This window comes from Sphingomonas kyungheensis (genome assembly GCF_037120395.1).
Taxonomy (GTDB): Bacteria; Pseudomonadota; Alphaproteobacteria; order Sphingomonadales; family Sphingomonadaceae; genus Sphingomonas; species Sphingomonas kyungheensis.
Window position 1 is genome coordinate 1 of sequence record NZ_JBBBDM010000007.1, and the last position, 111845, is coordinate 111845.

General features: G+C 69.8%; 112 protein-coding genes and 1 tRNA gene (1 of these 113 running past the window's edge). 47 read left to right on the forward strand and 66 right to left on the reverse strand.

Translation table 11 applies throughout. The features are described from left to right. Nucleotides 1-571: 571 nt before the first annotated feature. Nucleotides 572-646 (reverse strand) — tRNA-Thr (locus tag V8201_RS13445). Nucleotides 647-729: 83 nt separating this feature from the next. Between V8201_RS13445 and V8201_RS13450 the strand changes: the two genes are divergently transcribed. Further along, entirely contained in the window at nucleotides 730-870 is a 141-nt protein-coding gene (locus tag V8201_RS13450; protein WP_200870457.1) for a hypothetical protein, read from the forward strand. On the opposite strand, the gene V8201_RS13455 is transcribed toward V8201_RS13450, so the two are convergent. From V8201_RS13455 to lgt, 7 genes are all read right to left on the reverse strand, one after another. Next, entirely contained in the window at nucleotides 867-2675 is a 1809-nt protein-coding gene (locus V8201_RS13455) for an aminopeptidase P family protein (protein WP_336545610.1), read from the reverse strand. The genes V8201_RS13450 and V8201_RS13455 overlap by 4 nt on opposite strands. Nucleotides 2676-2707: 32 nt before the next feature. Continuing rightward, complete coding sequence (locus tag V8201_RS13460; RefSeq protein ID WP_037535881.1) at nucleotides 2708-3223, reverse strand: phosphoribosyltransferase; 516 nt, start codon at nucleotides 3221-3223, stop codon at nucleotides 2708-2710. Between the two features lie 102 nt (nucleotides 3224-3325). Then, a complete protein-coding gene (locus V8201_RS13465) occupies nucleotides 3326-4651 on the reverse strand; it encodes a cystathionine gamma-synthase family protein (RefSeq protein ID WP_336545611.1) in 1326 nt (441 codons plus the stop codon). 109 nt (nucleotides 4652-4760) lie between these two features. Further along, nucleotides 4761-5543 carry a peptidoglycan editing factor PgeF gene (gene pgeF / locus V8201_RS13470; protein WP_336545612.1) on the reverse strand — a complete coding sequence of 261 codons (783 nt, stop codon included), beginning with the start codon at nucleotides 5541-5543 and terminating at the stop codon, nucleotides 4761-4763. 5 nt (nucleotides 5544-5548) lie between these two features. After that, nucleotides 5549-6058, reverse strand: a complete 510-nt coding sequence (locus tag V8201_RS13475) for a GNAT family N-acetyltransferase (RefSeq protein ID WP_081793170.1) — start codon at nucleotides 6056-6058, stop codon at nucleotides 5549-5551. Beyond that, complete coding sequence (locus V8201_RS13480) at nucleotides 6055-7134, reverse strand: class I SAM-dependent methyltransferase (protein WP_373276485.1); 1080 nt, start codon at nucleotides 7132-7134, stop codon at nucleotides 6055-6057. The genes V8201_RS13475 and V8201_RS13480 overlap by 4 nt, the downstream gene beginning before the upstream one ends. A gap of 110 nt (nucleotides 7135-7244) precedes the next feature. Then, nucleotides 7245-8153 carry a prolipoprotein diacylglyceryl transferase gene (lgt, locus tag V8201_RS13485; protein ID WP_336545613.1) on the reverse strand — a complete coding sequence of 303 codons (909 nt, stop codon included), beginning with the start codon at nucleotides 8151-8153 and terminating at the stop codon, nucleotides 7245-7247. A gap of 65 nt (nucleotides 8154-8218) precedes the next feature. Between lgt and V8201_RS13490 the strand changes: the two genes are divergently transcribed. Further along, nucleotides 8219-9910 (forward strand): class I adenylate-forming enzyme family protein, encoded by a 1692-nt coding sequence (locus tag V8201_RS13490; protein ID WP_336545614.1) that lies wholly within the window; start codon nucleotides 8219-8221, stop codon nucleotides 9908-9910. Between the two features lie 13 nt (nucleotides 9911-9923). Here V8201_RS13490 and V8201_RS13495 read toward each other — a convergent pair whose 3' ends face one another. Continuing rightward, nucleotides 9924-10994: a DUF3667 domain-containing protein gene (locus V8201_RS13495; protein ID WP_336545615.1), complete on the reverse strand. Its 1071-nt coding sequence runs from the start codon at nucleotides 10992-10994 to the stop codon at nucleotides 9924-9926. A gap of 61 nt (nucleotides 10995-11055) precedes the next feature. Between V8201_RS13495 and V8201_RS13500 the strand changes: the two genes are divergently transcribed. From V8201_RS13500 to V8201_RS13555, 12 genes are all read left to right on the forward strand, one after another. Further along, nucleotides 11056-12318 carry a glutamate-5-semialdehyde dehydrogenase gene (locus V8201_RS13500; protein WP_336545616.1) on the forward strand — a complete coding sequence of 421 codons (1263 nt, stop codon included), beginning with the start codon at nucleotides 11056-11058 and terminating at the stop codon, nucleotides 12316-12318. Between the two features lie 51 nt (nucleotides 12319-12369). After that, the gene (locus tag V8201_RS13505; RefSeq protein ID WP_037535870.1) at nucleotides 12370-12624 is read left to right on the forward strand and encodes a hypothetical protein; all 255 of its coding nucleotides are present in this window, start codon (nucleotides 12370-12372) and stop codon (nucleotides 12622-12624) included. Continuing rightward, complete coding sequence (locus tag V8201_RS13510; protein WP_336545617.1) at nucleotides 12621-12902, forward strand: type II toxin-antitoxin system RelE/ParE family toxin; 282 nt, start codon at nucleotides 12621-12623, stop codon at nucleotides 12900-12902. The genes V8201_RS13505 and V8201_RS13510 overlap by 4 nt, the downstream gene beginning before the upstream one ends. Then, a complete protein-coding gene (locus V8201_RS13515) occupies nucleotides 12899-13519 on the forward strand; it encodes a nicotinate-nucleotide adenylyltransferase (RefSeq protein ID WP_336545618.1) in 621 nt (206 codons plus the stop codon). The genes V8201_RS13510 and V8201_RS13515 overlap by 4 nt, the downstream gene beginning before the upstream one ends. Then, nucleotides 13509-13922, forward strand: coding sequence for a ribosome silencing factor (rsfS, locus tag V8201_RS13520; RefSeq protein WP_505572740.1), 414 nt, complete (start codon nucleotides 13509-13511; stop codon nucleotides 13920-13922). The genes V8201_RS13515 and rsfS overlap by 11 nt, the downstream gene beginning before the upstream one ends. A gap of 1 nt (nucleotide 13923) precedes the next feature. Continuing rightward, entirely contained in the window at nucleotides 13924-14346 is a 423-nt protein-coding gene (locus V8201_RS13525) for a 23S rRNA (pseudouridine(1915)-N(3))-methyltransferase RlmH (RefSeq protein WP_037535866.1), read from the forward strand. A gap of 6 nt (nucleotides 14347-14352) precedes the next feature. Next, nucleotides 14353-15525, forward strand: coding sequence for a murein hydrolase activator EnvC family protein (locus tag V8201_RS13530; RefSeq protein WP_336545619.1), 1173 nt, complete (start codon nucleotides 14353-14355; stop codon nucleotides 15523-15525). Nucleotides 15526-15623: 98 nt separating this feature from the next. Next, complete coding sequence (locus V8201_RS13535) at nucleotides 15624-16997, forward strand: S41 family peptidase (RefSeq protein WP_336545620.1); 1374 nt, start codon at nucleotides 15624-15626, stop codon at nucleotides 16995-16997. Between the two features lie 7 nt (nucleotides 16998-17004). Further along, nucleotides 17005-17487, forward strand: a complete 483-nt coding sequence (locus tag V8201_RS13540) for a disulfide bond formation protein B (protein WP_336545621.1) — start codon at nucleotides 17005-17007, stop codon at nucleotides 17485-17487. Continuing rightward, a complete protein-coding gene (locus tag V8201_RS13545; protein WP_336545622.1) occupies nucleotides 17484-18047 on the forward strand; it encodes a demethoxyubiquinone hydroxylase family protein in 564 nt (187 codons plus the stop codon). The genes V8201_RS13540 and V8201_RS13545 overlap by 4 nt, the downstream gene beginning before the upstream one ends. Nucleotides 18048-18058: 11 nt before the next feature. Then, nucleotides 18059-18541 (forward strand): hypothetical protein, encoded by a 483-nt coding sequence (locus tag V8201_RS13550; protein WP_037535862.1) that lies wholly within the window; start codon nucleotides 18059-18061, stop codon nucleotides 18539-18541. 140 nt (nucleotides 18542-18681) lie between these two features. Beyond that, nucleotides 18682-20115 carry a hypothetical protein gene (locus V8201_RS13555; protein ID WP_336545623.1) on the forward strand — a complete coding sequence of 478 codons (1434 nt, stop codon included), beginning with the start codon at nucleotides 18682-18684 and terminating at the stop codon, nucleotides 20113-20115. Here the strand turns inward: V8201_RS13555 and V8201_RS13560 are convergent. Continuing rightward, entirely contained in the window at nucleotides 20099-20731 is a 633-nt protein-coding gene (locus tag V8201_RS13560; protein WP_037535859.1) for a DedA family protein, read from the reverse strand. The two genes, V8201_RS13555 and V8201_RS13560, sit on opposite strands and share 17 nt — an antisense overlap. Nucleotides 20732-20806: 75 nt before the next feature. On the opposite strand from V8201_RS13560, the gene V8201_RS13565 reads away from it, so the two are divergent. Further along, nucleotides 20807-21601, forward strand: a complete 795-nt coding sequence (locus V8201_RS13565; protein ID WP_037535857.1) for an aldo/keto reductase — start codon at nucleotides 20807-20809, stop codon at nucleotides 21599-21601. A gap of 79 nt (nucleotides 21602-21680) precedes the next feature. Here the strand turns inward: V8201_RS13565 and V8201_RS13570 are convergent, their stop codons facing one another. The 3 genes from V8201_RS13570 to V8201_RS13580 form a co-directional block, all read right to left on the reverse strand. Next, the gene (locus tag V8201_RS13570) at nucleotides 21681-23081 is read right to left on the reverse strand and encodes a UdgX family uracil-DNA binding protein (RefSeq protein WP_336545624.1); all 1401 of its coding nucleotides are present in this window, start codon (nucleotides 23079-23081) and stop codon (nucleotides 21681-21683) included. Nucleotides 23082-23089: 8 nt separating this feature from the next. Continuing rightward, nucleotides 23090-23575 (reverse strand): hemerythrin domain-containing protein, encoded by a 486-nt coding sequence (locus tag V8201_RS13575; protein ID WP_336545625.1) that lies wholly within the window; start codon nucleotides 23573-23575, stop codon nucleotides 23090-23092. 63 nt (nucleotides 23576-23638) lie between these two features. Continuing rightward, nucleotides 23639-24886 carry a putative DNA modification/repair radical SAM protein gene (locus tag V8201_RS13580; RefSeq protein ID WP_271299881.1) on the reverse strand — a complete coding sequence of 416 codons (1248 nt, stop codon included), beginning with the start codon at nucleotides 24884-24886 and terminating at the stop codon, nucleotides 23639-23641. Between the two features lie 131 nt (nucleotides 24887-25017). Here V8201_RS13580 and V8201_RS13585 point away from each other — a divergent pair, with 131 nt between their 5' ends. Continuing rightward, a complete protein-coding gene (locus tag V8201_RS13585; protein WP_153810809.1) occupies nucleotides 25018-25191 on the forward strand; it encodes a hypothetical protein in 174 nt (57 codons plus the stop codon). Nucleotides 25192-25211: 20 nt separating this feature from the next. Here V8201_RS13585 and V8201_RS13590 read toward each other — a convergent pair whose 3' ends face one another. The 4 genes from V8201_RS13590 to V8201_RS13605 all read right to left on the reverse strand — a co-directional run bounded on the left by V8201_RS13590 (nucleotide 25212) and on the right by V8201_RS13605 (nucleotide 31012). Further along, entirely contained in the window at nucleotides 25212-28610 is a 3399-nt protein-coding gene (locus tag V8201_RS13590) for a chromosome segregation SMC family protein (RefSeq protein WP_336545626.1), read from the reverse strand. Nucleotides 28611-29059: 449 nt separating this feature from the next. Further along, complete coding sequence (locus V8201_RS13595) at nucleotides 29060-29788, reverse strand: thioredoxin domain-containing protein (RefSeq protein WP_336545627.1); 729 nt, start codon at nucleotides 29786-29788, stop codon at nucleotides 29060-29062. A gap of 40 nt (nucleotides 29789-29828) precedes the next feature. Continuing rightward, entirely contained in the window at nucleotides 29829-30494 is a 666-nt protein-coding gene (locus tag V8201_RS13600) for a DsbA family protein (protein WP_037531683.1), read from the reverse strand. A gap of 5 nt (nucleotides 30495-30499) precedes the next feature. Further along, complete coding sequence (locus V8201_RS13605; protein ID WP_235199495.1) at nucleotides 30500-31012, reverse strand: DUF721 domain-containing protein; 513 nt, start codon at nucleotides 31010-31012, stop codon at nucleotides 30500-30502. A gap of 26 nt (nucleotides 31013-31038) precedes the next feature. Between V8201_RS13605 and mutY the strand changes: the two genes are divergently transcribed. The 3 genes from mutY to nudC are packed head-to-tail and all read left to right on the forward strand — an operon-like array spanning nucleotide 31039 to nucleotide 34321. Further along, on the forward strand, nucleotides 31039-32097 hold the full coding sequence (gene mutY, locus V8201_RS13610) for an A/G-specific adenine glycosylase (RefSeq protein WP_336545628.1): 1059 nt from the start codon (nucleotides 31039-31041) through the stop codon (nucleotides 32095-32097). After that, nucleotides 32094-33443, forward strand: a complete 1350-nt coding sequence (locus tag V8201_RS13615; protein WP_336545629.1) for a serine hydrolase domain-containing protein — start codon at nucleotides 32094-32096, stop codon at nucleotides 33441-33443. The genes mutY and V8201_RS13615 overlap by 4 nt, the downstream gene beginning before the upstream one ends. Next, complete coding sequence (gene nudC / locus V8201_RS13620; protein ID WP_037531559.1) at nucleotides 33440-34321, forward strand: NAD(+) diphosphatase; 882 nt, start codon at nucleotides 33440-33442, stop codon at nucleotides 34319-34321. Before V8201_RS13615 ends, nudC begins: the two co-directional genes overlap by 4 nt. A 15-nt stretch (nucleotides 34322-34336) precedes the next feature. On the opposite strand, the gene V8201_RS13625 is transcribed toward nudC, so the two are convergent. Together V8201_RS13625 and V8201_RS13630 are read right to left on the reverse strand one after the other, a co-directional pair. After that, nucleotides 34337-35647, reverse strand: a complete 1311-nt coding sequence (locus tag V8201_RS13625) for a glycoside hydrolase family 130 protein (protein ID WP_336545630.1) — start codon at nucleotides 35645-35647, stop codon at nucleotides 34337-34339. Nucleotides 35648-35744: 97 nt separating this feature from the next. Then, nucleotides 35745-37187: a mannitol dehydrogenase family protein gene (locus tag V8201_RS13630; protein ID WP_336545631.1), complete on the reverse strand. Its 1443-nt coding sequence runs from the start codon at nucleotides 37185-37187 to the stop codon at nucleotides 35745-35747. A gap of 130 nt (nucleotides 37188-37317) precedes the next feature. Between V8201_RS13630 and V8201_RS13635 the strand changes: the two genes are divergently transcribed. The 3 genes from V8201_RS13635 (at nucleotide 37318) to V8201_RS13645 (ending at nucleotide 40864) form a co-directional block, all read left to right on the forward strand. Beyond that, a complete protein-coding gene (locus V8201_RS13635) occupies nucleotides 37318-38328 on the forward strand; it encodes a LacI family DNA-binding transcriptional regulator (protein ID WP_336545632.1) in 1011 nt (336 codons plus the stop codon). Between the two features lie 96 nt (nucleotides 38329-38424). After that, on the forward strand, nucleotides 38425-39843 hold the full coding sequence (gene uxaC, locus V8201_RS13640) for a glucuronate isomerase (protein ID WP_271299890.1): 1419 nt from the start codon (nucleotides 38425-38427) through the stop codon (nucleotides 39841-39843). A 10-nt stretch (nucleotides 39844-39853) separates the two neighbouring features. Further along, a complete protein-coding gene (locus V8201_RS13645) occupies nucleotides 39854-40864 on the forward strand; it encodes a PfkB family carbohydrate kinase (RefSeq protein WP_336545633.1) in 1011 nt (336 codons plus the stop codon). On the opposite strand, the gene rarD is transcribed toward V8201_RS13645, so the two are convergent. Next, a complete protein-coding gene (gene rarD, locus V8201_RS13650) occupies nucleotides 40861-41742 on the reverse strand; it encodes an EamA family transporter RarD (RefSeq protein ID WP_336545634.1) in 882 nt (293 codons plus the stop codon). The two genes, V8201_RS13645 and rarD, sit on opposite strands and share 4 nt — an antisense overlap. A 117-nt stretch (nucleotides 41743-41859) precedes the next feature. Here rarD and V8201_RS13655 point away from each other — a divergent pair, with 117 nt between their 5' ends. Together V8201_RS13655 and V8201_RS13660 are read left to right on the forward strand one after the other, a co-directional pair. Then, nucleotides 41860-42090 carry a hypothetical protein gene (locus tag V8201_RS13655; protein ID WP_037531569.1) on the forward strand — a complete coding sequence of 77 codons (231 nt, stop codon included), beginning with the start codon at nucleotides 41860-41862 and terminating at the stop codon, nucleotides 42088-42090. A gap of 77 nt (nucleotides 42091-42167) precedes the next feature. After that, nucleotides 42168-42497: a DUF2645 family protein gene (locus tag V8201_RS13660; protein ID WP_336545635.1), complete on the forward strand. Its 330-nt coding sequence runs from the start codon at nucleotides 42168-42170 to the stop codon at nucleotides 42495-42497. 70 nt (nucleotides 42498-42567) lie between these two features. Here the strand turns inward: V8201_RS13660 and V8201_RS13665 are convergent, their stop codons facing one another. Then, on the reverse strand, nucleotides 42568-42951 hold the full coding sequence (locus tag V8201_RS13665) for a helix-turn-helix domain-containing protein (RefSeq protein ID WP_271299894.1): 384 nt from the start codon (nucleotides 42949-42951) through the stop codon (nucleotides 42568-42570). Nucleotides 42952-43268: 317 nt separating this feature from the next. Between V8201_RS13665 and V8201_RS13670 the strand changes: the two genes are divergently transcribed. Then, the gene (locus V8201_RS13670; RefSeq protein ID WP_336545636.1) at nucleotides 43269-43790 is read left to right on the forward strand and encodes a gamma carbonic anhydrase family protein; all 522 of its coding nucleotides are present in this window, start codon (nucleotides 43269-43271) and stop codon (nucleotides 43788-43790) included. On the opposite strand, the gene V8201_RS13675 is transcribed toward V8201_RS13670, so the two are convergent. The 5 genes from V8201_RS13675 to hppD form a co-directional block, all read right to left on the reverse strand. Then, entirely contained in the window at nucleotides 43763-44731 is a 969-nt protein-coding gene (locus V8201_RS13675; protein ID WP_336545637.1) for an alpha/beta fold hydrolase, read from the reverse strand. The genes V8201_RS13670 and V8201_RS13675 overlap by 28 nt on opposite strands. 72 nt (nucleotides 44732-44803) lie before the next feature. Then, entirely contained in the window at nucleotides 44804-45160 is a 357-nt protein-coding gene (locus tag V8201_RS13680) for a Rieske (2Fe-2S) protein (RefSeq protein ID WP_037531577.1), read from the reverse strand. Beyond that, nucleotides 45157-45816 (reverse strand): maleylacetoacetate isomerase, encoded by a 660-nt coding sequence (gene maiA, locus V8201_RS13685; protein WP_336545638.1) that lies wholly within the window; start codon nucleotides 45814-45816, stop codon nucleotides 45157-45159. Before maiA ends, V8201_RS13680 begins: the two co-directional genes overlap by 4 nt. Then, nucleotides 45783-47084: a homogentisate 1,2-dioxygenase gene (hmgA, locus tag V8201_RS13690; protein ID WP_037531580.1), complete on the reverse strand. Its 1302-nt coding sequence runs from the start codon at nucleotides 47082-47084 to the stop codon at nucleotides 45783-45785. Before hmgA ends, maiA begins: the two co-directional genes overlap by 34 nt. A 42-nt stretch (nucleotides 47085-47126) precedes the next feature. After that, a complete protein-coding gene (hppD, locus tag V8201_RS13695) occupies nucleotides 47127-48206 on the reverse strand; it encodes a 4-hydroxyphenylpyruvate dioxygenase (protein ID WP_037531581.1) in 1080 nt (359 codons plus the stop codon). A gap of 80 nt (nucleotides 48207-48286) precedes the next feature. On the opposite strand from hppD, the gene V8201_RS13700 reads away from it, so the two are divergent. Together V8201_RS13700 and V8201_RS13705 are read left to right on the forward strand one after the other, a co-directional pair. After that, a complete protein-coding gene (locus V8201_RS13700; RefSeq protein WP_037531583.1) occupies nucleotides 48287-48742 on the forward strand; it encodes a MarR family winged helix-turn-helix transcriptional regulator in 456 nt (151 codons plus the stop codon). 76 nt (nucleotides 48743-48818) lie between these two features. Then, nucleotides 48819-51578, forward strand: a complete 2760-nt coding sequence (locus V8201_RS13705) for a TonB-dependent receptor (RefSeq protein WP_336545639.1) — start codon at nucleotides 48819-48821, stop codon at nucleotides 51576-51578. Here V8201_RS13705 and V8201_RS13710 read toward each other — a convergent pair. Both V8201_RS13710 and V8201_RS13715 read right to left on the reverse strand, forming a co-directional pair. After that, the gene (locus V8201_RS13710; RefSeq protein ID WP_336545640.1) at nucleotides 51575-53122 is read right to left on the reverse strand and encodes an ABC transporter permease/substrate-binding protein; all 1548 of its coding nucleotides are present in this window, start codon (nucleotides 53120-53122) and stop codon (nucleotides 51575-51577) included. The genes V8201_RS13705 and V8201_RS13710 overlap by 4 nt on opposite strands. Further along, a complete protein-coding gene (locus V8201_RS13715) occupies nucleotides 53119-53880 on the reverse strand; it encodes an ATP-binding cassette domain-containing protein (protein WP_336545641.1) in 762 nt (253 codons plus the stop codon). The genes V8201_RS13710 and V8201_RS13715 overlap by 4 nt, the downstream gene beginning before the upstream one ends. 51 nt (nucleotides 53881-53931) lie before the next feature. Here V8201_RS13715 and V8201_RS13720 point away from each other — a divergent pair, with 51 nt between their 5' ends. Beyond that, nucleotides 53932-54720 carry an SDR family oxidoreductase gene (locus tag V8201_RS13720; protein WP_336545642.1) on the forward strand — a complete coding sequence of 263 codons (789 nt, stop codon included), beginning with the start codon at nucleotides 53932-53934 and terminating at the stop codon, nucleotides 54718-54720. Nucleotides 54721-54927: 207 nt separating this feature from the next. Here the strand turns inward: V8201_RS13720 and V8201_RS13725 are convergent, their stop codons facing one another. Continuing rightward, nucleotides 54928-55221 (reverse strand): 4a-hydroxytetrahydrobiopterin dehydratase, encoded by a 294-nt coding sequence (locus V8201_RS13725; RefSeq protein ID WP_037531590.1) that lies wholly within the window; start codon nucleotides 55219-55221, stop codon nucleotides 54928-54930. A 49-nt stretch (nucleotides 55222-55270) separates the two neighbouring features. Between V8201_RS13725 and V8201_RS13730 the strand changes: the two genes are divergently transcribed. The 3 genes from V8201_RS13730 to V8201_RS13740 are packed head-to-tail and all read left to right on the forward strand — an operon-like array spanning nucleotide 55271 to nucleotide 56873. After that, on the forward strand, nucleotides 55271-55681 hold the full coding sequence (locus tag V8201_RS13730) for a metallopeptidase family protein (protein ID WP_037531687.1): 411 nt from the start codon (nucleotides 55271-55273) through the stop codon (nucleotides 55679-55681). After that, nucleotides 55678-56232 (forward strand): heme ABC exporter ATP-binding protein CcmA, encoded by a 555-nt coding sequence (gene ccmA, locus V8201_RS13735; protein WP_037531592.1) that lies wholly within the window; start codon nucleotides 55678-55680, stop codon nucleotides 56230-56232. Before V8201_RS13730 ends, ccmA begins: the two co-directional genes overlap by 4 nt. Beyond that, on the forward strand, nucleotides 56232-56873 hold the full coding sequence (locus V8201_RS13740) for a heme exporter protein CcmB (RefSeq protein WP_271299906.1): 642 nt from the start codon (nucleotides 56232-56234) through the stop codon (nucleotides 56871-56873). Before ccmA ends, V8201_RS13740 begins: the two co-directional genes overlap by 1 nt. A 7-nt stretch (nucleotides 56874-56880) precedes the next feature. On the opposite strand, the gene V8201_RS13745 is transcribed toward V8201_RS13740, so the two are convergent. The 3 genes from V8201_RS13745 to thrC form a co-directional block, all read right to left on the reverse strand. Continuing rightward, complete coding sequence (locus V8201_RS13745) at nucleotides 56881-57087, reverse strand: hypothetical protein (protein WP_037531597.1); 207 nt, start codon at nucleotides 57085-57087, stop codon at nucleotides 56881-56883. 99 nt (nucleotides 57088-57186) lie between these two features. Continuing rightward, nucleotides 57187-58056 (reverse strand): class I SAM-dependent methyltransferase, encoded by an 870-nt coding sequence (locus tag V8201_RS13750; protein ID WP_336545643.1) that lies wholly within the window; start codon nucleotides 58054-58056, stop codon nucleotides 57187-57189. Continuing rightward, nucleotides 58053-59444: a threonine synthase gene (gene thrC / locus V8201_RS13755; protein WP_336545644.1), complete on the reverse strand. Its 1392-nt coding sequence runs from the start codon at nucleotides 59442-59444 to the stop codon at nucleotides 58053-58055. Before thrC ends, V8201_RS13750 begins: the two co-directional genes overlap by 4 nt. A gap of 194 nt (nucleotides 59445-59638) precedes the next feature. Here thrC and V8201_RS13760 point away from each other — a divergent pair, with 194 nt between their 5' ends. Continuing rightward, nucleotides 59639-59881: a hypothetical protein gene (locus V8201_RS13760; RefSeq protein ID WP_037531601.1), complete on the forward strand. Its 243-nt coding sequence runs from the start codon at nucleotides 59639-59641 to the stop codon at nucleotides 59879-59881. Nucleotides 59882-60190: 309 nt separating this feature from the next. After that, nucleotides 60191-61111, forward strand: coding sequence for a CE1 family esterase (locus V8201_RS13765; protein ID WP_336545645.1), 921 nt, complete (start codon nucleotides 60191-60193; stop codon nucleotides 61109-61111). Nucleotides 61112-61121: 10 nt separating this feature from the next. On the opposite strand, the gene V8201_RS13770 is transcribed toward V8201_RS13765, so the two are convergent. Both V8201_RS13770 and V8201_RS13775 read right to left on the reverse strand, forming a co-directional pair. Then, a complete protein-coding gene (locus V8201_RS13770) occupies nucleotides 61122-62081 on the reverse strand; it encodes a glucokinase (RefSeq protein ID WP_037531603.1) in 960 nt (319 codons plus the stop codon). Between the two features lie 279 nt (nucleotides 62082-62360). Next, the gene (locus V8201_RS13775; protein WP_037531605.1) at nucleotides 62361-62726 is read right to left on the reverse strand and encodes an ArsR/SmtB family transcription factor; all 366 of its coding nucleotides are present in this window, start codon (nucleotides 62724-62726) and stop codon (nucleotides 62361-62363) included. 107 nt (nucleotides 62727-62833) lie between these two features. Here V8201_RS13775 and V8201_RS13780 point away from each other — a divergent pair, with 107 nt between their 5' ends. Next, nucleotides 62834-63580, forward strand: a complete 747-nt coding sequence (locus tag V8201_RS13780) for a glucose 1-dehydrogenase (RefSeq protein ID WP_336545646.1) — start codon at nucleotides 62834-62836, stop codon at nucleotides 63578-63580. A gap of 39 nt (nucleotides 63581-63619) precedes the next feature. Here the strand turns inward: V8201_RS13780 and V8201_RS13785 are convergent, their stop codons facing one another. Further along, nucleotides 63620-64990 (reverse strand): carbohydrate porin, encoded by a 1371-nt coding sequence (locus V8201_RS13785; RefSeq protein ID WP_336545647.1) that lies wholly within the window; start codon nucleotides 64988-64990, stop codon nucleotides 63620-63622. Nucleotides 64991-65223: 233 nt separating this feature from the next. Here V8201_RS13785 and V8201_RS13790 point away from each other — a divergent pair, with 233 nt between their 5' ends. Beyond that, a complete protein-coding gene (locus tag V8201_RS13790) occupies nucleotides 65224-66351 on the forward strand; it encodes an SGNH/GDSL hydrolase family protein (RefSeq protein ID WP_336545648.1) in 1128 nt (375 codons plus the stop codon). Here the strand turns inward: V8201_RS13790 and V8201_RS13795 are convergent. The 12 genes from V8201_RS13795 to recQ all read right to left on the reverse strand — a co-directional run bounded on the left by V8201_RS13795 (nucleotide 66326) and on the right by recQ (nucleotide 78379). After that, nucleotides 66326-68503 (reverse strand): xanthine dehydrogenase family protein molybdopterin-binding subunit, encoded by a 2178-nt coding sequence (locus V8201_RS13795; protein WP_336545649.1) that lies wholly within the window; start codon nucleotides 68501-68503, stop codon nucleotides 66326-66328. The genes V8201_RS13790 and V8201_RS13795 overlap by 26 nt on opposite strands. A 134-nt stretch (nucleotides 68504-68637) precedes the next feature. Next, nucleotides 68638-69222: an SURF1 family cytochrome oxidase biogenesis protein gene (locus tag V8201_RS13800; protein ID WP_037531611.1), complete on the reverse strand. Its 585-nt coding sequence runs from the start codon at nucleotides 69220-69222 to the stop codon at nucleotides 68638-68640. Then, nucleotides 69219-69638 (reverse strand): DUF983 domain-containing protein, encoded by a 420-nt coding sequence (locus V8201_RS13805; RefSeq protein WP_081792882.1) that lies wholly within the window; start codon nucleotides 69636-69638, stop codon nucleotides 69219-69221. The genes V8201_RS13800 and V8201_RS13805 overlap by 4 nt, the downstream gene beginning before the upstream one ends. A 31-nt stretch (nucleotides 69639-69669) precedes the next feature. Continuing rightward, a complete protein-coding gene (locus V8201_RS13810; RefSeq protein WP_336545650.1) occupies nucleotides 69670-70602 on the reverse strand; it encodes a cytochrome c oxidase subunit 3 in 933 nt (310 codons plus the stop codon). 37 nt (nucleotides 70603-70639) lie between these two features. Further along, on the reverse strand, nucleotides 70640-71206 hold the full coding sequence (locus V8201_RS13815; protein WP_037531616.1) for a cytochrome c oxidase assembly protein: 567 nt from the start codon (nucleotides 71204-71206) through the stop codon (nucleotides 70640-70642). Continuing rightward, nucleotides 71203-71337, reverse strand: coding sequence for a cytochrome c oxidase system small membrane protein (locus V8201_RS13820; protein ID WP_268747101.1), 135 nt, complete (start codon nucleotides 71335-71337; stop codon nucleotides 71203-71205). The genes V8201_RS13815 and V8201_RS13820 overlap by 4 nt, the downstream gene beginning before the upstream one ends. After that, on the reverse strand, nucleotides 71334-72248 hold the full coding sequence (locus V8201_RS13825; protein ID WP_336545687.1) for a heme o synthase: 915 nt from the start codon (nucleotides 72246-72248) through the stop codon (nucleotides 71334-71336). The genes V8201_RS13820 and V8201_RS13825 overlap by 4 nt, the downstream gene beginning before the upstream one ends. A gap of 208 nt (nucleotides 72249-72456) precedes the next feature. Beyond that, complete coding sequence (locus V8201_RS13830; protein ID WP_336545651.1) at nucleotides 72457-73842, reverse strand: DUF1501 domain-containing protein; 1386 nt, start codon at nucleotides 73840-73842, stop codon at nucleotides 72457-72459. Between the two features lie 5 nt (nucleotides 73843-73847). Beyond that, nucleotides 73848-75518 carry a DUF1800 domain-containing protein gene (locus V8201_RS13835; RefSeq protein WP_336545652.1) on the reverse strand — a complete coding sequence of 557 codons (1671 nt, stop codon included), beginning with the start codon at nucleotides 75516-75518 and terminating at the stop codon, nucleotides 73848-73850. A 143-nt stretch (nucleotides 75519-75661) separates the two neighbouring features. Continuing rightward, a complete protein-coding gene (locus V8201_RS13840) occupies nucleotides 75662-76096 on the reverse strand; it encodes a hypothetical protein (RefSeq protein ID WP_336545653.1) in 435 nt (144 codons plus the stop codon). After that, nucleotides 76093-76527 carry a protein tyrosine phosphatase family protein gene (locus V8201_RS13845; protein WP_037531621.1) on the reverse strand — a complete coding sequence of 145 codons (435 nt, stop codon included), beginning with the start codon at nucleotides 76525-76527 and terminating at the stop codon, nucleotides 76093-76095. Before V8201_RS13845 ends, V8201_RS13840 begins: the two co-directional genes overlap by 4 nt. Before the next feature lie 82 nt (nucleotides 76528-76609). After that, the gene (recQ, locus tag V8201_RS13850; RefSeq protein ID WP_336545654.1) at nucleotides 76610-78379 is read right to left on the reverse strand and encodes a DNA helicase RecQ; all 1770 of its coding nucleotides are present in this window, start codon (nucleotides 78377-78379) and stop codon (nucleotides 76610-76612) included. Nucleotides 78380-78469: 90 nt separating this feature from the next. On the opposite strand from recQ, the gene V8201_RS13855 reads away from it, so the two are divergent. Then, nucleotides 78470-78763: a metalloregulator ArsR/SmtB family transcription factor gene (locus V8201_RS13855; protein WP_037531624.1), complete on the forward strand. Its 294-nt coding sequence runs from the start codon at nucleotides 78470-78472 to the stop codon at nucleotides 78761-78763. 50 nt (nucleotides 78764-78813) lie between these two features. After that, the gene (locus V8201_RS13860; RefSeq protein WP_336545655.1) at nucleotides 78814-79419 is read left to right on the forward strand and encodes an SdpI family protein; all 606 of its coding nucleotides are present in this window, start codon (nucleotides 78814-78816) and stop codon (nucleotides 79417-79419) included. A 3-nt stretch (nucleotides 79420-79422) separates the two neighbouring features. Here the strand turns inward: V8201_RS13860 and V8201_RS13865 are convergent, their stop codons facing one another. Continuing rightward, nucleotides 79423-81261 carry an ABCB family ABC transporter ATP-binding protein/permease gene (locus V8201_RS13865; protein WP_336545656.1) on the reverse strand — a complete coding sequence of 613 codons (1839 nt, stop codon included), beginning with the start codon at nucleotides 81259-81261 and terminating at the stop codon, nucleotides 79423-79425. A 97-nt stretch (nucleotides 81262-81358) separates the two neighbouring features. Here V8201_RS13865 and V8201_RS13870 point away from each other — a divergent pair, with 97 nt between their 5' ends. After that, nucleotides 81359-81589, forward strand: a complete 231-nt coding sequence (locus tag V8201_RS13870) for a hypothetical protein (RefSeq protein ID WP_271299918.1) — start codon at nucleotides 81359-81361, stop codon at nucleotides 81587-81589. 161 nt (nucleotides 81590-81750) lie between these two features. Here V8201_RS13870 and V8201_RS13875 read toward each other — a convergent pair whose 3' ends face one another. The 3 genes from V8201_RS13875 to V8201_RS13885 form a co-directional block, all read right to left on the reverse strand. Continuing rightward, on the reverse strand, nucleotides 81751-82698 hold the full coding sequence (locus tag V8201_RS13875) for a phytoene/squalene synthase family protein (RefSeq protein ID WP_336545688.1): 948 nt from the start codon (nucleotides 82696-82698) through the stop codon (nucleotides 81751-81753). Continuing rightward, a complete protein-coding gene (locus V8201_RS13880) occupies nucleotides 82688-83269 on the reverse strand; it encodes an LOG family protein (protein WP_336545657.1) in 582 nt (193 codons plus the stop codon). The genes V8201_RS13875 and V8201_RS13880 overlap by 11 nt, the downstream gene beginning before the upstream one ends. Nucleotides 83270-83348: 79 nt before the next feature. Further along, nucleotides 83349-83822 carry a winged helix-turn-helix transcriptional regulator gene (locus V8201_RS13885; RefSeq protein WP_336545658.1) on the reverse strand — a complete coding sequence of 158 codons (474 nt, stop codon included), beginning with the start codon at nucleotides 83820-83822 and terminating at the stop codon, nucleotides 83349-83351. A 126-nt stretch (nucleotides 83823-83948) separates the two neighbouring features. Between V8201_RS13885 and V8201_RS13890 the strand changes: the two genes are divergently transcribed. Then, entirely contained in the window at nucleotides 83949-86051 is a 2103-nt protein-coding gene (locus V8201_RS13890) for a RelA/SpoT family protein (RefSeq protein ID WP_037531698.1), read from the forward strand. Between the two features lie 41 nt (nucleotides 86052-86092). On the opposite strand, the gene V8201_RS13895 is transcribed toward V8201_RS13890, so the two are convergent. From V8201_RS13895 to V8201_RS13905, 3 genes are all read right to left on the reverse strand, one after another. Continuing rightward, complete coding sequence (locus tag V8201_RS13895; protein WP_152542102.1) at nucleotides 86093-86599, reverse strand: hypothetical protein; 507 nt, start codon at nucleotides 86597-86599, stop codon at nucleotides 86093-86095. A 13-nt stretch (nucleotides 86600-86612) separates the two neighbouring features. Further along, nucleotides 86613-87875 carry a pentapeptide repeat-containing protein gene (locus V8201_RS13900; protein ID WP_271299920.1) on the reverse strand — a complete coding sequence of 421 codons (1263 nt, stop codon included), beginning with the start codon at nucleotides 87873-87875 and terminating at the stop codon, nucleotides 86613-86615. Nucleotides 87876-88218: 343 nt separating this feature from the next. Further along, complete coding sequence (locus tag V8201_RS13905; protein WP_336545659.1) at nucleotides 88219-89469, reverse strand: pentapeptide repeat-containing protein; 1251 nt, start codon at nucleotides 89467-89469, stop codon at nucleotides 88219-88221. 366 nt (nucleotides 89470-89835) lie between these two features. On the opposite strand from V8201_RS13905, the gene V8201_RS13910 reads away from it, so the two are divergent. From V8201_RS13910 to V8201_RS13920, 3 genes are read left to right on the forward strand one after another with little or no spacing between them, the layout of a single operon-like run. Continuing rightward, complete coding sequence (locus tag V8201_RS13910) at nucleotides 89836-90729, forward strand: tetratricopeptide repeat protein (RefSeq protein WP_037531638.1); 894 nt, start codon at nucleotides 89836-89838, stop codon at nucleotides 90727-90729. Next, nucleotides 90726-91349, forward strand: coding sequence for an LON peptidase substrate-binding domain-containing protein (locus V8201_RS13915; protein ID WP_037531640.1), 624 nt, complete (start codon nucleotides 90726-90728; stop codon nucleotides 91347-91349). Before V8201_RS13910 ends, V8201_RS13915 begins: the two co-directional genes overlap by 4 nt. Continuing rightward, entirely contained in the window at nucleotides 91346-91534 is a 189-nt protein-coding gene (locus V8201_RS13920; protein WP_336545660.1) for a Trm112 family protein, read from the forward strand. The genes V8201_RS13915 and V8201_RS13920 overlap by 4 nt, the downstream gene beginning before the upstream one ends. Nucleotides 91535-91680: 146 nt before the next feature. Here the strand turns inward: V8201_RS13920 and V8201_RS13925 are convergent, their stop codons facing one another. The 7 genes from V8201_RS13925 to V8201_RS13955 form a co-directional block, all read right to left on the reverse strand. Next, complete coding sequence (locus V8201_RS13925) at nucleotides 91681-93786, reverse strand: ATP-binding protein (RefSeq protein WP_336545661.1); 2106 nt, start codon at nucleotides 93784-93786, stop codon at nucleotides 91681-91683. A gap of 81 nt (nucleotides 93787-93867) precedes the next feature. Beyond that, nucleotides 93868-94875 carry a biotin synthase BioB gene (gene bioB / locus V8201_RS13930; protein WP_336545662.1) on the reverse strand — a complete coding sequence of 336 codons (1008 nt, stop codon included), beginning with the start codon at nucleotides 94873-94875 and terminating at the stop codon, nucleotides 93868-93870. Between the two features lie 228 nt (nucleotides 94876-95103). Then, a complete protein-coding gene (scpA, locus tag V8201_RS13935; protein WP_336545663.1) occupies nucleotides 95104-97440 on the reverse strand; it encodes a methylmalonyl-CoA mutase in 2337 nt (778 codons plus the stop codon). Then, nucleotides 97427-97846: a methylmalonyl-CoA epimerase gene (gene mce / locus V8201_RS13940; protein ID WP_037531700.1), complete on the reverse strand. Its 420-nt coding sequence runs from the start codon at nucleotides 97844-97846 to the stop codon at nucleotides 97427-97429. The genes scpA and mce overlap by 14 nt, the downstream gene beginning before the upstream one ends. 8 nt (nucleotides 97847-97854) lie before the next feature. Further along, on the reverse strand, nucleotides 97855-98067 hold the full coding sequence (locus V8201_RS13945; RefSeq protein ID WP_037531646.1) for a hypothetical protein: 213 nt from the start codon (nucleotides 98065-98067) through the stop codon (nucleotides 97855-97857). Further along, entirely contained in the window at nucleotides 98064-98351 is a 288-nt protein-coding gene (locus tag V8201_RS13950; protein WP_037531649.1) for a hypothetical protein, read from the reverse strand. Before V8201_RS13950 ends, V8201_RS13945 begins: the two co-directional genes overlap by 4 nt. Before the next feature lie 44 nt (nucleotides 98352-98395). Next, complete coding sequence (locus V8201_RS13955) at nucleotides 98396-99922, reverse strand: acyl-CoA carboxylase subunit beta (protein WP_271299926.1); 1527 nt, start codon at nucleotides 99920-99922, stop codon at nucleotides 98396-98398. A 96-nt stretch (nucleotides 99923-100018) separates the two neighbouring features. Between V8201_RS13955 and V8201_RS13960 the strand changes: the two genes are divergently transcribed. After that, nucleotides 100019-101422 carry a helix-turn-helix domain-containing protein gene (locus tag V8201_RS13960; protein ID WP_336545664.1) on the forward strand — a complete coding sequence of 468 codons (1404 nt, stop codon included), beginning with the start codon at nucleotides 100019-100021 and terminating at the stop codon, nucleotides 101420-101422. Here V8201_RS13960 and V8201_RS13965 read toward each other — a convergent pair. Then, entirely contained in the window at nucleotides 101407-102681 is a 1275-nt protein-coding gene (locus V8201_RS13965) for a glycosyltransferase (protein WP_336545689.1), read from the reverse strand. The genes V8201_RS13960 and V8201_RS13965 overlap by 16 nt on opposite strands. Nucleotides 102682-102715: 34 nt before the next feature. Here V8201_RS13965 and V8201_RS13970 point away from each other — a divergent pair, with 34 nt between their 5' ends. Continuing rightward, complete coding sequence (locus tag V8201_RS13970) at nucleotides 102716-103507, forward strand: DUF72 domain-containing protein (protein ID WP_271299929.1); 792 nt, start codon at nucleotides 102716-102718, stop codon at nucleotides 103505-103507. Nucleotides 103508-103510: 3 nt separating this feature from the next. On the opposite strand, the gene V8201_RS13975 is transcribed toward V8201_RS13970, so the two are convergent. The 3 genes from V8201_RS13975 to hemC are packed head-to-tail and all read right to left on the reverse strand — an operon-like array spanning nucleotide 103511 to nucleotide 106046. Then, the gene (locus V8201_RS13975; protein ID WP_336545665.1) at nucleotides 103511-104440 is read right to left on the reverse strand and encodes a hypothetical protein; all 930 of its coding nucleotides are present in this window, start codon (nucleotides 104438-104440) and stop codon (nucleotides 103511-103513) included. Beyond that, nucleotides 104437-105135, reverse strand: coding sequence for a uroporphyrinogen-III synthase (locus tag V8201_RS13980; protein WP_336545666.1), 699 nt, complete (start codon nucleotides 105133-105135; stop codon nucleotides 104437-104439). The genes V8201_RS13975 and V8201_RS13980 overlap by 4 nt, the downstream gene beginning before the upstream one ends. Further along, a complete protein-coding gene (hemC, locus tag V8201_RS13985) occupies nucleotides 105132-106046 on the reverse strand; it encodes a hydroxymethylbilane synthase (RefSeq protein ID WP_037531659.1) in 915 nt (304 codons plus the stop codon). The genes V8201_RS13980 and hemC overlap by 4 nt, the downstream gene beginning before the upstream one ends. Nucleotides 106047-106131: 85 nt before the next feature. Between hemC and tsaD the strand changes: the two genes are divergently transcribed. The 3 genes from tsaD (at nucleotide 106132) to V8201_RS14000 (ending at nucleotide 111341) form a co-directional block, all read left to right on the forward strand. Further along, nucleotides 106132-107160, forward strand: coding sequence for a tRNA (adenosine(37)-N6)-threonylcarbamoyltransferase complex transferase subunit TsaD (gene tsaD, locus V8201_RS13990; protein WP_336545667.1), 1029 nt, complete (start codon nucleotides 106132-106134; stop codon nucleotides 107158-107160). Continuing rightward, the gene (locus V8201_RS13995; protein WP_336545668.1) at nucleotides 107157-108134 is read left to right on the forward strand and encodes an NAD(P)H-dependent glycerol-3-phosphate dehydrogenase; all 978 of its coding nucleotides are present in this window, start codon (nucleotides 107157-107159) and stop codon (nucleotides 108132-108134) included. The genes tsaD and V8201_RS13995 overlap by 4 nt, the downstream gene beginning before the upstream one ends. Before the next feature lie 153 nt (nucleotides 108135-108287). Then, nucleotides 108288-111341, forward strand: a complete 3054-nt coding sequence (locus tag V8201_RS14000) for a TonB-dependent receptor plug domain-containing protein (RefSeq protein ID WP_271299933.1) — start codon at nucleotides 108288-108290, stop codon at nucleotides 111339-111341. A 59-nt stretch (nucleotides 111342-111400) separates the two neighbouring features. On the opposite strand, the gene purD is transcribed toward V8201_RS14000, so the two are convergent. Continuing rightward, nucleotides 111401-111845, reverse strand: the 3' end of a protein-coding gene (gene purD / locus V8201_RS14005; protein ID WP_336545669.1) for a phosphoribosylamine--glycine ligase. It continues 815 nt past the right edge of the window; only the last 445 of its 1260 coding nucleotides appear in the window; the start codon falls outside the window, past its right edge; the stop codon is at nucleotides 111401-111403.

The window sequence follows — 111845 nt, forward strand, 5'->3', positions numbered from 1 at the left end:
TGCTTCACCTGCGCTCATGCGCGACAACACCCGTCGGTCTCTGGTCGCAGCTGGATGAAAGACAGGGGTCACGTCACTTCAGGGCTCGTCGCCCGGGAGGCAGCTGACGCCGTCGCCGATGCTTGGAGAAGCCTCTTGGTGGATCAGGTATCGCTCGTCATCGGCTTCGGCATGACCCAGTGGAATCTGGATTTGGATAGTCTCGCTTGGGGCCTCTCGCGAGAACGCGGCAGAACCGCACGACGTCATTCCACCCCGCCGCCCTTGAGATTGGAGTCGCCGCTCGGGCGGACAGTCGTTGAAGCTTTCATCGCCCATGGGGCGTTCGATGTGCCGACAAGGACCGATTCGCCGGCCATAGGCGACGCGACCTTGAACGGCCCTTTGGCTCATAGGAGGAACGGCAAATCCGCTCGAGCCTGACGAGGAATGTAGAGATATCGGCGGTGAGCCGCCTGACGCAGGGAACGCCCTGCCGATTTTCTACCGGGTGACCAACGAACCGCGGTTGTGACCCCGTTCTGACCCGTCAGTTTTCCAACCCAGCCACGAGGGCTAAGTCATTGAGAAATGGTGCTGCCGGTGAGGATTGAACTCACGACCTCAGCCTTACCAAGGATGCGCTCTACCACTGAGCTACGGCAGCACTCGACCCGTTCGGGCGAGGTGCGCCTAGAGACGTTCCGGAACACATTGTCAAGCGCTTGTCGTCGCGGCTAGGCAGAAGCGATGGCGGATCACGACGAACGGGCGCAGCGGCTCGCCGCGCAATTGCGTGCCAACCTCCACCGGCGCAAGGCGCAGGCGCGCGCCGCCGCCGCGGACGATCCGCCGCGCGAGCCGCCCGCGGCGCCTGCCAGACCCGATTAACCCGCGGCGATCGGCGCGCATTTCGCGGCGAGCCAGTCGCGCGTCGCGGGGTCGAGCGCGGGGCGGATCCGTGCCAGCACGTCGCGATGATAGGCGTCGAGCCAGTCGCGCTCGGCCGGGGTGAGCAGCGTCGCGTCGATCAGCCCGCGCTCGATCGGCGCGAAGGTCAGCGTCTCGAAGCCGAGCATCGCGCGATCGGGATCGCCGCCCGCCACCGCCACCGGCACGGTGAGCAGCAGATTCTCGATGCGGATGCCGTAGGCGCCCGGCTTGTAATAACCCGGCTCGTTCGACAGCATCATGCCGGCGCGCAGCGGCTCGAGCGATGCGCCGCCGGGATAATTGGGCGCGGCGATCCGCTGCGGCCCCTCGTGCACCGACAGGAAGCTGCCGACGCCGTGGCCGGTGCCATGGCCGAAATCGAGCCCCGCCTCCCACAGCGGCCGCCGTGCGAAGCCGTCGATCTGCGCGCCGCAGGTGCCGTCCGGGAAGATCGCGGTGGCGATGGCGATATGGCCCTTGAGCACGCGGGTGAAGCGGTCGCGCATCTCGTCGGTCGGCGCGCCGACCGGGATGACGCGGGTCACGTCGGTGGTGCCGTCGCGATACTGGCCGCCCGAATCGATCAGGAACAGCTCGCCCGCGCGGATCGGCGCGTTCGATTCGGGCGTGACGTGGTAATGCGGGCTCGCGCCATGCGCGCCGGTCGCCGAGATGGTGTCGAACGAGGAGTCGAGCAGGCAGCCGGTCTCCTCGCGGAAGGCGAGCAATTTGGCGGCGGCGGAGAGTTCGGTCTCGCCACCCGCGGCACAGGCGTCCTCAGCCCAGCGCAGGAAGCGGGTCAGCGCCGCCCCGTCGCGGATCGAGGCGGCGCGATGGCCGGCGATCTCGACCGGGTTCTTGCGCGCCTTGGCGAGGACGACCGGGTCGCGCAGCGCCAGCACGGTCGCGCCGCCCTGGTCGAGCGCGGCGAAGATCGCCGCCACCGCCCGGTCCGGGTCGGCGGCGACGCGGCGACCCTGGAAGCCGCCGAGCGCTGCGGCGAAGGCGGCGCGGTCGTGGACGCGCACCGCATTGCCGAGGTGCTGGCGCACCGCATCGTCGAGCTTGTCCGGGGCGACGAACAGGTCGGTGGTGCCGTCGCGCGCGACGATCGCATAGGCGAGCGCGACCGGCGTATGCGCGACGTCGCCGCCGCGGACGTTGAGCGCCCAGGCGATCGAATCGAGCGCGGTCAGCACCACCGCATCGGCGCGCTGGCTCGCCAGCCAGTCGGCGATGCCGGCGCGCTTGGCGGCGGAGGATTCACCCGCATAGGCATCGGCATGGACGGTGACCGGCGCGGGCGAGGGGGCGGGGCGGTCGTGCCAGACGCGATCGATCGGATTGGCGTCGACCGCGACCAGCGTCGCACCGCGATCGGCGAGCGCCGCCGCCGTCTCGGCGACGAAGCCGCGCGTGTGCAGCCAGGGATCGTAGCCGATACGCTGGCCCTCGCGCACCGCCCCGGCGAGCCAGCCGGCGATGCTCGTCTCGGGCACGCCGACATACTCCCAATGCGCGCCGTCGACCTGCTCGCGGACCTGCAGCGTGTAGCGGCCGTCGGTGAAGATCGCCGCGCGATCGGCGAGCACCACCGCGCTGCCCGCCGAGCCGCCGAAACCGGTCAGCCAGCCGAGCCGCTGCGCATAGCCGCCGACATATTCGCTCATATGCTCGTCGGTCAGCGGCACGATGAAGCCGTCGAGGCGCTGGCGGGCGAGTTCGTCGCGCAGCGCGGCGAGGCGGGCGGAGGTGTCGGTCATCGGATATTCCGTCGCTGGGGGATCGTCGCGGGTCAGGCGGTGCGTTCGGGCACCGCGGCGGCATCGGCGGCGATCGCCTGCGCCGGGGCCACCGCCTCCCATGGGAAGACGAACCAGTCCTTGGTCTGCTCCCGGTCGATCGTGCGCGCGGCATAATCGACCCGCTCGGCGGAGCGGACATTGTCGATCAGCGTCGCGAAGCGCACCCGTTCCGGCACCGCGCCAGCCGCGGCGAGTGTGGCGCGGATCTGCGCGATCGTGCCGCCGGTATCGTTGATATCGTCGACGAACAGCAGCCGCGCGCCGTCGCGCGTCCGTTCGGCAAGGCGGGCGAGCGGGGCGGCGGCGAACGCCTCGACCTGGCTCGAATAATCGACCGACAGCGTCGGCAGCCCGAGCGCGTGGCTGAGATAGACCGCGGGGACGAGTCCGCCGCGGCCGATGCCGATCAGATGATCGGGCGCCCAGCCGCCGTCGCGGATCGCCGTGGCGAGAATGTGCACCGCGGCGACGAACGCGTCGTTCGGGATCGACGTATAGACCGGCATCAGCGCCCCGCCTCGGGCGAGGGCCGGCCGCACGGATGATAAGCGAACGGGATCATCCGCCTATCATCGTGCGATCGGCCCCGCGGGGCAAGGCGCGCCGACTCAGATCGCGGCGAGCGCCTGATCGAAATCGGCGATCAGATCGTCGGCATCCTCGACGCCGATCGAGATGCGGACCAGATTGTCGGTGATCCCCAGCGCCGCCTTGCGCGCCTCGGGCACCGACAGATGCGTCATCGCCGCCGGATGGCTGGCCAGCGTCTCCGTCCCGCCGAGCGACACGGCGAGCTTGGCGATGCGCAGCGCGTCGAGGAAGCGGAACGCCTCCGCCTCGCCGCCCTTGACGAGCAGCGAGAAGGTCGAGCCCGCGCCGGTGCAATGGCGGCGATAGATGTCCGCCTGCCGCTCCATCCCCGGCGTGTCGGGCAGGAAGCCGAGATAGCCGACGCGCTCGACCTTGGGGTGATCCCGCAGGAAGGCGCAGACCTTGACCGCATTCTCGCCGGCGCGGCTCATCCGCAATTCCAGCGTCTCGAGGCTGCGCAGCAGCATCCACGCGGTATGCGGGTCGCAGATCGTACCGATCGTGTTGCGCATCGCACGGATCGTGTTGATGTGCGCCTTGCTGCCGAGCACCCCGCCGGCGACGAGGTCGCTGTGGCCGCCGGCATATTTGGTCAGGCTGTAGACGACGATGTCGGCGCCGTGGCGCAGCGGCTGCTGCCAGAGCGGGCCGAGGAAGGTGTTGTCGATCGCGATCGGCGGCTTCTCGTCGGCATCGGCGAAGATCGCGTCGCGGCTTGCCGCCACCGCCTCGATATCGACCAGCGCGTTGGTCGGATTGGCGGGGCTTTCGAGATAGATCAGCGCGACGTTGCCGGTCCGCGCCTCGGTCAGCACCGCGTCGATCTCCTCACGGCTCGCGCCGGCGGGGAAGTCGAGCCATTTCACCCCGAATTTGCCGAGGATGCGGCCGATCAGCGTCTCGGTCGCGGCGTAGAGCGGGCCCGAATGAACGATCGTGTCGCCCGGCTTGGTCATCGCCAGGAACAGGGTGGCGATCGCCGACATGCCGCTCGAGAAGGCGAGCGCATCCTCCGCTTCTTCCCAGATGCCGAGCCGGTCCTCGAGGATCTCCTGATTGGGGCCGTTAAAGCGCGAGTAGACGAGCCCGTCGGCGCCGCCCGGCCGCTTGCCGGTGACGCCCTCGAAATGGCGCTTGCCTGCCGCCGCATTGGGGAAGACGAAGGTCGAGGTGAGGAAGATCGGCGGTTTGAGCGCGCCTTCGGACAGCGCCGGGTCGAAGCCGTGGCCCATCATCATCGTCGCGGGCTTGAGCTTGCGATCGCCGATCTTCTCGACGCCGATATCGCTCGCGGCCGGGCTCTGGGTGCTGCCGGCGCCGGTCAGTTCTGCTTCGTCGGGCATGGTCTTCTCCTTGATGGAGAGGAGCATAGCCGCGGATCGTAACGGATGACACCAGTTTGCGATTGGCGGCGGCGAGGGGCTGGCGGTGCCATCCCTGCTCCGGGCAACCTTACCCCACCCCGATGACGCTGAGCTGACGCCCGTAATCCGCCTCGCCGCGATGCGTCGCGCGGCGGAAGCTGTAGAAGCGGTCGGCGTCGGCATAGGTGTCGAGCCCCATTGCCTCGATCCGCGACACCCCCGCCGTGGCGAGCCGGTGCGCGACATAGGCTTCGAGGTCGAACTGGTAACGGCCAGCGCGCCCGTCGGTGAAGAAGCGCTCGTTGGCAGCATCGGCCGCGGTGAAGGTGGCGAGGAAGCCGGCGTCGACCTCGTAGGAGGCGCGGGCGATGCACGGGCCGATCGCGGCGACGATCTGCTCGCGCCGCGCGCCGAGCCGCTCCATCGCGGCGAGCGTCGCATCGGTGACGCCGCCGATCGCGCCCTTCCAGCCGGCATGCGCGGCGGCGACGACGCCGGCGGTGCGATCGGCGAACAGCACCGGCGCGCAATCGGCGGTGAGGATGCCGAGCAGCAGCCCCGGTCGATCGGTGACCAGCGCATCGGCGCGCGGCCGCGCCTCGTCGGCATAGGGCGCGTCGACGATCACCGCCTCGGCGGAATGGATCTGGTAAAGCCCGACCAGCGCCGCACCTGGCAGCACCGCGGCGCCGGCGCGGCGGCGGTTCTCGGCGATCGCGGCGGGATCATCGGCCGAGCCGAGGCCGCAGTTGAGCCCGGCGACGAGGCCGGCCGACACGCCGCCGCGCCGGCCGAGGAATCCGTGCGGCACGTCGCCGAGACGCGCGGCACGGATCACCTGGATATCCGGCCCGTCGGTCCCGTCGGTCATCTCGCTCACAACGCCAGCCGCATCAGATCGTCCTCGTCGCGATGATGGCCGACCATGAAGTCGTACCGCCCGATCCGTTCGAAGCCATAGCGTTCGTAGAAGCGACGCGCGCGCGCATTGTCGACATAGACCGACAGGAACAGCTCGCCCGCGCCGCGTGCCCGCGCGGTGACGATCACCCAGTCCATCATCCGCGCGGCAAGGCCGCTGCCCTGCGCCGCCGCGCGGAGGTACAATTGGCGCAGCTCGATCATCGCGCCGGCCGGCTCGACCGGCAGCGACTGCGGCCCCAGCTTGGCGAAGCCGAGCGCCGCGCCGTCGCGTTCGGCGAGCAGGAAGGCGAAGGCGGGATCGGCCAGCTCGCTGCGCCAGCGTTCGATCGTCAGCCCGTCGAGGAAGCTGGCGAGATCGGCGGGGGCGTAGAGCGGACCGAAGGTCGCGGTGAAGCAATCCGCCATCAGCGTCGCGATCGTCTCCGCATCGGCGACATCGGGGGTGCGCAGCATCACCGTCATGCGCCGAACGCCGCCGGGGTCGGCCAGTCGCGGTGCGTCACCGCCAGCGCCTTGAACAGGGTTCCCATCTCGCCCATCAGCCGCGCCCGGTCGGCGACGATCGCCTGTCCCCGTTCCGGCGCATGGCGGGCAAGCGCGGTGGCGCGGCCGTCGATGCCGAGCTGACCAAGCAGGTCGCGCTGCGTCACCGGCCCCCAGGCGACCGCACCCGCCGCCTGCGCCGCCGCGGCGAGCGTGGTGAAATCGACGTGCGCCGACAGATCGACCTCGCCGGGCGTCTCGAACGGATTGGCGAAGCCGTGGCCGCGCACCGCCTGCAACGTCTCGCCGAGCAGCGGGCCTTCGTGGCCATAGTCGATCGCGAGCAGCGCGCCGCCCTGCGCGGTGAGGCGGGTCGCAAGCGCCTGCATCACCGTGACGCTCGCCGGCGAGATCTCCAGCATCGATCCGGCCGGCGCGTCGCGCAGCGGCTCGGGCAGCACGGCGATCGGCACCGGCTTGCCCGCGATCGGCAGGAACAGCGTGTCCTGGCAGGCGACGAGCCGTTCGTGCCAGCCCTCGCCGCGGCGGACGAGCTGGCGGATCGGCAGCGCGTCGAAGAATTCGTTGGCGACGACGATCAGCGCGCGGTCGTCGGGCACGGTGTCGACGCCGTCATGCCAGTGCGCGGCGGGGACGCGCTCGGCCTGCGCGGCGCGGAGCAGCGGGCTCGTCTCGACGAAATGCACGTCGGGGGTCAGCCCCGCCTTGGCCATCGCGCGCAATGCGTCGGCAGCGAGCGTGCCGCGGCCCGGCCCGAGCTCGACCCAGGCGACCTCGGGGCGTCCGGCGCGATCCCACAGATCGGCGCACCACAGGCCGATCAGCTCGCCGAACATCTGGCTGATCTCGGGCGCGGTGATGAAGTCGCCGCTCGTGCCGAACGGATCGCGGGTGGCGTAATAATGCGCATTCGCCGCCGCCATGAACTGCGACACCGGGATCGGCCCGCCCAGCGTGATGGCGCGCGCGAGACGATCGGGAAGGGAGGCTTCGGTCACGCGCCGGGGGATGCCGCCATGGGTCGCAGCGCGCAAGGGGCGTATGCTGCGCCCCGAGCCCTTGGCCGATCATTCGACCTCATTTCATCATCCCGGCGCAGGCCGCGATGATGAAAGGGACGGCGGGATGACGAGCGAAACCCTTCCTAGGCCACGCTCTCCGTCCCCGCGATCGGCTCCACCCGCGTGCGTCGGCCGGGCGCGGTCAGCACCAGGTAGAGGCCGCCGGCGATCATCGGCAGGCACAGCCACTGGCCCATGTGGATGCCGGTTGCCTCGACCCACGATCCGCGGAACTGCGCATCGGGTTCGCGGAAGAATTCGACGATGAAGCGCGCGATGCCGTAGCCGAGCACGAACAGGCCGACGAGCTTGCCCGGCTGATAGCGCGCCTTGGTCCGCCAGAAGGCGAACCACAGGATCGCGAACAGCACGATTCCCTCCAGCCCCGCCTCGTAGAGCTGGCTGGGGTGGCGCGCCGGCTCGGGCACGTCGAACGGCACGGTGCGCTCGAACACGATCGCCCAGGGCACGTCGGCGGGCTTGCCCCACAATTCGCCGTTCACGAAATTGGCGAGCCGGCCGAAGAACAGCCCGAACGGCACGACGCAGGCGATGTAATCGTGCACCCGCAGCCAGTCGAGCTTGTGCTTGCGCGCGAACAGGATGATCCCGATCGACGTGCCGATCACGCCGCCGTGGAAGCTCATGCCGCCGTCCCACAGCCGCAGGATGCGGATCGGGTGGAGGATCATCTCGGGCGCGTAGAACAGCACATAGCCGATCCGCCCGCCGAGGATGATGCCGAGCGTCGTATAGAAGACGAGATCGTCGGCATGCCGCCGCGCCATCGGCGCACCCGGCTGGGCGAGCAGCTTCAGCAGATACCACCAGCCGACCAGGATGCCGGCGATATAGGCGAGGCTGTACCAGCGCAGCGTGAAGAAGCCGATCGAGAAGACGTCCGGGTGCAGCCCCAGATCGGCGAAACGGATATGGCCGCCCGCGGCCGGCAGGGCAGCGGGAACGGCGGCGGCGAGCGACGGCAGGATCAAGGCTTTCCCCCAGGGTTTGCCGCCTGCATAGTGGCGCAAAGGCACAAGACCAAGCGGAGAGAGATATGAGGACGCTGCTCGACGAGCGTATGGACGCGACCATCGCCGCGCTGACCGGGCCGGGGGCGATGCTGCCGCTGACCACCGTCGAGCGGGGCGGCCGCAGCTATCCGATGATCGCCGCCGCGCCGCCCGCTCTGCCGGCCTATTATGCGCATTATTGTCAGGAACATGCCGACAAGACCTTCCTCGTGTCCGGGCCCGAGCGGCTGACCTTCGCCGAGGTGTATGCGCTCGCCGCGGCGGCGGCGCGGGCGCTGGTCGCGGGCCATCGCATCGCACGCGGCGACCGTGTCGGCATCGCGATGCGCAACTCGCCGAGCTGGATCGCGCTCTACATGGCGATCACCATGGCGGGCGGCGTCGCGACCTTGCTCAACGGCTGGTGGCAGGCGGAGGAGCTGGTCGCGGCGATCGACGAGGTCGGCTGCGCGCTCGTCTTCGCCGATGCGCCGCGCGCCCGCCGGCTCGATGGCGCGGAGGTGCCGGTGGTGGTGCTCGACGACACGCTGCCGCTCGCCGAGGCGCTGGCGCCGCTGCTCGATCGCGCCGCCGATGCCGCCTTGCCGGCGCTGGCGGGCGAGGATCATGCGACCATCCTGTTCACCTCGGGCTCGACCGGCCGGTCGAAGGGCGCGCTGTGCGATCATCGCGCGGTGGTGCAGGGCGTGTTCAACTATCTTGCCCAGGCGCTGACGATGCTGTCGATCGCCGCGCAGGACGGCAATGCGCCGACCGAACAGCCCTCGACGCTGCTGACGCTGCCGCTGTTCCACGTCACCGCCGAGGTGCCGGTGCTGCTGCAGAGCTTCGCGATGGGCCGCAAGCTGGTGCTGATGCCGAAGTGGGACGCGGGCGAGGCGATGCGGCTGATCGCGGCGGAGCGGATCAGCTATTTCGTCGGCGTGCCGCTGATGAGCTTCGAGATGCTCACCCATCCCGATCGCCACCGCTACGATCTGTCGACCGTCACCGACTTCGCCGCGGGCGGCGCGCCGCGCCCGGTCGAACATGTCCGCCGCATCGCCGAGGAGATGGGGGCGGGGGGCGGCGGCGCGCCGCTGATCGGCTATGGCCTGACCGAGACCAATGCGGTCGGCACGGGCAATTGGCGCGGCAATTATCTCGCCAAGCCGAACAGCGCTGGCCGCGCCTCGCCGCCGCTGGTCGATCTCGCCATCCTCGACGATGCGGGCGCGCCGGTGCCGCAGGGCGCACGCGGCGAGGTGGCGATCCGCTCGATCTGCAACTTCCTCGGCTATTGGAACCAGCCCGAGGCGACCGCCGCCTGCATGACCGCGGACGGCTATTTCCGCACCGGCGACATCGGCTATCTCGATGCCGAGGGCTATCTGTTCATCGTCGACCGCAAGAAGGACATCATCATCCGCGGCGGCGAGAATATCTCCTGCCAGGAGGTCGAGGCGGCGCTCTACGCGCATCCCGGCGTCGCCGAGGCGGCGGTGTTCGGCCTGCCCGATGCGCGCTTCGACGAGGTGCCGGGTGCGGTCGTCCACCCGCGCGACGGCGAGACGCTCGACGCGGGCGCGCTGCAGGCCTTTCTGGGCGAGCATATCGCCGCGTTCAAGGTGCCGGTGCGCATCTGGATCGCCGATGCGCCCCTGCCGCGGCTGGGCACGGAGAAGATCGACAAGGTCGCCCTGCGCGCCACTTATCGGGCGCTGGCGGCGGCCTAGCCGCGCGCGCGGCTCAGTCGGTCAGGCCGTGGATCAGCAGCAGCGCGACGAACGACAGCAGCGCCGCCCAGGCGAAGACCAGCAGCGCCGCGGTCCGCCAGGCGGCGGAGATGCGGCGCAGCGAATAGGCGCCGCGCAGCTGGCGGAACATGTGCAGCGGCGGCAGCGCGAACACCGCGAGCACGATCCACCCGCTCGCCACCCCGGCGACGCCGAGCAGCATCAGCGCGATCACCATCAGCATCATGAAGGCGAGGCTGTAGGTGACGAAGATGGCATGGTCGTACAGCCCGAACCGCCGCCGCCACAGGAACAGCAACGCGACGAACGGCGTCGAGATCGGGATCAGCAGCCAGCTATATTTGTAGGCGCTCGATTGCAGCTTGTAGAGCGCGAGGCCGGGGTTCTTGTCCGCCTTGGCGAGGCCGTGGTCGAGCTTGGCCCAGCCGGTGCGGACCTCGTCGAGGCCGAACCGCCCCTCGCCGTCCGCCGGCGCCTGCGCACGGCGCAGCGCCGTGACCGTCGTGCGCAGCGCGGTGATCTGCGAATCGATCTCCGCCGTCGGCCGGCCCGCGGCGACCAGGCGATCGCGTTCGGCCTGCGCCTTGGTCAGACCGCGCTCCGCCTTGTCGGCACTGCGGGCGATGCCGATCGTCGTCCCGTCCGCGCGATCCGCGGTGACCAGCCCGGCGATGTCGCCGCCGAGCGCGCTGATCGTCGCGAACATCAGGAAGACGGTGAACAGGAACAGCGCGAGCGGCGAGACGAAGCGCGCGCGCTCGCCCGCGACGTAGCGGCGGGTCAGCTCGCCCGGCCGCCACACCAGCATCGGCAGCGTCCGCCAGATCTTGCCTTCGAAATGGAAGACGCCGTGCGCGATCTCATGCCCGATCGCGCCGACGGTGCGATGGACGTGGCCGCTCTGCCCGCAGGCATGGCAATGCGCGCCGATCAGCCGCGTGCCGCAATTGAGGCAGAGGCCGCCGCCGTGCGACGCCTGCGCCTCGCCGGCATGCGGCTCGACCGCGCGCGCGGTGAGCGCACCGGTGATCAGATCCGTGGCTGCTGCGATATCCCCCGACATGGCTTCGACCTAGCAAGAGTGCGATCGTGGCGCGAGAGGGCAGTTGATGGTAACGAACGCCATGGCTGACGCAGACAATCCGACCGAATTGATCGCCGACATGGGCCGCCGCGCGCGAATCGCCGCCGCGGCGCTCGCCCGCCTGCCGACCCTGCGCAAGGCCGCCGGGCTCCAAGCCGCTGCCGCCGCGCTGCGCGAGGCGGCGCCGGCGATCCTCGCCGCCAATGCCCGCGACATGGCGGCGGGCGCGGCGCGTGGCCTGTCGGGCGCGTTGCTCGACCGGTTGCGGCTCGATGCGGCGCGCGTCGCGGCGACGGCGGATGGCGTGGCGGCGGTGGCGGCGCTCGCCGATCCGGTCGGCATGACGATCGATCGCAGCGCGCGCCCCAACGGATTGCAGCTCAGTCGCGTCCGCGTGCCGATCGGCGTGATCGGCATCATCTACGAATCGCGCCCCAACGTTACCGCCGATGCCGCGGCTTTGTGCGTGATGGCGGGCAATGCCGCGATCCTGCGCGGCGGGTCCGAAGCGGCGCACAGCAATCGCGCGATCGCGGCGGCGCTCGCCGCCGGCTTCGCCGCCGCCGGCCTGCCGGGCGATGCGGTGCAACTGGTGCCGACCACCGATCGCGCCGCGGTCGGCGCGATGCTCGCCGCCGAGGGGGCGATCGACCTCGTCGTGCCGCGCGGCGGCAAGAGCCTCGTCGCGCGCGTCCAGGCCGAGGCGCGCGTGCCGGTGCTCGCGCATCTCGACGGCATCAACCACGTCTATGTCGACGCCTCCGCCGATCCGGCGATGGCGCGGGCGATCGTCGTCAACGCCAAGATGCGCCGCACCGGCATCTGCGGCGCGATGGAGACGCTGCTGATCGACCGCGCCTTCGCCGCGCCGGTCGATCTGGTCGAGGCGTTGCAGGAGGCGGGGTGCGAGGTGCGCGGCGATCCGCTCGAGGCCTCGATCGGCGAGATCGTCATACCGGCGGACGCGGCGGACTGGGACACCGAATATCTCGACGCGATAGCCTCGGTTGCCTTGGTCGACGGCGTCGAGGGCGCGATGGCGCATATCGCCCGCCACGGCTCGCACCACACCGACGCGATCGTCGCCGAGGATGCCGCGGTCGCCGAACGCTTCCTTGCCGAGGTCGACAGCGCGATCGTGCTGTGGAACGCCTCGACCCAATTCGCCGACGGCGGCGAGTTCGGCCTGGGCGCTGAGATCGGCATCGCCACCGGCCGCCTCCACGCCCGCGGGCCGGTCGCGCTCGAAGGGCTGACGACCTACAAATGGGTCGGGCGGGGGAGCGGGCAGGTGCGGTCCTGACGACATGTGGTGTCGGTTGAAGCCGAGTATCGGCGGGCGTAGGATAAGGATATGACTGCCGCCGGCTCCATTACCGCTCCGCTCGACACAGCAACGCTGGCGCTGGTGGAGGATCTCGCTCGCGCCCGCGGCATCAGCGGTCCGCAATTCGCCGCCGATGCGATCCGCCGGGCTACCCAGGATGCCGTCGATTGGCGCGCCTTCGTGCAGGAAGGGATCGATTGCGTCGAACGCGGCGAGGTCCATACGCAGGAAGAAGTGGAAGCCTGGTTCGAGGCTCGCGTGGCGGCTCGCCAGCGACAGTGAGGCGCGCGATCTGGGCGCGCCGGGCGCTGGATGATCTCGCCGGCATCGACGACTTTTACGCGCAGGACGATCCCGCCCATGCCGATCATGTCGGCCGCGCTGCGGTGCGGGCCGCCCGTTTCCTTGCCGAGCATCCATACGCCGGGCCCCGGATGGAAGACGACAAGCGCAAGTGGCGTGTCCCCGGAACCTATTATCTCTTGCTCTACCGCGTCGTGCCGGCAGGTGTGGAGATTCTCCGCGTCCATCACGGGCGCGAAAACGGGATGATCTCTTGACCCCCACCGGCATCCTCGGCGGCTCGTTCAATCCGGCGCATCGCGGGCATCGGGCGATCACGCTGGCGGCGATTCGCGCGCTCGACCTCGACGAATGCTGGTGGCTGGTGTCCCCGGGCAACCCGTTGAAGGACGGGGTGAGCGACATGGCGCCGCTGGCGATCCGCCTCGCCTCGGCGAAGGCGCAGGCGCGCCGCGCGCCGATCCGCGCGACCGATATCGAGGCGCGGCTGCACACCCGCTACACCCGCGATACGCTGCGCAAGCTGCAGCGGCGCTATCCCAGGCGCGAGTTCATCTGGCTGATGGGCGCGGATAACCTGGCGCAATTCCATCGCTGGCGCGGCTGGCGCGAGATCGCGCGTACGATGCCGATTGCGGTGATCGCGCGTCCGGGGTATGAACATCAGGCCCGGGCGAGCGTCGCCATGGGTTGGCTGCGGCGCTTCCAACGGCCCGCAAGCCACGCGAAGCTTTGGACGACGTGGAGATTGCCGGCACTCGTGCTGTTGCGCTTCCGCCCCGACCCGACTTCCGCCACCGCGGCCCGAGCGGCCGATCCCGACTGGCACCGGCGCCATCCGGCCCAGCAACCCAGGAGTCCCCTTGGCGACTAACCCCCATGCCGTGCGTCCCGCCGATCCCGCCGAAGTCGAGGCGCTGCATCGGCTGATCATGGCGTCGCTCGAAGACGACCAGGCCGAGGAAGTGATCACCATCCCGCTCGCCGGCAAGTCGACGATCGCCGATCATATGATCATCGCCAGCGGCCGGTCGACGCGTCAGGTCGCCTCGATGGCGAACAAGCTCGCCGAGAAGATCAAGGCCGAGTGCAAGCGCACCGTGCGGATCGAAGGCCTGCAGACCGCCGACTGGGTGCTGATCGACGCCAATGACGTGATCGTCCACCTGTTCCGGCCGGAGGTGCGCACCTTCTACAATCTGGAGCGGATGTGGCAGTTCGGCGATACCGTCTCGTCGTCGCTCAAGCCGCTGCCCGCCGCCGCGCCAGAGGCCTGACATTCTGCTGCATATCGTCGCGCGCGGCCGGATCGGCCGCTCGCCCGAGGCCGATCTGGTGGCGCGATATGTCAAGCGGATCGGCTGGCCGATGCGGATCACCGAGCTGCCCGATACCGGCGGCAAGCTGCCCGCGCTGGAGGCGCAGACGATCCGCGTCCTGCTCGACGAGAAGGGCGAGGTGCTCGGCTCGCTCGATTTCGCGCGCCGGCTGGAACGCTGGCGCGACACCGGCACGCGCGAGGTGCGCTTCCTGATCGGCGCGGCGGACGGTTTCGGCGACGCCGAGCGCGCCGAGGCCGATCTGCTGCTGTCGTTCGGGCGGGCGACCTGGCCGCATCTGCTCGCCCGCGCGATGCTCGCCGAGCAACTGTTCCGGGCGACGTCGATCCTCGCCGGGCATCCCTATCACCGGGAGGGGTGAGTGGGGGTGACCGGCCCCTCACGTCGCCGCCGCGCGCTGTTCGTGGCGGCGCTCGCCGCGTTGAGCCTGCCCGCCGCGGGGCAGAGCCTCGCCGATCAGCGGCAGCGACTCGCCGCCGCCAAGCGCGATGCGGCGCAGGCCGTCCGGCGCGCGGCCGATCTCGCGCGGGACGCCGCCGCCGAACGCGATGCGGCCGACAAGGCGCGCGCCGAGGAAGCGGCGCTCGCCGCGCGGGTCACGGCGGCCGAGGCCGAACTGGTCGCCGCGCGCGCGCGGCAGGCGATCGTCGCGCGACTGCTCACCGATCAGCAGGCGCGGCTCGCGGCGCAGCAGGCGCCGGTCGCGCGGCTGCTCGCCGCCCTGTCGTCGCTCGCGCGCCGGCCGACCCTGGTCGCCGTCGCGCAGCCGGGTTCGATCGCCGATCTCGTCCACGTCCGCGCCGTGCTCGGCGGGGCGCTGCCGGTGGTGCGGGCGCGGACGCAGGGCGTGCAGCAGGCGATCGGCGCGACCCGGGCATTGCAGGGCGATGCGGCGCTGGCCGCGGCGGCGCTGCGCCAGGGGCGCGCGCGGCTGGAGGCGGATCGCACCGCGCTCGACCGGCTCGCCGCGGCGCACCGCCAGCGCAGCGAGACGCTCGGCCGCAGCGCCTTGAGCGAGTCGGATCGCGCGCTGGCGCTCGGCGAACGGGCGCGCGACCTCGTCGACTCGCTCGGCGCGGGCGATGCGGCGCGTGTCACCGCCGCCGATCTCGCCGCGCTGCCCGGGCCGGTGCCGCGTCCGCTCGCGCCGGGCAGCGTCGCGCCGGTACGGATGCACGGCGTCTATCGGCTGCCGGTCCGCGGCCGGCTGGTCACCGGGCTCGACGAAGTGTCCGACGCCGGCGTCCGCGCGCGCGGCCTGACCTTCGCGGTCGCCGACGATGCCGCGGTGATCGCACCGGCCGCCGGCGTCGTCCGCTATGCGCGCCGCTTCCGCGGCTATGGCGATATCGTCATCATCGATCACGGCGACGGCTGGACCAGCCTCGTCACCGGACTCGGCCTGCTCGCGGTGCGGGCGGGTCAGCGGCTCGCCGCCGGCGCCCCGCTCGGCCGCGCCGCCCCCGGCGAACCCGCGCGCATCACCGTCGAGCTGCGCCGCCGCGGCCGGCCGATGGACATCGCCGCGCTGCTCGGCTGAGCCGGCGAAGGTCAGCGTTCGTTCAGCCGCGCTCTGCTTTGCTCCCGCCGGAGATTGCGGCTAAACGGACGCGGTCTCTTCCGCCTTCAGGATGTTCGATGGCTCGTCCGCTACCGCTACTTACCGCGACCGCCCTGCTTGGCTCGCTGTGCCTCATTCCGCTCGCGACACAGGCGATGGCCGCGGTCGATACCGATACCTATCGCGAATTCGACCAATTCCTCGACGTCTTCAACCGCATCAAGTCGGACTATGTCGACAAGGTCGACGACCAGAAGCTGATCAAGGGCGCGATCCAGGGCATGCTCGCCAGCCTCGATCCGCATTCGAGCTATGTCGACGCGCTCGATTACGACAATCTGCGCATCCAGACCGAGGGCAATTACGGCGGCCTCGGCCTCACCGTCCAGATGGAGGACGGCGCGGTCAAGGTGGTGGCGCCGCAGGAGGACACGCCCGCCTATCGCGCCGGCGTCAAGTCGGGCGACTATATCACCCATATCGACGGCAAGCTGATCTACGGCGAGACGCTGGACGAGGCGGTCGCGCTGATGCGTGGCAAGCCGGGCAGCAAGGTCAGCCTTACTCTGGTGCGTCCCGGTCAGGACAAGCCGGTCGAGGTGACGATGAACCGCGAGGTCATCACCCAGAAGCCGGTGAAATGGGAGGTGCGCGGCGACGTCGGCTACGTCAACATCAACACCTTCTCGGAAAGCACCGGGGCCGATACGCGCGCGGCGATCATGGCGATCGACAAGAGCCTCGGCCATCGTCCGCTCGGCTATGTCGTCGATCTGCGCGACAATGGCGGCGGGCTGCTGACCCAGGCGATCGCGGTGAGCGACGCCTTCCTCGACCATGGCGAGATCGTCTCGCAGCGCGGCCGCGAGAAGACCGACATCGAGCGGTACTTCGCCAAGCCCGGTGACGACGCGCATGGCCTGCCGGTGGTGGTGCTGACCAACCCCGGCACCGCCTCCGCCTCGGAGATCGTCGCCGGCGCGTTGCAGGATCATCACCGCGCGCTGGTGATGGGCGAGCGCAGCTTCGGCAAGGGGTCGGTGCAGACGCTGCTCCAGCTCGGCCCGCAGACCGCGCTGCGCCTCACCACCGCGCGCTACTACACCCCGTCCGGACGGAGCGTGCAGGAGGGCGGGATCGAGCCGGACATCAAGGTGCCGCAGCTCAGCGATCCCGACTTCAAGTCGCGTCCGGTGTTCCGCGAGGCGGACCTGCGCCGCCACCTGATCAACGAGGTCAAGGCCGACAACAAGATCCTCGAGGAGGATACCAAGGAGGATCCGCGCTTCGCGGTGACCGCCGATCAGCTCAAGAAGCAGGGGATCGACGATTTCCAGCTCTATTATGCGCTGAAGACGGTGGCGCGGCTCGGCGGCCCGGCGCAGGTCGCCGCGGCGACCCGGCCCAAGCTGCCGGTGCCCGCGGCGACGCCCGCCGCCAAGGCGAAGTGATCGGGCGATGACCGGCACCGCGCGTCTCGCCCGCTGGATCGCCCTGCTGCTGCCCGCGGCGCTGCTCGCCGGCGCCTGGGGATCGCAGCTCATCGGCCATCTCTACCCGTGCGAGATGTGCCATTGGCAGCGCTGGCCGCATTATGCGGCGCTGGTCGTCGCGCTGCTCGCCTTCCTGCTGCCGGCACCGCGGCTGGCGCGGACGCTGGTGGTGATCGCGGCGCTGCTGATCGCGGTGTCGGGCGCGATCGGCGTCGCGCATGCCGGTGTCGAATATCATTGGTGGAACGGCTTCACCGCCTGCACCCAGACGGTCGACCTGCGCGGGCTCGGACCCGATGCGCGGCTGGCGGCGTTGATGAAGGCGCCGGTGGTCCGCTGCGACGTCGCGCAATGGACGTTCGCGGGCATTTCGCTCGCCGGGTTCAATGCGATCCTGTCGCTCGGCGGCGCGGCGGTGATCCTGTGGCTGATGAGGAAAGCGCGATGACTGCCGACACTGCGACCCTGCCGCCGCCCCGCTGGCGCCCCGGCGACCGGCGCGAGCCGACCGAGGCGATGATCCGCGTCGATCAGGCGGGCGAGTTCGGCGCGATCCGCATCTATGCGGGGCAACTCGCCGTGCTCGGCGACCGCCATCCCGCCAGCCGCGCGATCCATCATATGGCGAGCCAGGAGGAGAGGCACCGTGCCTTCTTCGACGACCTGATCGTCAAGCGCGGCGTGCGGCCGACGCTGTTCCAGCCGTTCTGGGACAAGGCGGGCTTCGCGCTTGGCGCGATCACCGCGGCGATCGGTCCCAATGCCGCCATGGCCTGCACCGCTGCGGTCGAGACCGAGATCGACAAACATTACCAGCAGCAGATCGACGACCTCGGGTCGAGCGAACCCGAATTGTCCGCCGCGATCCTCGAATTCCAGGCCGAGGAGCTCGAACATCGCGATCATGCGCTCGCCAACGGTGCCGAAAACGCCGTCGCCTATCCGGTGCTGAGCGGATTGATCCGGCTCGGCTGCAAGGTGGCGATCGCCGCGGCGAAGCGGATTTGAGAGGAGCATCCATGCGTATCATCGTCGCCATCGCGGTGCTGACGAGCGCCATGCCGGCGCTGGCGCAACAGGCCAGGCCCGGCGCAGCGCAGGTGACCCAGACCCCCGCCGGCCCCGGCACCGCCAAGCCGGTGGTGATCGCGACGCCGGGCGAGGTCGCCAAGCGCGCCCCGGTCAACGGCGTGCTGGTGCTCTACGGCAACGAACGCTGCCCGACCAACAATGACGGCGCGGAAATCGTGGTCTGCGAACGGCGCAGCGCGCGTGAGCAATATCGCGTGCCCAAGGAACTGCGCGAATTCCAGGTGACGCCGCAGAACGAAAGCTGGGCGGCGCGCGCGCAGGGGACGCTCGACGCGGGCGTCGGCGCCAACAGCACCGGCAGCTGCTCGACCGTCGGCGCCGGCGGCCAGACCGGCTGCTTCCTGCAAAGCGCCCGCGCCGCGCGCAAGGAGAATCAGGCGCGCAAGGCGGAAGAGGCACGGCTGCCCTGACGCGGCACGTCGTCGCGTGATCGACCACCCGCCCTCGACCATTACCGCCGGGGCCGTTTATGGTTACGGGCATGCCACGGCACCCGACGCCGCCATCTGAACGGCGAGCGACGGGTCGGCGGGCGTGTTGAGGGGCGACGATGACGATCACGACTGAACCGGCGCGACGCGCGATGCGCCCCGTCCGCATCCTGCTGTTCGCGCTGGTCTGGTTCAGCTGCGCCTGGTTCGGCTCGTGGGAGCTCAACCCGAATAACGCGACGCGGTTGTTCGCGGCGATCAGCCTGGTCGAGGACGGCGACGCGACGATCGATGAATTCGCCGCGCTCACCATCGACAAGGCGAGCTTCGCCGGTCACGCCTATCTCGACAAGGCGCCGGGGATGACGCTGGCCGCGCTGCCCGCGGTGTGGATCGCCGATGCCGTCACCGGCACGCGCGCCGCCGATTTCGGTGCCGTCCCCGGCGGACCGGGGTTCGAAACCTATCTGCGCTTGCGCACCCGCATCGCGGTCGCGATCGGGCCGGCGGTGCTGACCGCGCTCGCCGCGGTGCTGCTGTTCGACCTCGGCATGGGGCTGACCGGCAGCGCCGCCGCCGGACTGTTCGCGGCGCTCGGCTATGCGCTCGGCACACCGATATGGGGCTGGTCGACCACGCTGCTCGGCCATGCCGTCGTCGCCGATTGCTATGGGGTGGCCTTCTGGGCGATCTGGCGCGGCAGCGGCGGGCGAAGCGGCACGCGGCGATATGCCGCGATCGCCGGGGCGGCGCTCGGCTGGGCGGTGGTGGTCGAGCATCAGGCGGTGCTCGCCGCGGTGCCGATCGGGCTGTGGGCGCTGTGGCAGCTGCGCGACCGTGCCGACCGGCTGCGGCTCGCCGGCATCGCCGTGGCGGCGGGGATCGTCGCGCTGTTGCCGCTCGCCGCGTATAATATCATCGCCTTCGGCACGCCGTTCCGCGTCGGCTATTCGGGCGTGGTCGGCTGGGAAGGGATGCATCAGGGATTGTTCGGGCTGGGCTGGCCGCGGCTGACGGTGATGCGCGCGGTGCTGTTCAGCTTCCAGCTCGGGCTCGTCTGGGTCGCGCCGGTGCTGCTGCTCGCGCCGCTCGGCCTCGTCGCCTGGCTGCGGCGGCCGGAGCGGCGCGCTCTGGCGATCACCGCGATCGCGACGGCGCTGATCGTGCTGCTGGTCAATGCCGCCTATGTGTACTGGGACGGCGGCAACACCACCGGCCCGCGCTTCCTGATCCCGGCGGTGGCGCCGCTCGCGCTCGGGCTGGCGGCGGAATGGTGGCGGGCGGGGGGACGCGGCGAGCGGCTGGCGATGACGCTGCTGCTGACGCTGTCGATCGCGGTCAATGCAATGATCGCCGCGGCCGAAATCTATACGCCGCCGCTCGTCACCTTCCCGGTCGGGCAGTGGGTCGCCGTCGCCTTTGCGCGCGGGCTGCTGCGGACGGTGCCGAGCGAATGGTTCGGCTGGAGTCCATGGGCCGGGTTCGCGCTGTGGGCGGTGCTGGCGGTGCCGGCGCTGGCGTGGCTGGCGCGCCGCGTCAGCCGTGCCGCTTGAGCCCGCGCACCCGGTGCCAGATGTAGAAGGCGACCAGCGCGATCACGACGATACCGATCAGCAGGTCGGCGCGATGGAACGCCGCCTTGACGCGCGGATCGCTGTTCCACTTGTCGCCCAGCGTCATCCCGACCCAGGCGAGGCCGAAGCACCACGGCCATGAGCCGAGGAAGGTGTAGACGTGGAACGGCAGCAGCCGCATCCGGGCGACGCCGGCGGGGAAGGCGATGAAGCTGCGGATCACCGGCAGCAGCCGGCCGACCAGCACCGCCATGCTGCCCCAGCGCGCGAAGAAGCGGTCGGCGGCGTCGAGCTCGCCCGGCCCGATCAGCACATAGCGGCCCCATCGCTCCGCCATCGGTCGCCCGCCGCGCTTGCCGACCTCATAGCCGACGATCGAGCCGATGTTGCAGCCGATCGCGCCCGCGGTGGCGGCGAGGATCAGGTCGAACCGTCCGGTCGAAACCAGATAGCCCGCGAACGGCATGATTATCTCCGACGGCAGCGGGATGCACGCGCTTTCGATCGCCATCAGCACGGCGATGCCGACATAGCCGCCGCTCGAGATCACCCAGATGGTGAAGGTGGCGAGAACGCCCAGGATCTTTTCGAACATGGGTCCGGGGCTTGGCGGATCAGGGCGGCCAAGGGAAGGGGGAACCGGCGGGGCGACTCGCGCGCTCGTCCCGCCATGACCGATTTGACCCTGAACGACGGCCGCAGCATCCCGCAACTCGGGCTCGGCACCTGGAAGCTTCCCGATCCGCAGGCGCCGCTCGCGGTCCGCAAGGCGCTCGACCTCGGCTACCGGCTGATCGACACGGCGGCGATTTATGGCAACGAACGCGGCGTCGGCGAGGGCGTGCAGGGCAGCGACGCCTTCGTCACCACCAAATTGTGGAACGACCGGCAGGGCGATCCCGGAGCGGCGCTCGACGAAAGCCTCGCGCTGCTCGGGCTCGACGCGGTCGACCTCTATCTGATCCACTGGCCCTCGCCGGCGCAGGACCTTTATATCGATGCGTGGAAGGCGCTGATCGCGTTGCGCGATGCGGGCAAGACGCGCTCGATCGGCGTGTCCAACTTCCTGCCCGAGCATCTCGACGCGATCATCGCCGCGACCGGCGTCACCCCCGTGCTCAACCAGATCGAGCTGCACCCGCGCCACCAGCGCCGCGATCTCGTCGCCTATCATCAGGCGCATGATATCGTGACGCAGGCGTGGAGCCCGCTCGGCCAGGGCGGCGCGCTGCTGCGCGAGGCGGAGATCGTCCGCATCGCCGAAGCGCATGCGCGATCGGCGGCGCAGGTGGTGCTCGCCTGGCACCTCGCGCACGGCTTTTCGGTCATCCCCAAGGCGGCGGATAACGACCATATGAGCGACAATTACGCCGCGCTCGACCTGACGCTGAGCGCCGACGAGATGGCGGCGATCGACGCGCTCGAAGCCGGCGAGCGATTGGGACCCGACCCGCTCGACATGTGATCCGATCCGCCCCGGTACGGGGAGGTGGCAGCGCGCGGCGCCGACGCGTGGCGGCCTGCCTCCCGTACCGCAGGGGGGCTTATCCGCCCACCGCCGCCTTCGCCAGTTTGAGATCCTCGACGAACCGCGCGAACTCCGCCTCCTTCTGCGCCGGATCGGGCAGGCGGAGCAGATAGCTCGGGTGGACCGTGATCCACGCCTCGCCGCCGTCGGGCAGACGCAGCGCACGGCCGCGCTCCTTTCCGATCGTCACCGTGCGGCCGAGCAGCGAGCGCGCCGCCGTCGCGCCGAGCGCCACCGTCACCTGCGGGCGGACGAGCATCTGCTCCTGTTCGATCCACCAGCGGCAGGCCTCGATCTCGCCGGTGTCGGGCTTGGCGTGGATGCGCCGCTTGCCGCGCGCCTCGAACTTGAAATGCTTGACCGCGTTGGTGACATAGACCTGCCCGCGGTCGATCGCCGCGGCGGCGATGGCGCGGTTGAACACCTGTCCCGCCGGGCCGACGAACGGGGTGCCGGCAAGGTCCTCCTGATCGCCCGGCTGTTCGCCGACGAACATCATCGCCGCATCGACCGGCCCTTCGCCGAACACCGTTTGCGTCGCGTGTTTGTAGAGGTGGCAGCGCGTGCACGCCGCCGCCTCGTCGCGCAGCGCCGCCCAGGCCGCCGCGACATTGTCGCCGATCGTCGGCGCCTCGCGCGATTGGCTGATCATCCCGCTCTCCCGTGCCTGCGCCCCGGCGATCAGCTGGCCGACCAGCGCCGTTTCGGGCATGTTCTTCCAATATTTGCGCGGCATCTCCTTGAGCATCGCGCCGACCTTGACGCGCGCCGGGTTGAAGATGCTGGCGTAATAGGTCTTCCACACCTCTTCGGTCGGATCGCCGTCGGGCGCGTCGCCTTTCGCCGCACCGGGACCTTCGGAGAGCATCGCGCCGTCCCAGTGCAGCGAGAGCTCGGGCGTCAGGATCGACCAGCGCATGCTGGCGAAGCGGTTGACGAAGAAGGCGGCGTTGGCACGGACGATATGATGCTCGGGCTCGAACCAGGCGACGTAGCGGCTGGCGCCGTCATCGTCGGCGACTTCGCGGAAGCGCAGGAAGGCGCGCATCTTGTGGATATCGCGACGGACGTTCTTGGCCAGCACCTCCAGCCGGCGGACCAGCGGGTCGGCATGATCCTCGATCAGCTTGGGCTCGCGGCGCAGACGGTGCAGCGCGGTATAGAGCAGGGCGAACCGCTCGGGCTCCGCCGCCATGACGACGCTGCGCGCGAGGTCGAGGAAGGCGCGCGGTACCGACAGCGTGCCCGGCACCGGCGGCGGCACCGTCGTGTCCGCGGTGGTGGCGAACAGGTCGGCGGGCGCGGCACCGACCTGCCAGACGACGTCGTCGGGCGGGACGTCCGCCGCGGCGAAGCCCCGCGCCGCGTCGCGCCACGCATCGAAATCGTCGGGCGCGGACAGCGTCGCGAGGCGCATGCGGCGCGTCAGTCCCGCTCGTCGCCGCCCGGCGGGTTGGACTTGGCGATCTCCAGTTCCTCGGGCTTGCGCTCTTCGTAGATCGTCGCGAGCTCCTCCTCGGTCGAATCGTCGAGTTCCTCGGCGGCGGCGGGGAACATCTCTTCCTCTTCCTCGGTGATGTGATGCTCATAGCGGCGGCGCATGTGGAAGAACTTCTCGCTCCACGCATCCGAGCCGAAGTCCTCGTCGGCCATCTCGCCGAGCAGGTCGTCGACCTCCTTGTGCTCGCTCACCGAATGGCGCGCATCGTCGCGCAATTCGGGATCGCGCAGCATCGTCGCGTAGAGCGATTCCTCCTCGGCGGCGGCGTGGCTCTGCACCTCGAGGCGGAACGCCTCGAACAGCCGCTGACGCTCCTCGCCCGCGCCCTGCATCTCGGCGAGCTGCTTCAGCATGTCGCGTTGCTTGTCGTGATCGCGTTTGAGGTCCGCGTAAATCTGCGCCAGCGCCATCGTCCGTCTCCTTCGCGGCGACCAACCGGCGAGGCGACGGAGCGTTTCACCTGTGAATCATTCTCAGGCGGCGAACAGTTCGAGCTGCTGCCGCTTCGGCGCGACGAGCGGCTTGAGATCGGCACGATCGGTGAGCAGCACCGGCCGCCAATCCTCGGCGACGATGAACGGGCGGACCTTGGCGACGCTCACCGTCAGCCGTGCGACATCGTCGAGCCGCAGCCGGCGCCAGCGGCGGCTGGCGACGATCCGGTTGACCGCCTTGACGCCCAGACCGGGGACGCGGAGCAGCAGCTCGCGGGGCGCGCGATTGACGTCGACCGGGAAGCTGTCGCGGAACTTGAGCGCCCAGGCGAGCTTCGGATCGATATCGAGCGGCAGCATGCCGGTCGCATCGTCGGCGGCGGCGACCACCTCGTGCGGGCTGTAATCGTAGAAGCGCATCAGCCAGTCCGACTGATACAGGCGATGTTCGCGCATCAGCGGCGGGCGTTGCAGCGGCAGCACCGTGCTCGCATCGGGGATCGGGCTGAATGCGCTGTAATAGACGCGGCGCAGGCCGAAGCGGTCATAGAGCGTCGAAGCGCGGGTGACGATTTCGCCATCGGTGGCGGCGTCGGCGCCGACGATCATCTGCGTCGACTGGCCGGCAGGGGCGAAGCGCGGCGCGGATTTGTACTTCCTGCGCGCGTCGCCGTTGTCGGCGATCGACGCCTTGACCTCGCCCATCGCGCCCTCGATCCGCGCGCCGTCCTTCTCGGGCGCGAGCCGCTTGAGGCCGCTGACCGTCGGCAGCTCGACGTTGATCGACACGCGATCGGCGTAAAGGCCGGCCTGATGGACCAGCTCGGGATCGGCGTCGGGGATCGTCTTGAGGTGGATGTAGCCGCGGAAGTGATGATCCTCGCGCAGGCTGCGCGCCACCTCGACCATCTGCTCCATCGTATAGTCGGAGGATTTGATGATCCCCGAGGACAGGAACAGCCCCTCGATATAATTGCGCTTGTAGAAGGCGATGGTCAGCTTGACGACCTCGTCGGCGGTGAAGCGGGCGCGGCGGACGTTGCTGCTCTTGCGGTTGATGCAATAATGGCAGTCGAAGATGCAGCTGTTGGTCAGCAGGATCTTGAGCAGGCTGATGCAGCGGCCATCCGGCGCATAAGCGTGGCAGATGCCCATGCCCTCGGTCGAGCCCAGCCCCTTGCCGTCGCGGCTGTCGCGCTTGGCGGTGCCGGACGACGCGCAGGACGCATCATATTTCGCTGCGTCGGCGAGGATCGCCAGCTTTTCCCGCGTGTCGAGCTGCGCCATTCGTTCGATATACGTTCCGCATCGGGTGGCGACAAGGTCGGCGGCGGACACATGATATTGATCGAGGGCAATATCACCGCAATGCGCGCGGTGCAGAACGCGTCTGGCAGGGGCTGGAGGAGGACGAGACCATGATCCACAGCGACACGCCCTATCTGTCCGACCGGTCGTTCACCGAAGCGGTGCGCGCTATCCAGGCGGACCATCCCGCCGCCGCCGCGGTGCATCAGGAGATGTGTTTGCTCTACACCAGCCGTGTGATCGCGGGCCTGCTGCGCCGACCGCGGCTGCGCGGCCGGGCCTGACGCGCCGGCGGCGCGGCCCGTCACTCCGCGGTGAGCAGCTCGGTCGCGCCGCCGAGATCGACCGAGACCAGCCGGCTGACGCCGCGCTCGACCATCGTCACGCCGAACAGCCGGTGCATGCGGCTCATCGTCACCGCATTGTGCGTGACGACCAGATAGCGGGTATCCGTATCCCGCGACATCCGTTCGAGCAGGTCGCAGAAACGTTCGATATTGGCGTCGTCGAGCGGCGCGTCGACCTCGTCGAGCACGCAGATCGGCGCGGGGTTGGTGAGGAACAGCGCGAAGATCAGCGCCACTGCGGTCAGCGCCTGCTCGCCGCCGGACAATAGGGTCAGCGACTGGAGACGCTTGCCCGGCGGCTGGGCGAGGATCTCCAGCCCGGCCTCGAGCGGATCGTCCGAATCGACGAGTTGCAGGTGCGCCGCGCCGCCGTCGAACAGGGTGGCGAACAGCCGGCGGAAATGGCCGTCGACCGCGGCGAAGGCGGCGAGCAGCCGCTGGCGGCCTTCGCGGTTGAGCGTGCCGATCGAGCCGCGCAGCCGGTTGACTGCCTCGCCGATCTCGTCGCGCTCGGCGGCATTGGCGGCGTGGCTCGCCTCGATGTCGGCGAGTTCGCGTTCGGCGACGAGGTTGACCGGGCCGATCCGCTCGCGATCGGCGACGAGCCGGTCGTGCGCCGCGCTTTCCTGATCGGGCGTCCGGACCTCGGCGACGGCGAAGGCGAGCCGCTCGGGCAGCACCGGCGCGGGGCAGCCGAACCGCTCGCCCGACAGGCGACCGAGCTCGAGGCGGCGCTGCTCGTGATGCTCGCGCCGCGCGGTGCTGCCGGCGCGCGATTCGCGGGCGCGGCTCAGCGTCTCGATCGCCGCGCGCTGCGCCGCCTCCGCCGCGCGGGAGCGCTGCTCGGCATCGCGTTCGGCCGCCGCCTGCGTCTCAGCGTCGCGGCGGGCGGCGTCATGTCCCGCCGCTTGCGTCAGGATCGCCGCGTCGAGTGCGGCCGGGCGACCCTCCGCCTCCGCGACCTCCACGGCGAGGGCGGTATCGCGCGCGTCCATCGCGGTGATCCGTTTCGCCGCCTCGCCGGCGCGGGCGCGCCAGCTGCGCACGTCGGCCTGCGCCGCGGCGAGCCGCTCGCGCTGCGCCTGGACGCTGCGATCGAGCGTCGTGCGCCGGTCGCGCGCGGCCGCGACGGCGGCGCGGTGCCGGTCGGCGATCTGCGCCAGCGCCGCGACCGCGGCGGCACCGTCGCGGCCATCGGGCAGCGCATCGCGCGCCGCCTGCGCCGCGGCATGGTCGGCGCGGGCCTCGTCGCGTTCGCCGCCGATCCGGGCGGCGCGCGCGTCGAGGTCGGCGCGCTGGCCGGCGAGCCGTTCGAGCGCAGTCGCGGCACGATCTTCCGTGCGCGCGGCGTCGCGCCCCGCGGTTTCCGCCTGCGCCAGCGCCGACCGTGCCTGCTGCGCCGTGCGCCGGGCCGCGGCGATCCGCTCCTCGACCGCCTGGCGCGCCGCCTCGGCCGCGTCGAGCGCCGCGGCGGCGGCAGGACGCGCGGCGGCCAGCGCCTGCAGGCGGTTGAGCCGTTCGAGCCGCTCCGCCGCCGCGGCGCCGCTGTTGCGCGCGACATAGCCGTCCCACCGCCGCAGCCGCCCGTCCGGCGTCACCAAGCGCTGCCCGACCGCGAGCGGCTGGCCCTCCTCGCTGCCGACGAACACCTGCGCCAGCCGCCGCGCCAGTGCTGCGGGCGCGGCGACATGCGCGCCGAGCGGCTCGGTCGCGGCGGGCGGCGGCGGATCATCGCCAGCGACTGCCGCACCGGTCCAGGCGGAGAGGTCGCGATCGAGATCGTCGCCCAGCGCCGCGGCGAGCGCGCGTTCATAGCCGGCGGCCGGCGCGACATGATCGAGCAGCCGGTCACGCCCGCTGCGCTGCGTCGCCTTGGCCAGCGCCGCCGCCTCGCTGTCGAGCGCGGCGAGCTCGGCGCGGGCGGCGGCACGCGCGCTCTCCGCGGCGTCGCGATCGGCGGCGGCGGTGCGCTCGGCATCCTCGGCAGCGGCGAGCGTCGCGCGGGCCGCTTCCGCAGCGGCGATCGCCTCGCGACGGTGCACCGCGGCCGCGTCGCGCGCCGCCGTGAGCGGTTCCGCATCCCCCAGCGCGGCGAGCGCCTGCGCGACCTGTGCCGCCTCGCGCTCCGCCCGATCGGCGCGCGTGCGGGCCGCGGCGAGCGCCGCGTCGGCGACGCGCGCCTCCGCCGCCTCGCTCGCCTGCCGCGCCATGCCCTGCGCGAGCGCGACCTCGGCATCGCGCGCGTCGCGCTCCGCCGCCGCCAGCGCCGCATCGCAATCGGGCATGGCCGCCGCCGCCGCGGCGATCGCGGCATCGAGCGTCGCGACCTCGTCCGCCAGCCGGGTGAGCGCGGCGGCGGCATCGGCGGCGAGCGTGCCTTCGCGGGCACGATCCTCGGCGATGCGCCGGCGGGCCTCGGCGAGCTCGCTGACGCGCCGGGCCGCGGCGGCGCGCTCGCTGCGCAGGCCGGCGAGGCGATGGCCTGCCTCGCCCGCCGCGTCGCGGGCGGCGAGTGCAGCGCTGCGGGCGAGCGCGACGGCGGCGGCGGCCTCGGCCTGCGCGGCGGCGGCCGCCTGTTCAGCGGCGGTGGCGGCGGCGACCGCGGCGTCGGCGGCCTCCGCCTCGGCGCGCGCGGCATCCGCGGCGGCGGCGGCCTCGCGCCAGCGCGCGAAGATCGTCCGCGCCTCGGCGACGCGGATCTGTTCGGACAGCGAGCGATAGCGTTCGGCGGCACGCGCCTGCCGCCGCAGATGGCCGGCGCGCGAATCCTGATCGGCGATCAGCTCGTCGAGCCGCAGCAGATTGGCCTCGGTCGCGCGCAATTTCTGCTCGGCGTCGCGGCGGCGGACGTGCAGGCCGGCGATCCCCGCCGCATCCTCCAGCATCGCGCGCCGTTCGGCCGGCTTGGCGGCGATCACCGCGCCGATCCGGTTCTGGCTGACCAGCGCCGGACTGTGCGCGCCGGTCGCCGCATCGGCGAAGAGCAGGCCGACGTCCTTGGCGCGGACGTCGCGCCCGTCGATGCGATAGGCGCTGCCGGCGCCGCGTTCGATGCGGCGCACGACCTCGCGCTCGGCGACCTCGCCGCCGGGGACGGGCGCGTCGAGCAGGATCGACACTTCGGCGAAATCGCGCGGCGGCCGCGTCGCGGTGCCGGCGAAGATGACGTCCTCCATCCCCGTGCCGCGCAGCGACTTGGCGCTGTTCTCGCCCATCGTCCAGCGCAGCGCTTCGAGCAGGTTGGACTTGCCGCAGCCGTTCGGCCCGACGACGCCGGTCAGCCCGCGCTCGATGACGAGGTCGACCGGATCGACGAAGCTCTTGAACCCGGCGATGCGAAGCCGCTTGATCTGCACCGGCTGCGGGTGCCGCTTCTGACGTGGCGTGGCAAGAGGGTGGCGTGTGGCCGCGGGGGATAGGGGTTCACGCAGAGGCGCGGAGGCGCGGAGAAGAAGGGCCGCGCCCGCAGAGGCGCAGAGAGCGCAGAGGATACGCGCGTGACGCGCTTTCCGAGCTCAAAGGTCGGGCACCATCTTTACCATCCCGTTCGCCCTGAGCCTGTCGAAGGGCATGAGACTCACCCGCCTTCGACAAGCGGAGGGCGAACGGTCGGGTAGGGCGGGCCGGCTCGACGCGAGGCCGTCGGGACGACCCTATGCCTCTGCGTCCTCTGCGCCTCTGCGCGAAAAACCTTCGTCGCCGCGCCTCCGCGCGAACCCATATCGTCGCGCCCGCACGCCAATCATCACGACCGGTCAGGGGAAGTCGAGGCCGGCGAAACCTACCGCTTCCCCCGTACCCGCGCTTACGCCCCCGCCGCCTTGAGCAGCGGCTCGAGCTGGCCCCAGCTCAGCGCGTCGATCTTCTTGCCGTTGAGGATCAGCGTCGGCGTGCCGGTGACGGTGCCGTCGGCGCTCTTGTCCTGCGTCTGCTTGGTCCAGCGGTCGATCTGCTTCATGTCGCCGAGGCACTGGCGCACCTTGGCTTCGGGGATGCCGCGCTGCTTGGCGAAGTCGATCAGGCCCATCTGCTCGGCCATCATGCGGATCGCATCGACCGGCTTGGCGCTCTGCAACTGCTGCTGCATCGCCGCCGGCATCGCCTGCAGCTTGGTGTTGAAGCCTTCCTGCGCCTGATACATCTGTTCGAGGATCGGGAAGAAGGCGCTCGCATCGGTGCAATTGCCGAGCAGCGCCGGCGGCAGGTCGGGTGCGCCGTGGACGAGGAATTCGCGATATTCGAAGCTGACCTTGCCCGGCTTGACGTACTTTTCGAGCAACGGCGCAAAGCCCTCGCGCGCCAGCGCGCCGCAGGTCGGGCACAGCCGCGAGCCGTATTCGACGAGCTTGATCGGCGCATTGGGGTTGCCGACGATCGTCCCCTCGGCGGTGCGCGAGGCGGTCTCGGTCCAGCTCTGGCCGGCGGGTGCGGCGACCGCGGCGGCGGGGCTGGCCGGGGCGGACGGCGTACCGGCCTCCTTCGAACAGCCCGCCAGCGCGAGCGACAGCACGGCGAGCGAGGCAAACATCTTCATGAAAGGCTCCGTTATTGTGCGCGCTTGGCGCGCCTGTCTCTTATCGCGCGCCCTTGGCGCGCAGGGCGGGTTCGAGCTTGTCCCAGCCGGCGGGCGGCTGGAGTTCGCCGTTGATGTAGAAGGTCGGCGTGCTGTTGACCTCGATCGGCGCGTCGCCGGTCATCGCGGTGATCCGCGCCACCTCCGCCTTGTCGGCGAAACAGGCGTTGACCTTCGCCGGGGTGAGGCCGCGCTTGAGCATCGCCGCGGTGAGTCCGCTCGCATCGGCATAGCTGCGCGCTTGGACGATCAGCGGCTTGGCGGCGATGTCGGGATGCGCCTGCTGATAGGCGCCGGCCTTGTCCAGCCATGTCGCCTGCGTCGCGAAGATCATCGCATGCGCGCCGGCGAAACCGCGGGCGCCGCCGCATCGCGCGAGGATCGCCGCGCCGAGGTCGGCGGGGTCGCGGATCAGATGGCGATATTCCAGGCTGACCTTGCCCGAAGGGATCATCTGCCCCTTCAGCACGGGCGCGCTCTTTTCGGCGAAGTCGGCGCAATGCGAACAGGTGTAGCTGCCATATTCGATCAGCTTGACCGGCGCGGTCGGGCTGCCGATCACATAGGCGCCCTTGGCGGTCTGGCGCACGGTCTGGCCGCTGTCGGCGGCGGGCGCGGCGGCGACGAGCAGCAGGGCGAGCGGAGCGAGGCGGGGCAGGGTCGTCATGGCGATCATCCTATCCTGGGAAGGCCGCGGCTGGCGTGGACGCCCGCGGCGAGCGATTCGAGCACGGCGCGCAATTCGGGATCGGCGATCCGCTTCAGCCCCTCGCCGATCTCGGCGGGGGCGGGCTTGAGCGACGCGGGCGCGCTGCGCGGCATCGGCTTGGCGACCTCGCCCTGGCGGATGGTCAGCCGGGCCACCGCAACATAGCCGAAGAAGCGGTTGACCCGCTCGATGATCTCGGGCGCGATATGCTGCATCATCGGCGCATGGGCGCCGCGCACGACGATGGTCAGCACGCCGTCCGCCTTCTTGCCCGGCGGGAAGCGCAGCGATTCGGGGGCGGAGGCCGCGGCCCAGCGGGTGCCGACGATCTCCGGCCAGCGCGTGACCAAGGCACTCTGCACGAAGCCGAATCGCTTGAATGCGGCGCCGTGGATGGCGGGCAGCAGCTCGCTCACCGCGCGGGCGCGATTCTGGCGGGGGGGCTCGGCTTCGGGGGCGCGGATGCGCTTGCTCATCGCCGGCTCCATGCCATAGCCAAGTCGTGGACGCTACTCGCTCTTATCCCGATGCCGCGGCGATATCCGCGTTGCTGCTCGCCTGGTACGACCGGCACCGCCGCGTGCTGCCGTGGCGCGCGCTGCCCGGCGAGACCGCCGATCCCTATCGCGTCTGGCTGTCGGAGGTAATGCTGCAGCAGACGACGGTGGCGGCGGTGCGGCCGCGGTTCGCGGCATGGGTGGCGCGCTGGCCCGATTTCGCCAGCCTTGCCGCCGCCGAGGAAGCGGAGGTGATGGCTGCCTGGGCGGGGCTCGGCTATTATGCCCGCGCACGCAACCTCGTCGCCGCAGCGAAGGCGGTGGTCGCCGATCACGGCGGCGTCTTTCCGCAGGACGAGGCGGTGCTGCGGACCTTGCCGGGGCTCGGCGCCTATACCGCAGCGGCGGTGGCGGCGATCGCCTTCGGCCGGCGCGCGGTGGTGGTCGACGCCAATGTCGAGCGCGTCGTCGCGCGGCTGTTCGCGATCCGCCAGCCGCTGCCGCAGGCGCGCGTCGCTATCCGCGCCGCCGCCGACACGATCACGCCCGACGCGCGCGCCGGCGACTTCGCGCAGGCGATGATGGACCTCGGCTCGGCTATCTGCACGCCGAAGAAACCGTCCTGCCTGCTCTGCCCGCTCGCCGCCGAATGCCGCGCCCGCCACGAAGGATCGCCGGACGCGCTGCCGGTCAAGGCGGCGAAGAAGGCCAAGCCGCAGCGCCACGGCACGATCTTCTGGCTCGAACGCGACGGCGCGGTGCTGCTCGTCACCCGACCGGGCAAGGGTCTGCTCGGCGGCATGCGCGCGTTGCCGACCGGACCGTGGAGCGATGCGCCGCCGGGCCTCGCCGACGCACCGGTCACCGCCGACTGGCAGATGCGCAACGCGACGGTTGCGCATGGCTTCACGCATTTCGACATAGAACTCGCGCTTGCCGTCGCCGGGGGGCAGGCGCATCAGGCGGCGGAGGGCGAATGGTGGCCGATCGCGGAACTCGACCGTGCCGGCCTGCCGACGCTGTTCGCCAAGGCCGCCGCGGCGATCATGAGGAAGGACGGATGACGCGATTGCACCGGATTGTCGGATCGACGCTCGGCCTCGGCCTCGTCGCGCTGCTCGCCGCCGCCGCGCCGGGCGGGCCGCTGCCGTCTCCTGCGACGGCGACGGGAACCGCAACGGAGAACGCCGCCCTGCCGCAGACGCAGGCGCTGTTCGACGGCTATGTCCGGGACGGCAAGATGCCGGGCATCGTCGCCGCCTTCGGCATCGGCGACCAGCCGACGCGCTTCGTCGCGGCGGGCCGGCTCGCCAGCGATGACGATGCCGCCGCGGTCTCACCCGACAGCCTGTGGCGCGTCTATTCGATGACCAAGCCGATCACCGCGATGGCGGCGATGCTGCTGATCGAGGAGGGCAGGATCGGCCTCGACGATCCGGTCGCGCGCTACATTCCCGCCTTCGCGCATATGACGGTGGCGACGCATCCCGAGACCAGCCTCGCCGGCGTGCCGGCGCAGCGGCCGATCACAATCCGCATGCTGCTCACCCACACCTCGGGGCTGAGCTACAACATCCTCGCCAAGGGGGCGCTGCTCAGGGAATATGAGCGGCTCGGCATCCTGCCCGCCGCGGTCAGCGCGAGCATCGAGCCGGCGATGCGCCGCACCCGCCCGGCGACGCTCGCCGCCTTCGCCGATCGCGTCGCGCAGGCGCCGCTGATCGCGCAGCCGGGCACCGCATGGCATTATTCGGTCGGGCTCGACGTGATCGGCCGGGTGATCGAGATCGCCGGCGGCATGCCGTTCGACCAGTTCGTCAACCGGCGCATCCTCGCGCCGCTCGGCATGACCTCGACCTATTGGACGGTGCCGCGCGGCGAGGCGGGGCGGCTCGCGACCAATTACGCCTTCACCGGCGATGCGCTGGTGCCGCTCGATCCCGCCGCGACCTCGGTCTTCCTCCAGCCGCCGAGTTTTCCCTATGGCGGCGCCGGGCTGGTCAGTTCGGCGCGCGATTACGACCGTTTCCTCCACATGTTGAGCGACGAGGGCACGCTCGACGGCGTGCGGATCCTCAAGCCGGAGACGGTGCGGCTCGCCCTGTCCAACCTGCTCCCCGCCGGCGTCAGCTATGGCGGCGTGCGCGGCGCGACCGGCGGGGCGAGCGGGCAGGCGACGCCGATGGGCTATGGCGCGGGCGGCTCGGTCTATCTCGCCGACGGGCCGGGCGGCATTCCGTCTAAGGGCACTTATGGCTGGGGCGGGGCGGCGGGGACGATCGCCTTCGTCGATCCGGTGAAGAAGATACGGGGTACGATCATGGTCAATTACTTCCCGGCCGACCGCTGGCCGGTGCGCGAACAGACGGTGCGCGCGTTCATCGCCGATTTGGCGCGGGGGCAGCGATGACCCCCGGCTTCACCGGCGGCACGCTCGATCGTGCCGATGCGCTGCGCCACGACGCCGAAGCGCTCGCCGCCAAGCTTGCCGATGCGCGGGTGCTGGCGCTCGACGGGCTGATGCCGGCGGTCGCCGCGGACGGGCAGCTCGCCTGGATCGCGCGCGACGCGGTGCCCGCCGATGCCGAGCTGGTCCTGCTCGGGCTCGATGCGCAGGGCCGGGCGCATGCCGCGGTGCTGCCCGCGGCGGGCGAGGAGGGGACGGCGCCGGCGATGCGCTCGCCCGCGCTGATGGCGGTGCTCGCCGCGTTGCAGCCGGGCGAGGCGGCGACCTATGCGACGGCGCGCAGCCTGCTCGACTGGCATGCGCGGCATCGCTTCTGCGCGCGCTGCGGCGCGACGACGCACGCCTTCCGCGCCGGCTGGGGGCGGCTGTGCGATGCCTGCGGCACCGAACATTTCCCGCGTGTCGACCCGGTGGTGATCATGATCGCCGAACATGACGGGCGCGCGCTGCTCGGCCGCGGCAAGGGCTGGCCCGAGGGGCGCTATTCTGCGCTCGCCGGCTTCCTCGAACCCGGTGAATCGATCGAGGAGGCGGTGGCGCGCGAGATCGGCGAGGAGGCGGGCGTGCGCGTCGGCCAGGTTCGCTATGTCGCCAGCCAGCCCTGGCCCTTCCCCTCGTCGCTGATGATCGCCTGTGTCGGCGTCGCCGAGGACGATGCGATCACGCTCGACACCAACGAGCTGGAGGACGCAATGTGGGTGCCGCGCGAGATGGTCCGCGCGGTGCTGGCGGGCGAGGCGGGGCCGTTCCTGCCGCCGCCGCCCTATGCGATCGCGCACACGCTGCTGACCGTCTGGGCGGCGGAGCCGGCCGCCGGCTGAGCGGCGGGTGACCCGTCACCGCATCGCCGCGACCAGTTCGTCGAGCGATGCGGTGGCGAAGCTCGTCATGTCGTCGGCCAGCGCATAGGGCAGCAGCAGCGTCCGCCCACGCACCAGCGCGCCGCAGGAATAGACGACGTTGGGCACGTAGCCGTCCCACGTCTCGCCGTCCGGCGCGATCAGCGGTTCGGGCAGGCGGCCGAGCACCTTGGTCGGATCGTCGCGATCGAGCAGCGCGGCGCCGATGCAATAGCTGCGCACCATGCCCACCCCATGGGTCAGCACCAGCCAGCCCTCGTCGATCTCGATCGGCGAGCCGCAATTGCCGATCTGCACGAACTCCCACGGATATTCGGGCGTCATGATCCGCACCGGATCGTCCCAGGCGAGCGGCGTGTCGCTGGTCGCATACCAGAGGTTCTCGTTGTCGTGGCGGAACAGCGCCGCGAACTTGCCGTCGATCCGGCGCGGGAACAGCGCCATGCCCTTGCCGCTCGCCACCGGCCCGTCGACCGGATGCATGTGGAACAGGCGGAAATCGTCGGTCTGCAGCACCTCCTGCCGCGCGCCCTGGCCGCCGACCGCGGTATAGGTGCCGATATAGGTCTCGCGATCGTCATCATCGCGGAAGCGGACGAGGCGCAGATCCTCGATGCCGCGATTCTGGCTCTCGACCACCGGGAACAGCACCGTCTCCGACGGTTCGCGCGCGTCGCGGCAGTTGAGCTGGACCAGCGCCTTCGCACCGATTTCGCGGATCAGCTCGGGCGCGGGCTGCTCGATCACCGGCGGCACGCCCTGACCGCTCGGCGTGTCGATCACCAGCTGATCCTCCCCCGGCCCCCAGATGCCGGTGCGGAAGGTGACCGACGACAGATGCCCCTCGCCGATCCCGCGCAGCGACAGGACGAAGCGGATCGCGCCGTCCGGGCAGTCGCCCTGATCGGGATGGGGGACGATGCTGGGGTTGAACAGCGCCGCCGCCTCGAACGAATATTCGGCGCTGAAATAGGCGCCGATCAGCATCTTGCGCGAATCGGCGAGGGTCGGATCGAGCTTCAGTCCGGGCGCGACCTCGTCGAAGCGGCGCAGCAGCAGTTCGGGGATCTCGCGGTGGCGCGAGCCCAGCCCCTCGACGACGGTGGCGACCTGCGCGTCGATGGCCTCTTTGGGCATCGCCAGCATCCGCTCGACGATCCGGTCGCCGCGGGGCTTGCCCTCGACTCGGAACGGATCGGGGTCTTCGGGTAGGAAGGGGCGGATGACGGTGCGTTTGGGATCGGGCAGCAGCGTGGGCGTGAGGTGGCGGACGAAGGAAGCGGCCAAGGGACCCTCCGGATAAGCGATCCCGCCGGCGGCTGCCGGCGTCCCACGTCAGACGCGTAACCGGCCCGGTGGGTCCCTTTCTACCACGTCTGGTGTGTCAGGAATGATTGCCGGCGAGCAGGGCGTGCCAGTCGCGTGCGTCCGCGGCACGCGCCGCGGCGGTGATCGCGGCGAGCAAAGGCGGATCGCCGGCGACCTGCGGCGGCAGGCCGATGCCGGCTTCGGCGATGCGGCGGACCAGCGTCGCCGGCTCCGCGCCCTGTGCCGCGGCGGTGAGCTGGGCCGCCGCCGGATCGATGATCGCGACCCCTTCACGGCTGCGCTGGAGCAGGAAGGCGATCCAGCCGCCGAGCGCGGCGACGACATGGCGCGGCATCCGTCCGGCGGCGCGATGCGCGGCGAGCGTGTCGCCGAGCCGGTAGGGCAGCTTCTGCGACCCGTCGATCGCGATCTGGTCGAGCCGGTGGACGATCGCCGGGTTGCGGAAGCGCGCGAGCACCGCGGCGCGATAGCCGTCGAGGTCGAGCCCCGGCACCGTCGGCAGCATCGGCATGATGTCGTCGCGGATCATCGCGTCGACGAACCGGGCGAGCGCCTCGTCCGCCATCGCCGCCGCGACGCTGGCATGGCCGCGCAGCAGCCCGAGATAGGCGAGCGTCGAATGCGCGCCGTTGAGGATGCGCAGCTTGGCCTTCTCATATCCCGCGACGTCGCCGGTCAGCGTCGCGCCCGCCGCGGCAAGATCGGGTCCCGCCTGCCCGACATCCTCGATCACCCATTGGGTGAACCGCTCGCGCTGGACCGCGGCGCGATCCTCCAGCCCGATTTCCGCGGCGACGCTGGCGTAGAGCGCCTCGTCGGCTGCCGGGGTGATCGAATCGACCATCGTCGACGGCACCCGCACCTCGCCCGCGATCCAGTCGGCCAGTCCCGCGTCGCGCCTCCGCGCAAAGGCGACCAGCGCGGCGTGGAGCTTGGCGCCGTTGCTGGCGAGATTGTCGCACGGCATCGGCACGAACGGCCGCACACCCGCGTCGCGCCGCGCGGCGAGCCCGGCGACGATCCAGCCGACCACGCTCGCCGGCACTGCCGCCCCGGCGAGATCGTGGACGATATCGGGATGCGCCACGTCCAGCGTGCCGTCGCCGGCGAGGCAATAGCCCTTCTCCGTCACCGTCGTCGTCACCAGCGCGACGGCGGGATCGGCGAGCAGCCGGTGCGTCTCCGCCGCGGCATCGGGGGCGAGGAAGCGGCGGTGCGCGCCGATCACCCGCAGCGCCGGCTCGGCATCGCGGATCGCCAGCGTGTAGAGCCCGTCCTGCGCGGCGAGCGCGTCGATCGTCGAGCGGCTGCGCATCGACACCGCGGCGATCCCCCAGCGCGGATCATGGTGCAGGATCGTATCGATATAGGCGGCCTGGTGCGCGCGGTGGAAGGCGCCGGGGCCGAAATGGACGATGCCGACGCCTTCGCCCGCCGGTGCGGATGGCGTGACGCTGGCGGGCAGACGGTCGATCGTGCTGCGGGTCAATCGGGTCACAGGGTCTGCCTCTCGTCACTGTCCCGTCGCCGCGGGCGTAGATACCGGTGTCATCGCTCATGACGCACCGCCGCGGCGGGCGCAAGCCGCGGCGCTGGCGAAGCCTGCCGCGCGTCGCTACGGTCGCGCGATGCGCAGCTCCGGCCAGCCGACGATTAACGATGTGGCGCGGCTGGCGGGCGTGTCGAAGAAGACGGTGAGCCGCGTCATCAACGATTCGCCGCTGCTCCATGCCGAGACGCGCCGCCGGGTCGAGGCGGTGATCCGCGAACTGGGCTACGTCCCCAACCCGCAGGCGCGCGCGCTGGCGCTGCGGCGCAACTTCCTGATCGGCCTCGTCCACGACAATCCCAATGCGCAGACGGTGATGAACGTCCAGCAGGGGATGCTCGACGGCTTGCGCGGCACCGAATTCGAGCTGGTCGTCCGGCCGATCGACCGCGCCGCGCCGACGATGCTCGACGATCTGCGCCACGTGCTCGAGCGCCAGCGGCTGTTCGGCGTGCTGCTGATGCCGCCGATCAGCGAGGATGACGCGATCGCCCGGCTGTGCGAGGCGCTCGGCTGCCGCTACGTGCGGATGGGGTCGGCGCTGCTCGACACGCCGGCGCGGATGGTCGCCTCCAACGACCGCGTCGCGGTGGCGGAGGCGGCGGCGCATCTGCTCGCCAGCGGCCATCGCCGCATCGGCTTCATCGGCGGCCCGGCCGGCTTCCGCTCGGCGCACGAACGCCGCGCCGGTTTCGAGGCGGCGCTTGCCGCAGCCGGGCTGGCGTTGGGCGAGGCGCAGGTCGCGGCGGGCGACTATAGCTTCGCCGGCGGGCAGGCGGCGGCGGCGCGGCTGCTCGACGCCGATCCGCAACCGACCGCGATCTTCGCCTGCAACGACGAGATGGCGGCGGGCGCGCTGCACGCGGCGCGGGCGCGCGGGCTGGCGGTGCCCGACGATCTGTCGATCATCGGCTTCGACGACAGCGCGATCGCCGCGCACCTCTGGCCGCCGCTCACCACCGTCCGCTGGCCGAGCCGGACGATGGCCGCCGCCGCCGCGCGCAAGCTGATCGAGGACGAGGCCACCGTACCGACGCATTTCCCGTCGGCGCTGATCCCGCGTGGATCGGTCGCGCCGCCGCGGTGCTGACCGCCGCCGCCTGACCGCCCTGCGCGCCGCAAGCCGGTTGCGCACCGACCTGACACCGGTTACCACGCCGACCCATAACGCGACGGAGAGTGCGTCATGACCCGCAGCCTCGATCTGCATCCCGACCGGCTGTTCCCTGCCGACCCCGATACCCGCGCCATCGCGCGCACGCTCTATGCGACGGTCGCCGACCTGCCGATCGTCAGCCCGCACGGCCATACCGATCCTCTGTGGTTTGCCGACGACCGGCCGTGGACCGACGCGACCAGCCTGCTGCTCTCGCCCGACCATTATCTGTTCCGCATGCTCTACAGCCAGGGCGTCGACCTCGACGCGCTGGCGATCCCGCGCAAGGACGGATCGGTCAGCGCCGATCCGCGCGCGGCGTGGCGCCTGCTCGCCGATCACTATCATCTGTTCCGCGGTACGCCGTCGCGGATGTGGCTCGACCACGTCTTCGCCGAGGTGTTCGGCTTCGACGTCGCCTTCGAGCCGGCCACCGCCGATCTCTATTACGACATGATCGCCGAGAAGCTCGCCACCGATGCCTTCCGGCCGCGTGCGCTGTTCGACCGTTTCCGCATCGACTTCCTCGCCACCACCGAAGGCGCGCACGACAGTCTCGACGCGCACCGGCGCATTCGGGAGAGCGGCTGGGGCGGGCGGGTCGTCACCACCTATCGGCCCGATGGCGTGATCGACGTCGAGCACGAGCAATTCCCCGCCGCGCTGCGCCGCTTCGCCGAGCTGACCGGCGAGGATGTCTATGGCTGGCAGGGCTATCTCGCCGCGCACCGCAAGCGCCGCGCCGATTTCCGCGCCGCCGGTGCGACCGCGACCGATCACGGCCACCCCACCGCCGCCACCGCCAATCTGACTCCGGCCGAATGCGAGGCGCTGTTCGCCCGCATCACCGGCGGCAGCTGGACGCCGGCCGATGCCGAGCTGTTCCGCGCGCAGATGCTCACCGAAATGGCGGCGATGAGCGTCGAGGACGGCATGGTGATGCAGATACACCCCGGATCGGTGCGCAACCACAATGCCGGCCTGTTCGCCAGCCACGGCCGCGACAAGGGCGCCGACATCCCCGGTCGCACCGACTACGTCCATGCCTTGAAGCCGTTGCTCGACCGGTTCGGCACCTCGACCGACCTGTCGATCATCCTCTTCACGCTCGACGAGAGCGTCTATGCCCGCGAACTTGCGCCGCTCGCCGGTCATTATCCGTGCCTCAAGCTCGGTCCGGCCTGGTGGTTCCACGACAGTCCGGAGGGGATGCGCCGCTTCCGCGAGATGACCACCGAGACCGCCGGTTTCTACAATAGCGTCGGCTTCAACGACGATACGCGCGCCTTCCTGTCGATCCCGGCGCGGCACGACGTCGCGCGGCGGGTCGATTGCGGCTTCCTCGCCCGCCTCGTCGCCGAGCACCGGCTCGCGGACTGGGAGGCGGCGGAGCTGGCGCAGGAGCTGACCAGCGGCCTCGTCCGCCGCGCCTATCGTATCGATCGCTGAGGGAACGACCATGGGCAAGCTGCTCGCCTTCGGGGAAATCATGCTGCGGCTGTCGCCGCCGGGGCGCGAATTGCTACTCCAGTCGCCGCGCTTCGACGTGTGGGTCGCCGGGGCGGAGGCGAATGTCGTGACCGCGCTGGCGCGGCTCGACCATGACGTCGGGCTGGTCAGCATGGTGCCGGACAATGATCTCGGCCGCTCGGCGATCGCGACCTTGCGCGGCCATGGCGTCGACACGCGGACGATCCAGGTCGGCGGCGAGCGGATGGGGTTGTATTTCGTCACCTCGGGCGCGGGGATGCGCGCCACCGACGTCGTCTACGATCGCGCGCATTCGAGCTTCGCCGCGGCGCCGGTCGCGGCATGGGACTGGGATGCGCTGTTCGACGGCGTCGACTGGTTCCATTTGTCCGGCATCACCCCGGCGCTCGGCCCGGTGCCGGCGGAGAGTGCGATCGCGGCGGCCCGCGCCGCGGCGGCACGCGGCATCCCGATCTCGTTCGACGGCAATTACCGCGCCAAATTGTGGGAGCGGTGGGACAGCGACCCGCGCGGCATCCTCACCCGTCTGGTCGAACAGGCCGATCTGGTGTTCGGCAATCATCGCGACATCGCGCTGCTGCTGGATCGCGACTTCGCCGGTCATGACGCCGAGCAACGCCGCCGCGACGCGGCCGAGGCCGCCTTTGCCGCTTTCCCCAAGCTGACCACGATCGCCTCGACCGCGCGGCATGTCGAGACGGTCGACCTGCACCGCATCTCGGCGCGGGTCGATACGCGCGACGGCCATGCGCAGACCGACGAGGTGGTGCTCGCGGGGATCGTCGACCGGATCGGCGGCGGCGACGCCTTTGCCGCGGGTGTGCTGCACGCGTTGCGCGGCGGCGGCGACAGTGCCGCGGCGGCGGCGACGGGCCTCGCGCTGACCGCGCTCAAACATTCGCTGCCCGGCGATGCGGCGCTGTTCCGCCAGGCGGACATCGACGCCTATCTCGCCGGCGGGCTCGACGTCCGCCGCTAGGCGGCGCGCGCCCGCTGGATGCTGCTCCATGCGTAGAGGCCGCAGCCGAGCCAGATCAGTGCGAAGGTGGCGAGCTGCGTCGCGGTGATCGGCTCGCGATAGACCAGCACCGCTTCGAGGAATTGCAGCGTCGGCGCGATGAACTGGAGCAGCCCCATCGTCGTATAGCGCAGCCGCTTCGCCCCCGCCGCGAACAGCAACAGCGGCGCGGCGGTGACCGGGCCGGCGAGCAGCAGCAGCGTGGTCAGCCAGCCGTCATGCCACAGCACCGCGCTGCCGCTCCGCTCTGCCTGGACGAGGATCGCCAGCGCGAAAGGCGTGAGGATCAGCGTCTCCAGCGTCAGCCCGCCGAGCGCGTCGATGTGCGCGACCTTGCGGATCAGCCCATAGAATCCGAAGCTCAGCGCCAGCACCAACGACACCCACAGCGCCCCGCCGCCACCCGCCGCGAGGATCGCGACGCCGATCCCGGCGACGATCACCGCCGCCGCCTGCACGCGGCTGAGCCGCTCGCCGAGCAGCACCATGCCGAGCGCGACGTTGAGCAGCGGATTGATGAAATAGCCGAGGCTCGCCTCGACCAGATGATCGTTGCTGATCGCCCAGATATAGACGAACCAGTTGACCGCGATCAGCGCCGCGCTCGCCGCCAGCAACATCAGCACCCGCCCGCGCGCCGCGGCAAGCAGCGCCGGCCCGCGGCGCGTCGCGACGACGATCGCGAGGAGCAGCAGCAGCGACCAGAGAATGCGGTTGGCGAGCACCTGCACCGGCGCCACCGCCGCCAGCATGTGCAGATAGAAGGGCAGCAGCCCCCAGAGGATATAGGCGCCGCCGCCGTAGAGGAGGCCCTGGCGCGCGTCGGACGGTCCGGTCATGCGCCGGCTGTGCGACGTTCGTTGCCGCCGCGCAACAAAGTCCGACATGGCACTGGCGTTGGTTGACTTTGCCGCCCGCGCTTTTCCTCGACCCGATAGCCGTCTAGGGCGACCGGCATGACCAGCGGCATGCTCCACGACCTGTTCCTGTCGACGCTGATCAAGCAGGCGGGCGGCAACCGCCGTCGCTGGCGATTGGTGATCGGCGAAATCCGCCTCTACGATCCGGCGACACACGCGCATTGCAACTGGGCGGTGACGCCGACGGGCTCGGCGACCGAGAACGACATCGTCGAGCGGATCGCGGACGACCTGCGCCTGCGCCACCCGATCGTCACCGCGGGCTGACCGACGGCCGCGACGCGCGCGGTTCGTCGCCGAGGCCGCTACCATGATCCCGTGGTGCCGGCAGGGATCAGGTCGTCGTGAACATCGGCAAGGTGTTGAGAGATGCCGTCTTCGTCATGGCGTCGGCCGGCGTCGCCGGTCTGATCGTGGTCTGTTCGACGGAACGCTATGAAGGGATGATCGGCGAGGTCGATCCGGACGGCAGCCGGCTGACGCTATGCTCCATCCCGACGGACCCGGATTCGTCGCGCATGCTGGTATCCGTCGTGATGCTGATACCCGCGCTGATGCTGGCGGGAATCAGCGCCCGTCCGGTGCGGCGCCGATACCGCATCGCCATCAGCCTGGCCGTGCTGGCGCTGTGGCTCTATTGCTTCTTCGTCCGGTTCGCCGGCTGTGCCGCGTGAGGGACAGGCGGTCGTCCACGGCGGGCGGGTCAGGCATCCGACACGGGCCGGATGCGCCAGCCGCGGGGGATCAGCGGTCGAGCGACTCGCGCAGCGGCAGCGCGGCGATCTCGCCGAGCCAGGTGCGGATCGTGCTGCGGCCGAGCGGGCTCAGCGCCAGCATCGTCACGCGGCGGTCGCTGATGTCGTCGCTGCCATCGACCAGCCCGCGATCCTGCAACAGCTTGATCCAGCGCAGCGCGGTGGTGCGCGGCACGCCGGCGGCGGCGCAGCAGGCGTTGGTCGTCACCGTCGCGCCGTCGATCCCCTCGGCGAACAGGAACAGCATGATGTCGAGCCCGGGATTGGCGAACAGCGACGCCTCGAGATGCGTGCCGAGCTTGCGCCGCGCCGCGGTGATGCTCGTCGCCAGCGTCGCGAGCCGGGCGACCTCCGGGTCCTGCCCGTCGATCATCGGCGAAGCGGGCAGGCCGGCGAACGATCTGCTACCGGCGTCGACACCGCCAGGAAATGTAAAATCGTCGCGTACTCCGGCACCCATCGTGATCGTCGCTCCCGTAGACGCAGCAGGGCATAGCCGGAGCAGGTCCGAAATCAAGCTGCTACGTCAGTATCGGCGCAGCGCGACCGTCGTGGCTGGCGGTCGCTGCCGTGCGAATCATAGTGCTAACGCTACCAGACGCCGCTGTCACCCGCTTGCTGCACTGGACGCGAAGGATGGCAAGGGATTACCGCCCGTTTGGCCGGATCGCGGCGGTGGGGAGGGTTTCGATGAGCTGTTACCGATTGGATGACGCCGCACCGGCGCTGGGAGAGGATGTATTCGTCGCGCCGGGCGCGCACGTCATCGGCCGGGTCACGCTCGGCGAGCGCGCGTCGGTGTGGTTCGGCGCCGTCATCCGCGGCGACAATGATCCGATCACGATCGGCGCGGAGAGCAATGTCCAGGACGGCGCGATGATCCACGCCGATCCGGGCGCGCCGGCGACGATCGGCCGCGGCGTGACGATCGGCCATCATGCGATCGTCCATGGCGCGACGGTCGGTGACCATAGTCTGATCGGCATGGGGGCGACGCTGCTCAACCGTGCGGTGATCGGTGCGGAATCGATCGTCGGCGCGCAGGCGCTCGTCACCGAGGGCAAGGTCTTTCCGCCGCGCGCGCTGATCGTCGGGGCGCCCGCCAAGGCGGTGCGGCCGCTGACCGAGGCGGAGGTCGCGGGGCTGCGCGCCTCGGCGGCGACCTATGTCGCCAATGCGCGCCGCTATGCCGCGGGGCTGTCGCCGGCATAATGCGCCGCGTTGTCGCGGATGAAGGCGGCGGTGCGGTCGGGCTGGGTGATCGGCAGCATATGGCCGCCGTCGATCAGCTCGATGCGCGCGCCCGGAATCGTCGCCGCGGTGCGCGTGCCGTGCAGCGTCGCGCTGAGGATCGCGTCGCCGCGGCCGAACAGGATCGCCGTCGGCACGGTCAGCGTCGGATAGCGCGCGACGATCGCGGCGATCTCGTCCCCGGCGGCGGCGAGATCGGCGGCGGCGGCGGCGATCGCTTTGGGGCGGAGCGACAGCGCGCCGCCGCCGCGGGTGGCGAAATCGGCGGGTGCCTCCTCCGGCGCGAAGACCGCGGCGACCGTCCGCGCCGTGGTGAGCTGGCCAAGCGGCGTCGCCACAGTCTCCGCGACGATCCGGCGCAGCGCCGGCGGGATCACCGCCAGTCCGACGAAGGCGGCGGGGACGGACTGCGGCTGGGTGAAGGGGGCGATGAGCGCGAGGCCGCGGATCAGCTCGGGCCGCTGCGTCGCCAGCGCCAGCGCGACCGCGCCGCCGAGCGAATGGCCGACGATCAGCGGCCGGTCGAGCCCGAGCGTGGCGATGAACCGCCCGACGATCTCTGCCTGCGCCGCGATACCCGGCGTCGTCCCCTCGTCGGCGGTCGAATAGCCCGATCCCGGCCGGTCGAGCAGGAGGACGCGATGCGTCTCGGCGAGCCGGTCGAGCAGGGCATAGCGGAAGTTGCGCAACTGTCCGCCGAGGCCGTGGACCATGACGATCGTCGGCCCGCTGCCGCGATCGACATAATGGAGCCGTGCGCCCTTCACCTCGAGATAGCGGCCGTCGGGCGGCACCCGTCGTTCGACCTCAGCCGCGACGTGGCGCGAATAGAGCGACAGGCCGATGCCGCCCGCGCCTGCGCCGGCCAGTGTTGCGAGACCCCAGCGTAACGCGCGCTTCATGACCCTGGCTCCTGTCGGCGGTGCGAGTCCTTCATTGTAGCAGCCGCGCGGGCTTTGTCAGGCCGGATCGGCTCAGGCGGTGGTGACGATCCCGTCCACGACCGTCACCGGCCAGGCGGTGAGCCGCTGGCCGACGCAGGGGCCGCCGACGCACAGGCCATCGTCGATCGTGAACAGCGCGCCGTGCCAGCTGCACGCGATCAGCGCGCCGGACGGATCGAGATAGTCGTCGAGCGTCTGCGCCAGCGGCACCCCGGCATGCGGGCAGCGATCGACATAGCCGACCACCTGATCGGCGCGGCGGACGACGAAGCCGTGGAAGCGACCGGCGCGCAATTGCAGCACGAAGTTGCGCGCGCCGCCGTCGGCGATGGTGGCGAGCGGCGCGAGCGCGACACCCGGCGGGGTTGCCGACAGCCGTTCGCTCATCGGTCGGCGTCGGGCTGCCGGTCGGGATGCGCCGCCTCGGCCAGCGCCGTGGTCCGCTCCGCCGCGGCGACGCAATGCGGATAGGGCGCGACATCGACCTTGAAGCGCCGCGCCGAATAGAGTGCGGGGACGAGGATGCAATCGGCGAGCGTCGGCCGGTCGCCGTAGGCGAAACCGTCGCCATGCCGCGCGATCAGCGTCTCCGCCGCGGCGAGACCGAGGATGAGCCAATGGCCGGTCCATGCCGCGACCTGCGCGTCGGACGCGCCGAACTGCTCGCGCAGCAGCGACAGGGTGCGCAGATTGTGCAGCGGATGCGTGTCGGTGGCGATCGTCGCGATCATCGCGCGGACGATCGCCCGGCCCGTCGCATCGGCGGGCAGCAGCGGCGGCGTCGGATAGCGGTCCTCGAGCCATTCGAGGATCGCGACGCTCTGCGTCAGCACCTGTCCGTCGACCTCCAGCGCCGGCACCAGCCGCTGCGGGTTGAGCGCGGCATAGGCTGGGTCGGACTGGCCGCCGGTGCGCAGATCGTGCGTCACCTGCCGATAGGCCAGCCCCTTGAGCGCGAGCGCGATCCGCACGCGATAGGCGGCGCCCGACCGCCAATAGCCGTGCAGGATCACGGCAGCCGCGCCTTGGGGAAGTCCGCCCATACGGTATCATAGTCGAGCTGCGCATGATCGAGCGCGAAGCCGGTCGGGCGATAGGGCCAGCAGCTTTCCAGCATGAACGCCATCGTGCCGTCGATCTTGTGCGGCTTGAGCTCGGCGGCGGAGGCGGCCTGCCAGCTGGCGAGATCGGGGCCGTGGCCGGCCATCAGATTGTGCAGGCTGATCCCGCCCGGCGCGAAGCCGTGCGCCTTGGCGTCATAGGCGCCGGTGATCAGCCCCATCGCCTCCGACATGACGTTGCGATGGAACCACGGCGGGCGGAACGTGTCCTCGGCGACCATCCAGCGCGGCGGGAAGATAACGAAATCGGCATTGGCGCGGCCCGGCACGTCCGACGGGCTGGTCAGCAGCGTGAAGATCGACGGATCGGGATGGTCGAAGCTCACCGTGTTGATCGTGTTGAACCGCGCGAGGTCATAGCGCCACGGCGCGAGATTGCCGTGCCAGGCGACGACGTCGAGCGGGCTGTGGTCGAGCGTCGTCGTCCACAAAGACCCCATGAACTTCTGGATCACCTCGGTCGCCTCGTCGCGATCCTCGAACCAGGCGACGGGGGTTTCGAAGTCGCGCGGATTGGCGAGGCCGTTGGCGCCGATCGGGCCGAGATCGGGCAGGCGGAACAGGCTGCCGTGATTTTCGCAGACATAGCCCGTGGCGCTGCCGTCGGGGAGCCGCGCGCGGAAGCGCACGCCGCGCGGTACCAGCGCGATCTCGCCGGGACCGACGACGATCCGGCCGAGTTCGGTTAGCAGTTCGAGCCGCCCGGCCTGCGGCACAAACAGCAGCTCTCCGTCGGCGTCGGTGAAGACGCGGTGCGTCATGTCGGCGCTCGCCGCATAGACGTGCAGCGCCACGCCCTCCAGATCTGCGGGATCGCGGTTGGCGAGCATCGTCGTCATGCCGTCGATCAGATCGGTGCCCGGCGGTGCCGCGGCGACCGGGTCCCAGCGCAGCCGGTTGGGGGCGAGCGGCCGGTCGGCGGTGCCGGGGGCGAAGCGGGGCGCACCGGCATAGGGCGCATAGGGCGGGTGTTCGGCGGTCGGCCGCATCCGGTAGAGCCACGAGCGCCGGTTCTCGTGCCGCGGCGCGGTGAAGGCGGTGCCCGACAGTTGCTCGGCGTACAGGCCGAAGGCGGGCCGCTGCGGCGCGTTGCGCCCGACCGGCAGCGCGCCGGCGACCGCCTCGGTCGAGATATGGTTGCCGAAGCCGGGGATATAATCCGGCTCCGCGCGGGGGTGATGGACTGTCATTGTTTTGGCGTCCTCTCCTGCTCCATCACCCCGGTCCGCTACTCAGGCGTCGACGGTGATCACTCCGCGGCGGATCTGGTCGAGCTCGATCGATTCATACAGCGCCTGGAAATTGCCGTTGCCGAAGCCCTGATTGCCCTTGCGCTGGATGATCTCGAAGAAGATCGGCCCGACCATCGTCTCGGTGAAGATCTGCAACAGCAATCCTTCCTCGCCGACGTTGCCGTCGATCAGAATGCGGTTGGCGCGCAGCCGTTCCAGATCCTCGCCGTGACCGGGCACGCGCTTGTCGACCAGCTCGTAATAGGTCTCGATCGTATCCTGCAGGCGGACGCCGCGGGCACGCAGCTTTTCGACCGTAGTGTAGATGTCGTCGGTGGTCAGCGCGAGATGCTGGATGCCTTCGCCGTTATAGTCGCGGATGAACTCCTCGATCTGGCTCTTGTCGTCCTGGCTCTCGTTCAGCGGGATGCGGATCGCACGATCGGGGGCGATCATCGCCTGGCTGAACAGGCCGGTCGCCTTGCCCTTGATGTCGAAATACTTCTGCTCCTCGAAGCCGAAGATCTGACCATAAAAGGCCGACCAGGTGCGCATCTGGCCGCGGCGGACGTTGTGGGTGAGATGGTCGAGCAGGTCGAGCCCGACGTTATTGGCGGCCTCCGCCTCGGCAGCGCCGGGCACCTGATCCCAGTCGTCGTAGAGGCTGCCGGCCGCGCCGTGCGTGTCGACGAGATAGAGCAGCGAGCCGCCGATCCCTTCCAGCGCCGGCAGGCCGTCGAGCGCGGCGCCCGCGGGCGCCGGCTTGGCGCCGCGGGCGATCGCCGCGTCATAGGCGGCCCTGGCATCGGCGACGCGGAACGCCATCGCGCTGGCCGACGGGCCGTGCGCGGCGCGGAAGTCGGCGGCATGGCCGCTCGCCTCGCGGTTGAGCAACAGGTTGATGCGGCCCTGCTTGTAGCGGGTCAGAGCCTTGGTCGGATGCGTCGCGGCGGCGACGAAGCCCAGCGCCTCGAACTGCGCGGCGAGCGCATCGGGATCGGGCGAGGTGAATTCACAAAACTCAAAGCCATCGAGGCCCATCGGATTGACGTCGATCTGGTCGGCCGAATGATCGGTCATGGCGGCAGCTCCAAAATGGTATCGTCTGTTACCAAATCCCTGCGCCATTGCCAAACTGGTGTCAACTGATACGAACGGCCGTGGCCCCGACCGACCGCCCCCTCGTCCTCGACGACTTCATTCCCTACCGCCTGTCGGTGACCTCCAATCTCGTCAGCGATTCGATCGCGCGGGCGTATGAATCGCTGTTCGGCCTGACCATTCCCGAATGGCGGCTGATCGCGGTGATCGCAGAGACGGGCGGCATCACCCAGCAGGCGATCGGCGCGCGCACGCTGATGGACAAGGTGACGGTGAGCCGCGCGGCGATCGCGCTGGTCGGGCGCGGCCTGCTCGCGCGGCGCGACAATCCGGAGGATCGCCGCTCGCACCTGCTCGACCTGACCGACGACGGCCGCAGCCTCTATGCGGCGGTCGCGCCCAAGGCGCTCGATCTCGAACGGCGGCTGTTCGCCGCATTCGATCCCGCCGAGGTGGCGCAGTTCGTCGCGATGCTGCGCCGGATCGAACGCGTCACGCTCGACCTCAATCGCTGAGTCACCACGCCGCACCGGCATAGTTGTGCGACAATTGCCGGTTAGCAGCGCCGATCCGTGTTCAGGGGTTCAGTCTATGCGTGTGGCGGTGGTGATGATGATGGCGGCGAGCTGGCCGGCGCTGGCGGTGGCGCAGCAGGCGCCGGCACCCGCCGGATCGCAGACGCCGACGCAGACGCCCGCCGCCACGCCCGCTTCCCCGGCGACGCCGCCCGCCGCCACCGCGCAGGCCGGCACGCCGCAGACCGACGCCGCGCCGCCGACCAACCCGACCGCTCCCGCGGCGGCGGACGCCGAGGACGAGGAGACGGACATCGTCGTCACCGGCCGGCGTCCGCCCGGATCGGTGGTCGGCGACATCCCCGCCGAACAGGTGCTCAGCCCCGCCGACATCCGCAGCTATGGCGTCAGCAGCGTCTCCGACCTGCTCACCGAACTCGCGCCGCAGACGACGAGCGGCGCGGGTGGCGCGCCGGTCATCCTGCTCGACGGCAAGCGCATCTCCGGCTTCCAGGAAATCCGCGACATCCCGACCGAGGCGATCCTGCGCGTCGACATCCTGCCCGAGGAGGTGGCGCTCAAATACGGTTACACCGCCGACCAGAAGGTGGTGAACTTCGTGCTGCGCCGCCGCTTCCGCTCGACCACCGTCGAGGCGGCCGACAGTGCCGCGACCGAGGGCGGGCGCAACAGCCCGCAAGGCGACCTCGACCTGCTGACGATCCGCAACGGCGCGCGCTTCAACCTCCACACCAAATATCAGCAGAGTTCGGCGCTGACCGAATCGGAGCGCACCATCGCCGCGGCGAGCACCGAAGGCGCGACGACCAGCTTCGACCAGCGGCCCTATCGCACCTTGCTGCCGTCCACCCGCAACGTCTCGACCAACGCCACTTATGCGCGGCCGATCGGCGGCATCACCGCCTCGATCAACGCCGAGATCGCGTCGAGCGAAAGTACCGGCCTCTACGGCCTGCCGACGACGACGCTGAGCCTGCCGGTCGGCAATCCGTTCAACACCGGCACGGCGGCGACCAGCGTCACCCGCGTGCTCGACGGCGGCAGTTTCAATCCGCTCAGCCAGGCGAGCCAGGGACTGACCGCGCATGTCGGCACCAGCCTCAACGGGCGGATCGGCCCGCGCTGGATGTGGACCGTCACCGGCGCCTATGATCGCGCCGAGACGCGCACCTTCACCGAGACCGGCGTCGACGCGAGCGGTTTCCAGGCGCGGCTCAACGCCAACGATCCGCTCGCCGACCCCAATGGCACGCTCGGCCTCACCGACATCGCCGCCGCCGCCGCCAATCGCGCCCGCTCGACGTCGAGCTCCGGCGAGGTCGAGGCGCTGGTCAACGGGCCGCTGTTCCAGCTGCCCGCCGGCGACGTGTCGACGGCGGTCCGCGTCGGCGGCACGACCAGCGACTTTTCCAGCCGCTCCTATCGCGCCGGGCTGACCAGCGCGGGGTCGGTGTCGCGCGACGATGCCAGCGGGCGGGTCAATCTCGACGTGCCGATCGCCAGCCGTTCCCGCGCGGTGCTCGGCTTCCTCGGCAACCTGTCGGTCAACGGCAATGCCGCGGTCGACCGCCTGTCGGACTATGGCACGCTGACCGCCTATGGCTATGGCCTCAACTGGTCGCCGGTGACGCCGCTGCGCATCATCGGCTCGATCAACCGGCAGGAGAATGCGCCGAGCGCCGCCCAGCTCGGCAATCCGCAGCTGGTGACGCCCAACGTCCGCCTGTTCGACTATGTCCAGGGCGAGACGGTGACGGTGACGACGCTGAGCGGCGGCAATCCCGATCTGCGCTCGAGCGACCGCCGCGTCACCCGGCTGGGGGTGACGCTCAAGCCGTGGAGCGCGACCGACCTGACGCTGATCGCCAATTACACCAAGCAGGATACGCGCAATCCGATCCAGAGCTTCCCGTCGCCGACCACGGCGATCGAGGCGGCCTTCCCCGATCGCTTCACCCGCGATGCGGCGGGCAATCTGATCCGGCTCGACACGCGGCCGATCAATTTCGCGCGCGCGGAGAGCGAGCAGATCCGCTGGGGGATCAACTTCTCCAGGCCGATCAAGTCGAAGGTGCAGAAGGAACTGGAGGCGTTCCGTGCCGGCACCGGGCCCAATCCGTTCGCGGGAATGCGCTTTCCCGGCGGCGGGCGCGGTCCGGGCGGGACGCGCGGCGGCGACGCTGGCGGCACGCCACGCGCTGCGGACGGTGCCGCACCGCCGCCGGCGGGTGGCGACGGGCCGCCGCAGGGTGGCGGTGGCGGTGGTCGCGGCTTCGGCGGTGGCGGCGGTGGGCGCGGCTTTGGTGGCGGCGGCCGCGGGCAGGGCGGCGGCCGCATCCAGTTCGCGCTCTACCATACCTGGCATCTCGCCGAGCGGGTCACCGTCGCTGATGGCGGCCCGGTGCTCGACCTGCTCAACGGCGATGCGACCGGATCGAGCGGCGGCCAGCCGCGCCACGAGTTCGAGGCGCAGGCGGGCTATTCGAACAACGGCCTCGGGCTGCGGCTGTCGGCCAATTACGCGACCGGCACGCAGGTCAACGGCGGCACCGCCGCATCGCCGCAGACGCTCAACTTCTCCGGCCTCGCCACCGCCAACCTGCGCCTGTTCGCCGACCTCGGCCAGCAGCTCAAGCTGGTCAAGGCGCATCCCTGGGTGCGCGGTGCGCGGGTGACGCTGTCGGTGACCAACATCCTCAACACGCGCCAGACGGTGCGGAACGATCAGGGCGTGACGCCGGTCAGCTACCAGCCCGACTATCTCGATCCGCTCGGCCGGACGGTGCGGATCAGCCTGCGCAAGCTGTTCTTCTAGCGCGGCGCGGGCAGCGCGAGGCGGCGGGCGAGCCAGTCCGCCGCCTGTTCGGGCGTGCGCTTGGCGGTATCGCGATCGACCTGGTAATTGGCCTCGCGCATCACCGTGACCGGGATATGGCCTACCAGTGGCGCGAGCGCGGCGGTGAAGGCGGCATCGCCCGCCCGGCGCGGTGCGACGAGCAGCAGCGCGTCATAGCTGGGGATCGCATGGCGCGGATCGGCGAGGACGCGGAGGTGCTCGGCGGCGATCCGCCCGTCGGACGAGAAGGCGGAGATGACGTCCGCCTCGCCGCTCGCCAGTGCGCGATACATGAAGGTCGGCGCATAGGGCGTCGTCTTGGCGAAGCGCAGCGGATAGGCACGGCGCACCGCCGCCCATTCGGGCCGTTCGAGGAATTCGAGATCGCTGGCGAGGCGCAGGTCGGGCGCCGCCGCGACCAGATCGGCGAGGCTGGCGATACCGCGCCGCGCGGCATCGTCGCCGCGCATCGCGAAGGCATAGGCATTCTCGAACCCGAGCGGCCCGAGCGAAGCCACGCCGCTGCTCGCCCGCGTCCAGTCGCCGATCGCGCGCACCATCGTGGCGGGCGCCGGCACGTCGCGGCGGCGCATCGGACCGGTCCACAGGGTGCCGGCATAATCGACATAGACATCGATCGCGCCGCTGGTCAGCGCGCCATAGATCACCGCCGATCCCAGCCCGTCGCGATAGCGGACGCGATAGCCGGCGCGGGTCAGCCGGTCGCCGATCAGCCGGGCGAGGATATATTGTTCGGAGAAGTTCTTGGCGCCGATCGTCACCACATTGCCGTCGTCGCTCCGCCACATGGGCGCAGTCGCCGCGGCGAGGCCGGCGAGCAGCGCCAGCGTCGCGCCGAGCCACAGCCAGCGCCGGCGGCGGGCGATGCCGCGCTCGATCAGCCCGATCAGCGCGTCGACGCCAAGCGCCAGCGCGGCGGCGGCGGCACAGCCGGCGAGCACCAGCGCCCAATTCTGCGTCTGCAGGCCGGCGAAGATCATGTCGCCGAGGCTCGGCTGACCGACCGTCGTCGACAGCGTCGCCGCGCCGATCGTCCACACCGCCGCCGTGCGGATGCCGGCGATCAGCACCGGCGCGACCAGCGGCGCCTCGACCAGCCGCAGCGCCTGCGCCGGCGTCATGCCGACCGCCTTGGCCGCCTGCTGCACGGCGGGATCGATGCCGGTGAGGCCGGCGACGCCGTTGCGGATGATCGGCAGCAGCGCATAGAGCGTCAGCGCGATCAGCGACGGCAGGAAGCCGAGCGCCGGGATCCCGCCGCCGACCAGCGCCGACAGCCAGAGCAGCAGCGGATAGAAGAGCGCGAGCAAAGCGAGGCTGGGCACCGTCTGGATAAGGCTGGCGATGCCGAGGATGACGCGGCCCGCATGGGGGCGGCGGGCGGCGAGGATGGCGAGCGGCAGGCTGATCGCGATGCCGAGCAACAGCGCCGCCGCCGACAGCAGCACATGCTGCGCGAGCAACGGCGGCACCCGGCCGAGCGCGGCGAGGAAGTCGCTCATGCCGCGGCCCCGGCGATCGCCCGCAGCCGCTCGGCCTGCTCGCGCGGCACCGCGACCAGCGCCTGCGCCGCCGCGCCGCCACCGCCGGCGAGCAGCTCCGCGGGGGTGGCATCGGCGACGATCCGCCCCGCCGCCATCACCAGGATGCGGTCGGCGAGCAGCAGCGCCTCGGCCATATCATGCGTGACGAGGATCGTGGTGAGGCCGAGCCGCGCGTGCAGCCGCCTGATCTCGCCGCCGAGCGCGTCGCGCGTCACCGGATCGAGCGCCCCGAACGCTTCGTCGAGCAGCAGCAGCTTCGCGCCCGGCGCGATCGCGCGGGCGATGGCGACGCGCTGGCGCTGTCCGCCCGACAGCGCGTCGGGCATCCGCTCGGCGAGCGCGGGCGGCAGCGCGACCATCTCGAGCAACGCCGGCACGTCGGCGGCGGGCAGGCCGGCGATGCGCGGCCCGATCGCGATATTCTCCGCCACGGTCAGGTGCGGGAACAGGCCGATGCCCTGGAAGACATAGCCGATCCGGCGGCGCAGCGCGGGGGCGGGGCCGGCGGCGACATCCACGTCGTCGATCAGCACCCGGCCCTCGCTCGGTTCGATCAGCCGGTTGATCGTCTGCAGCAACGTCGACTTGCCCGATCCCGAGGCGCCGACCAGCGCGACGAATTGGCCCGCTTCGATCATCAGCGTGACATGATCGACCGCCAGGGTGGCACCGAACCGCTTGGTGACGGCGTCGAAGCGGAGCGATTTGGCTGGCATCGCCGGCGAGGATGCGGGATGCCTGAGAGAAAGTCCAACAGGGAGAGGGTCATGAGCGAGGTCCGGGCGATCTTCATCACCGGTGGCGGTTCGGGCATCGGCCGCGCGGTGGCACGGTTGTTCGCCAGCCGCGGCTGGCGGATCGGCATCGCCGACGTCGACGCCGCCGGGCTCGACGCCACCGCCGCGCTGATCCCGAGCGGCATGGTCGAACGCTATGTCATGGACGTGCGCGACCGCGACGGCTGGACGCAGGCGCTCGACGCCTTCACGCAGGCGAGCGGCGGGCGACTCGACGTCCTGTTCAACAATGCCGGCATCGGCACCGGCGGGCCGCTCGCCGAGGCGGATTTCGCGGCGATCGACCGGACGATCGCGATCAATTTCACCGGTGTGGTCAATGGCGCGCGGATCGGCCACGCCTATCTGGCGCGCACGCCGGGATCGGTGCTGCTCAACACCGCGTCCGCGTCGGGCATCTACGGCTCGTCGGGACTGGCGACCTATTCGGCGACCAAATTCGCAGTGCGCGGGCTGAGCGAGGCGCTCGACGGCGAATGGTATCGCCACGGCATCAAGGTACGCTGCCTGCTGCCGAGCTTCATCGAAACGCCGCTGCTCGACGGGGTCGCCGGCGGCAGCAACCGGACGATCCGCGAGGCGGTGACCGGTGCGGGGCTCGAACTCACCCCGGTCGATACGGTCGCCGAGGCGGCGTGGAAGGCGGTGCACGGCGACGCGGTCCACACCTATGTCGGCAAGACCGCGGCGCGGCTGCGCTTCGCCGCGCGCTGGTTCCCCGGCGCGCTGCGCAAGCAGATGCGCCGGTCGCTGCGCTGATCGCGGGCGGACGGTCGGTGGACGGGCGCGCGGCATGGGTCTTCGCGAAGCGAGCGGCCCCCGAAACCACCCGCCCCTCGACACGCTCAGGGCTGACGGATTCCGAAGACGGGCAGGTGCGATCGCTTCTCCGTTAGGGCGGAGCATGTCGAAGCCCGGCTCACCCCCAGCGCCGCCCCCAAGGCAACCCGGAGATCAACCCCAAAGCTATTCGTCGACGATCGCATCGATCGCCTCGGCCATCTCGATGTCGCGTCCGGACAGGCCGCCGGCGTCGTGGGTGGTGAGCAGCACCTCGACGCGATTGTAGACGTTGCGCCATTCGGGGTGGTGGTTGGCCTTTTCCGCCATCAGCGCGACCTGCGTCATGAAGCCGAACGCCTCGACGAAATCGGCGAAGACGAGGCTGCGGGTGATCGCGTCGCGCGATTCGTCATAATCCCATTCGGGCAGGCCATCGAGCGCATCGGCCCGTTCGGCTTCGCTAAGGGGCTCGATCATCGGCGGTCTTCCTTGCTGGACGGAGAAGAGCCGCGGTATGGCGGGCGGCATGAACGGGCAAGATGCTTATGGGCCGCCACCGCAGGCCGACGCGATCGAAGGCCTCGCCCGCGACGCGATCGCGCGGCTGCCCGCCGCCTTTGCCGCGCATCTCGGCGACGTCGTGCTGCTCGTCGAGGAGGAGGCGGATGCCGAGACGCTCGCCGACCTCGGCATCGATCATCCGCTCGATCTCACCGGCCTCTACCACGGCCGGCCGATCGGGGAGAAATCCTCGACCGATTCGGGCGCCTTGCCCGATCGCATCCACCTCTACCGGCAGGCAATCCTCGCCGAATGGGTGGAGACGGGGGTGCGGCTCGACGATCTCGTCCGCCATGTCACCATCCATGAGATCGGCCATCATTTCGGCCTGTCGGACGACGACATGCACGCGCTCGAAGACGCGGTGGCCGATTGACCGCGCTGCGCCTCGCCGATGTCGCCTGCCGGCGCGGCGGGCGTGAGCTGTTCGCCGGGATCGGCGTGGCGCTCGATGCGGGCGAGGCGGCGCTGGTCAGCGGCGCCAATGGCGTCGGCAAGTCGAGCCTGCTCCGCATCGCCGCCGGTCTGCTGCGTCCGGCCGCCGGTACGGTGACGCGCGACGGCGCGGTGGCGCTGCTCGGCGAGGCGCATGCGCTCGACCCCGAACTGCCGCTGGCGCGGGCGCTCCGCTTCTGGATCGGGTCGCGCGTTTCGATGGCGCTGGCGGCGCTGGCGCTCGAGCCGCTCGCCGAGGTGCCGGTCGCCATGCTGTCGACCGGGCAGCGGCGCCGGGCCGGAATGGCGCGGATCGTCGGCGCGGATGCGCCGATCTGGTTGCTCGACGAGCCCGCCAACGGGCTGGACAAGGCGGGCGTGGCGCGGATCGCGGCGCTGATCGCGACGCATCGCGCCGCGGGCGGCATCGCGGTGGTCGCGACGCATCAGCCGATCGCGCTGCCCGACGCATTGCAGGTCGCGCTCGGCTGATGCGGGCAACCGTGATCATCGCGCGCGACCTCCGCCGTGCCTGGGCGGGGGGAGGGCTGTGGTGGCCGGTCGCCTTCTTCCTGCTCGTCGCGACGCTCTTCCCCTTCGCGGTCGGCCCCGATGCCGCGCTGCTGACGCGGATCGGCGGCGGCGTGATCTGGGCGGCGGCATTGCTCGCCGCGCTGCTGCCGGTCGAGCGGCTGGTCGCGCCCGATGTCGAGGCGGGGGTGATCGATCAATATGTCGTGCGCGGCGTGCCGCTGGCGCTGGTCGCGGGCGCCAAGATCGCCGCGCATTGGCTCGGCTTCGCACCGCCGCTGATGCTCGCCGGCTTGATCGCTGCGGGGCTGTTCGACCTGCCGGCGGCGGTGCTGCTGCGGATCGAGCTGGGGCTGGCGATCGGTACGCCGGGATTGGCGGCGCTGGGCGTCGCGACCGCCGCCTTGGTCGCCGGGCTGCGTGGCAGCGGCGCGGTGGCGGGGCTGGTGATGATGCCGCTCGCGGTGCCGCTGCTGATCTTCGGTGCGGGCGCCCTCGACGGCGGTGCGGCGGCGATGAAGCTGCTCGCCGCGGTCAGCCTGGTGTTGACCGCCGGCGCGCCGTGGCTCGCCGCCGCGGCGATCCGCAGCGGCATGGATTAGTCGACGCTTAAGACTTCGACCCGCCGTCCGAAGCATAGACCATCGCCGCCGCCGTCCCGGTCGCCGGCTTCAGGTGGAACCACTCCGGCCGATCGATCGCGGTCAGAAACGCCAGCACGGTCAGGCCGAACATCAACAGCGCAAGGCGGCCCCACAGCGGATTGGGCTCGGCATCGTCATGCGCGGTATTGGCGAAATCGTCCTGCGGTCGCATCCATTGCCTCCATAAAGCGGTCAGGCATCATATAGGCGGACAAGTCTTCCGGACGACGAGCGTTCCGTAACGTTTGTTTGCTGCGCTGCACCACGCGGCTCAGCGCCGCCAGCGCGCCCAGATCGCGGTCGGCAGCGTCAGCCCGCGCGCTTCCTCGCGGACGCCGAGCTCGCCCGCCTCGACGGTGCCGGGCAGGTCGGCGAAGGCCTGGCGGAGCAGCTCGCCGATCGCCAGCGCCGACATCCGCACCGCATAGACGGTGAGGAAGACGAAGCGGCTGTTGGCGTCGACCAGCTTGCGGCAGTCGGCGATCAGGCGCGGCAGATCCTCCTCCAGCCGCCACAATTCGCCCTCCGGCCCGCGCCCGTATTTGGGCGGATCGAGCAGGATGCCGTCATAGCGGCGCTGGCGACGCACCTCGCGTGCGACGAACTTGACCGCATCGTCGACGATCCAGCGGATCGGCGCCTCGGTCATCCCCGACAATATGGCATTGCCGCGCGCCGCCTCGACCGATTTCTTCGAAGCGTCGACGTGCACCATCTTCGCCCCCGCGGTCGCCATCGCCAGCGTGCCGACGCCGGTATAGCCGAACAGGTTGAGGCATTCGGGCGTGTCGAGATCGGCGACCTGCTCGCGCATCCAGCTCCAGATCGGCGGCATGTCGGCGAAGAAACCGAGGTGGCGGAACGGCGTCGGCAGCGCGGTGAAGCGCACCTCGTTCCATTTGAGCGGCCAGCCTTCGCGCGGCACCGGTTCGCTGAACACCCAGCGGCCGCCGCCGTCCTCGTCGCTCGCCGGCACGAACTCGCCGTGTGCGCGCCACGTCTCGGTGGCGGGTGCCCACATCGCTTGCGGTTCCGGGCGGATGAAGCGGAACCGGCCGTAGCGTTCGAGCTTGCGGCCGTTGCCCGAATCGACCAGCCCGTAATCGGCCCAGGGCTCGCCGATCAGCGTATCGAGCCTCATGCCCGCGGCACCGCGCGTGCGGCGATATAGTCGGTGACCGCCTCGAACGTGCCGGGCAGCGTGACGAACCGCTCCTCGCGCTCGAACAGGTCGCCGATCCGGCCGGGCAGCGCCGGCCGCTGGCCGGTGGCGCGCTCGACCGCGTCGCGGAACTTGGCGGGGTGGGCGGTGGCGAGCGTCACCACCGGCACGTCGCTGGCATGGCGGCGCGCGGCGGCGAGCGCGATCGCGGTATGCGGATCGATCACCTGCCCGGCATGCTCGTACGCCCAGCGCATCGCCAGCGTCATGTCGTCGAGGTCGACGCGGTCGCTGGCGAACAGCGCTGCGCCCTTGTGCTGCGAATCGGTCAGCCGCATCGCGCCGGACGATTCGAAGCCCTGCATCTGTGCGGCGAGCGCGCCGCCGTCGCGGGCACCGAGATCGTAGAGCAGGCGTTCGAAATTGGAGCTGACCTGGATGTCCATCGACGGCGTCGGCGTCTGCTGGACAATGCCCTTGCTATAGTCGCCGGCCGAGATGGCGCGGTGGAGAATGTCGTTGACGTTGGTCGCGACGATCAGCTTGGCGACCGGCAGGCCCATCTGCGCCGCGACATAGCCGGCGAAGACGTCGCCGAAATTGCCGGTCGGCACCGAGAAGGCGACGCTGCGCTCCGGCGCGCCGAGCCGCACCGCGGCGTAGAAATAATAGACCACCTGCGCCATCAGCCGCGCCCAGTTGATCGAATTGACCGCCGACAGCGCGAACCGGCCGGCGAAGCCGGGATCGTTGAACATCCGCTTGACCAGCGCCTGGGCGGCGTCGAAATCGCCCTCGATCGCGATGTTATGGACGTTGGGGGCGAGTACCGTCGTCATCTGCCGACGCTGCACGTCGGACACGCGCCCGGCGGGGTGGAGCATGAAAATGTCGACCCCGGCGCGGCCCGCCAGCGCATCGATTGCCGCCGATCCGGTGTCGCCGCTGGTCGCGCCGACGACGGTCAGGTGCCGGTCGCTGCCGGCGAGGAAGCGTTCGAACAACAGCCCGAGTAATTGCAGCGCGACGTCCTTGAACGCCAGCGTCGGCCCGTGGAACAGCTCGAGCAGCCAGCGGTCATGGTCGAGCTGGACGAGTGGCGTCACCGCGGCATGGCTGAACCGGCCATAGGCCTGCGCGCACAGCGCCTTCAGCTCCCCGGGGGTGAGCGCGTCGCCGACGAACGGCGTCATCACCGCGACCGCGGTATCGACATAGGACAGATTGGCGAGCCCGGCGATCGCCTCGCGGCTGAGGCTCGGCCAATGGTCGGGCAGATAGAGCCCGCCGTCGGACGCCAGTCCGGCCAAAGTGACGTCGCGGAAATCGAGCGCGGGCGCGGCGCCGCGGGTGCTGACATAACGCATCACCGCTGGGTAGCGGCCCGCAGCAGGCGGGGCAACGCCGGCGTACTTGGGGGCAGGGGCGGTCCTGCTATCGACGCGCCGGCATAAGTGACGGGATTTGCCTACGGCCGCGGGGGCGCGGGCGGTGTATCCCGACGCTGCGGGGACGCGCGTCCGCCCTTGCCGATCGCCGCAGACGGCATAGGGTGTGCATCATGGCCAATTTCGACGACAGCTACGATCCCGAACTCGGCGCCGCCTGCAACCGGCTCGCCGCCTTCGTCGAGCCGCTGCCCGCGGGCGGGCTGATCGATCCGGCGTCGGGCCTCACCGAAGCCGACCTCGCGCTGATCCTCCGCCGTCTCTACGCGACGCGTCATGCCGAGGCGCCGGGAACGCCGCCGGCGGCGCCGCGGCCGGTGTCGCGTGCCTCGGTGCCGATCACCGCGAGGGAGTGAGGGGCATGGCTGCGGACACTCCTGTGCGTCCGATCGATGGCCTAGGTTCGATGATCGCACAATCCTGGGGCAATGGTAAGACCACAATCGGCTCGCCCTCGACAGGCGGATCAGTGGTACAACCGCTTCAACGATGCCGCAGACATCGACCCAACGATCCTAATATTGCGCAAGGCTGGCCAACCCGGAGCCGTCTCTCTCCTATGCCAGCGGCAGAGTCCCATAGTCCGCGGGGGATATCGAAATGACCGACCTCACCGCCATCTCCACGCCGCCCGCGCCATGACGGCTCCAACGAACCGGCGCGCCATGCACCGGGTCCAGGCGCGCGCAGCAGGCGCGCCGCCGCGCGCGCGGGTCCGACGCCTGCTGCTCGGCCTCGGCGCCCTGCTCGCCTGCCTGCTGCCGCAGGCGGTCGCGGCGCAATGCCGGATGGCGGCGCTCGCGGCGTTGCCCGAGCGGGCGCAGCTCCATTGGCCCGCGTCGGCGGGATCGCCGCCGCTGCCGCTCGTCCTGCTGCTTCACGGCAGCACCGGGACGGGCGCGGAGATGCTGCGCGACAGCCGTCTCGCCGAGACCGCCGATGCGCGGGGATTCGCCGTCGTCGCGCCCGATGGCGGGATCGCGGGGACGCGCGGCTTCGTCTGGAACATTCCCGGCGTGCCGACGGTCAGCGGCGCGATGCCCGCGGCAGGCGCGCGCGACGACGTCGCCTATCTGACCGGGCTGATCGGGCGGCTGGTCGCGACCGGCTGCGTCGATGCGACGCGCGTCTATGCGACCGGCCTGTCGGGCGGCGGGCGGATGGCGTCCTGGCTCGGCTGCGTCGTGCCGGGCCGCTTCGCGGCGATCGCGCCGGTGGTCGGCCTGCGCGCCGGGCGACCGCGGCGGGAGGATCCGACGCAGCCCGATCCGGCGAGCTGCCGCCCCGACGTACCGTTGCCGGTGCTCGCCTTCGCCGGCGATGCCGACACGACCAATCCGATCGGCGGCGGCGGCGCACCCTATTGGCGCTATCCGCAGGCCGCCGCCCTGCAGCGCTGGGCGGCGCTCGACGGTTGCACGCGGGCCTATGCCCGGGCGCTCGACGCGCGCCATTACGAGCAGGGCTATGCGGACTGCCGCAACGGCACGAGCGTCGCGGTGCGCGTGCGGCGCGGCGGGACGCACAGCTGGTCGGTGGTCGACAACGACGCCTTATGGACCTTCTTCGCGGCGTATCGCCGCTAGACTGCTTCCGTCACCCCTGCCGCTGCAACGCCTGCGCGGCGCCGGTCAGCGGCCCCTGGTCGAGCGTCGCAATCGCCCGCGGCACGGTGGCGAGCAGCCGCGCATATTTGCCGGTGCCGGCGAACACCGTCTGCATCCGCGGGGCGGCGAGCATCTGGCGGAGCGCCGCGGCGAGCTTGCCGGTGACGATCACGCCGTCCCAGCTGCCATAGGTCAGCACCAGGCTGCTCGCCTGCGTCCAGAACGCCTCGCACAGCATCTCGCAGGCGTGGCGGGCGAGCGGGTCGCTGCTGGCGGCGCGGGTGATCTCCTCGGGCGTGGTAAGCCGCGGCGGCAGCGCCTGCATCGCGGCGAGGCCGGTGTAGATCGCGACCAGCCCGCTGGCCGAGATCAGCGGCTCGGCGAGCACCGGGTGACGATCGGGGAACAGCCGCGCGGTCAGCGCCGCCATCGCCGGTGAGCCGGGCGCGAAGCCGCCATGGCCGGCTTCGGTGGCGAGGACGTGTACCGCGCCGTCGGGCTTGCGGACCAGCACCGCGGCGCCGAGCCCGGTGGTCATGCCGAGAACGCAATAGGTGCCCGGCCGGTCGAGCATCGGCAGCGACCCCGCCGCCGGGGTGAGCATCGCATGGCCGCCGCTCAGCGCCCAAGCCTCCGCCTCGAAATCGTTGAGGATCAACGGCGGCTGGCCGAGCATCGCCTGCAATCCCGAGCGTGAGACGAACCAGCGTGTCTGCGTGATCGAGATCGCGTCACCGCGCGCCAGCCCGGCGACCGCGATCGCCAGCCGCTCGGGCAGGCGCGACAAGGCGAGGTCCTGCTGGAATGCCGACAGCGCGCCCGACACGCTCGCGCCACGGTCGGCGCCATAGTGGCGCAGGCTGTCGGCCTGAAAGCCCGCCGCCGCATCGGTCAGCGCGAAGCGCAGCCCCTTGCGCCCGACATGCCCGACGATCCCCGTCGCCTCCATCCCCGCCCCCCGTGGTATCGCTATCGTTGCCGGGGGTATGCCGATAGGGATCGGGTGGTGGAAGTATTTTCTTCGTTTCCGTGCAGATTAGTCGTCAGACTAGTCGGCCGGATCGCAGGAAATCGTATTTGATATCTTTGCTTTCCGGCGTGAGCCGCGCGGCAATACGAAGAAGATTTGCGCGCGGAAGCGCAGAGAACGCCAGGCCTGTGCCGATCGGAAGTTCGCGCCGACGCATGGCTGGTCAGGCTGCCGCGTCCTCTGCGCCGCAACGCGACCCTAATCGTCGTCCAGGGCGGCGATGCCGTCGGCATTGCCCGCCGGTGTCGCGGCATAGGCGTTGATGATGCCCGGCAGCAGGCCGGGAAAGCGCGCCTCGATCTCGTCCCAGCGCGAATGGTTGCGCACCTCGACGCCGGCGCGCTCGCTGCGGATCAATCCCGCCTCGCGCAGGATCTTGAAATGGTTGGAGAGCGACGATTTGGGAATGACCCGGTCACCGACCGCCGCCAGCGCCGAACAGGCCTCGACGCAGCCGGCGCGCATGATCCGCGCGAAGATCGCCGCACGTGCCGGATCGGACAGCGCATGCAGGATCGCCTCGGGCCGGACGTCGTCGATCGCGGGGTGAATCAAGGGCCTCATCTTTTTTGCATATAGGGACTTGATCGCGACAGCGTTAGTTCCAGATTCCCGAACTATCGGAATAGCGGTGCCGCCACGGTGCCGGGCCGAAACGGAAGGACGGACGTATGGCAAGGCTTGCAGGCAAGGTCGCGGTGGTGACGGGCGCATCGAAGGGGATCGGCGCGGCGATCGCCGGCGCGCTCGCGGCAGAGGGTGCGTCGGTCGTGGTCAATTACGTGTCGAGCAAGGCCGGCGCGGATGCGGTGGTCGCCGGCATCGCCGCGGCGGGCGGCGAGGCGATCGCGGTGCAGGGCGACGTCTCGCAGGCCGCCGAGGCGCAGGCGCTGATCGCCACCGCGGTCGATCGGTTCGGCCGGCTCGACGTGCTGGTCAACAATTCGGGCGTCTATGAATTCGCCGCGATCGAGGACGTGACCGAGGATCACTATCGGCGGCAATTCGACGTCAACGTGCTCGGCGTCCTGCTCGCGACGCAGGCGGCGGTGCCGCATCTCGGCGAGGGAGCGAGCGTCATCAACATCTCGTCGGCGATCACGCACGTCCACACGCCGCATGCGGCGGTCTATGCCGGAACCAAGGGCGCGCTCAACGCGATCACCGGCGTGCTTGCCAACGAGCTGGCGCCGCGCCGCATCCGCGTCAATGCGGTCAGCCCCGGCTTCGTCGTCACCGAAGGCTCGCGTGCCGCGGGCGTCGTCGGTTCCGAGATGGAGACGTCGCTCGTCGCGCAGACGCCGCTCGGTCGCGCCGGTCAGCCCGATGATATCGCCGGCGTGGTCGCGTTCCTCGCCTCCGACGACGCACGCTGGCTGATCGGCGAGACCATCACCGCGAGCGGCGGCATCCGCTGATCCGCAGCCGCCACGCCCGCATCGCGCCGGCGTGGCGGCTCATCCGCCGAACAGTTGCGCCAGCCGCACGTCGGCGCGCAGCCCGAGCACCACGGCGCTCGGCACGTCGGTCCGGCGCTTCGGCGCGAACATCGGATCGGGGTGGAGGACATATTGCACCACGGGATAGATTTTGAATCCGTGCAGCGCCGCCCAGCCATAGCTGAACTCGCCGACGATCTCGTCGTGATGCGGCGCGCCGTGGCCCCCCGCCCGGGCGCGCAGGTCGCGCAGATTGCCGATCTGCTGGTCGCTGAAATGCGCGTCCGACAGGATGATGCCGACCGTATCCTCGTCCCGATGCCGGAAGGTGCCGGTCTTGACGAAGCCGGCGGAGACGAAGCTGTCGAGCATCTGGACGTTGCCGACGTTCCAGAAGCCGCGTGCGAACAGCGCGAGGTTGCGCGTGCCCGCGCCGGGCGCGCGCGCGATCGTCCGGTCGATCAGGCCGTAGAGTGCGACACGACTGCCGCCGAGCGCGGCCCGCGGCCGGCCGCTCAGCGCCGCCGATGCGCCGCTGCCGTCATAATAGGGGCTGGTCCCGCCATCGGTGTTGACGAAGACGCCGAGCTTGTACCGGCGCGGCAGCCGCTCCTGCGCGAAGCTCGTCTGATAGCCGAGTTCGCCGGCGAGCAGCACGCCGCTGCCCTTGCCGAGCGAGAAATCAAGCCCGCCCTTGCCGGGGGCATGCAGCGCCATATTATGCTCGGTGACCATGACCTGGACGTAACGCCGGTCGTCCACCGCGTAGCGCGCCTTCGCCGCCCAGGCCGAGAACGGGAAGCCGGTGATGCCGATGACGGGGATCGCGCCATAGCCGGTCAGGCAGATGATGCTGCTCATGAACGAGCAATTGAGCGGCGAATTGTTAAAATAGCTGTTTTCGTCGGCGCGGCCGACCAGCAGGTTGAGCCGGCCGAAATCATGTTCGATACTGAGCTGCGTCAACCGCGGGCCGGGGACCGGGCGGAAGGTCGATTGCAGGCTGATCGAATTGCCGATCACCTCGCGGCCGAGGCTGTCGCCGGTGAACCATGCGCCCTGGATATGCACGCGCGTCTTCGACAGGCCGAACAGCCGCTCGAGATCGAGATTGGCGGTGCCGACGATGAAATGCGCCTCGCGCACCCCCTGCCGCGCACCGCCGATCGGGTTGCCGGCGACATTCTCGACCCCGTCGAAGCCGAGGTCGACGCCGTCCCTCTGCAGGCCGCGCAGCGTCTTGCCGACCGCATTGTCATGCTGCCAGCGGGTGACGGCGGCGCTGTCCGCGGCGACGGGCGGTGGTGGCTGAACGGCGGGCGGTGCCGGGGCGGCGGGCGGCGATACGATCGCCTGCGCGGTGAGCAGGACTGCGAGGCTGGCGGACATCCACGTCTCCCTCGCCCGGTGCAGCGAAGCGCGGCCGGGCCACGCTTCCGATATAGACGCGCGCGCCGATCCACGGTCGCGAGGCGCTCCGATGATGGCGATCGGGGCGTTCTCTCATCCCGAATGCGCCGCCGCGACGGGAGAGGTTGCCCGGACGGGTTATGGCCGGCACCGCCGCTGGCCACCGCACGCCGTCATGGTTAAGATGGCGGCCATCGAAGCGGGAGACGGTGTTGACCAGACGCAGGCTGGCGGGTGTGGGGATCGCCCTTGCGGTGATGTCGGTGAGCGCGGCGTCGCCGCAGCGGATCGAGCGGATCGCGGCCGTGCCCGCGCCGATGGCGGTGCTGCCGGTGGCGGTGCACGGCCGCGTCGTGCGCGACGGCGACGCCTTCGTCCGCCAATGGCCCGGAAGCTATTTCGAAGCCGGTTTCGCCGGGCCGGCGGTGGTCTTCCGGATCGGCAGCGGCGAGGTCGCCCTGCATCTGTCGGTCGACGGCGTCGCGGTGGAGACGCTCGTCAAGCCCGCGCCGGGTCTCTACCGGATCGACGGGCTGGCGCGCGGCCGGCATCGGCTGCGCATCGAGGTCGCGTCGGAGAGTCAGGCGGGGCCGACGCGGATCGGGCCCTTCTACGCCGCGCAGGCCGCTGCCCCGCCGGCGCCCCGCACCCGCCGGATCGAGTTCATCGGCGATTCGCACACCGTCGGCTATGGCGTGACGTCGGCGACGCGCGACTGTTCGGAGGATGACGTGTGGCGGACGACCGATACGTCGCAGGGATTCGGCGCGCTGCTCGCCCGCCGATATCGCGCCGACTATCAGGTCAATGCGATCTCCGGCCGCGGGGTGGTGCGGAATTACGACGGCTTTGCGGCCGATCCGCTGCCCGACGCCTATCCCTATGCGCTGTTCGATCATCGCACCCCGGCGGCGGCGGTCGACTGGCACCCGCAGGTGATCGTCATCGCGCTCGGCACCAACGATTTCACCACGCCGCTCCACGCCGGCGAACGCTGGCCCGACCGGGCGGCGCTGCATGCCGATTACGAGGCGCGCTATGTCCGCTTCGTCCAGGACCTGCGGCGGCGCGCACCGCAGGCGCTGATCGTGCTGTGGGCGACCGACATGGCGCAGGGCGAGATCGAGGCGGAGGTCGCCAAGGTCACCGCCCGGCTGCGCGCCGCGGGCGAGCGGCGGATCGCCTATGTGCCGGTCGACGGCCTCGCTTTCGCCGGCTGCCACAATCATCCCTCGCTCGCCGACCAGACGGTGATCGCGACGCGCATCGCCGCGGCGATCGATGCGCAGCCGCAGGTCTGGACGGCGCCGGCGGTCAGGCGATCAGCGCCTCGATCCTGATCGGCAGGTCGCGGACGCGGATGCCGGTGGCGTTGAACACCGCGTTGGCGACCGCCGCCGCGACGCCGATGATGCCGAGTTCGCCCAGGCCCTTGACCCCTTCCGGATTGACCGCGTCATCCGCGTCGGGGACCATGACGACGGTCTGGCTGCCGATATCGGCGGCGGTCGGCACCAGATAGTCGGCGAGATCGCGGTTCATGTAGACGCCGGTGCGCGGATCGATCTCGGTCTTCTCGAGCAGCGCCGAGCTCAGCCCCCAGCTCATCCCGCCGAGATACTGGCTGCGCGCGGCGAGCGGGTTGAGCACGCGGCCCGCGGCAAAGGCGCCGACGTGGCGCGGCACGCGGATCGCGCCGGTCGCGGCATGGACCGCGACCTCCACCATATGCGCGCCGAACGCCCAGGCGAGCGCATCCTCGGGCAGCGTCAGCAGCTTGATATGGCCGGCGCGGAGATCGTCCACCGCCGCCGGCTTGGCGCCCGGCGGCAGATAGTCGAGCCGGACGCTGCGCGCGCCTTCGGGCTGGCGGCGCAGCGCGGTGCAGGCGTCGGCGAGCGCATTGGCGAGCGAGGTGGTGGTCGACGACCCGCCCGAGATCCCCGCCGGCGGCAGCGCGGTATCGCCGAGCGCGACGGTGACGCGATCGAGCGGTACGCCGAGCCGCTCCGACGCGATCGTCGCGAGCAGGGTATAGAGGCCGTTGCCGATCTCGTGATGCGCGGTCTCGATCCGCACCGCGCCGTCCGCATTCTGGCTGAGGCGCAGCGCGACCGGGCCGATCTTGACCGGGCGTGCCGCCGCGGCGCAGCCATGGCCGATCCACCAGCCGTCGCGCAGCCGCGCCCGCGGCCGCGGCGACCGCTCCGCCCAGCCGAACGCCGCCGCCGCGGCGTCGAAACAGCGCAGCAGCGGGCGCGTCGTGAACCGTTTGCCGGAGACCGGATCGACCGCGGTGTCGTTGCGACGGCGCAGCGCGACCGGATCGATCGACAGGGCATGCGCCAGCTCGTCGATCGCGCTTTCCATCGCGAACAGGAACGGGACCTCGGGCGGCGCCCGCATCGGCCCGGGCGTGTTGCGATCGACGCGGCCGAGCCGTTCCTCCGCCGCGACCGCCTCGGCGGCATAGAGGGCGGTGGAGACGTCGGCGCCTTCCATCGCGAAATCGTCGAAGCGCGAACTCGCCGTCGCCGCCTGATGGCCGACGCCGAGCAGCCGGCCGTCGGCATCCGCACCGAGGCGGATGCGATGCCGCGTCTCGGTACGGTGGTTGGCGATCGTAAACTGGTCGCGGCGACTGATCTCGAGCCGCACCGGACGGCCGAGCCGGCGCGCGGCGAGCGCGCAGATCGCGCTATGTTGCGACAGCGCGAGCTTGCCCCCGAAATGGCCGCCGATGAAGCGCGCGATCACCCGCACCTGCTCCGGACGGAGGCCGAGCTGTGCGGCGAGGCCGTGCTGCGCCGCGACGACATAGCGCGTCGGTTCGTAGACGGTAAGCCGGTCGCCCTCCCACAGGCAGGTCGTGCTCGGCAGTTCGATCGGGTTATGGTGCTGGATCGGCGTCGTATACTGCGCGTCGATCCGCACCGCGGCGGCGCCGAGCGCGGCATCGAGATCGCCGCTGCGGCGATCGTGATGCTCGGTCTTGATCGTGGTCAGCGGAACGGCCGCGCTGCGCGGATCGGCGAGGCAGGCGACCGGCGCTTCGCCGGCATAGCCGATGCGCAGGGCGGCGGCGGCGGCGGCGGCGATCTCGGCGGTTTCCGCGACGACGAGCGCGACGATCTGCCCGGCATAGCGGATCTCGGGCGAGGCGAGCGGCCGCCAGCTGCTGTTGGCATAGCCGCCCTGCATCAGATGATCGACCGGGCGGATCGCCCCGCCGACCTCGTCATGCGTCAGGATCAGCAATACGCCGGGCATCGCCTCGGCGGCGTCGCGATGGATCGTGGTGACCCGCCCGCGTGCGATCGCGCTGACCGCAATGGCGGCATGCGCCATGCCGGGGACGCTCACGTCGCCGGGATATTCGGCCTGACCGCAGACCTTGAGCGGCCCGTCGATGCGCGGATGCGGCGCGCCGAGCCGGGCGACGGCATCGTCCCGGCGGGCGCGGACGCCCGGTGCATCGGAGGGAGCGGTCATCGCGATACCTTTCGTCGGTCCGCATGGCGCAACGTGCGGACGGGCGGAGACGCTCCGTTATGTCGTTCAAGCAGTTGGAAGAATCGGATATTCCTTTTCGCTGCCCGAGGGCGTCGGCCTCGGCGGACGCGCCGCTAGGCCGAGCGCCGCCGCAACGCCAGCACGTAGATCACCGTCGCGACCGCGGCGAACAGGAACCATTGCACCGCATAGGACAGATGGTTGTTGGGCACCGAGGCGAGATCGGGGCGGCCGTTGGCGGCCAGGCCGAGCGGCGGCGTATCGGCGACGAGCAGCAGTGGCTGCGGGTGCCGGTCGAACACGGTGCCGATCAGCGAACGGCCGTCCGGCGCATGGCTGATGAAGCCGCGCACCGGCCCGCCCGGCCAGCGCCGCGCGAACATCGGGTCGGGCGTGGTGCCGAGCTGGACGAGCAGCCCGTCGCCGCAATCGGCGATCAGCCGGAACCCCGCCGCGCCCGCGCCGGCGAGGCGCTGCGCCAGCGGGTGGGGGCAGGCGGCATAGCTGCGGCGGAACAGCAGCCGGTCGTCGGCGCGCCGCGGGAAGGCGATCGGCGGGCGCGCCGGATTGGCGGCGAGCTGCGCCAGATAGGCCTGTTTCTGCGGTGCCCGGTCGAGCCATTGCCACAGGCCGAGCGCGATCATCGCCGCGACCGCGAGCGCGACGATCACCGTCGGGAGCAGCGGCACGCGCCTCATGGTCGCGGATCGATGCGGCCTTCGCGCGCGGCGTTGCGGAACTCCGCCGACATCAGCGCGCCCTTCGCCAGTCGCAGCGACCAGATCACCCCGGCGAGCGTCACCGGGATCCAGATCAGCATATGCAGCCACAACGGCGGGTGGAGCGTCAGTTCGAGCGTGATCGCGCCGATCACCACCAACGTGCCGAGGATCAGCGTCAGAAAGGCGGCGGGACCGTCGCCGACGTTGAAGCGGCTGAAATCGAGTCCGCAGGCGGAGCAGCGATCGGCGAAGCGGATCATCCCGGCGAACAGCGTCGGCTTGCCGCAGCGCGGGCAGAGCCCGCCGAGCGCGGCCTGGACGATGCTGGGCTGCACCGGGCCGGGCTGCGCAGGGGCGGACGGCACGGGGCCGGATGGCTCGGGATCGGTCATCCTCCGGTCGGTCCGCTCACCCGCGCCCGCCTCAGCCGGCGTGGACCGGCGCGCCCCAGCCACCCCAGACATAGATGGTGACGAACAGGAACAGCCACACCACGTCGACGAAATGCCAATACCAGGCCGCCGCCTCGAAGCCGAAATGCTGGCGTGGCGTGAAGTCGCCCTTGTAGGCGCGGATCAGGCAGACCGCGAGGAAGATCGTGCCGATCAGGACGTGGAAGCCGTGGAAGCCCGTCGCCATGAAGAAGGCGGCGCCATAGTTCAGCCCCTTGAACGGGAACGGCGCGTGCATGTATTCATAGGCCTGGATCGAGCTGAACAGCACGCCGAGCGCCACCGTCAGCCACAGCCCCTTGAGCACGCCGTCACGATCACCGACGCCGAGCACGCCCCACAGGCCGCGCTTCTCGCCGCCGCGCTGGTTGTGGATCAGCGCATGGTGCGCCCAGGTGACGGTGGTGCCGCTGGTCAGCAGGATCAGCGTGTTGAGCAGCGGGAATTCGAAGGCGTTGATGACCTCCAGCCCCTTGGGCGGCCATTGCGCGGCGATCGCCGCCGCCCCTTCCGCGGCGCGTTCGACCTGACCGTCGATGAAGCTCATCGCGGTCGGGAACAGCGCGAAGTCGAAGAAGGCCCAGAACCAGCCGACGAAGAACATCACCTCGGAGGCAATGAACAGGATCATGCCGTAGCGGAAGTGGAGCTGGACGACCGGTGTGTGATCGCCGTGATGCGCCTCGCGCACCACCTCCGCCCACCAGCTGTACATGGTGAACAGCACGCCGCCGAGCCCGGCGAGGAAGATCCAGCCGCCGCCATTGGCCTTGTCGGCGGCGAGATGCGCGCCGTGCATCCACATGATCGCACCCGACGCCATCACCAGGGCCGACAGCGATCCGAACAGGGGCCATATGCTGGGGGGCAGGATATGGTAATCGTGGTTCTTGGCGCCGGCCATGGTCGTTTCCCTGTTCTCTATCCTCTTGCGCTAACGCTTAGCCCGCCGATTTCGCGGAATCCACCGGGTAAAACGTGTAGGAGAGGGTGATCGTCTCGACGTCGTTGGCGTCGGGATCGTCCATGATCTTCGGGTCGACGAAGAAGATCACCGGCATGCGCTGCGTCTCGCCCGGTGCCAGGGTCTGCTGTGTGAAGCAGAAGCACTGGATTTTGGTGAAATATTTGCCCGCCTGGCTCGGCGTGACGTTGAACGTCGCGCTGCCGGTGATCGGCTTGCTGTCCATGTTGGTGGCGGTGAAGAAGGCGATGTCGCGTGCGCCGATCTTGACCGTCTCCGACCCTGCTTCGGGCCGGAAGCGCCACTTCATCCCGGGCGCGACATTGCTGTCGAAATCGATGCGGATCAGCTTGTTGACCGCACCCGGTGCTTCCTGCGCACGCTGCGTCGTGCCGTTGAGGCCGGTCACCTGGCAGAACAGGCGGTAGAGCGGGATGCTCGCCCAGGCGACGCCGGTCATGAAGCAGATGCCGAGCACCGCGAAAAAGGCGGTGCGCAACTGCCGCCGCGTCGACGCATCGTCGGGGCGCGGCGGCGCGTTCATGCCAGCCCCTGGCGGATCTTGGTGATCGCGATCGCGAAGATCAGGATCACGAACGCACCGAGCAGCAGCGCCATGATCCGCGCCCGCGCCCGCTGGCGCTGGCGGACGAGGTCCTGTTCGTCGGGCGTCATGCGAACATCCAGCGGTCGACGACGAGCGCGCCGAACACGACGAACAGATAGAGGATCGAATAGCTGAACAAGCGCTTCTCCGGCTTCATGGCATCGTCGGCCGTGGTGGTGCGGGTCGCGACGACGAGCGCGAGCGCGGCGAAGACGAGGGTGGTGACGCTGGCGACGCCGCCGTAGAGCGGCCCGGACAGGCCGAGCGGCCAGGGCAGCACCGCGGCCAGCGCCATCGGGATGGTGTAGAGCCCGATCTGCCGCCGCGTCACCCGCTCGCCGGCGACGACCGGCAGCATCGGCACCCCGGCATTGGCGTAATCGGTCTTCACGAACAGCGCGAGCGCCCAGAAATGCGGCGGCGTCCACAGGAAGACGAGCGCGAACAGCAGCAGCGGCAGCAGCGCGACCTGTCCGGTCGCCGCCGCCCAGCCGATCAGCGGCGGAAACGCGCCCGCGGCGCCGCCGATGACGATGTTCTGCGGCGTCCGGCGCTTGAGCCAGACGGTATAGACGAGGACGTAGAACAGGATCGAGACGGTGAGGATCGCCGCCGCGGCCAAATTCACCGCGAAATACATCAGGATGACGGAGAAGGCGGCGAGCCCGACGCCGAAGTGCAGGGCCGATTCGCGCTCCATCCGCCCGGCGGGCAGCGGCCGCTTTTGCGTCCGCCGCATCTTGGCGTCGAGGTCCGCCTCATACCATTGGTTGAGCGCCCCCGCCGCTCCCGCGCCGAGCGCGATGCACAGGATCGCGGTGAAGCCGAGCACCGGATGGATGAAGTGTCCGTTCACCGGCGGCGCAGCGAGCATCCCGCACAGCCCGGTGAAGACGACCAGCGTCATCACCCGCGGCTTGGTCAGCGCGAGGAAGTCCCGCCAGTCAGCGGGGGGCAGCAGGGGCGTCGCGACCGTCATCGCCATGGCTATACGCCGCGCGGGCGCTTTGAGCAAAGCCGATCGGGCTTGCACCGATGACCACCCAACCAATCCTCCCCGGCACGGGGAGGGGGAACAGCCGAAGGCTGGTGGAGGGGGGCTTCCGCTGACGGCAGCGCGTGTGGATACCCCCCTCCACCACCGCTTGCGCGGCGGTCCCCCTCCCCGTGCCGGGGAGGAGTTGGACCTAGACGAACCCCAGGTTCAGGCTCGCCGCATCGTAATTGCCCGCATTGGGCAGCACCGTCCGGAGATCGCCCGCGCCGACGCCGAACCAGCTCGCCAGCGTCGCGGCATATTGATCCACCGCGATCGTCGGCAGCAGCCGGCCCTGGCCGACGTCGTCGGGCGTACCGTTGCCGAGCTGCGGCGCGGTGCCGTAGAAGCGCTGGCCGCGCACCGCGCCGCCCATCACGAGATGATGGCTGCCCCAGCCGTGATCGGAGCCGTCGTCGTTCGATTGCAGGGTGCGGCCGAAGTCGGAGGCGGTGAAGCTCGTCACCGTGTCGGCGACGCCGAGCGCGACGGTGGTGTCGTAGAAGGCGCGCATCGCGTCGGCGACCTTGCCGATCAGCCCGGGATGCTGCGCGACCAGATTGTCGTGCAGATCGAACCCGCCGATCGACACGAAGAACACCTGCCGCCGGGCGCCGAGCTGCGACGAGACCGAGATCAGCCGCGCGACCATCTTCAACTGATCGGCGAGCGCATTGCCGGTCGGGAACAGGGTGAAGCCGCTGGCCGGCGCGCCGGTCAGCGCGCTGCTCACCTGCGCATAGGTGTCGAGCGCGCGTTTGCTGACGCGGGCATGTTCGTCGGCGAGCAGATTGGTGTTGCCGCCGGTCATCAGGCTGCGCAGCGTCGTCGCCGCCGCGGTCGATCCGTACAGCTTGGTCTGGTTGTTGAGCAGCGCGACCGGACCGCCGGCGCCGATCGCATATTGGACCGCGCTCTTGCCGATGAGATAGACCGCATTGCCGCTGGTGTTGATGCAGGTCAGCGTCGCCGCGCCATTGCCCGACTGGAACAGGTCGCCGATCCGCCCGCCCCAGCCCGAGGTCGCGCCTTCCGGATTGGACGCCTGGAAATAGCTCTGCTGATCGTTGTGGCTGAACAATTTGGGCGGCAGCCGCACTGCATTCTGCTGGAATTGCAGCTTGCTGGTCGGCTGCACCAGCGTGCCGACGTTGAGCGCCACCGCGAGCTTGCCCTGATCGAACAGCGGCAGCAGCGATGCCATCGTCGGCGCCAGCGCATAGCGGCGCGCCTCGGGCAGCGCCTGCGTCGGCTTCAGCACGGTCGCCGCCAGCGTTTCCCGGGTCAGCGCGATATTGGATCGCGCGGCGAGATAGGCGGCGTAGCTCGCCTCGTCATAGGCGGCGACGGTATTGGCGTAATCGTTACCGCCATAGAGGAAGATGCAGACCAGCGCCTTATAGTCGGTCGACACCGCCGCCGCCGCCTCGCCGATCGCGGCGAGGCTGGTGACGAAGGGCGTCGCCACCCCCGCCATGCCGAGCGCGGCGGAGCGTTTGAGGAAGGCGCGGCGCGAGGCATCACGCGTGACGTCCATCATGCTCACCGCAGGGTCAGGAATTCGGGGGAGGCGAGCGTCAGCAGCAGCGCGATGCCGACGCGGTTGATCGGGCCGTCGGTCGCGGTGGCCGCGACGCTGTCGACCGCGGCGCGGATCGCGCTCACCGTCGCCGTGCCGAGCTGGCCGGCGGCGAGCACCGTGTTGATCTCGTCGACCAGCGCGGCGCTGTCGCCCGCCTTGGCGATGAGGTCGGCATAATCGGGCTTGGCGTCGCCGGCGCCGTTGGCGATCAGCCCCTGCATGTAATTGACGTAGGCGACGACGCTCTGTTCGTTGGTGATCTGGAATTCGGGGGCGACCAGCCCGGCGCTGCCGATCGCGCTGGCGGGCGGCGTGTAGGCGGGGCGGAAAAAGTTGAAGACGGTCTGGCTGCGTCCCATCGACTGGGCGAGCCGCGTCGACTGGCTCGACGTATCGCCGAATGCCCAGGCGTTGGACGGCGAGTTGACCTTGGCGAGCCGCGCCCAGGCGGTGAGCCGCATCACCGGCTCGCGCAGCTTGCCCGCGCTGGCACTGGTCAGCGCGGTATCGCTGCGCGCCTCGCTGTCGAGCAGGATCGCCTTGATCACCGCCTTCATGTCGCCGCGCACCCCGGCGCCATTGTCGGCGAAGGCCGCGGCGACGCGGCCGACATAGGCGGGGCTCGGATTGCTCGTCACCAGCCGCTGGATCAACTGGCGCGAGACGAAGGGCGGCAGATTGGGATGCGCGAAGATCGTATCGAGCGCGGTCTTGATCGCCGCCATGCCGCCGCCGCTCACCGTCGCGCCGAGGAAGCTCGTGGCGCCGGTCTCGTTGATCGCGCTGTTCATCACCAGCGGCTTGCGCAGGCGATCGGGCGTGCTGTTGTCGCTGGTGGCGAGGCTCAATCCGGTGAACACGCGGGCGAGGCCGCTGACGTCGGCGGGGCCATAGGTTTCGAGCGGAACGCCGTTGGCGGTGCGGACGCTGCCGTCCATATTGAGCTGGTAGAGGCCGAGCGTGAACAGCTGCATCAGCTCGCGCGCGTAATTCTCGTCGGGCTGCGCGCCGGTCTTGGCATTGGCCTTGCGGTTGCCGAGGAAGGTGAGGAACGATGCCATCGCCGCATTGGTGGTGATCGCGTCGAGGATCGTGCGGTAATTGCCGAAGGCATTGTCGAGCAGCAGGTCGACATAGGCGCCGACCGCGAACGGCCGCCAGCTGAGATTGACGCCGCCGATACCGACGACGAGCAGGTCGAGCAGCGCCATGCCGACGCGCTGGCGCAGCTGATCGGGCTCGACGATCATCTGCCGCCACAGGCTCGCGTCGAACCCCGCCTCGCTGTTGATGTTGGCGGAGGCGTTGTAGCCGTTGGCGACGAGCCAGTCCCAGTGGCTGGTCGCGCGCGGCATAGCGAACTGGTCGTCGATCCAGCCTTCGTAGCGCCGGCTGATCACACTATCGATCATCGCGCGGGTGCCGCCCATCGTCGCCTGGGCGAGGAACCGGCTCGCCTGCGTCGCGGTGATCGCGGCGGGAAGGACGGTGACGGGGGCGCTCGCCGTCGGGGTGCCGCCGCCGTCGCCGCTGCCGCCACCGCAGGCGGCGAGCAGCAGCGCCGGTACCGCGGCCGCGCCCGCCTGCCATGGCGTCGCGGCGGCGATCGGCGCCGCGTCGTCGGCGGACACGCGGTCCACCCTGTCATCCAGCACTGGAACGGTCCCCCCTGCCACGCTCCCCACAAGCGTTAACGGCCATACGAGGGATATAGCCGATACGGTCTTAACGAAGAGGCTTAACGCGCTTCGCTTCGCCGCATCCCGGCCGGCGTCTATCGCCCGAGGTGCGAGACCAATCGCTTGAGATCGGCGGGTGCGAGGCGCCGGACGTCGAGCGCGTCGACGCCGGCGACGAGCACCGCGCCGAGCCGGCGTTCGCCGGTGTCGATCAGGATGCCGTCGGCGGTCGAGCGCAACGCGCCCCACGGTACCTCGCGCACCGCGATGCTCGCGCCCTGGCGGATCATCACCGCGACGCGCCCGGCGCGGTCGACCGCGAGCGCGCCGCCGCCGTCGGCACCGACCACCGCACCCTGCGTGTCGAATCCGGCGAGCGACCGTTCCGCCGCCTCCGCCGCCTCTTCGGGGCTGCCGATCCGCTTCGGCCGGCGGCGGCGCAGCACCATGACGATGGCGAGCACGAGCAGCACCGCCACCACCGCGGCGGCGGCCGCGATCACGATCGTCTGGTCGGCAGGCGCGCTCATTGGCCGGCGGCGAGCGCGTCCAGCGTCGGCCGCATCGCGCCGAGATCATAGCCCGCCCCGCGCGCCTGCGCGACGAGCAGCGCCGGGTCGCGCCCCGCCTTGGCCGCGGCGAGCGCCCACAGGTTGCAGCTGCGCGTCCCCGAGCGGCAATAGGCGAGCACCGGCCCGTCGGCGGCGGTCAGCGCGGCGGCCATCGCATCGATCTGCGGGTGCGAGAAGCCGGCATGCGTGACCGGGATCGCGCTATAGGCGAGACCCGCCGCCTCGGCCGCGGCACGGATCGCGTCACCGGCCGGCTGGCCGCCCTCTTCGTCGTCGGGACGGTTGTTGACGATCGCGACGAACCCGGCTGCCTTGATCGCCGCCATGTCGTCGGCGGTGATCTGCGGGGCGACGCTGATCCGGTCGTTGATGGTGCGAATGTCGGCCATCCGGTCTTATTAGGCGATCGGCGGAGATTCGTCAGCCTTTTTGGATGCATTTCCGCTTGGATGTGATGATTTCGCCGCCGGTCTAGCCGGCCGCGCGGATCACCTCGACGAAGGCGTCGCCATAGGCCTCCAGCTTGCGCGCGCCGATCCCCGACAGGTGCATCAGCTCGGCGCGGCTGGTCGGCCGCTGCGCCGCCATCTCGCGCAGCACCGAATCGTGGAAGATGACATAGGGCGGCACCCCCGCCGCCTTGGCGAGATCGCGGCGGCAGACGCGCAGCGCCTCGAACAGCGGATCGTCGGCCGGATTGGTGGCGATGCCCGCGTCGCGCTTGCGGCTGCGCGTCCGCTTCGGCGGCACGACCAACGTCACCCGCGCGCCTTCCTTGAGGATCGGCCGTGCGCCCGGCCCGAATTCGAGCCCGCCGTGCGCATTGGTGCGCAGCGCGTCGCGCAGCAGCAGCGCGCGCGCCACCGGCTTGATCAGCGCCGCCTCTTCGCCGTCGACGATCCCCCAGACCGACAGCGATTCATGGCCGCGATCGACGCTGCGCTCGGTCGACTGGCCGAGCAGCACCTGCTCGACATAGCCGGCGCCGAACATCTGCCCGGTGCGGAACACCGCGGAGAGGAATTTCATCGCGGTCTGCGTCGCGTCGACCGCATCGGGCGAGCCGAGGCAATTGTCGCAATTGCCGCAATCCTCCTGCCGGTCCTCGCCGAAATGCTTGAGCAGGATGCGGCGGCGGCAGCCCGCGGTCTCGACCAATGCGCCGAGCGCGGCGAGCCGCGCGCGCTCGCCCGCCTGCCGTTCGGGCTCGACCTCGCCGATCCGCTGGCGGGCGCGGGCGAAATCCTCCGCACCCCAGAACAGATGCGCCACCGCCGGGTCGCCGTCGCGCCCGGCGCGGCCGGTCTCCTGATAATAGGCCTCGATCGATTTGGGCAGGCCGGCATGCGCGACGAAGCGGACGTCGGGCTTGTCGATCCCCATGCCGAACGCCACCGTCGCGCAGATCACCATGTCTTCGGACGCGACGAAATCGGCCTGGTTCTTCTGGCGGATGTGCGTCTCGAGCCCGGCATGATAGGCGCGCGTCGGCCGGCCGGTGCGGGCGAGCGCCTCGGCGAGCTTCTCGGTGGCGGCGCGGGTCTGCGCATAGACGATGCCGGGGCCAGGCGTCGCGGCGATGACGTCGGCGATCTGCTTGGTGGTGTTCGCCTTGGGGGTGATCGCATAGCGGATGTTGGGCCGGTCGAAGCCGGAGACGATCAGCCCGTCCGCCGGAATGCCGAGCTGCTGGAGGATGTCGCTGCGGGTATGCGCGTCGGCGGTGGCGGTCAGCGCCAGCCGCGGCACCTCCGGAAACGCATCCATCAGCGGCGCGAGCAGGCGATAATCGGGGCGGAAATCATGGCCCCATTCGCTGACGCAATGCGCCTCGTCGATCGCGAACAGGCTCAGCTTGGCGCTCGCCAGCAGCTCGCGGAAATGCCCGGTCGAGGCGCGTTCGGGCGCGATATACAGCAGGTCCAGCTCGCCGGCGCGGAAGCGCGCGATCGACTCGGCACGGTTCTGATCGGCGCTGGTCAGCGTCGCGGCGCGGATGCCGACCGCCTCGGCGGCACGCAGCTGGTCGTGCATCAGCGCGATCAGCGGCGAGACGACGACGCACGTCCCCTCCATCATCACCGACGGCAATTGGTAGCACAGCGACTTGCCCGCGCCGGTCGGCATCACCCCCAGCGTCCGCTCACCGGCGAGCACGCGTTCGACGACCTGCTGCTGCACGCCGCGGAATCCGGGAAAGCCGAAGACGCGCGACAGGGTGGGCAGGGGATCGGGGATCATCATCGCGCCATGTAGGCGTGGGGGCGGTCGGCGTCGAGGCGCGGCTTTATTAGCCTTGAAGCTAATTAGCGGATCGGCTAAATAAGGCGCGTGGACAAGGTATTCGACGCCCTCGCGCATCCGACGCGCCGCCGTATCCTCGAACTGCTCAAGGCGGGCGGGATGACGGCGGGCGATCTGGCGGAGGCCTTTGCGGTTTCGAAGCCGACGATGTCGGGGCATTTCGCGCGGCTGCGCGACGCCGGGCTGATCCAGGGCGAAACCCGCGGCACCAGCATGGTCTACACGCTCAACCTCTCGGCGCTCGAAGAGGTGATGATGGCGTTCATGGGCCGGCTGCGCGTCGGCGGCGACGCTGACGATGATCGGGAGGAACACGCATGAGCTATCGACGCATCACGCTCGCATCGCTGCTAACCGTCGCCGGGCTGGGGTTGATCGCCGCGACCGCGTTACAGCGGCTGCCGACGGGCACGAGCCTGCCGGTACATTGGAACGGGGCGGGACAGGCGAATGGCTTTGCGTCCGCCGACCGCGCCCTGTTCATGCCGGTGGTATCGGCGGCCGTGATCAGCCTCGTCATGGCGATACTGCCGCGGATCGAGCCGATGCAGCATCGCCTGCAGCAAAGCGCGCCGCTCTACCGGACGGCGTGGGCGGGACTGCTCGGCATGATGATCCTGACCGAGATCGTCATCGCGGCACCGGCGTTCGGCCTGTGGCTGCCGGCGACGCTGCATCTCGCGGCCGGCGGCCTGCTGCTGATCGTCCTCGGCAACGCCCTGCCCAAGTCCCGCCCCGGTTTCTTCGTCGGCATCCGCACGCCATGGACCCTGACGGACCCGGAGAACTGGATCGCGACCCACCGGCTCGGCGCCCGGACGATGATCCTCGGCGGCGTGATGATCGTCATGGCGGCCGTGCTGCCGATCGAAGCCGGTATGCGGCAGGCCTGCGTCATCGCCGGGATCATCGTGGCGGTCGCCCCGCCGGTGATCTATTCCTGGTGGTTCTGGCACCGCCGCACGGTTCGCCGATAGGCGCTATTCCGCCGCCAGCGCGCCTTCGCTCGCCCCGGCGACGTCGTCATCCTGCGCCTGGCGCGCCCACATCTCGGCATAGGTGCCGCCGAGCCGGAGCAGTTCGGCATGGGTGCCGCGCTCGGCGACGCGGCCGCCGTCGAGGACGACGATCTGGTCGGCGTGGACCACCGTCGACAGGCGGTGGGCGATGACGATCGTCGTGCGGCCGCGCTCGATCGCCTCGAGCGTATCGAGGATCTCCGCCTCGGTACGGCTGTCGAGCGCGCTGGTCGCCTCGTCGAGGATCAGGATCGGCGGGTTCTTGAGCAAGGTGCGCGCGATCGCGACGCGCTGCTTCTCGCCGCCCGACAGTTTGAGGCCGCGTTCGCCGACGCGGGCGTCATAGCCGTCGGGCTGGCGCTCGATGAAGCCGGCGATCACCGCGCCCGCCGCGGCGGCCTCCACCTCGGCGCGGCTCGCGCCTTCGCGGCCGTAGGCGATGTTGTACCCGATCGTGTCGTTGAACAGTACCGTATCCTGCGGCACGATGCCGATCGCGGCGCGCAGACTCGCCTGCTGGACGTCGCGGATGTCCTGCCCGTCGATCGTGATGCGGCCGGCGGCGACGTCGTAGAAACGGTACATCAGCCGCGCGAGCGTCGACTTGCCCGCGCCCGACGGCCCGACCACCGCGAGCGTGCTGCCCGCCGGCACGTCGAGGTCGAGTCCTTTCAGGATCTCGCGATCGGGATCATAGCCGAAGCGCACGTCCTCGAAACGGACATGGCCCTGCGCGACGGCGAGCGCCGCGGCGCCGGGTGCATCGACCACCTCGGCGGGAGTGTCGATCAGCGCGAACATGCTCGCCATGTCGATCACGCCCTGGCGGATCGTGCGATAGACCATGCCGAGCAGGTCGAGCGGCCGGAACAGCTGCGCGAGCAAGGTCGAGACGAAGACGACGTCACCTGCCGAGAAGCTGCCGCGGCTCCAGCCCCAGGCGACATAGGCCATGCCGCCGCCGAGCATCAGATTGGTGATCAGCGCCTGACCGACGTTGAGCCAGGCGAGGCTGTTCTCCGACTTGGTCGCGGCGGCGGCATAAGCGGAGATGGCGGCATCGTAACGGCGCGCCTCGCGCTCCTCGGCGCCGAAATATTTGACCGTCTCGAAGTTGAGCAGCGAATCGACCGCATGCGCGACCGCGCCGGTGTCGAGGTCGTTCATCTGCGCGCGCAGCGCATTGCGCCAGTCGGTCACCTTCTGTGTGAACAGGATGTAGACCACGACCATCGCCACCGTCGCGACGACCAGCGGCCAGCCGAAGCTGTGCCAGAAGATGCCGAGCACCAGCGCCAGCTCGAGCACCGTCGGCGCGATGTTGAATAGCAGGAAGTAGAGCATCGTATCGATGCTCTTGGTGCCGCGTTCGACCACCTTGGTCACCGCGCCGGTGCGCCGTTCGAGGTGGAAGCGCAGCGACAGGCCGTGCAGGTGGCGGAAGACGTTGGCGGCGAGGCGGCGGGTCGCATCCTGGCCGACGCGCTCGAACACCGCGTTGCGCAGGTTGTCGAACAAGGTCGTCGAGAAACGCGACGCGGCATAGCCGACGACGAGCAGGATCACGATCGTCGCGACGCCGCGATCGCCCACCGCCATCCGGTCGACGGCATATTTCAGCGTATAGGCGGCGCCGAACACCTGGACGAGCTTGCTCATCACGACGAGCGTCATCGCGCCGACGATCCGCGCCTTCAGCGCCGGCTGCCCCGCCGGCCACAGATAGGGCAGGAAGCGGCGCAGCGTCGGCAGCAGCGGCTGGTCGGCACGGGTGTGGCTGGTCGGATCGGTCGGCGGCATTGCCACCCATGTAAGTGCTGACGGGGCCATGCGAAAGCGACGCGGCGGAACATAAGGCCACCGTCGCGGATTTTAGCGGTCAGACAGCGAGGCTTTTATGGAACCGCTCTTCTACGTCATGGCGATCATGGGCTGCGCGGACGGCAACGTCCAGTGCACCGAGGCGCGTATCGTGCCGACGCATTATACGTCGATGGCGCAATGCCGCGCGGCGCTGACCGACCAGCTCGCCCGGAATACCGATGTGCCCTATCCGATGATCGGCGCCGCCTGCCGGACCGCCGGCGCGCAGATCGCCAAGGTCGAGGGCAAGGCGAAGCGGTCGTAAGGGTGCACCTGGGGGGGGGGCGTGGCGCAACCGGCCCCCGTCCGTTAGGGCTGAGCCTGTCGAGGCCCGGGCCTCCTCAAGCGAGTTATCTGCGGATATCCGCCCTTCGACAGGCTCGGGGCTAACGGCTTCTCACGGATACAGATCCGAGGCGCCAGTCGTCACCGCGGCCGCTGCCACAATCCCGGATCGCGCGGTACCGCCGCGATCGTCAGCCGCTGCCGCGCATCGATCGCCGCCTGCACGATGAAGCCGAGCTTCTCGCCCTTGCCCGTCGTCACCCGCGCGTCCCACGCCCGTTCGCCGCGCTCCGCCACCTTGTGGCCGATCGCGCCATAGATGCGCGCCGCGGCGAGCACCGCCCAGGCGGAGCGGAACGACAGCGCGCGCGTGCCGATGCGCGCGCTCGCCTCGAACTGTGCGGCGCGGGTGGTCAGGCGGCGGGTGAGCGCGGCGAGCGCCGGGCGGTTGGCTGGCGCCATCACCGCATCGGGCGCGATCCCCGCCTCGGCGAGCCAGTCGGTCGGCAGATAGCAGCGCCCCGCCGCGGCATCCTCGTCGAGATCGCGCGCGATATTGGCGAGCTGGAAGGCGAGGCCGAGGTCGCAGGCACGGTCGAGTACGGCGTCGTCGTCGGGCGATACGCCCATGATCACCGCCATCATGCAGCCGACGACACCGGCGACGTGATAGCAATAGCGCAGCAGATCGTCCTCGGTGCGAGGCCGCCAGCCGTCCGCGTCGAGCCGGAAGCCCTGGATCAGGTCGTGCGCGAAGCGCGGCGGCAGGCGTGTCTCGCCCGCGACGAGGCGCAGCGCGTCGAACGCGGGCACGCCGATGACGTCGCCGGCAAGCGCCGCATCGGTGAGCGTCGCCATCGCCGCGATCCGCGCCGGCGCATCCTCGACCACCGACATGACGTGGCCGTGATCCTGCCCGTCGGCGATATCGTCGCAGGCGCGGCACCAGGCGTAGAGCAGCCACGCCCGCTCGCGCGTCCGCCGGTCGAACAACAGGCTTGCGGCCGCGAAGCTCTTCGACCCGCGCGCGATCGATTCGTGCGCGGTGGCGACGATCGCGTCGCGGCTCGGGCCGGCGCTAGAGGTCAGACGTCTTCATCCGCACGATCGGCTGCGTCGGCTGATGCGCCGCCATCTGCGCGAGCAGCCCGTCGAGCGTGTCGTCGACGATCAGCAGGTCGCGATGTTGCGGGCGCAGGAAGCCGACCTCGGCCGATTTGTGCCAGAAGGCGATGAGATCGTCATAATAGCCGGCGACGTTGAGCAGCCCGACCGGATCGGCGTGATAGCCGAGCTGCGCCCAGCTCAGCGCCTCCCACAATTCGTCCATCGTGCCGGTGCCGCCGGGGATGGTGACGAACCCGTCCGACAGGTCGGTGAACAGCGCCTTGCGCGCGTGCATGCCCGCGACGACGTGCAGCTCGGTGAGGCCGCGATGCGCCACTTCGGCATCGACCAGCGCCTGCGGGATGACGCCGATCACCTCGCCCCCCGCCGCCAGCGCACCATCGGCGACCGCGCCCATCAATCCGAGCCGGCCGCCGCCATAGACGAGGCCGATGCCGCGCTCGGCGAGCGTGCGACCGACCGTGCGGGCGGAGTCGAGATAGATGGGGTCGGCGGGCGTCGCGGAGCCGCAATAGATGGCGAGGCGTTTCATGCTCCTGCCGCTACGCGACCGCGCGCCGGGCGACAAGCGGCGCGGGGCATCGGAGGGCATCCTCTTCCGCGCCGCACCCTCATTCCGCCGCCTGCACGTCCTCGGGCAGCGCCCAGATCAGGTCGCCGGGGCTGAGCGTGCGGCCGTCGTGCGCATGTACCGCCACCGGCGCGATCGGTCGCTGGTCGCGCGCGTCGACGAGGACGGGGAAGGCCGGCTCGCCCAATTCCCAGCGCTCGCCCCATTGGCGCAGCGCGACCATCGTCGGCAGCAGCGCATGCCCCTTGTCGGTCAGCGTATAGCGGATCCTGCGCCGGTCCTTGGGCAGCGGCTCGCGTTGCAGGATGCCGTGATCGACCAGCCGCGCCAGCCGGTTGGCGAGGATGTTGCGCGCGATGCCGAGCTCCGCCTGGAACGCCTCGAAATGATGCAGGCCGTTGAACGCGGCGCGCAGGATCAGGAACGACCAGCGTTCCCCCATCGCCTCGAGCGCTGCGGGCAGGCTGCAGCCGCGCAGCGATTCGCGTAAGGGTGGGGGCTTGGCCGTCGTCATGCCGGCGCAGCCTAGCCGATCGCGCGGCGGCCGGCGACCGGCGTGCCGCGGTCTGCTCATCGAAATCGTACACGTATCCGCAACAAGATGTTGCAAAGCACCATCGGCCTCCCCCATGTGGTCGACGTGCTACGGCAATATGAACTGGTCGACCGCGTGCTCGACTATGACCCGGATGCGGACGAGGCGCTGCTCAACCGCGCCTACGTCTTCTCGATGCAGGCGCACGGCAGCCAGAAGCGCGCGAGCGGCGATCCCTATTTCAGCCATCCGATCGAGGTGGCGGGCATCCTCACCGACCTCAGGCTCGACGACGAGACGATCGCCACCGCGATCCTGCACGATACGATCGAGGATACGGTCGCGACGCCCGAGGAGATCACCCGGTTGTTCGGCGGCAATGTCGCGCGGCTGGTCGACGGCGTGACCAAGTTGAGCAAGATCGAGGCGCAGACCGAGAACGAACGCGCCGCCGAGAATCTGCGCAAGTTCCTGCTCGCCATGTCGGACGACATCCGCGTGTTGCTCGTCAAGCTCGCTGACCGGCTGCACAACATGCGCACGCTCCATCACATCGCCAAGCCCGAGAAGCGGCGGCGGATCGCGAAGGAGACGATGGACATCTACGCGCCGCTCGCCGAGCGGATCGGGATGTACGAGTTCATGAAGGAGATGCAGACGCTCGCCTTCGAACAGCTCGAGCCGGAAGCGTTCGAATCGATCAGCAAGCGGCTTGAACAGCTCAAGACCGGCGGTGGCGACCGGATCGCGCGCATCGCCTCCGGCCTCAAGCTGCTGCTCGGCCGCGCCGGCGTCGAGGCCGAGGTGACGGGGCGCGAGAAACACCCTTATTCGATCTGGCGCAAGATGAGCGAGCGCCACATCAGCTTCGAGCAGCTCTCCGACGTGATGGCGTTCCGCGCGATCGTGCCGACGGTGGAGGATTGCTATCGCACGCTCGGCATCATCCATCGCCGCTGGCCGATGGTGCCGGGGCGGTTCAAGGATTATATCTCGACGCCCAAGCGCAACGGCTATCGCTCGCTGCACACCAGCGTCATCCATGCCGACAATGCGCGCATCGAGATCCAGATCCGCACCGCCGACATGCATGCCGAGGCCGAATTCGGCCTCGCCGCGCACTGGGCGTACAAGGAAAAGAAGGTTCGCGCCGACAGCCAGCACAGCTGGATCGCCGATCTGGTCGAGATCCTCGAAACCGCGGGCAGCCCCGAAGAGCTGCTCGAACATACCCGCATGGCGATGTATCAGGATCGCATCTTCGCCTTCACGCCGAAGGGCGAGCTGATCCAGCTGCCCAAGGGCGCGACGCCGATCGATTTCGCCTATGCGGTGCACACCGATCTCGGCGACCAGGCGGTCGGTGCCAAGATCAACGGCCGCGTCGTGCCGCTGTCGACGGTGATCGAGAACGGCGATCAGGTGCAGGTGCTGCGCTCCAAGGGGCAGGTGCCGCAGCCCGGCTGGCTCAACTTCGCGATCACCGGCAAGGCGCTCGCCGGTATCCGCCGCTACCTGCGCAACCGCGAGCGCGACGAGCTGATCGCACTCGGCCGCAAGCTGTACGACGATATCGTCCGCCGCCTGCCCGCGCAGCTCGGCAGCGACGCGCTCGACCATGCGCTGTCGCGGCTCAACCTCGGCGACGAGGCGGCGCTGATGGCGGCGATCGCGCGACGCACCCTGTCCGACCATGCGGTGATGGAGGCTCTGATGCCGGGATCGGCGGGGGCCGACGTCGCGCCGCTCGCGCCGCAGTCCACCGCGATCTCGATCAAGGGGCTGACGCCGGGCGTCGCCTTCGACCTCGCCGAATGCTGCCATCCGGTGCCGGGCGACCGGATCGTCGGGCTGCGCCGCCCCGATGCGGGGATCGAGGTCCATGCGATCGACTGCCCGGTGCTCGCCGAACTCGCCGAGCGCGGCACCGACGAGACCGACTGGGTCGACGTCGACTGGGGCGACAAGAGCGACGGCGCGGTGGCGCGGATCAGCGTGCAGGTGAAGAACGAACCCGGCGCACTCGGCATCGTCTCGACGATCATCGGCGCGCATCGCGCGAACATCATCGCACTGCGGCTCGATACGCGCGATTCGATGTTCCACACCAACGTCATCGACGTCGAGGTGCATGACGTGCAGCAACTGATGCGGCTGATCGCGGCGCTGCGCGCGGCGGATGCGGTGAATGCGGTGGAGCGGGTGTGATGCCGGCGGCGGCATTGCTGCGCCGCCGGCGATGAGAGAGTTTAATTCGGGCTTGGATGATCGTTGCTTGTCTCGATATTGAAATAGTATCTGTCGAAGCCATTGCCGGTGACGGAACATTTCGGTAGCGGATCGCCGTCGTAGCGGGAGGCGGATGCCGATACGAATTCACCGGTTGACGTCTTGTACGTGATGCCGAACATGCAAACCGGGGTATTGGTTTTTTTGGTATCGCGGTCTTCGTAGCTATACGACGCCTTGAACCAGACTTCGGTATAATAGGCTACATCCAGCATGCGGATTCTGCCCATCTTGCTTTTGCCGGCCTCGATCGTACCGTCTATCCGATCGGTCACGGTGCCGTCATCATGGCCGGTGCCGTAGCGAGCACTATTCTCTATATCATAGATTGTAACTAGATAGGGGGTATTGTTCGTTAAGGTTATCCAATAGTTATGATCTGAGACCTGAGCGTTTGCCGTTGCTGAAGCGCCGACTGTTACGGCGAAAAGGAGAGCGGCGGTAATTAGACGAAGGGGATTTTTCATTGACGTTCTCCGATCAACGAATTGAACGACTGTTGCGGACGGCATATTCATGCCAGAAATCCTTGAAGAGTTCGGTCAAGTAATAATTGCTGCTGGTGACGTGGATGGGCTGATCAAGCCAGTTTGAAATAGTCGCGCCGACAAATGCGCCGGGACTTACGAGTGATTTTCGCATATCATAATTGACAAAATGCGTGCCGGTGAATTTTGCACCACGAAAGTCAGTATCGCTGACTACATCTTGGTAACTCTGGCTGCTGCCAGTCAAATATGATGATCCCGCGCTGGAACTGTAGCTCCTAAATTCCGCGTTCGAAAAATCGCATCCGGAGAAATCCATCCCGGTCATGACACAGTCAATAAACTGCGCACTTCGAAAACTCTTATTTTTAACCTCTAAATTCATATTCCTGAGGTCGAGACTGGATAGAATCAATCTCGTACTGCTATCTTTAAAAGATACCCCGTCAACTTTGCTATTTTCGAGTAAAACGTAACCGCCCTCGATATGGCTGAAATCGGCATTCGTCGCGTCGAGGCGGCAAGCGATTATATTTCCTTTGATGTGCTGAAAATTAGCGTTCTCGATTGACCCCGTTATAAACTTCGAGTTGGTTATCGTTGCACTATCAAAATTTGCGTTTGAGAAATTACAATCACGTGCATATAGTTCGTGTTGAAATACGGCGTTCGAAAAATCACATTTTGAAAAGTTACACCTTCCAACGCCATAGCTCTTGAAATCGTAATTTCTGTTGTGTTTGACGGCCTCTTCATCCTCGAAATTGAATGAAAACGTCGCCCCTGCAAACGAACTGTCGCTGAAATTAGAATCGTCTATATCGGTGTGGTCGAAGCTCGCTTTGGTGAAGCTGGTGCCGACCGCGGTAACGCCGCGCAGGTTCGACTTGCTGAATGTCGCGCCGTCGAACTTCGCGCCACTCAGCGTGGCGCCGCTGAAGTCGACCCCGGTCAGGTCCTTGCCCGTCAGGTCGGCGCCGCTGAGGTCGGCGCCGCGCAGGTCGAGCTTCGACAGGTCGGTGCTGCGCAGATCCTGACCGTGCAGATCGAGCTTGGGCGGCGGCGGCGTGTCGGGCGCCTTGCCCTGTTCGGTCAGCACCACAGCGGCAGCGTCACCCGACAGCTTCTGGATGCCTTGCGCACCCGGTTTGGTTTCCGCTGCCGCTGGCTTGGGGTCCGTGGCGGGTGCGGTGGTCTCCGATCGGGGCGGTTCGCTCGCCTGAACCGGAGCGGCTGATACGGTCGTGACGTTCATCGCTTACTCCTTTCTTGCTTGGTCCAGACTCATTGTAGCAAGAAAAGGGGAAGGCATCGTGACTCATCCCGGGTTATCAAATAACCTTATCGTTCCATTTGACTCTTTCTGCATGGTGTCAAACATTCAAACAGTAGTTTCGTTTGCAAACGATCGCGCGCGTGACTCGGTAGCCAGGTGAAGACATCTGTAATATCACCGACATGCCGGCGTGACGGGTGACGGATACCGATTACGCAACGATGTTGGGTGCGATCGCTGGCCGGCACCGGCGCGACGTCGAGATCCCGCCCGCGGGTTCCGGGCGGGCGGGATCGGATTCGTCTTGCCGGAAGGCGGGCGATCAGCCGAAATGCTGCCTGCGCGCACTGTCCCGCGGCCATGCATCCCGGAACACGGTCTTGATGTCATAACGGTCGCTCGACACGAACGTCGGCGTATCGTCGCCATAGCCGATCGTCGTCCCGCGCAGCGCGCCGGCGTCGAGTTGCGCCTTGCGCAGGTCGAAGTCGCGGAAGGACGCACCTTCGAACCGCGCATTGTGGAAGTTGACGCCGGATACGATGCTCGCGCTCTGCCGGCCCGTCGAGCTGAGATAGGGGCTGGCGATCACCGGCCCGGTGCTGCGGAACGTCGCGCCGCGGAAGTCGAAGCCCGAGAAGTCCATCCCCGTCATCACGCAATCGGTGAATGCGGCGTTGCGCAGGTCCTTGTGCGCGACGGAGAGGTCGACATGCCGCAGATCGATCGCGGTGGCGGTCAACTGCACGTTGCTGTCGGCGAAGCTGGCACCATCGACCTTGCTCGTCCGGAGGCGGATGGTCGCGCCGTCGATATGCCGGAAATCGGCGTTGGTCGCATCCATATGGTCGGTGGTCAGTATGCCGGCGATCCGTTCGAAGCTCGCGCCCCGCATGCTGCCCTGGGCGAACGTCACAGTCCCGAGCCTCGCACCATCGAAGGTCGCGCCGTCGAGGCTGGACCCGACGATCGTCGCGCCGGCCTCGAACACCGCGCGGGAGAAATCGGCGTTGGTGAACTTACTCTTCCTGATGACATAGCCGGCACCGATCGTCGTGACCTCGTCGCCTGCCATATCGTCGACGAAGCCGCCGAAACGGGCATCGGCGAACCTGGCCCCGGTGAAATCGGCCTCGCTGAGATCGCTCAGGTCGAAATGCGCCTTGGTGAAGCTGGCGCCGGTCGCCTTGACGCCGTGAAGATTGGTGCCAACCAGCGTCGCCCCGTCGAGCCTGGCACCCGCGAGATTGGCGCCGCTGAGATCGAGTCCGGACAGATCCTTGCCGGTCAGGTCGACGCCGCTGAGGTCGGCGCCGCGCAGGTCGAGCGTCTTGAGGTCGACGTCGCGCAGATCCTGGCCATGGAGGTCGAGCCGCCCCGACGCCCCGCGCCGGAAGCCCTGCTGGCTGAGCACCACCGCCGCGGCGAGCGGGGCCAGCCGCCGGATGCCGGTCGTCCCGGTGGCGACGGTCACCGCGACCGGATCGGGGGCCGGGATGCCGGCCGGCGGCGTCACCGCGATCGGGTCGTCGCCGCCTGCCGGCGACACGGTGAGCGCCGTTCGTGCAATCATCATCTTATGTCTCCGGTAGGATGTACTTCTCCGTCATTGTAGAGAGGCATCACCGACCGATCCGTCATAAAGCCGGGACGACGCGTCTAAGTCATGGCGGGCAACACGTTATTTATTTTGTCAGTACATCGACTCGGTTGCGGTCGTTTCGAGACCATATCGGGACAATAGAGACGCCAATCGGCGCACGGCGGATTCGGTGTCGCGGCGGGCGGTATCCCGCACCGGGCGCCACCCCCGCCCCCCGCAATCGCCTTCGACAAGCCCCCTGCCGAGCGGCTAGGGTGATGTCACACCTTGGCGGCGGCGCGGCGCTGCCCCACATGGGCAACGGACACGAAGGAGCATGACTTGGCCACCTTAGGTATGGCGCCCGCCGAGAAGCAGGCGATCGAGGATTTCCGCCGCGACGTCGTCGAACCGTCGATGACCAGCCTCGTCATCATCGATTTTTGGGCGGAATGGTGCGGGCCATGCAAGGCGCTGGGACCGGTGCTGGAGAAGGTCGCCGCGGCCTATGCCGACAAGGGTGTCGTGCTCGCCAAGATCGACACCGACAAGAACCAGTTCATCGCCGCGCAATTCCAGATCAAGTCGATCCCCACCGTCTATGCGATGTTCCAGGGCCAGCTCGTCGCCGACCTGACCAGCGCGCGCACCGAATCGCAGTTGCGCGTCATCCTCGACCAGTTGCTCAAGCAATTGCCGGTCACCGGCCCCGGCGCCGAGGCGGAGGCGGAGATCGAGCCGCTGATCGCGATGGGCGAGGAGGTGCTGGCGAGCGGCGATGCCGAGCGTGCGGTGGCGATCTTCGCGCAACTGATCGAGATGGCGCCGGAGAATCCGGCGGTGCTGTCGGGCCATATCCGCGCGCTGCTTGCCGCCGGCGACGGCGAGGCGGCGCAGGCGGCGATCGACGCGCTGCCCGCCGACATCAAGGATGCCGGCATCGACCGCGCCCGCGCGGCGCTGGCGCTGGCGCAGAGCGCGCCGCCGGCCGCCGACCATGCCGCGCTCGCCGCCGAGGTCGCGGCGCACCCCGACGATCACGAGCGCCGCTTCGCGCTCGCCAATGCGCAGATGGCGGCGGGGGATCGCGACGGCGCCGCGGACAATCTGCTGCATATCGTCGCCGCCGACCGCGGCTGGAACGAGGGCGCGGCGCGTCAGCAGCTGCTCAAGGTGTTCGAGGCGGTCGGACTGGAAGACCCCTGGGTCGCGGCGCAGCGTCGCCGCCTGTCCGCGATCCTGTTCGGATGAGCGCGCCGGCGACCCTCGCCCGGCTGTCGATCTTCCCGCTGCCGGGGGCGTTGCTCTTCCCCGGCATGCACCTGCCGCTGCACATCTTCGAACCGCGCTACCGCGCGATGGTCAGCGATGCGATGGCGCGCGACCGGCGGATCGGTATGATCCAGCCGATGCAGCAGGCGGGCGGCGACACGCTCTACGACATCGGCTGCGTCGGCAAGATCGCCGAGGTCGAGGCGCTGGACGACGGTCGGTACAATCTGGTGCTGGAGGGGATCGCGCTGTTCCGCGTCGTGCGCGAGCTCGACGTGACGACGCCGTTCCGCCAGATCGAGGCGGAACTGCTGCCGCTGGTTGCGGACGACAGCCTGTCGCTCGGCCGGCGGTCCTCGCTGGAGATCGAATCGCGGCGCTTTGCCGAGGCGCATGGCTATAGCGTCGACTGGGAGGCGGTCGGCCGGCTTGACGACGAGAGCCTGGTCAACGGCATCGCACAGATCGCGCCGTTCGACGCGGCGGCGAAACAGGCGTTGCTCGAAGCGCCGGATATCGAGACGCGCGCCGAGCTGATCATCCAGCTGATGCAATTCTTCGGCCGGCACGACGGCGACGAGCGGGTGACGCTGCAATGAGCGGCCTCGACCCCTGGCTGCTCGAACGGCTGGTCTGCCCGGTGACGCGCCAGCCGCTGCGCTATGACGAGGCTGCGCAGGAGCTGGTGTCGGAGGCGGCGGGGCTCGCCTATCCGATCCGCGACGGCGTGCCGGTGCTGCTGCCCGACGACGCGCGGCGGATCGATGCGGGGTCTTCGGCGTAACGCTGCGGAGTGCGTTTGGACAGGTGGGCTTCGCCAGGCTCGGCCCGTTCGGTGGAGGGGGGCCTTCTCCTCAACGGTTCGCCCTCAGCGCGTCGATGGCTAACCGGCAGGCGCGCGGTCCCTGACGCGCGCCTGCCGATGACCCATCATTCCATCTCGAGAATCACCTGATCGACCGCGAGGCTGTCGCCCGCCGCGGCGGCGACCGATTTGACCCGGCCGGCTTTCTCGGCGCGCAGGATATTCTCCATCTTCATCGCCTCGACCACCGCCAGCGGCTGTCCCGCCTCGACCGCATCGCCCGCCGCGACGTCGAGCCGGACGAGCAGCCCCGGCATCGGTGCGATCAGGAAGCGCGACAGGTCGGGCGGTACCTTTTCGAGGAGATGCGCGGCATAGGGTGCGACATGCGCCGGCAGCACACGCGCGACGTGGCTGGCACCGCGCGTCGTCAGACGGAAGCCCGCGCGCGTCGGCGCGATGCGGACCGACAGCACCCGCTCGTCCGCCAGCTCCGCCTCGATCAGCCGGTCGCCGGGCGTATATTCGACGCCGATGTCGAGCGGCGTGCCGTCGACGGTGATCGCATCGGGCGAGACGTGGACGGCATGGTCGGCCTCGCCGATCCGCACCACCCAGTCGGCGGGCGGGTGGAGGCGATGACCGAGCTGGCCGTCGATACGGCGGGCGCGGTCGGCGTGCGCGGTCGCGGCGAAGGCGGCGATGGCGGCGAGTTCGCGCAACAATCCGGATGATGCGGGTGCACCGTGGAAGCCGTCAGGATATTCCTCCGCGATGAAGCCGGTGGTCAGCCGCCCCTCGCGGAAGCGCGGGTGCTGCATCAGCGCCGAGAGGAAGTCGATGTTGGTGCCCGGACCCTCGATCTCGAAGGCGTCGAGCGCGGCGACCTGCGCATCGATCGCCGCCTCGCGCGTCGGCGCCCAGGTGATCAGCTTGGCGATCATCGGATCGTAGAACATGCTGACCTCGCCGCCCTCGGCGACGCCGTCGTCGACGCGGGTGCGGGGCGAATCCTCCCCGGCACGGGGAGGGGGACCACCCGAAGGATGGTGGAGGGGGGGCTCCGCATACGTTGTGCCGTGTGGAAAGCCCCCTCCACCACCCGGCTGCGCCGGGCGGTCCCCCTCCCCGTGCCGGGGAGGATTGTAGCGCACCAGTCGCCCGATGCTCGGGAGGAAGCCGCGGTACGGGTCCTCGGCATAGACGCGGTTCTCGATCGACCAGCCGTCGATGCCGACGTCGCTTTGCCCGAACGCCAGCGGCTCGCCGGCCGCGACGCGGATCATCTGCTCGACCAGATCCAGCCCGGTGATCTCCTCGGTCACCGGATGTTCGACCTGGAGCCGCGTGTTCATCTCGAGGAAGTAGAAGCTCTCCCCGGTCGTGTCCGCACCGGAGACGATCAGCTCCACCGTGCCCGCGCTGTAATAGCCGACCGCCCGTGCCAGCGCGACCGCCTGCTCGCCCATCGCGGCGCGCATCTTGGGCGTGACGAAGGGCGACGGCGCCTCCTCGACCACCTTCTGGTGGCGGCGCTGCACCGAACATTCGCGCTCGTTGAGGTAGACGATGTTGCCGTGCTGGTCGCCGAGCACCTGGATCTCGATGTGGCGCGGGCTCTCGATGAACTTTTCGATGAAGACGCGGTCGTCCCCGAAGCTCGCCAGCCCCTCGCGCTTGGTCGCCTCGAAGCCCTCGCGCACGTCCTGCTCGCTCCAGGCGAGCCGCATGCCCTTGCCGCCGCCGCCGGCCGAGGCCTTCATCATCACCGGATAGCCGATCTCGCCCGCGATTCGCACCGCCTCGTCGGTATCGGCGATCTCGCCGAGATAGCCCGGGACGACGTTGACGCCCGCCTGCTTGGCCAGCTTCTTCGACTCGATCTTGTCGCCCATCGCCGCGATCGCGTTCGGCGGCGGGCCGACGAAGGCGATCCCCGCCTCGGCGCAGGCACGCGCGAAGCTCTCGCGCTCGGACAGAAAGCCGTAGCCGGGGTGGATACAGTCGGCCCCGGTCTCCTTCGCCGCCAGCAGGATCAGCTCGGCCTTGAGATAGCTCTCCGCCGCCGGCGCCGGCCCGAGCCGCACCGCCTCGTCCGCCATCAGCACGTGCGGCGCGCGCGCGTCGGCGTCGGAATAGACCGCGACCGTCTTGATCCCCATCCGCTTGGCGGTGCGGAACACGCGGCAGGCGATCTCGCCGCGATTGGCGACCAGGATTTTCTTGAACACTCGACTCTCCTGCTGTCCCGCCGCCGCGATCAAGTCGACGGCGGACGCGTCTCTCGTCCGGCCGGCTGCTGCCGTTGCCGCTTATTCCGCCGCTTGCGCCAATCGGCATTCCGCCGCCATCGGCGTCACGCCCAGCTTGGCGAACAGCGCCGCATCCTTGTCGTCGCCGGCATTGCCCGCGGTGAGCAACTTGTCGCCGGTGAAGATCGAATTGGCGCCCGCCATGAAGCACAAGGCCTGGGCCGAGTCCGACATGCTCTCGCGCCCCGCCGACAGGCGCACCATGCTCGCCGGCATCGTGATCCGCGCCACCGCGACGGTGCGGACGAACTCGATCTCGTCGATCCTGGCGAGCGGCGTGTCCGCCAACATGTCGCCGAGCACGGTGCCCTTCACCGGCACCAGCGCGTTGACCGGCACGCTGCCGGGATGCTCGGGCAGCGTCGCCAGCGCGTGGACGAAGCCGACGCGGTCGTCGCGCGTCTCGCCCATGCCGACGATGCCGCCGCAGCAGACGTTGATGCCCGCGCCGCGCACCGCGTCCAGCGTGTCGAGCCGCTCCTGGAAGGTCCGGGTCGTGATCACGTCGCCGTAGCGCTCGGGCGAGGTATCGATATTGTGGTTGTAATAGTCGAGCCCCGCCGCCGCGAGCCGGTCGGCCTGGTGCGGCTCGAGCATGCCCAGGGTCATGCACGTCTCGAGCCCCATGCCGCGCACGCCCTCGACCATCGCGACGATCGCGTCCATGTCGCGGTCCTTGGGATTACGCCACGCCGCGCCCATGCAGAAGCGGGTCGAGCCATTGTCCTTGGCCTGCGCCGCCGCCTGCAGCACCGCGCGCACGTCCATCAGCTTGGTCGCCTTGACGCCGCTCTCCGCGCTGACCGACTGCGAGCAATAGCCGCAATCCTCCGGGCAGCCGCCGGTCTTGATCGACAGCAATGTAGAGAGCTGCACCTGCCCGGGCGCGTGATGCGCGCGGTGGACGGTCTGCGCCCGCCATATCAGCTCGTCGAACGGCAGGTCGAACAGCGCCGCGATCTCGTCGCGCGTCCAGTCGTTGCGTACCGCGTTCGTCACTTCGTCCACGTCATTCCCTTCCACCTGCTGCGTCCGAGCGTCCGTCACCTTCGCAAGCCATTGCCGCTGCGCCATTGTCCGAGCGCTCCGCCCGCGCGTTCGCCACTCTCTAGCACGCATTGCGGGTCGCGAAACCGGCGCCACGCCCGCCGGCGCGTGCCGTCGCATCACGCGGCGCCGAGATAGCGCCGGTGTGGCGGCGACGGATCATGTCCTCATGGCGGTCCGGGGCGCCCATTACGCGGCCTTCTCATCGGGCGGCATATTGTGGCCGAGCAGGCGCAGCACCTCCTCCGCCGCCTTGATGAGATTGGTGCCGGGACCGAAGATCGCCTGCACACCGGCATCGCGCAGCGCCTGATAGTCCTGCGCGGGGATGACGCCGCCGGCGATGACCTTGATGTCGGGCCGACCGGCGTCTTTCAGATGGCCGATCAGCTCGGGGATCAGGGTCTTGTGCCCGGCGGCGAGGCTGGACGCGCCGACCACGTCGACATCGCTGTCGAGCGCGAGCGTCGCGGCCTCCTTCGGCGTCTGGAACAGGGGGCCGGGCACCACCTCGAAGCCGAGATCGCCGAACATGCTGCTGACGAGATTGGCGCCGCGGTCATGGCCGTCCTGCCCCATCTTCGCGACCAGCATGCGCGGCTTGCGGCCGAGCCGGCGCTCGGTCGCCTCGACGCCGCGCACCAGCCGCGCCCAGCGCTCGTCGTCGGTATAGGCGCCGCCGTAGACGCCCTTCACCGGCTTCGGATGCGTGCCGAACCGGCCGAACACGTCCTCCATCGCGGCGGAGATCTCGCCGAGCGTGGCGCGCGCGCGGGCGGCGTCGACCGCGAGGGCGAGGAGGTTGGTCTCCGCAAATCCTCCCCGGGACGGGGAGGTGGCAGCCGCAGGCTGACGGAGGGGGGCTTCCACGAGCGGTGCCGTTTGAGGCGAGCCCCCTCCACCATGCTGCGCATGGTCCCCCTCCCCGTCCCGGGGAGGATTGCGCGCGCCCTCGCGCAGCGCGTCGAGCGCGCGCCGGCACGCCGCCTCGTCGCGCGACGCCTTCACCGCGGCGATGCGCCGCACCTGCGCTTCGCGCACCGCGACATTGTCGACGTCGAGGATGTCGATCGGTGCCTCGCCCGCCAGCCGGTATTTGTTGACGCCGACGATCACGTCCTCGCCGCGGTCGACCCGCGCCGCGCGCGCCGCGGCGGCCTCCTCGATCATCGCCTTGGGCCAGCCGGCGGCGACCGCTTTGGCCATGCCGCCCTCGCGCTCGACCCGCTCGATGATCTCCCAGGCGCCGTCGACCAGGCTCTTGGTCAGGCTCTCGACGTAATAGCTGCCGCCGAGCGGGTCGACGACCTTCGTCATCCCCGTCTCTTCCTGCAGCACGATCTGCGTGTTGCGTGCGATTCGCGCGGAGAAGTCGGTGGGCAGCGCGATCGCCTCGTCGAGCGCGTTGGTGTGGAGCGACTGGGTGCCGCCCAGCATCGCCGCCATCGCCTCGATCGTCGTGCGCATGACGTTGTTGTACGGGTCCTGCTCGGTCAGCGACACGCCGCTGGTCTGGCAGTGGGTGCGCAGCATCTTGGAGCGCTCGTCCTTGGCGCCGAGCTGCGTCATTGCGCGATGCCACAGCACCCGCGCGGCGCGCAGCTTGGCCACTTCCATGAAGAAGTTCATGCCGATCGCGAAGAAGAAGCTCAGCCGACCCGCGAATCTGTCGATGTCCAGCCCGCTGGCGACGCCGTATTTCACGTAGTCGATGCCGTCGGCGATGGTGAAGGCGAGCTCGTGGAGCTGCGTCGCCCCCGCCTCCTGCATGTGATAGCCGCTGATCGAGATGCTGTTGAACTTGGGCATCTCGCGCGACGTATAGGCGAAGATGTCCGAGATGATCCGCATGCTCGGCTCGGGCGGGTAGATATAGGTGTTGCGGACCATGAACTCCTTGAGGATATCGTTCTGGATGGTCCCGTCGAGCAGCTTGCGATCGACGCCCTGTTCCTCGCCCGCGACGATGAAGAAGGCGAGGATCGGGATCACCGCACCGTTCATCGTCATGCTGACCGACATCTGATCGAGCGGGATGCCGTCGAACAGGATCTTCATGTCCTCGACGCTGTCGATCGCGACGCCCGCCTTGCCGACGTCGCCGGTGACGCGCGGATGGTCGCTGTCATAGCCGCGGTGGGTGGCAAGATCGAAGGCGACCGAGAGGCCCTTCTGCCCGGCGGCGAGGTTGCGGCGGTAGAAGGCGTTCGATTCCTCCGCGGTCGAAAAGCCGGCATACTGGCGGATCGTCCACGGCCGGCCGGCGTACATCGACGCGCGCACGCCGCGCGTAAAGGGCGCGAAGCCGGGCAGACCGGGGTCCCAGCCGGCGACATCGCCCGCGGTGTAGAGCGGCTTGACGTCGATTCCTTCGGGCGTGTGCCAGGTCAGGTCCTTGCCCTTCACCTCCCTGGCGGCGGCGGCCTGCCAGTCGGCATGGACCGGCTGCGGCGTCGGCTCGGGTACGGCGGCGGAAGCGGGCGCGGCGCCGCTGTCCTCGCCGGTGTTGACCTCAATGTCCGGCAACGGGCGTCTCCATCAATTCGATCAGCACGCCGCCCATGTCCTTCGGATGGACGAAGACGATCGGCGTGCCATGCGCCCCGATCCGCGGGGCGCCGAGCACGCGCGCGCCCTTCGCGGTCAGCTCGGCGACCGCGGCATGAATGTCGGCCACCTCGAAACAGAGGTGATGCTGGCCGCCGGCGGGATTGGCGCGCAGGAAACCGGCGATCGGCGAGGTATCGTCATACGGTTCGATCAGTTCGATCTGCGTATTGGGCGTATCGATGAAGCATACCTTCACGCCCTGCGCCGGCAGGTCGAACGGCTCGCCGATCACAGTGGCGCCGAGCAGATGGCGGTAGCTCTCGACCGCCCGCGCGATCGACGGCGTCGCGACGCCGACGTGGTTGAGGCGGCCGAGGGTCATCATGTCCGTCAATCCTCGATCCGCCGCTGCCGCGTCGCCATGACGGCGCCCTCGATCACGCCTTCGAGCCGGCTGATCCGATCGCGCAAGGTGGAAAGCGCATCCGTCAGGCCGTCGATGTCGCCCGCCATGCGGCTGATCCGGCCATCGAGCTGGTCGAGGCGCGATTGCATCAGGATGACCTGCCGCAGCGCATTGAAGGCATCGCCTACCATGCTCATCGCCGGACCCCCATCTCACGCAGAAATCTGTCGACCCGGCTATGACTTGCGTCGAGTGTCGCGATCATGTGATCAATCGAAGCCGCCATTTTGGGAATGGCGTCATTGGCCTCCGCGACGAGCGCGGCCAGCTCCGCGTCTTCGACAGCCTCTGGACGGGAAAGATATTCTACGGTCGCCTCGCGCACGACATGTCCCACGGACATGCCGTTGTCGCGCGCGAAGGCGTCGAGCGACGCCTTATGTTCGGGGGTGGTCAGAAAGGTCACGCGTTCGGTCTGCATGCGACGTCTCCTTCACATGACCTTATAATGTGCAGGAAAAAGGCTCACAATGGAATGTTGTCGTGCTTCTTCCACGGGTTCTCCAGCGCCTTGCCCTTGAGTTTGCGCAGCCCGAGCGCGATGCGGCGGCGGGTCGAATGCGGCTGGATCACCTCGTCGATAAAGCCCTTGCTCGCCGCGACGAACGGGTTGGCGAAGCGCGCCTCATATTCGGCGGTGCGCTCGGCGATCTCCTCGGGCGTGCGGCCGCGGAAGATGATCTCGACCGCGCCCTTGGCGCCCATCACCGCGATCTCGGCGGTCGGCCAGGCGTAATTGAGGTCGCCGCGCAGATGCTTGGACGCCATCACGTCATAGGCGCCGCCATAGGCCTTGCGGGTGATGACGGTGATCTTGGGCACGGTCGCCTCGGCATAGGCGAAGAGCAATTTGGCGCCGTGCTTGATGATGCCGTTATGCTCCTGCGCGGTGCCGGGCAGGAAGCCGGGCACGTCGACGAAGGTGACGATCGGGATGTCGAAGGCGTCGCAGAAGCGGACGAAGCGCGCGGCCTTCTTCGAGCTGTTGATGTCGAGTACGCCCGCCAGCACCATCGGCTGGTTGGCGACGACGCCGACGGTGCGCCCCTCGATCCGCCCGAAGCCGGTGATGATGTTGGCGGCATGCGTCGGCTGCGTCTCGAAGAAGTCGCCCTCGTCGACCACCTTCCGGATCAGCTCGTGCATGTCATACGGCTGGTTGGCGGAGGCGGGGACGAGCGTGTCGAGGCTCGGCTCGATCCGGTCCCAGGCATCGGCGGTCGGGCGTTCGGGAACGCCCTCGCGGTTCGACAGCGGCAGCAGGTCGATGAAATCGCGCGCGGCGAGCAACGCCTCGATGTCGTTATCGAAGGCATTGTCGGCGACGCTGGTCTTGGTGGTGTGCGTTACCGCGCCGCCGAGCGCTTCCTGCGTCACCACCTCGTTCGTCACCGTCTTGACCACGTCGGGGCCGGTGACGAACATGTAGCTCGAATCCTTCACCATGAAGATGAAGTCGGTCATCGCCGGCGAATAGACCGCGCCGCCCGCGCACGGCCCCATGATCAGGCTGAGCTGCGGCACGACGCCGCTCGCCAGCGCATTGCGCTGGAACACCTCGGCATAGCCGCCGAGGCTCGCCACGCCCTCCTGGATGCGCGCGCCGCCGCTGTCGTTGAGGCCGATCACGGGCGCGCCGACCTTCATCGCCATGTCCATGATCTTGCAGATCTTCTGCGCGTGCCGTTCGGACAGCGAACCGCCGAAGACGGTGAAGTCCTGGCTGAACACGAACACCAGACGGCCGTTGATCGTGCCCGATCCGGTGACGACGCCGTCGCCGGGAATGACCTGCTCCGCCATGCCGAAGTCGACGCAATTATGCTCGACGTACATGTCGACCTCTTCGAAACTGCCCTCGTCGAGCAGGATCTCGAGCCGTTCGCGGGCGGTCAACTTGCCCTTGGCGTGTTGCGCTGCGACCCGTTTTTCGCCGCCGCCCGCTCTGGCGGCGGATCGGCGGCGTTCGAGCTCGTTCAGCGTCGATGACATACACTCTCCTGTTCGCGTCTTTGCCAGCCTAGCGCGCCGTCGCAACTGTGGTTTTGCAAAATTGCAATCGGCAGGTTTGCAAACTAGGGGAGGGGGATGACCCGCCCGGCGCCCCGCCCCCGTTTGTTCGCCGGCGATCGCGTCCGCGCGCTGCGCGCCCGCCTCGCGCTCAGCCAGATGCAGCTCAGCCAGCGGATCGGTATCTCGACCAGCTACCTGTCGCAGATCGAGAGCGGCGACCGGCCGGTGACCGGCGGCGTGCTCGCCGCGCTGGCGCGAGCCTTTCCGCTCGACTGGGTCGACGTCGCGCCGGAGGACGACAGCGCGATGCTGGTCGGCGCGGTCGAGGCGGGGACCGACCCCTCCGTGCCCGCCGCGCTGCTCGACGAGGCCGAGGTGGTCCGCGCGCTCCAGCAGCAGCCGGCGCTGGCGCGGCGGATGATCGCGCTCCACGCCGCCCTGCGCCGCTCGGAGGAACAGTTGCGCGTGCTCGACGATCGCGTCGATGCGCAGGCGACGCCGACGTTGCTTCCTTGGGAAGAGGTGCGCGACTGGTTCCAGGCGAGCGGCAATTACATCGATCCGCTCGACCGCTGCGCCGAGGCGCTCGCCGACGCCTTGCCGCAGGGCCGCGCGCTGATCGAGCGGCTGCAGGCCGCGCATACGGTGCGGGTGATCGACGACGGCATGGCCGCGCCCTTGCGCGCCTATGACGCCGCGGCAGGCACGCTGACGATCGACGGCGCGCAGCCGATCGAGACGCGGCATTTCCAGCTCGCGCATCAGCTGATCCGGCTCGAGGCGGCCGACCTGATCGAAGGGATCGTCGCCGGCGCGCCGCTGCGATCGGAGGCGGCGCGCGAATTGCTGCGCGTCGGCCTCGCCAATTACGGCGCGGGGGCGCTGCTGATGCCCTATGCGCGCTTCCGCGCCGCGGCGCGCGCGGTCCGCCATGATGTCGATGCGTTGCGGCAGCAGTTCGGCGTCAGCTTCGAACAGGTCTGTCACCGGCTGTCGACCCTGCAGCGGCCGGGCCTGCCTGGCGTGCCCTTCTATTTCTGCCGGATCGACATGGCGGGCAATATCACCAAGCGGCATTCGGCGACGCGGCTGCAATTCGCGCAATATGGCGGCGCCTGCCCCTTGTGGGTGGCGCATGAGGCGGTGGCGATCTCCGACCGCATCCTCGTCCAGGTCGCCGAAATGCCCGATGGCGCGCGCTACGTGTCGATGGCCAAGGGGCTGGTCAAGGCGACGTCGAGCTACCGCCAGGTGCCGCGCCGCTATGCGGTGGTGCTGGGCTGCGAGATCGAACATGCGGCGAGCTTCGTTTATGGCGACGGGCTCGACCTTGCCGGCGCGGACGGCGCGACGCCGATCGGCCCGTCGTGCCGCATCTGCCCGCGCCGCGACTGCGACCAGCGCGCCTTTCCGCCGGCCGGGCGCGCGCTGCTCGTCGATCCGGACCGGCGCGCGATCGTCCCCTATCGCTTCGAATGAGCGGCGCGCGCGACGATCCGGTCGGCGGCGATCTCGGCCGGGCGTTCGCGGCGCACCTCGGTGGCGAGGGCAGCGGCGCGTGCCGCCATCGACTGGTCGGCGAGCAGACGCGCCAGCATCGCCGCCGCGGCGCGGCCGTGGAACGCCGCCGGGCGCATCGTCGCCCCGATGCCGAGCCGGGCGACGCGGGCGCCATTGTCGAACTGATCGCCGAAGAAGGGCAGCACGAGCTGCGGCACGCCGGCGCGCATCGCCTGCCCGGTCGTGCCGATGCCGCCATGGTGGACGACCAGCGCGGCGCGCGCGAACAGCGCCGAATGCGGTGCATAGCCGAGCCGCAGCACCGCGCCCTCCTGCACTCGCGCCGCGCCGCCGGTGAGCAGCACAGCGCGCCGGCCGAGCGCGACGGCGGCGGCAGCAGCCTCGGCATAGAAGGTCCCCGGCGCGCGGACGAGGAACGAGCCGAGCGTGAAGACGATCGGCGGCGGCCCTGCGTCGAGGAAGGAGGCGAGCTGCGGATCGTCCGCTTCTTCGGCCCCGTCGTAGAGCGGAAAGCCGATCGCCTCGCTCGCCGGCGGCGCGTCGGGCTGCACCGGGGCGAGCAGAGGGGAGTAGCAGCAGAGGGTCGCGCATTGCGCCGGCACCGGATCGAACACCGGCGCGAGCTTGGCGGCGTTGAGGCCGTGCGCGCGGCGGACCCGGTCGACGGCGCCGCCATAGCGCAACCGCACCGCCCCTTTGACCGCGCCGATCAGCGCGCCGTTCCAGCCGCGGCCGAGGGGGCCGCGCGGCGTCGGGATCAGTGCCGCGCAATCGGGCGCCCGCGGCGGGTCCCAGGCGGAGAATAGCGCCATCGGCTGGAGGTTGATCGCGACCAGCGGCAGCCGGCGCTTCTCGGCGATGATGCCGGCGGCGAGGGCGAACGGCGAGCCGACGACGATGTCCGCATCCGCCGCCAGACCGTCGAGCCGCGCGCTGCTGTCGACGAGCGAGGGCAGGATCACCGCATCGAGCACGAAGCGCCGCCGGGTGATGACCCGCCGCGCCGCGCTCGCCTCATCGATGCCGAGCCGCGCGCAGATGTCGGCGAAGCTCGGCAGGATCGCGTCCGCCGCCAGCCCGGCGGCCCGCACCGTCGCGACATGATCGGCGGGCACCGCGAGCTGCACCGCGACGCCGCGCGCCGCCAGCGCCCGCCCGATCGCGATAAAGGGGTAGAGATCGCCGAGCGATCCGATCGTCACCAGCACGGCCTTCATCGTCACGCCTGTGCCGCTCTGGTATGATGATGCCATGACAGTGCGAATCGGCATCGGCGGCTGGACCTATGCGCCGTGGCGCGACAGCTTCTATCCCGCCAAATGGCCGCAGAAGCGCGAGCTCGATTATGCCGCGGCGCGCCTGACCGCGATCGAGATCAACGGCACCTATTATTCGAGCTTCAAGCCGGCGAGCTTTGCCGGCTGGGCGGCGGCGGTGCCGGACGGCTTCGTCTTCACGCTCAAGGCGTCGCGTTACTGCACCAACCGCAAGGTGTTGGCGGACGCGGGCGAATCGATCGAACGCTTCGTCGGACAGGGGATTGTCGAGCTCGGCGACCGGCTCGGGCCGATCCTGTGGCAGTTCATGGCGACGAAGAGATTCGATCCCGACGACATGGCCGCGTTCCTTGCCTTGCTGCCCGCCGCGCACGCCGGCGTGCCGCTGCGCCATGCGATCCAGGTGCGCCACGACAGCTTTGCCGACCCCGCCTTCATCGCCATGGCGCGCCAGGCGAAGGTCGCGATCGTCTATGCCGATTCGACCGATTATCCGGCGATCGCCGACGTCACCGGCGATTTCGTCTACGCCCGGCTCGAGGCGGCGGAGGAGGCGAATCCTGCCGGCTATAGCGATGCGGCGCTCGACGATTGGGCCGCGGCGGCGCAGGTCTGGGCGGCGGGCGGCCAGCCCGACGGCCTGCCCTATGTGATCGCCGAACCACCGGCGAAGACGCCGCGCGAGACCTTCGTCTTCTTCATCAACGGTGCGAAGGTACGGGCGCCGCACGGCGCGATGGCGCTGATCGACCGCGTGCGGGGCTGACGGTCACATTCCGACCGAGGTCGTCGCTTCCTCGTTCGCCAGTGCCTCGCTCGCCGCCGGCACGTCGGCCGGGGCGGCGGTGACGGTGGGCTTGGCCGGGGCGACGACCAGCGCGGCATTCTCGATCTGGTCGAGCGCATGGCGGGCATCGACGTAGCGATTCGCCGCCTGCATCCAATTGCCCGCATCGCCCGCCCCCGGCAGCCGCGCGACCTCGGCGCGTGCCGCCTCGACCTGGCCGCCTTCGAGCAGGCGACGTGCGCGGGCGAGGCGGTCGGCGGGGCGCGGCGACGGCGTTCCCGCCTTGCGCAGCACGACGAGGCTGCCGAGTTCGCGGCGCAGGCGCGCCCACCAATTGTCACCGCTCACCGTCGCGATCTCGGACGCGATCGCATCGAGCCCCTGGCGGAGGTCTTCCAGCGTCACCGGCTGGCGTGCGGCGTCGATGACGGTGGCGACGGCGCGCGGCTGGGCGGTGCCGAAGCGGTTGCGGAGCTGCTCTTCGAGATAGCCGAGCCCGGTGCCGCGATCGAGCGCGCGGCGTGCCGCCACCGCCACCAGCAGCCCTTCGGCGCGCCCGGCCTGCACGCCGGCCGCGGCGGCGTCGCTGGTCACCGCCGCGGTCCGCGCCTCGAGCGCGGTCAGCTGGCCGGCGAGCGTCGCCTCGCGCGAGGCGAGTGCAGTCGGGTCGAGCGCCGCATTGGTCGCCTGGCCATTGGCGTTGAGCGGCTGCGCGGGATTGAAATTGGCGGGATCGGGCGCGGTGCGCTGACCGGTGGTCGTCACAGCCGTGCCGCCGAGCCAGCCGACGCGCTTCATCAGATAGCCGGTGAGCACCGCACCGGCGACGAAGGCGAGGGCGATGATCGCCAGGAACAGGCCGGTACGGGCGCCGCGCGGGGGCCTGGCGTCGATCGGCTCATAGTCGGTCATGACCTCTTATCCCCGCCCCCTGCCGCACGGTCAATCATAGACAGTGCGAGCGTGCAGAGCGACGTGTCGTCGGGACTCGCGGCGGTGGCGGCGGTGGCCCAGCCGGTGCCCGCGGCGGCGCATACCGCGGGGCTGAGCGCGGCGATCGCACTGCGCGCGCGTCGATCGGCGAGCAGATCGGCGACGCGGCGCGCGGCGCGTACCGAATGGAGCAGCACGACACGGTCCGTCGCGGCGGCGGCGAAGGCGGCGGCATCGACCGGCAGCGCGACGCTGGCATAGACGATCGCCGTCGGATGTCCGCTCGCGACGTGATCGCGGCCGGCAAGGTGCAGCGGCCGGCGCAGCCCTGCCGCATCCGCTGCGGCGAGCGCGGCGGCGACGCCGCCTGCGCCGGTCACCGCGACGTCGAGGCCGGCCGCCGCGGCGACGCGCGCGGTCTGCGACCCGACCGCGATCACCGGCAGCGCGGCGAATACGGCGAGGCCGTCGCCGGCGTGGCGGATCGCATTGGCGCTGGTCAGCAGCAGGCTGTCGAAGCCCGCGGCGGCGGGCGGCGTCCAGGCGACGCCGGTCGCGGCGAACAGCGGCCAGCCGATCGCATCGCCGCCGCCGGCGTGGAGGCGGGCGAGGCTGCGCGCATCGCCCGGCGCCGGCCGCACCACCAGCGCGCCCGGCCAGACGTGCGGCCTCACGGCTGGAACAGCTGCCGCACCACCGCGGGCGCGCGCGCCAGAAGGTCGGCAGCGAGTTCGGCGGCGACGAGCGCACCGTCGGTACCTTCGCCGCTGCCCTCGACCCAGGCGCTGCCGTCCTCGGCGATCAGCTCGGCGCGCAGCGTCAGCATCGCGCCTGACAGCGCGGCGAGCGCCGCGACCGGCGAATGGCAATCCGCACCGAGGTGCGCGAGCAGCGCCCGCTCGGCGGCGACGCAGGCGCTGGTCGCCGGATCGTCGATCGCCGCGACGATCAGCGCGGCACGATGATCGGCATGGCGCACCTCGATCCCGACCGCGCCCTGCGCCGGGGCGGGCAGCATGTCGTCGGTCGCGATCGGCCGGCCGACACCGTCGCGACCGAGCCGGTCGAGCCCCGCCGCGGCGAGCAAGGTCGCCTGCGCCTCGCCCGCCGCCAGCTTAGCGAGGCGCGTATCGACATTGCCGCGGAAGGTGACGACCGACAGGTCTGGCCGCAGCCGCAGCAGTTGCGCGCGCCGCCGCGGCGAGCTGGTGCCGACCACCGCCCCCGCCGGTAGTGCCGCGACAGTGTCCGCGCCGATCAGCCGGTCGCGGACGTCGGCGCGCGGCAGCATCGCCGCGATCCGGATCGCCGCCGGGCGGATCGTCTCGACGTCTTTCATCGAATGGACCGCGGCATCGATCTCCTCCTCGAGCAGCGCGCGGTCGAGTTCCTTGGTCCACAGCGCCTTGCCGCCGATCTCGGCGAGCGGGCGGTCCTGCACCCGGTCGCCGGTGGTGCGGATGACGACCAATGCCACCGTCTCCGCCGCCCAGCCGTGCGCCGCGCACAATGCATCGCGCACCATCGCCGCCTGCGTCAGCGCGAGCGGCGATCCGCGCGTGCCCAGCCTGAAGTTGATCGCCATGCTCGCTCCCGCATCGTCCGCGCCTGCCTTGGCCGAAATCGCCACCCTTCGACAACCTCCGGCAACGCGGGTAAGACGCCTCGCCATGTCGGAACGCATTATCCTCGGGCTGGAATCGTCGTGCGACGAGACCGCCGCGGCCATCGTCACCAGCGATCGGCGCGTGCTCAGCCACCGCCTGCTCGGGCAGGAGAGCGCGCATGCGCCGTTCGGCGGCGTGGTGCCCGAGATCGCGGCGCGCGCGCATGTCGAGGCGCTCGATCCCCTGGTCCGCGCCGCGCTCGCCGATGCCGGGCTGCGGCTCGATCAGGTCGACGCGGTCGCCGCGACCGCCGGCCCCGGGCTGATCGGCGGGGTGATGGTCGCGCTCGTCACCGGCAAGGCGCTGGCGCATGCCGCGGGCAAGCCGCTGATCGCGGTCAATCATCTCGAAGGCCATGCGCTCAGCCCGCGCCTGTCCGATCCCGATCTGGACTTCCCCTATCTGCTGCTGCTCGTATCGGGCGGGCATTGCCAGTTGCTGCTGGTCGAGGGCGTCGCGCGCTATCGCCGGATCGCGACGACGATCGACGATGCCGCGGGCGAGGCGTTCGACAAGACGGCGAAGCTGCTCGGGCTCGGCTTTCCGGGCGGACCGATGGTCGAACAGGCGGCGGCGCGCGGGCGGCCGATCGTGCCGCTGCCGCGCCCGCTCAAGGGCTCGGCCGAGCCGCATTTCTCCTTCGCCGGGCTGAAGAGCGCGGTGGCGCGCGCGGTCGGGCAGCATGAGGGGGACGATATCGCCGCCTCGTTCCAGGCGGCGGTGGTCGACTGTCTGATCGACCGCACCCGTCGCGGCATCGCCGGGGTCGCGGCGACCGCGCTGGTCGTCGCGGGCGGTGTCGCCGCCAATGGCGCGGTGCGCGCCGCCTTGCAGGATCTGGCGGCGGAACGCGGGCTGCGCTTCGTCGCGCCGCCTTTGTGGCTGTGTACCGACAATGCGGCGATGATCGCCTGGGCGGGGGCGGAGCGGTTCGCGGCGGGGCTGACCGACCCGCTCGACGTGCCGGCGCGGGCGCGCTGGCCGCTCGATCCGGATGCGGCGGCGGTGCGGGGTGCAGGAGTGAAGGCATGAGGATCGGGGTGATCGGCGGCGGCGCCTGGGGCACCGCGCTGGCGCAGGTGGCGGCGCATCGCGGTGCGCCGGTGACCTTATGGGCGCGCGAGCCCGAGGTGGTCGCAGCGATCAACACGGCGCAGGAGAACCGGCTGTTCCTCGCCGGCGTGCCGCTGTCGGCGTCGATCCGCGCCACCGGCGACCTTGCCGATCTCGCCGATCGCGACGCCCTGCTCGTCGTCGCGCCGGCGCAGCACGTCCGCGGCGTGCTGAGCCAGCTCGCGCCACGCGGCCAGCCGCTGGTGCTCTGCGCCAAGGGGATCGAGGCGGGGACGCAATTGCTCGTCGGCGAGGTCGCGCGCGCGGTGCAGCCGCAATCACCGGTCGCGGTCCTGTCCGGCCCGACCTTCGCGCATGAGGTCGCCGCCGGCCTGCCGACCGCGGTGACGCTGGCGGCGGCGGACGCGGCACTCGGGCGGGCGCTGTCCGACCGGCTCGCCGCACCGCATTTCCGTCCCTATGCGAGCGACGACGTGATCGGCGCGGAGATCGGCGGCGCGGTCAAGAACGTGCTGGCGATTGCCTGCGGCGTCGTCGACGGCGCCGGGCTCGGCCAGAATGCGCGCGCCGCGCTGATCGCGCGCGGCTTCGCCGAGATGACGCGCTTCGGCCTCGCCCGCGGGGCACGCGCCGAGACGCTCGCCGGCCTGTCCGGCCTCGGCGATCTGGTGCTGACCTGTTCGTCGACGAGCAGCCGCAACTTCTCGCTCGGCGTCGGCCTGGGACAGGGACGTGCCGCGGCGGAGCTGCTCGCCGACCGGCGGACGGTGGCGGAGGGCGCGTTCACCGCCCCGGTGCTGCGCGAGGCGGCGCTGGCGGCAGCGGTCGACATGCCGGTGACGCAGGCGGTCTGCCGCCTGCTGGAGGGTGCGCCGGTCGATGCGGTGGTCGGCGCGTTGCTGGCGCGGCCGTTACGACAGGAAGCGCCGTAACGCCGTCACGATAGAGCCGAACTGGTGCAATATAGCCACAATCGCGCAACATTGTAATCAATAGGTCATAGTTCGGTATTGACGGCGAACGCGGGCTGGCGAAGTTCGTATACGGGCTAGCGAATGATCGCAGCCCGTTAAGGGGCCGTATCAATGAACTGGAGAACGCACGTATCTTGTCTCGCCCTGGTCGGCGGGATGATGGTCGCCGCGCCGGCGATCGCGCAGACCGCCGACAATACCAATGCCGCGCCGCCGCAGACCGATACCGCCGCCGACAGCAGCGACACCAAGGCCGCGACGATCAGCGGCACGGCGCCGGACAGCAGCGGCAGCGGCGAGATCGTCGTCACCGGCACGCGCATCGTGCGCCCCAACATCACCGCTGCGGCGCCGATCACCTCGGTCACCTCCGCCGACATCCGCGCGCAGGCGCCGATCAACGTCGAAGAGGTGCTCAACCGCCTGCCGCAGATCTCGCCGGACAGTCAGCAGAATTATCAGGATTCGGACGGACGCCAGCGGATCAAACTGCGCAGCCTCGGCTTCGAGCGCACGTTGGTGCTCGTCGACGGCAAGCGCCTCGGCACGCAGAACGGGCAGGATACCAACATCATCCCGGTGTCGCTGATCGAGCGCGTCGACGTGCTGACCGGCGGTGCGTCGTCGGTCTACGGCTCCGACGCGATCGCCGGCGTGGTCAATTTCGTCCTCAAGCAGAATTTCACCGGCGTGCGGATCGACGCCAATTACAATTTCTACAATCACAACAACACGTCGAACATCGTCACCAGCGCCGCCCAGGCATCGGGCTTCTCGCCGCGGCTCGGTCAGGTCAATGACGGCGGCCGTTCCGACATCGCGCTGACCGCGGGTACGTCGCTGTTCGACGGCAAGCTCAACCTGTCGGGCTTCGTCAATTATCGCCACGCCGATCTGGTGCCCTATGACGCGCGCTCGATCTCGGCCTGCCAGCTCAATCAGGCGACCAAGGACGGCCCGCTGTCTTGCCAGATCTCGACCTATTCGGTGAGCGGCTATGTCTCACCGAGCACCGGTACCAACGCCGGCCGGCAATATGTCAACGATCCCGCCGGCACGCGCACCTTCGTTCCCTATGGCACCGGCGCGGGCAAGGCCGCCAATCCCTATGACGGCTATTCCTACCAGCGGCAGGACAATCGGGTGAATGCGGGCGGCTTCGTCACGCTGAAGCTCGCCCCCGAGTTCGAGGTCTATGGCTCGGCGCTATGGTTCCGCGACCGCTCGATCAACCGCTATCCGACGCGCGTCTTCGCCGCGGCGAACTACGGGTCCGATCCGTTCCTGGTCAATTGCAACAACCCGTTCCTGTCGACGCAGCAGGCGGGCATCCTGTGCGGCGCGGCCGCAGGCACCGCGACGCAGGTGCCGGTCGACATCCGCTATCGGTTCAACGCGCCGTTCATGACCGATACCTATACCAACACCGGCATCCGCGCGACCGCGGGCGTGCGCGGCAAGGTCGGCGATGCCTGGACCTATGACGTCGGCGGCGTCTTCTCACGCAACCAGCAGATCTGGGATTCGTCGCGCCTGCCGAGCTTCGACCGGGTCAACAACGCGCTCAACGTCGTCAACGTCAACGGCGTGCCGACCTGCGCGAGCGGTGCGGCGGGCTGCGTGCCGTTTGACGCGTTCAGCGCCGGCAACAGCAACCAGGCGTTGATCAACTATCTGTACGGCGACCTCGCCCCGGCGATCCAGAAGCAGGTCGGCCTGCTCTACGACGTGCAGGCGAACATGACCGGCGACCTCGGCACATACGGCATCACCTCGCCGCTCGCCACCGACGGCGTCGCCTTCGCGCTCGGCACGGAATTCCGCAAGGACCGCCAGTTCTCGCAGCTGACGCCGGGCTTCATCGAGGATTACGGCGGCTCGCCGTCCGATCTTGCCCAGCATGTCTGGGAGTCCAATATCGAGGTGCAGGCGCCGCTGATCCAGGATCGCCCGTTCGCGCATCTGCTGCAGGCCAATGGTGCCTACCGCCTGTCCAAGTACAGCAGCAACCCGAACAAATTCACCACCTGGAAGATCGAGGGCCTGTACGCGCCGGTCGCCGACCTGACGCTGCGCGCCTCGTTCAACAAGGCGCAGCGTGCGCCGACCGTGGTCGAGGCCTATCAGGCGTCGAACATCAGCTATACGCGGCAGGGCGGTTCGCAGAACGATTTCTGCGCGCCGACGGTGACGACCGTCAACGGCGTCACCACCTACGGCGCGCCGATCGCCTCGCGGGAGGTGTGCCGCGCCACCGGCCTGTCGGATACGCTGTACGGCAGCACGACGTTGCTCTGCCCCAACGACCAGTGCACGGTGCGTTCGGGCGGCTTCACCGCCGATCCGGAGACCGCCTACACCCAGACCTACGGTCTGGTGGTCAAGCCGCGCTTCGTGAAGGGTCTGGTGTTTTCGGTCGATCGCTACCGGATCAAGATCAACAACTCGCTCGGCTATAACGATTACAGCTATTACACCGACGGCTGCCTGCGCTCGGGCGGCGATTCCTTCTTCTGTTCGGGGATCGTCCGCGACGCCAACGGCACGCTGTATGCGGCGGCGGCGAACAATCCGACCAGCGGCTTCATCCGTCAGGGTACGACCAATTACTATCTGTCGATCGCCCGCGGCTGGGACTTCCAGGGCAGCTATGCGCTCGGCCTCGGCGGCGCCGGGCGGCTCGATTTCGACTTCAACGGCTCGCTGACCACCTTTGCCGGCGGGCAGGATTCGCCGGTCCAGCCGCAGCGCAATTGCACCGGCTATTTCGGCAACGGGTGCAGCCAGTTGCTGCCGAAGTGGTCGCATGGCCTGCGCACCACCTATTCGACCGCGGACAATGTCTTCAACGCCTCGTTCAACTGGCGCTACGTCGGTTCGCTGACCAGCGCCAACAATTCGGGCGACGAAGCGATCGGCGGCACGCCGGACCGGGCGCAGACGACCTTCTACCGGATCGCACCGACCAGCTATTTCGACCTCGCGCTGACCTTCAACATCGCGCGGCAGTTCGCCTTCCGCGTGATCGCGAACAACCTGTTCGACAAGAACCCGCCGATCCTGGCGAATTCGTACAGCATCAGCCTCGCGCGCAACAATACGATCCCGCAGCGCTACGACGCGCTCGGGCGCAACATCGCGATCGGCACGACGATCACCTTCTGATCGCCGTCACCGACCATGACGACGAGGCCCGCCGGAGCGATCCGGCGGGCCTTTGCGTATCAGCGCGCCAGTTCGCGCCAGCCGATGTCGCGGCGGTGGAAACCGTCAGCATAATCGATCGCCGCGACGCCGTGGTACGCCGCGTCGCGCGCCGCGCGGATGTCGGTGCCGGTGGCGGTCACCGCGAGAACCCGCCCACCCGACGCGACCAGCCTATCACCGTCCTGCCGCGTGCCGGCCTGGAAGACGATCGCGCCGGTCGCCTCCGCCGCGTCGATGCCGCGGATCGCGCCGCCGGGCGCCGGCGTGCCGGGATAGCCCGCCGCCGCGATCACCACCGTCATCGCCGCCTCGTCCCGGAAGGCGGCGGGCGACAATTCGCCGAGCCGGCCCCGTGCCACCGCCAGCATCGTCTCAAGAAGATCGCCGGCGAAGCGCGGCATCAGCACCTGGCATTCGGGATCGCCGAACCGCGCATTATATTCGATCAGCTTGGGGCCGGTC

Coding starts and splice junctions, on each gene's coding strand:
- pgeF (WP_336545612.1), bottom strand. CDS start 5,543: ATGACCGACGGGACCGACGGGCCGGATATCCAGGTGATCCGTGCCGCG.
- V8201_RS13665 (WP_271299894.1), bottom strand. CDS start 42,951: ATGATCGACGGGCAGGACCCGGAGGTCGCCCGGCTCGCGACGCTGGCG.
- V8201_RS13910 (WP_037531638.1), top strand. CDS start 89,836: ATGGCGCCCGCCGAGAAGCAGGCGATCGAGGATTTCCGCCGCGACGTC.
- mce (WP_037531700.1), bottom strand. CDS start 97,846: ATGACCCTCGGCCGCCTCAACCACGTCGGCGTCGCGACGCCGTCGATC.
- V8201_RS13900 (WP_271299920.1), bottom strand. CDS start 87,875: ATGAACGTCACGACCGTATCAGCCGCTCCGGTTCAGGCGAGCGAACCG.
- V8201_RS13920 (WP_336545660.1), top strand. CDS start 91,346: ATGAGCGGCCTCGACCCCTGGCTGCTCGAACGGCTGGTCTGCCCGGTG.
- V8201_RS13565 (WP_037535857.1), top strand. CDS start 20,807: ATGACCGATTTGACCCTGAACGACGGCCGCAGCATCCCGCAACTCGGG.
- V8201_RS13475 (WP_081793170.1), bottom strand. CDS start 6,058: ATGACGGTGATGCTGCGCACCCCCGATGTCGCCGATGCGGAGACGATC.
- V8201_RS13950 (WP_037531649.1), bottom strand. CDS start 98,351: ATGCAGACCGAACGCGTGACCTTTCTGACCACCCCCGAACATAAGGCG.
- V8201_RS13505 (WP_037535870.1), top strand. CDS start 12,370: ATGACTGCCGCCGGCTCCATTACCGCTCCGCTCGACACAGCAACGCTG.
- V8201_RS13740 (WP_271299906.1), top strand. CDS start 56,232: ATGCGGGCAACCGTGATCATCGCGCGCGACCTCCGCCGTGCCTGGGCG.
- recQ (WP_336545654.1), bottom strand. CDS start 78,379: ATGATCCCCGATCCCCTGCCCACCCTGTCGCGCGTCTTCGGCTTTCCC.
- V8201_RS13880 (WP_336545657.1), bottom strand. CDS start 83,269: ATGAAACGCCTCGCCATCTATTGCGGCTCCGCGACGCCCGCCGACCCC.
- V8201_RS13770 (WP_037531603.1), bottom strand. CDS start 62,081: ATGGAGGCGACGGGGATCGTCGGGCATGTCGGGCGCAAGGGGCTGCGC.
- V8201_RS13705 (WP_336545639.1), top strand. CDS start 48,819: ATGCGTGTGGCGGTGGTGATGATGATGGCGGCGAGCTGGCCGGCGCTG.
- V8201_RS13820 (WP_268747101.1), bottom strand. CDS start 71,337: ATGACGCCCGACGAACAGGACCTCGTCCGCCAGCGCCAGCGGGCGCGG.
- V8201_RS13795 (WP_336545649.1), bottom strand. CDS start 68,503: ATGACCGCTCCCTCCGATGCACCGGGCGTCCGCGCCCGCCGGGACGAT.
- V8201_RS13955 (WP_271299926.1), bottom strand. CDS start 99,922: ATGTCATCGACGCTGAACGAGCTCGAACGCCGCCGATCCGCCGCCAGA.
- V8201_RS13780 (WP_336545646.1), top strand. CDS start 62,834: ATGGCAAGGCTTGCAGGCAAGGTCGCGGTGGTGACGGGCGCATCGAAG.
- V8201_RS14000 (WP_271299933.1), top strand. CDS start 108,288: ATGAACTGGAGAACGCACGTATCTTGTCTCGCCCTGGTCGGCGGGATG.
- V8201_RS13885 (WP_336545658.1), bottom strand. CDS start 83,822: ATGACGACGGCCAAGCCCCCACCCTTACGCGAATCGCTGCGCGGCTGC.
- V8201_RS13600 (WP_037531683.1), bottom strand. CDS start 30,494: ATGACGACCCTGCCCCGCCTCGCTCCGCTCGCCCTGCTGCTCGTCGCC.
- V8201_RS13645 (WP_336545633.1), top strand. CDS start 39,854: ATGGGCAAGCTGCTCGCCTTCGGGGAAATCATGCTGCGGCTGTCGCCG.
- V8201_RS13865 (WP_336545656.1), bottom strand. CDS start 81,261: ATGCCGCCGACCGATCCGACCAGCCACACCCGTGCCGACCAGCCGCTG.
- V8201_RS13710 (WP_336545640.1), bottom strand. CDS start 53,122: ATGAGCGACTTCCTCGCCGCGCTCGGCCGGGTGCCGCCGTTGCTCGCG.
- V8201_RS13725 (WP_037531590.1), bottom strand. CDS start 55,221: ATGATCGAGCCCCTTAGCGAAGCCGAACGGGCCGATGCGCTCGATGGC.
- hemC (WP_037531659.1), bottom strand. CDS start 106,046: ATGGCGATCAACTTCAGGCTGGGCACGCGCGGATCGCCGCTCGCGCTG.
- V8201_RS13995 (WP_336545668.1), top strand. CDS start 107,157: ATGAGGATCGGGGTGATCGGCGGCGGCGCCTGGGGCACCGCGCTGGCG.
- V8201_RS13670 (WP_336545636.1), top strand. CDS start 43,269: ATGAGCTGTTACCGATTGGATGACGCCGCACCGGCGCTGGGAGAGGAT.
- V8201_RS13775 (WP_037531605.1), bottom strand. CDS start 62,726: ATGAGGCCCTTGATTCACCCCGCGATCGACGACGTCCGGCCCGAGGCG.
- V8201_RS13960 (WP_336545664.1), top strand. CDS start 100,019: ATGACCCGCCCGGCGCCCCGCCCCCGTTTGTTCGCCGGCGATCGCGTC.
- V8201_RS13450 (WP_200870457.1), top strand. CDS start 730: ATGGCGGATCACGACGAACGGGCGCAGCGGCTCGCCGCGCAATTGCGT.
- V8201_RS13555 (WP_336545623.1), top strand. CDS start 18,682: ATGACGATCACGACTGAACCGGCGCGACGCGCGATGCGCCCCGTCCGC.
- V8201_RS13895 (WP_152542102.1), bottom strand. CDS start 86,599: ATGAAAAATCCCCTTCGTCTAATTACCGCCGCTCTCCTTTTCGCCGTA.
- V8201_RS13540 (WP_336545621.1), top strand. CDS start 17,005: ATGACCGGCACCGCGCGTCTCGCCCGCTGGATCGCCCTGCTGCTGCCC.
- maiA (WP_336545638.1), bottom strand. CDS start 45,816: ATGGGCGGACTTCCCCAAGGCGCGGCTGCCGTGATCCTGCACGGCTAT.
- V8201_RS13845 (WP_037531621.1), bottom strand. CDS start 76,527: ATGGCCGACATTCGCACCATCAACGACCGGATCAGCGTCGCCCCGCAG.
- V8201_RS13455 (WP_336545610.1), bottom strand. CDS start 2,675: ATGACCGACACCTCCGCCCGCCTCGCCGCGCTGCGCGACGAACTCGCC.
- V8201_RS13965 (WP_336545689.1), bottom strand. CDS start 102,681: ATGAAGGCCGTGCTGGTGACGATCGGATCGCTCGGCGATCTCTACCCC.
- V8201_RS13815 (WP_037531616.1), bottom strand. CDS start 71,206: ATGAACGCGCCGCCGCGCCCCGACGATGCGTCGACGCGGCGGCAGTTG.
- V8201_RS13745 (WP_037531597.1), bottom strand. CDS start 57,087: ATGCGACCGCAGGACGATTTCGCCAATACCGCGCATGACGATGCCGAG.
- V8201_RS13495 (WP_336545615.1), bottom strand. CDS start 10,994: ATGTCGGGGGATATCGCAGCAGCCACGGATCTGATCACCGGTGCGCTC.
- V8201_RS13465 (WP_336545611.1), bottom strand. CDS start 4,651: ATGCCCGACGAAGCAGAACTGACCGGCGCCGGCAGCACCCAGAGCCCG.
- V8201_RS13765 (WP_336545645.1), top strand. CDS start 60,191: ATGCACCGGGTCCAGGCGCGCGCAGCAGGCGCGCCGCCGCGCGCGCGG.
- V8201_RS13915 (WP_037531640.1), top strand. CDS start 90,726: ATGAGCGCGCCGGCGACCCTCGCCCGGCTGTCGATCTTCCCGCTGCCG.
- nudC (WP_037531559.1), top strand. CDS start 33,440: ATGACCCCCGGCTTCACCGGCGGCACGCTCGATCGTGCCGATGCGCTG.
- V8201_RS13635 (WP_336545632.1), top strand. CDS start 37,318: ATGCGCAGCTCCGGCCAGCCGACGATTAACGATGTGGCGCGGCTGGCG.
- V8201_RS13490 (WP_336545614.1), top strand. CDS start 8,219: ATGAGGACGCTGCTCGACGAGCGTATGGACGCGACCATCGCCGCGCTG.
- V8201_RS13760 (WP_037531601.1), top strand. CDS start 59,639: ATGGCCAATTTCGACGACAGCTACGATCCCGAACTCGGCGCCGCCTGC.
- V8201_RS13585 (WP_153810809.1), top strand. CDS start 25,018: ATGATCCACAGCGACACGCCCTATCTGTCCGACCGGTCGTTCACCGAA.
- V8201_RS13680 (WP_037531577.1), bottom strand. CDS start 45,160: ATGAGCGAACGGCTGTCGGCAACCCCGCCGGGTGTCGCGCTCGCGCCG.
- V8201_RS13605 (WP_235199495.1), bottom strand. CDS start 31,012: ATGAGCAAGCGCATCCGCGCCCCCGAAGCCGAGCCCCCCCGCCAGAAT.
- hppD (WP_037531581.1), bottom strand. CDS start 48,206: ATGACCGATCATTCGGCCGACCAGATCGACGTCAATCCGATGGGCCTC.
- V8201_RS13970 (WP_271299929.1), top strand. CDS start 102,716: ATGACAGTGCGAATCGGCATCGGCGGCTGGACCTATGCGCCGTGGCGC.
- V8201_RS13615 (WP_336545629.1), top strand. CDS start 32,094: ATGACGCGATTGCACCGGATTGTCGGATCGACGCTCGGCCTCGGCCTC.
- tsaD (WP_336545667.1), top strand. CDS start 106,132: ATGTCGGAACGCATTATCCTCGGGCTGGAATCGTCGTGCGACGAGACC.
- V8201_RS13575 (WP_336545625.1), bottom strand. CDS start 23,575: ATGGCGCTGGCGCAGATTTACGCGGACCTCAAACGCGATCACGACAAG.
- V8201_RS13570 (WP_336545624.1), bottom strand. CDS start 23,081: ATGCGCCTCGCGACGCTGTCCGCGCCCGACGATTTCGATGCGTGGCGC.
- V8201_RS13830 (WP_336545651.1), bottom strand. CDS start 73,842: ATGGACGTCACGCGTGATGCCTCGCGCCGCGCCTTCCTCAAACGCTCC.
- V8201_RS13500 (WP_336545616.1), top strand. CDS start 11,056: ATGGCTGACGCAGACAATCCGACCGAATTGATCGCCGACATGGGCCGC.
- V8201_RS13750 (WP_336545643.1), bottom strand. CDS start 58,056: ATGAGGCTCGATACGCTGATCGGCGAGCCCTGGGCCGATTACGGGCTG.
- V8201_RS13715 (WP_336545641.1), bottom strand. CDS start 53,880: ATGCCAGCCAAATCGCTCCGCTTCGACGCCGTCACCAAGCGGTTCGGT.
- V8201_RS13720 (WP_336545642.1), top strand. CDS start 53,932: ATGAGCGAGGTCCGGGCGATCTTCATCACCGGTGGCGGTTCGGGCATC.
- V8201_RS13975 (WP_336545665.1), bottom strand. CDS start 104,440: ATGACCGACTATGAGCCGATCGACGCCAGGCCCCCGCGCGGCGCCCGT.
- uxaC (WP_271299890.1), top strand. CDS start 38,425: ATGACCCGCAGCCTCGATCTGCATCCCGACCGGCTGTTCCCTGCCGAC.
- V8201_RS13560 (WP_037535859.1), bottom strand. CDS start 20,731: ATGTTCGAAAAGATCCTGGGCGTTCTCGCCACCTTCACCATCTGGGTG.
- V8201_RS13545 (WP_336545622.1), top strand. CDS start 17,484: ATGACTGCCGACACTGCGACCCTGCCGCCGCCCCGCTGGCGCCCCGGC.
- hmgA (WP_037531580.1), bottom strand. CDS start 47,084: ATGACAGTCCATCACCCCCGCGCGGAGCCGGATTATATCCCCGGCTTC.
- rarD (WP_336545634.1), bottom strand. CDS start 41,742: ATGACCGGACCGTCCGACGCGCGCCAGGGCCTCCTCTACGGCGGCGGC.
- V8201_RS13810 (WP_336545650.1), bottom strand. CDS start 70,602: ATGGCCGGCGCCAAGAACCACGATTACCATATCCTGCCCCCCAGCATA.
- V8201_RS13840 (WP_336545653.1), bottom strand. CDS start 76,096: ATGAGCGCGCCTGCCGACCAGACGATCGTGATCGCGGCCGCCGCCGCG.
- thrC (WP_336545644.1), bottom strand. CDS start 59,444: ATGCGTTATGTCAGCACCCGCGGCGCCGCGCCCGCGCTCGATTTCCGC.
- V8201_RS13460 (WP_037535881.1), bottom strand. CDS start 3,223: ATGCCGGTCTATACGTCGATCCCGAACGACGCGTTCGTCGCCGCGGTG.
- V8201_RS13905 (WP_336545659.1), bottom strand. CDS start 89,469: ATGATTGCACGAACGGCGCTCACCGTGTCGCCGGCAGGCGGCGACGAC.
- V8201_RS13785 (WP_336545647.1), bottom strand. CDS start 64,990: ATGTCCGCCAGCCTCGCAGTCCTGCTCACCGCGCAGGCGATCGTATCG.
- V8201_RS13595 (WP_336545627.1), bottom strand. CDS start 29,788: ATGAAGATGTTTGCCTCGCTCGCCGTGCTGTCGCTCGCGCTGGCGGGC.
- V8201_RS13580 (WP_271299881.1), bottom strand. CDS start 24,886: ATGGCGCAGCTCGACACGCGGGAAAAGCTGGCGATCCTCGCCGACGCA.
- V8201_RS13550 (WP_037535862.1), top strand. CDS start 18,059: ATGCGTATCATCGTCGCCATCGCGGTGCTGACGAGCGCCATGCCGGCG.
- V8201_RS13870 (WP_271299918.1), top strand. CDS start 81,359: ATGGAACCGCTCTTCTACGTCATGGCGATCATGGGCTGCGCGGACGGC.
- V8201_RS13655 (WP_037531569.1), top strand. CDS start 41,860: ATGACCAGCGGCATGCTCCACGACCTGTTCCTGTCGACGCTGATCAAG.
- V8201_RS13945 (WP_037531646.1), bottom strand. CDS start 98,067: ATGAGCATGGTAGGCGATGCCTTCAATGCGCTGCGGCAGGTCATCCTG.
- V8201_RS13730 (WP_037531687.1), top strand. CDS start 55,271: ATGAACGGGCAAGATGCTTATGGGCCGCCACCGCAGGCCGACGCGATC.
- V8201_RS13825 (WP_336545687.1), bottom strand. CDS start 72,248: ATGACGGTCGCGACGCCCCTGCTGCCCCCCGCTGACTGGCGGGACTTC.
- V8201_RS13535 (WP_336545620.1), top strand. CDS start 15,624: ATGGCTCGTCCGCTACCGCTACTTACCGCGACCGCCCTGCTTGGCTCG.
- V8201_RS13800 (WP_037531611.1), bottom strand. CDS start 69,222: ATGAGGCGCGTGCCGCTGCTCCCGACGGTGATCGTCGCGCTCGCGGTC.
- V8201_RS13805 (WP_081792882.1), bottom strand. CDS start 69,638: ATGACCGATCCCGAGCCATCCGGCCCCGTGCCGTCCGCCCCTGCGCAG.
- V8201_RS13675 (WP_336545637.1), bottom strand. CDS start 44,731: ATGAAGCGCGCGTTACGCTGGGGTCTCGCAACACTGGCCGGCGCAGGC.